A 115,343-nucleotide genomic window follows, 5' to 3' on the forward strand; every position below is an offset into this window, starting at 1 on the left:
ACCGGCCCTTCGGAGAATAAATCATTACCGGATCTTATCCCCTGGCTGCAAATCATTCAAGCGAAAGTGCTTTCATCTCATGAGGTTGGGCTCATGATTTCTACTAAAAATCCACCAGTCTCTACCTTACAACTTCATTTTAAGCTGGATGAACAGCTGGTAGCCAAGGATACTGTATCAGCGGTTAATGCCATTGTGTTGGCTCATAAAATGTTCGTTTAACTGCAATGACTTCGACCTCAATCTGGATTGGCAGCTTCGTTGCGCTAACGGGCAGTTTAGAGTATCATTCGGACTTACTTTAACTTTCGGCGAAGGTAAATACTGTAAGTGTGGCGAATTAAGTCTAAGAAATTTCTTAGATTGGAAGGAGTACGAGGGATGCTTGACACCAGCTTTGCCTTTATTACAATAGTCGTGATAGGAGTACCAATTCTCATCATCTTTAACCTGCTCTTCAAAAAACGATTTATCTTCCATGTTGTCAGTATATTGGCTTTGATTTACGGGGGCGCGGTTATTTCAGTGACGTTCTTTCCCATGCCTATTGACCAGCAGCTAATTGCGGATATGAAAACAAACGGTGTTGTCCTTTCTTATAACCTCATTCCGTTTAAGAGTATTTCCGGCTCGCTCAATCATTTTTATTATATGGTCGGTATTCGAAATGTCTTGGGAAATCTTCTTTTGCTGCTTCCTTTTGGTATACTCTTGGGGGATTATGAAGGTCAAAACGGTGGGGAGAGCATTCCTATACGGACTATCGGTGTCTCTCGCAATTGAAATGATCCAGTTGACCATATCACTTCTTTCGCTCGGTACAAGGTCAGTCGATGTAGATGATTTGATTTTAAACAGCGCGGGGACACTAATCGGATTCTTATTATACCGAGTAGTTTATCAGATCCTAAGGAACATAAAGCGCACGACCGTTAAGGATAAATCATTAAGTAATAACTGGAGTGAGCTTTAGAGGATCAGGTCGTTAAGCTAACGGAGAACGTTAGTTAAACAAAAGTGAAGCAGTCCATAACTTTGAGCTCAGAGGCTGGTTAGCAACCGGCGGTGATTATGTGATAGTCGAGATTGATGGTTATTTCGAGCATTCATTTCTTATCGTCAAGACATGTTCAATAAAGGAATTAAGTGATATGTACAGATTAGCCAAAAACCTATGCACGAGCATGAGTGAGTTTACAGATGTTTTTTGCAGGCTTTTTCAATTTGAGCGGGTGCCTTCATTATATCTGGAGAGCGTCAGATATGAAATCGTAATTGATACCGATACTGATCACATTTATGCGCCAAGATATTAAGCTTACTGGGAACTAAAGCTTCATAATCACCAGGATGAGGCTGCCGGCATTAATCGGCATCCTCGTTGAGCTAACGTGCAGGATAGTTCAATGAAATCAGGATAAAATGGAAAACATGCATGATATAATGTTGTAGGAAGTGAAATATAGTATGAACAAAAAATCATTACTTGAATGGGAAACTAGCCATAATGCAATAAATAGGACTGTCGAAGGCTTTTGGAGTTATTTTAGAAAATGGCGTCAAGAAGAGAAAGACGATTACCACGACACATTTCATGGAAAGTTGTATGAGGATTTTATTAGTGTACATGAACGGTCAATGTACCTTAAATATACTTTTAACCTTGAAGAAGCAGTAATATTTTGTTCAGTAAATATTTTTTATTTAGAAGAACACATCGGTACTTATGATATTGAATTTAATTTAGACGGAGAAATTGCTGATGAATATTTAGATTTTGACGATATTTTATTCAAAGATAGGGTGTTGAAAATGAAACATAACTTGAGAATTGCCCGAAATGCCTTAAAACAAGGAATTGAAATTGGAACAGTATCCAATATTACTGGAATTGATTCAAATTATATTGAGATTTTGAAGGTGAAATATTGTTAAGCTAAGCGATCATTTGTTATACCCCAATGTTCATTTGACATCGTATACATCCTAGAAACAAGATGGATTTAAAATACTTACATTCAAGCTGAGCGATTTCAGGAATTCCTCCTGAGATTCGCTCTTTTTTTTCGCATTTTAAGTCCTAATAATTTAATAAACCTCTCGTCATAGACGAGAGGTTTTAATGATAATTACTATTTATTCGCTATTAACTCGCAAAACCTGCCATAACATGCCAGCTCCCTGGAGCTGATAACGTATAACGGTATTCGCCAGCTGGTTGTCCAGTTGCTATTGTTAATAATGGTGTGGTTGTAGAACCCGGATAAGTCCATTCTTGAGGGTTCAACGTGATTTGTTTGGAAGCAACAAATGTGTTCCCGCGATAAACATTAATCGTCAAAGTATCACGGTATTTACCCGTGTTAACAATAACGCCATGTCCAAATTTAATGGTTCCGCTTGAGATTGTGACGTTCGGGCTAGTGTAACTAAACGCAGCGAATGCTGTTGCTGCAAAACTCAAAAGCATGACTAAAACAAGTGAGAGGGAAAATATACCTTTCTTCATCCTTACATCTCCTTTAATTAGAAATATTAGTGAATTATGTAAGAGGGCCTCTGCACCAAGAGTATAGACAAAGCTATAGAATAAGTAAAGGTGAAAATCATACTATATGTTCAGTTTGCAGATGATAGAATATTATCCCCGATCCGCGCCGTGCTGATATATTCCGGAAGCAGTTTGACTATCTGTTTCCAAAATAAGTAGGGAAATTGTCAGGTTATATTCAATTCTAGAGGAGCTTAGTGTTGATTTCCCTATATCTGATGGAACAAAAATGAATAGGATGATTGTAATATTCTTTGAGGAAGTCAGTAGCTCACAGATAGACACTTGAGTGGACGGGAAGCCACTGTTAACGGACAACTGCGCGCAGCCAACTCGATGCGACCTCAAGAGGTGCTGGCGTAGTGTGCGTCCTATGAATATCATTATATTTAATAGCAATCAAATTTGCCGATACTAATGATACCGGCTGCCTTCTATTGGATAAAGGGGGAGTGTGAGAGCGCTTCCTCGATTTAGGGTGTGTGGACAAAATAACAATGCTAAGAATACAAGATAGATTGTGACACAAGCCATGTAATGTCCAATGACACAAAAGCACCCATATGACTTATCGGACGCATTAGATTCCATGGAATGATTGAGGGGATAATTGTGTCAATTGTTTCTGACAGAAAGCTACCCCAACATTCGGAGGTTGACACAAAAGCGCCCTCAGATTCGAAGTTATTTTCTCGCCAATCTCGGTTTGTTATACGGTCACCTGCGCCCATGATAGAGAATGAGGGATTATTGTGTCGTTATTGAGGGGATTAAGCGTACTTCGACGGAGCCATCTTGCGGCTACAGTGCGTACTCCCGGTTCATTACGGTGCGACCGACGCTTTGTAAATTGCTGTAATGAGGAAACACATTCATCAGATAAGGGAGATTACTTCAAAGACTATTTCTATCCTAATCAATAAAAGAATAAAAACTGTTTAAATGAAAAACAGCGAATTCCAGCGATAAAATGAGATCCTTCCAATCGTCATATAGGAACGGCATAGGAAAAATGCTCCATTTTCGTCTTTGAGAAATTCATGATTAAGCCTCACAATGGATATAAGAGAGGGGCGATATTTTTATGGATGACCGCGAAGCTATGTTAAAACGAAGTATAAAAAGAGAGGGTTATTCATGTAGCGGAGATGCTAGGCTTCATCCAGAGGTGGATGAAGAGACTATATTTGATCGGAAAGTACGACAAATTGTCGAACTGATCGTGGCCAAGAGGGATTTCCCAAATGTCAGTAATTTTTATGCAGAGTCTAGCATGAAACAACGGAACCTAACTCACTATTTCAATATACTTTTCTGGAATAATCCAGAGCATTTGTTTATCGGCGAGGCGCCTGGTAGGGACGGTTGCGTACTTACTGGTGTCCCGTTTTCGTCGGAACGGTTGATTCGCCTCGGACAGTATAAGAAGCATCTGCCTGGTGTGCAGTTCGTCGTAGAGGGTAACCAGTCCGAGCGGTCTTCCACCGTCATTTGGGGTTCCGTCGAGACTTTGAAGCGCCCGTCGGTGATGTGGAACGTGTTCCCGCTACACCCCTCTGATGAGCTAGGTAAGAATCGAACTCCTGAGAAAGAGGAACTGGAGTGGGGTATAACTATTCTGCAGTTCGTCGTCGATCTTTTTCCCGGTATAAAACTGGTGTCCGTAGGGAAGAAGGCTAAATCCGCTTGCCGGAAACTTCAGATCAAAACGATCGGGCATCTCAACCATCCGCGCCGTGCTGATATATTCCGGAAGCAGTTTGACTATCTGTTCCAAAAAAAGTAGGGAAATCGTCAGGTTATATTCAATTCTAGAGGAGCTTAGTGTTGATTGCCCTATATCTGATGGAACAAAAATGAATAGGATGATTGTAATATTCTTTGAGGAAGTCAGTAGCTCACAGATAGACAATTGAGCGGATGGAAAGCCACTGTTAACGGACAACTGCGCGCAGCCAACTCGATGCGACCTCAAGAGGTGCTGGCGTAGTGTGCGTCCTAATTGATTAATAGCAATCAAATTTGCCGATACTAATGATACCGGCTACCTTCTATTGGATCAAGGGGGAGTGTGAGAGCGCTTCCTCGATCTAAGGTGTGTGGACAAAATAACAATGCTAAGAATACAAGATAGATTGTGACACAAGCCATGTAATGTCGGATGACAAGAATATGAGCCGATTAACTACCGCGTAAATCGCGGTTTTTTTGTTTTATCGGTACATATTCTTGGCAGTGTGCAATGTCAAGAATATGTACCGAATGCCGAAAAAGGCCAAGAATGTATACCGATTGCCGATGAACTATTTTATCAAGTGTTCTGCATATTTCACAATCAAACCAAAATCGACTACAAAGAGAAAATGGTAAAAAGGGACTTTTCATTTATTTAGTGCTTTTTGGAATTCGTTTATAATATCTTCAATTAGCATTAATTGAATTTTGTAACTATGTTCTGCAGGCCATTGAGCTTACGGGCAAGATAGTTTAAGATCAAACGCGGTGAACCGTACCACAAATAAGGGCAAGTTTTTTTTGGTGAATTCCTTGCGGCGTATGGGTTTGAATATATGTGCGTAGGTCACATACGAAGAAACGAGAGAAAGGTGCATCGGTTCATTTTTTTGATTTGTAAAAAGGTGTATATGAAAGTAAACAAAAATCTATTTCCAAGCATAAAATTGCCTCATAGAATTAGTCGTAAAGAGGCCGTTTGGAGCTTGGATAAAATGGACACTCGGATCAAGACAATGTACCAGACTTGTTAAAATCATTTAAACCTAAGAAATGGGGATGAAAGATGAAGCGAAGTCAGAGGTATCCAAGACGAAGTTCCTTGTTGTTATCATTTGTGTTAATCTTATCGATTGTTTTTTCTGTTCAACCATCAGTAGTGAAGGGAGAAGGGGATAGGTCGCCGAAGATTTCGCAGGGGCAGGAGGATCAACAGCCTTTACTTCAAGTTCCTAATCAGCAGGGACAACAAGAAAAGTCCGATCCTGATCTCGAGCAACAACCCCAGTCTAACTTAGAACAGCCGCTTGCAGCTGCTGCTACAGGATATTTCCCACCAAATACCGCGGCATCTGGAAATGTGAAGAACATGGCCTTGCTTTATACTGGATATTACGGTGGACGAACGACATATGAGGGAAGAGAAATCGGCACGTATGACAAGAATACGCTTTTGCCCTATGTTGCGCACTACAACAGTAATAATGTGATGGATGACACCTTTTTCGATTCATTTCTATTTCTAGGAATCAACACATCTGACTATAGAGATTTTGGTGATACAGCGGACCCTGCCAAGTGGACCTATAAGGCGGATTGGGAATGGTATATAAACCGCATTTTCACCGCTAATCAACAACTCGATGCCCTCAACCAAGCAACCCAGCAAGTTGCAACCACACTAAACCTAACAAATTACAAATCCAAAGTATATATTATGATGCCTTATCCTAATAGTGAAATCACCAATTTCGGAGATGTCGATAACGACGGAATCAGCGAAAATCTGAATTCGACGCCTAGCAATATGACGAAGGTAACCAAATGGTATATCGACACCGTATTAAGCAGATGGAATCAAGCCCAATACAGCAACCTTGAATTAAAAGGCTTCTACTGGTTCCATGAAGATATTGATCCCGGCAATCCGGGTGAAGTAAATGCAATTAATAACTCTGGTAACTATCTTCATACGCTTGGTCTGAAACTTGCCTGGATTCCATACTTTGGTGCCGGACAAAGCAATAACTGGAATAATTATGCAATCGATTTTAGCATCCAGCAGCCCAATCACTATTTCGTTCCGGAGACTGATTATTCGAGAATGACGAATGTATCGACCCAAGCTCAAACATATAATAAGGGCATCGAAATGGAGTTTGACGAAAGAGCGATGTTCGACCCCGATTTTAAAAACCGATTCGATAATTACTTAAAGGCCGGCGTAGAATACGGATACATGACGGGAGCGGTCAAGGGTTGGTATCAAGATATTTTTGGGATATATAACTTGTATAAAAACAAGAATAACAACGGTGTAAACGGAGTTTATGACGGGAGACAGATGTATGAAGATATCTACAAATTTGTTAAAGGAACGTATACCATTCCAGTTAATCTTGCAAGCGGTAAATCGGCAGTAGCCTCTTCCAACCAAAGTTCTTCTCTATCCGCTGCTAAAGCTGTTGACAATTTGCCGGGTACACGGTGGTCAAGCCAACAGTATTCAAGTACAGAGTGGATTTACGTCGATCTCGGGCAAGCCTACAACATCAAACGCGTCAAACTTAACTGGGAGTATGCTTACGGCAAGAGCTACAAAATTCAAGTATCGAATGATGCGGTCAATTGGACCGATGTGTACTCGACAACGACAGGCAACGGAGGTGTAGACGATATAGGCTTTGTGCCTACAACGGCAAGATATGTGAGAATGCACGCAACAGAGAGGGGCACGAGCTATGGTTACTCTATTTATGAGTTTCAAGTATATGGAGACAGCGTCGGATCCGCTACTACAACAAATTTGGCGTTAAATAATACAGCTACGTCATCTTCCAATCAAGAGGCAGCTCTTTCTCCGAATAATGCGGTTGACGGTAACGTGGCGACAAGATGGGCCAGTCAGTTTGCAGACCCGCAATGGATTACGATCGACCTTGGGCAGGCTTATAACATAAATCGAGTTATATTGAATTGGGAGCTTGCCTATGGCAAAGGCTACAAGATTCAAGTATCGAATGACGGTGTCAACTGGATGGATGTGTATACGACAACGAATGGAGACGGGGGGATTGACGATATATTCTTTACTGCCGTAAATGCAAGGTATGTAAGAATGTACGGAACCCAGAGAGCTTACTCCTTCTATGGCTATTCCTTATATGAATTCCAGGTTTATGGCAAACCGAATCTAGCGTTAAACAAATCGGCAACATCTTCTTCCAACGAGACATCCACATTAACGGCCGATAAAGCGGTGGATGGTAATGTAACGACAAGATGGGCCAGCCTGTTTTCAAATCCGCAATGGATCTATGTAGACCTCGGACAGGAAACCCGCGTCAACAATGTCAAACTCAACTGGGAGTATGCTTATGCTAAGGGCTATAAGATTCAGGTGTCGAACGATGCAACCAACTGGACGGATATATACATGACAACGAATGGAGACGGTGGTATAGACGATATCTACTTTGAACCGGTAAATGCAAGGTATATAAGGATGCATGCGACAGATCGAGGCACAGGCCACTGGTATTCTCTTTATGAGTTCGAAGTTTATGGCAGCTGAACCATTAGCATAACGCGTAAAGCCTAATATGGGGTTCTCATCCCAAATAACAAAACAAGCCCATGCACGAAACTGAAGTGCACCCCTTTTAGTAAACATTGGAAAAACCCATATGGGAAACCGATGATACTTTAGGGGTGTATTTTTATGAGGAAAAGAGAGCAACCGAATAAATTGTATTCATATGAAGTAAGGAAAGAAGCCGTACGTTTACACGAAGAGGATAGATGGACGTACAAGCAAATTACAGAGAAGTATGGAATACAAGATAAAGATAGAGTTCGTAAATAGGTGTATAAATTTAGGAAAAAAGGCAAGTACGGATTATTGAATAACAGAGGCCGCCGCGAAGAATATAAAGATAAGGATCGTTACAACCAACAACTTCAACGGGAGAATACGGTTTTAAAAAAGTGCTTAGAAATCTGGAAACGGGAGGTGTGAAAGGCAAGTATGCAATTATCGAGGAGTTATCTGATGTTTACCCAGTGACCCTGCTATGTGAATTGCTTGATGTATGGAGAAGCGCGTACTATCGATATCTTAAGCGTAAGCAAGCAGACCCACATTTATGGAATCAATTCTTGTGTCATCCGACACGGTTGTAAATGAAAATTCAGTAGTTACTAGGCTTTAAATCGATTTTAATACATATGTACAAAATACGAGTTTTGTGAAGAAGTAGTAATGAAATTAACAGTAATGACTGATCCGTCTTTAACTTGCTGTTACTTCACTTACTCTTGCCTTCATTTTATGTATTTCATTATAATGATAAATTCCATACAACTTCCGCTCCAAATTAAACGGTTTGCTCTTGTGAATTAATACTAATAAAATCTAGAGTTTAATTTCATTAGTAATGCTACAATTCAGCTGTCGTAATTATCCTTAGAGTTAATTTTAGAGTTAATCCTTAAAGTTTATTTTGCTCATCATGAATTGTAATTCTAAACTCATGTAAAGTTTCCATTGTAAAATCTAATTTTTTCCATTTATTTCAATGTTCAATTTTTCAGTCATACCACAATGTTTTTCTATAATACTGCAGCTGCAATTTTCTTAAACGGATTGATCAATGAACTTGCATTGGATCATAAAAAAATCACCAATATGACGCATGTATTGGTAAATAATTTCCTCCTAACAACGAATAATTTTAACTTAATCATCGTTAACCTGCCTGTTAGTGCAACGAGGCTGCCGATCCGTACCGGCAGCCTCGTTCTAGTTGCTTATTGAGCTATAGTGTCGCGTTAGTTCAGCAGATTTTTATTTTTCACTAGATTGTCTGTTTCGTGAATCAGATCATGTAACAGGCTTAGAGCTTTCTCCAAACCGGCCTGCTCTTCTGTCACTAAGGTGAATATCTTGTTTATTCTATGGGAGTAATTGCTTGGGACCATGCTAAAAGTATCGACGATAGCAGCAGCTCCTTTTTCGTTCATCCAGTATGTTTCATTAAGTGCAAACAAAACCTGATTTAAACAAGAGACTGATCTAAAACAACATCCAGCAAAGTAAGATAAATCATTTTTATAGATACCTTTTTTCCCATTCTCTAAGGAGAAATTCGCTTCCCATAAAAATTTTTGAATTACTGCTTTTTGCAAAACGTGCGAGTATGGACTTGTTCTAGACTTCATTTCTCCAATAAGACCTGTTGGATCCCATAAAATCCTACACAACGCGATTTCAGCTAAATATATAGAATTGATAAATCCATGAGGATGTCCCGGTTGATAGTCGATTGTAAGATCCCCTCTGAGACAGTTGTCAATTACTTTTGACACTATATTAAGATCACGGTATATAAAATCGACCGGTTGTTGATGCACTTTCAGCCAACCACCACCATTTATCCATGGCCCCCAGCCACCGATTTCTGTTATTAAATTGACTCTATTATCATCATCCAAGGTGGAAGCTATCCGATCAAGGTGGGAAATGTCTAACCCATTCTTTAGGTTATAATAAATTCCAATATCAATATCTGAGTTGTGGTTTTCAGTCCCCCTAGCTCTTGAACCACCAAGAACCAGAGCCTGCACACCATCGATTTGCTTAAGACAATCAATAATTTTGGAAATAATACTTTGTACATCCATACCTCTCACTCCGTTCGAATATGTCTAAAGCTGCCCGTTATCTTAACGCCTATCAGTACATCTATACAAAAACCTTTATTTTGTGAAGATATACAAGGAGTTGCCGAGATAGCTCCCACATCGTTCGTATAAAACACCAGGGATTTCGCTGCCCTTGCTTAGCCTGGCATATGCCATTTTGACTTCTGACTCATCGTGATAGTTCAAAACAAGACTGCTGCTGCGGTTATACGTAACCGGCTCGAATGAATCGGAAATCATTAACGGTTCTCTCTTGTTGAATCTATGCCTAAAGGGCTTCAACACGTAATCTCGCGGTAAGAACCGAAACCCAACCGAAGGCAACAATTCCAGCGCTCCCCATAATAACGCCGATCCAAGTGCCGATACTTGAGCCTAAAATAATGAGCACTGGCGCAAGGATACAAGATGCAATACAATAGATACTCCAACCACGCTCGCCTTGTGTAGCAAACCGACGTGCAAAAACAATGCTTGCCGCAATTAGACAAATAAAAGCCGTAAAGAAAGCAACGGAATGGAGTGTTGCATGAACGCTCATCGATGTTGGCATTCCGGCAGAGGCACCTGGGGGAAAGCTGAGGCCAGGATCTGGGCGAAACAGACCTGCCAGAATCATGCCAATCCCATAGATTCCAATGAGCAACGAACCCCACTTGCCTCCCATACGCCCTCGCAGCAAACGGCGCACTCCAATCGCTGCACAAACAGCAAGCAATCCTGTCATGAAGAAATTTGCGCTTTGAATCCATCCCAAATCCCCCAACGTAAGGGTACTGATGGCGTGGCGCCTGATATCGAATCCTGTACGTGTAAACGATTGAATAATGGCTGCTATGTAGAATAGCGGTGTGGAAACAACCCCACCCATTAGAAGAAGACGAATCGTCCTCGTATCCTGCTTATTTGTAAACATAATAATCGTATTCCCCTCTCATTGTCCATTTTATAATCTTTTATTCAGTCGTAATTGCAATTGTTGACCGTGAAATGCTCTGACAACAAATTAGCCAACAGCACCTTTCCGGGGGATCTGTGATAGCTGAACGCGCCCGATACTAGAATGTTTGACGGCCCCCGGCCAACTCTATAATAGGCAATCTTGTACAGTCCTTTGAAGTTATTGTGTGCATAGTACGTCTCATTTTCAGTTATTACTGCTTTTATTTTAATATTCATCACTCCCTTCGCGGACGGATATTTGAGCCTCTATTCAGACGACGAACAGATTTCGGCAAACTCGACATACTCGCAAATTTTTTTTATGGTATCGTAAGCACCCGTATGTCTTCTTAGCAATCATTGCGCATGATATTACTGAATCAACCAATGTTTCGATCGCTGATCAGCATCTGAATGGTAAAAAGACGTCCCATCTCCACTTGCACAACGATGATGGAGACGTCTCTGGTTGAATAAATTCAGATGGCTTTATTGTTAATTGCCTATCTCGGGCTGGTAGATGTGAATCGTGACACCTGTGCTTAGTATTTTGGCGTCCATGAGGCGCATAGCAGCCTTCTCGATCCCTTCTCTGAACAGCCGTTGTCCGCGACCTAAGATCACAGGATGGATCCAGAGCCGGTATTCGTCAATGAGATGATGCTTCATCAGCGTTTGTGCAAGATCGCCGCTGCCTACGACCAGCAAGTCTCCGCTTAACTCCTGCTTGAGTTTCGCTGCTTCTTCTGCCGCGTCGCCATGGATGATTGTGGCATTCCACTCCGCATGGCTTAGTGTTCTCGAAGCCACGAACTTCGACATGCCGTTCATCCGATCGGCCAGCCCCCGCATGCCGATCGCTGACGGCCATGTTGCCGCGAAGCTCTCGTAAGTTTTACGCCCCAGAAGAAGTGCTTCAACCGCGTGGGCCTGCTCGACAATGAGTGCCAGGTGCTCCTCGCCAACATAGGACCGTTGCCAGCCCCCATACTCGAATTCATAGAGTTCGCCAGGCGCCTGCATGACGCCATCCAACGTAATGAATTGCTGCATGATGATTTTCCCCATTTTTATCCCTGTCCTTTCGTGTCGTGTAGTCGATTCCGACCGTTGCGTATCTCCCGGTTGTCCTTCATCCAGGATCAGCTGAACTTCGCCGTTATAAAGACAACGAACGAGAGAATGGCAAATCGACATCCACGAGTTAGAAATAAATAGAACTTTGATACTCGTTTTGTTGAATGATCGTACCGTTTCAGGTTAAAGTAAGAAAAAACGCCAAGCCGGATTCAGGGCTTAGCGTATATTTTCGTTAATTACGCGGTAATTAATCGGCTCATATTCTTGTCATCTGAAAATATTAAAGTTCGTGATGTGTCACATTTCGTAAATCGTGATAATTACAAACAAAAGGAGCCTCAATGGCTCCTTTTGTTCTACGAACATTAAAAAATCCCCTTTTGGGGATTATCATAATCTTTTTCGGTCTTCAATACCTTGATATAAACGTTCAATACTGTAGCAAGATTAATTGTTGTGCTCTCGATCCTTTCAACTATTTATTCTTCTGCTTTGTAAATTGCTTACCGCCGATGATAAGCATGATAATACCAATTATTGCTAGAATACTCCGAACTAAGAATGGACGCAATGAAAACACAGTTTCACCTTGCCATTGCAATCCGAACAACGTTTCATTCAGCCCCACTATCGCCAATAATGGCTTAAAAAACAAACTCAGCGCTAATAATACTATCCCCCAAATCATTTTGCTATTCATTGATTCAAAACCTCTTTTTCAATTAAGATAATGGCACAATCACCAGTTGATAAGAGAATTGACTTAACATTTGGATGTTGTTCTATTTTAGCGACGATAGCTTCCCGCATAATGTTAACTTTGCACTCTTCCCAATCTTTACGGAGCGGTTTATTTTTATCTCGGCCTAATCGGGCGGCATCCATTGGCGTACTTGCAAAACGTAATTCATCTTCATGAACGGTACCTACAAACTTTTGAGCTTGAAAATAGTGTTCCGATGTTGGCCAGTCTTTGTTTTGTAACGTAATTGAATGTTTCGAAAAATTTGAGAAACAACCATATGGCTTATTTATTTCATAAAAATTGATTACCTTCTTATCAGCATTTCTGCTTAAAAGATTCCGTTTATTTTCTTCAATATTCTTTAATAATTCTTTTGCGATTTTTGCAATCTCATCCAAGAAACTTCCCCCACTCTTCATTCGACTTATAAACGCTGTTAGTATTTTTCTATATTTATTCTAGATATGATTAAGCTATCCTGCTCGTTGGCTTAATAAAGTAACGTCAGTCTATTACTTTATTTTATTCTGACAATGGCTGCATACAGTCGATCGTTTACCCCTGATTGCGGAGCGCGTATTTACTAAGTAAATCGTAGGATGCATGACAGGAATGTCATACTTTGCTGTTCTTTTATAAGATTCGCTTCTACAGCCAGAAGTAGAGTATAGTAGGAGAAGTTAAAAATTTATTCCAGGAGGCTACAGCCATGTCACAGGAGATTTGGATAAACCTACCGGTCAAAGATGTTGAGAAGTCAACTGCCTTTTTCAATGAGATTGGATTCCATGCGGTGAGCGTTGGTAACGAGAGAGCCAAGCTTGCCATAGGCCAAACAACGATTCTGCTGTTCCCGGATGCGGCGTTTGAGAAATTTACCGGTTCAAAAACCGCAGATACTTCCCGTTGTGCAGAAGTAATATTTTCCATTGGTGCTGGAAGCAGAGAAGAAGTAGATGCCTTTATTCAAAAAGTAGAGTTTGCCGGAGGAAGCATCTTTGGCAAGCCGAGTGAAAATGACGGCTGGATGTACGGCGCAGGATTTGCCGACTTGGACGGTCACCGTTGGAATTTGCTGTACATGGATGAGAGCAAAATGCCGAAACGCTAATATGGAAACGCCGGTCACCTGCTAAAGGTCACCGGCGTTTACTCTTATTTCGGAAAGATTTTTCGATTTCCTCTAAAACTCTGGAGAAATTGCCCACCAATTTTCATCCAATAGAAACATTATTCCAAAATAATGACCGGCACCTTGCCCGAGAGTACCTTCAATTCATCAAGCAATTCTCCCAGTCGTTCAAAACCGTTCTACTCGTGCGCAATACTCTCAAATATCCCGTACGGTTCGTTCCTTCGTAGAAAAACCTGAACGACGCTGGCTCCTTTAGCCACATCTAATCCTACAACTGGCTCCATATAACACTCCCTAATTATAAAGTTGCCGTCACTCCCACGATTGTTCCAAACCCATAGCTTCGCTACTGATTTATTGAACTATTGTTTCCCATTAGATGTACAAACCAGGGTCCCTTTACGATTGGCTGTTAGAGTATAAAAGTTCATGAGCAACAATGTTGATAAGTTTACCAATCGGGTCGTGGACATACAATCTTCGAACACCCCAAAGCTCATCAACAGGTTTTATGTGAAATCCAGCTCTCTTCATGCCTTCTAATGCATGTTCGTGAGTTTATTTTCTATTGTAAAGTCTTCGGGAATGAGTCAATATAGTAGTCAATAAGTGGTAAAATATAGCTAAAAAATTATGGAGGTGAAGGATACCTATGAGGGATGCTGCAGAGGGACAACATGTGCACAGTGAGATGCTGCCGCTGTTTTCCACTACGGATAGAGGCGGACGAATGACTGCACTGCTGCCGGGACGTGGCGTCGGACGCGCGACTCCGTTGCTGCCGTGGCTGTTCGCAGCTGCTGCACTGTGGGCGCTGACAGGCTCCGTGCCGTTTGGTGCCCTACTCGGTCTTGCGCCAACACCGGCGATCAGCATGCTCCTCGGTCATCCGGTCACGGTGGGCGTCGCCGTGGTGTTGCTGTTCGTCGCAATCGGTGTGACTGGCGGTGTGTACTTGCGAGCGGTAGAACAGTTCGGACAGACCAGGGTCGCCGGCCTCTTCGTGTCGCTCGCGATTGCCGGAGGACTCGTCATAATCGCTGGAGTCTTCCTGATCTGGACGCTGATTAGCAATCCGTCGCGCCCCTTCAACCTCGAGGCCATCGGGATGTCGCCGACGATCCCGCCAGAGCTTGGCGCTGTCATCGGAGCCGTCTTCGCCCTCTGGGCCGCCATCACGCTCTTACGGTTGCCCGGCTCGATCGCACATGCTCGGCTACGTCAGAGTGACATTGAGCGCCTCCGAGTGGAGGGCTACTCGTTCTTCGGAACACTGACCACCGTGAGCTTCACGAACTGCTGGCTCTTCGATCTCCCGGTATTCAAGGTCGAGGTAGGTTACATCGTCGACGGTACACCTCGGGTCATCTCAGCGCACATGCGCACCAGTTCCGACCGTGTTCCCCTCGTAGGCTCGCGCATGCTCGTGCTGACCGACGATCGCGGAACTACCCACGTGGAGGTGGACCTGTCCAATGGAACGACATTTGAGCCGGACGTGAGGAAGTACGCCGCACCGACCGACTGAAGCTTCGGCCGGTGCACTCTCCACGAGCTTCACTTCCGCCTACTCCCGTGCTCATATCATGCAGTTTTCCTGCACAACACGAGTACACTTGCTCGTCTTCGCTTTTTTGAAGGTTCAATTTCATTTTCAGGAGTGATTAAGAATTACTTTGTTTGATGGGATCATGGTGATACCTCCACCCGTTTAATATTCTCAACCTTTTTTATAGGGCGGGAATGATGACAACAGTATGTCATATTATTCAGTACTTTTTTGAAAATGACTTCGTTTAATCTTTCGATGACGACTGTACTAGACCAAACATGAACTTGATCATTTAAATAAAAAAAGCCGCGATTTTTGCGGCCTTTAATGAAATAGTACTTATGTCATCTTACAAAGCTGCTCAACATCTGAATTAAGTAGTTTATTACTTTTGGTTTAGTGTTTCTACTTCTTCCGAAAAAGCATCTTTGTATTGCTGATACAATCCGGTATCAAACTCGTAGTCTGCGTCATTAGGCTTTGGAGGATTATCTTGAAGTTTTTTATACAAAGTATCAATCTCGCCTGAAACCTTCGTCCATAATTGTTTCACTTCATCATATTTTGAATCTATTCCTTGGATATACTTATCGTATTCTGTTTTCTTTTCCATCGCCTTGCCGAGTTGCTGGATCATGAATTCCATATCTATGGTTTCTCCTGTTGCAGAAGTACCACTGTGGGCAAAGTGACCGATATTTACAAGACCATCGTTCCAAATATCTCTAGTGACGAAGTTGTTGATCTCCGCTAATTCTGACTCTACAGTAGGTTTCTCATCTGACTGAGACGAATTATCTAGTTGTATCCCCGCATCTTTGAAAGCCTGCTGTACTTGTTCTTGCAATTTCTCTTCTTCGGTTTTCTCTTTTCCGCAACCTGCAAATACTGCCATCGTGACTAAGCACAGAATGATGTATATGCTCTTTTTACCCCATTTGGACATTTAAGCCTCTCCCTTGTTTGCAATAATTTCCTACCTTTACTATTATCGGTTTTGTAGACGGGTTATTTAATACACAGAATAAAGTCACCCATCTAAGCTAATAACTTGTCTTCAATCTAGTTTGTAGCCTAAAGACAATAGATAATAATCGCTTTGGATATAGGCGTTGATAAAAATAAAAACGAAAAGCACGCCAGAAATCAGGCATGCTTTTCGTTTTTTTCAATATGACTTTGAAGCGTAAGCCCTATATTACTTAGCAATCGTTATGTTACTCAACCTAGGCTTGGTCGCTCTTACTGTTTAGGTAATCTCCCTCCCCCTCTATTAATCATCCGTCAGGAATGGGACTATGTCCTTGTCACAAAACGGGATTGGGACGATGTTCTTGACACCAAGCAATGACAAGAACTTGCTCCCATAAATAGAAAAAGCCGCGATTTACGCGACTTAATCTTATCACTCACTTTCCCCCTAGCCCTTCTGCATGCGGAAAACATGGGCGATCGGAGCCTGCCCGTTCAATTCGCAATCCGGAAGCGTGATCGAGATACCTTCCGGCGTACGCTCAACCTGCAGCAAGGCGTCGCTTCCGACAAGCTCAATGCCGGAAACGGGCTCCTGATAAGGAATATGAACGACCTTGGAGACGGTTGCATCTGCGCTTTCATATAAGTAAGTACAATACACGGTATTTCCTTTCGTGGTGAATGCGCAGGCACCGGTATAATACGGCGCGCACACACGTGTACCGTATACCGCCTCGCCGTAAACCTCCATCCATGCGCCCAATTCCTTGATGCTTTTGACCGCCCCGGCCGGCAATCGTCCGTCGGGCTGAGGACCTACATTCAGCGCTAAATTGCCTCCTTTTGATACAATTTCCATCAGAATTCGAACGATCTCCCTCGCCGATTTATACTGATCATCGTATTTGAAGGCCCACTGTTTGCCGATCGTAATGCAGCTTTCCCACGGTACGTTCAGTGGTCGCTCCGGAATCGCTTGCTCCGGCGTCACATAATTCTCGTAAGGCCCTCCGACTGTACGGTCCGCGGACAGCAGCCAGGGCTGCGTTTGACGGGCTCGCTCGACGACCTCGCCCAAACGAATGTCCTGCTTAACCTCGTCACTCGCTTTGACCCAGCCCGCATCCAGCCACAATATATCGATCCGGCCATAACGGGTCATCAGCTCCATGATTTGCTCATGGGTAAAATCGACGAATTTCTCCCACAGCCACGGATATTCCTCGGGGGAGTAGGATGGCCCTCTCCACGTATCGCAGCCCCTCTCCATTCCTGGCGCCCAGTAATACGGCATATGCCAATCCGCCTTCGAGAAATAAGCGGCGATCGCAAGCCCCTTGCTGCGGAAAGCGTCAAACACATGCTTGCAAACGTCGGCATAGCGGTGTGCATGAAACGGTGTTTCGGTGCCGGTAATCCGGTAATTCGTCGTATGTGTGTCCCACATGCAAAATCCGTCGTGATGCTTGGTCGTAAAGATCAAATATTTGAACCCGCCTTCGGCGGCGATTTCCGCCCATACCTCCGGTTGGAGGCGGAACGGATTGAACGTGCGGTTCAGGCCGAAATATTCGCGCTTCAACTCTTCGTAATCGCTCGTCCAGTCGACATCTTTACGCGCCCATTCACCGTCTTCGTCGCTGAGAATCCAGGACTCGGCCTCGATCTGCGAATAAGGTCCCCAATGCATCATTAGGGCCAATTTCTGATCCTTAAACCATTCCAATCTTTCCAGAGTAATCGGATTTTCTGGTTTCATCCATTTCGTCTCGCTGCTGTATCCGTGGACGCCTTCATTCAATTCCGGAACTTCAGCTTGCTGAAGTTCTTTGATTTCCATATCGTTCACCTTGTTGCCTCCTTCTGTTCTCCGTGTCACTTCGAAGTGAAAATTTTACGTTTGTCTAAGACTTTCCTCAAATTCTTTTAACTCAATCACTCTATGTAGTTAAATTTGAAGAAACGCCCTAATCCATATGAAATACTTCCTCCATTGTCGTCCACCATTCTCCTTCCGAAGCGGAATCAACTGGTTCCTGACACGGATCTGTTAGTTTCCACCACGCTTGCGTGATCGGGTCAGCAGCCATATTAGCCATATCTTTCTCGAAGTCTTGTCCCGTGTATTCCAAGTAACTAAAGAGATTCCCATCTTGGTAGTATATAGAGTAATTTTGGACGTTACTTTCTTTTAACCGATTTAAGACTTCAGGCCATACTGCCGTGTGTAATGCTTTGTATTCGGCTAACCTATCCATTTTCACCTTAATGATCCATCCGTATCTTTTCATTGTCATCCCTCTTTGACTCAAATATAAAAGGTGGACAACGTATAGAGGTGGAATTGCTGCCAGTTGGTTTATCCATCTTCTTTTCTATACTAACAATTATCGGATACGATAATTATCAAAATACTGGAGAATGACCTCTGTTTAAGCACCCGGCATTTCTGGGAGGACATAAATCCATTTTTCACCACTGCGGGTTCAACGAATATATCACGAATTCAAGGAAAGTATTCTAGTATAATCGCATTATGCGTTGCACCCACAAGATGCTGGTGAATTTGCCCCATTTCTCCGACATGCGGAACAACTGGCAAATCATAGGCTGCCGCAAGAGCTGTTCCTCTACTAAGGATGTGCCCAAGCAAGTCCTATATTGGATTGTTCTATCGTCTCAACGAAGACTCCCAATATAGGACTTGAGGGTTAACATGTTTACTGTAAAACTCTATTGAGCAAAGCTGCTGCTTCGGCACGTGAAGAAATACCGCTCGGAACGAATTTGTATGCATCGCGTCCATTAATAAAATGAAGTGCCGCCGCCGCTCTTACTGAATCAAGCGCCCAGGCAGCCACAGCGGATTCGTCTGTGAAGAAAGAAGCCGTATTTCCGTTCAACTTGACGTCTTTCAAGATCACATACGCCCGCATCATCATGGTGACCATTTCTTCACGTTTGATTCTCGCATCGGGATCGAAAGTCGTTGTGCTTGTTCCTTTACTAATGCCTGCTTTGACAGCTATGGAAACAGCATCTTCGTACCAGGCGCCCTTCGCCACATCCGTAAATTTCGATTCGCCTACTGATGTCAGATGCAATGCTTTGACAAGCATAGCTGTAAATTCGGCCCGTGTGATGGAACGCTCTGGCTCGAACATTGCCGCACTAGTTCCGTCAATAATTTGCTTCGCCGCTAACTGTTCGATCGCATCGGCCGCCCAATGAGTGGACTTAGCATCGGTAAATGATTTCTTGAATTCGAGCATCGCATATTTGCTAAAATGGTAAATATTAGCGACCCATTCTCCGTTAATAAATGTGCCTCGCACATATTCCAGCATACCATTGTCTGCCAAGTAGTAAATGCCAGTCAGTTTTGGATTTAAGGAAGGATCCACTTTGAATCGAATCGTCATCGGCTTATCGAAGCTGCTCAAGCTTGTCACTTTACCATCTTTCCCGACAATCGATAAGTTAAAATTGATCACTTTGCCGGAAAGTTTAATTTGTGCAAGTGTGGAAGATTGCCTTATCGCTAGAAGTTTGTTAGCATCGGATTCGGATAAGGGAGTCATGATCAACTCTATCTTACTGTTTTGTTTATCTTCTGCGGACAATTTATCTACCAACTGTTTAAGCAATTCAGCAGGTACTTCCAACGTGAATGGACCCATTTGAATGACTAATTGATTAGGTCCGAGCAGTTCGGCTGCATTAGCAGGAAGTACAATTTTCTCTTTATCTTTGGCTATGATTGTCACAACTCCGTTGGAAGCTGGAGAGGTAAGGTCTTCCGTTTTCACTATAAGTGTATGAGAATCGGTATTTCCATTGACTGTACCATTGCCACCACCAGTAGAAGGGTCTCCACCGCCAGTGTCCTTTGGCTTAAACGTAACATTGATCATATGGCCGGCAGTTACGTTGGTAAACGTATAGACGTTGTCGGTCACTGACACGGAGGTTCCGTTTACCCTCACCTTGTCGATTTCGTATCCATTGTTCGGATTGAATGTAAAGGTTTGATCAGCACCCTCATCGACTACAACAGCGCCGTTAGGACTAATCGTTCCGTTTTCCCCCGCACTCGCTGTGATCGTATGTGTCTGGTCACCGCCACCAGTATCCTTTGGCTTAAACGTAACATTGATCATATGGGCGGCAGTTACGTTGGTAACCGTATAGACGTTGGCGGTCACTGACACGTCGGTACCGTTTACCCAGACCTTGTCGATTTCGTATCCATTGTTCGGATTGAATGTAAAGCTTTGATCAGCACCCTCATCGACTACAACGGCGCCGCTCGGGCTGATCGTTCCGTTATCCCCTGCACTCGCTGTGATCGTATGTGTCTTAGCTCCAATCTCACCGTTTTCCCGAAGGTTATAGAGCTCAAGCTCATACAAAGCGTACATGCCCCACGTCGTATAGTTCGCATCATTGATTTGTATTCTCAGCTTCATTGCGTCCTTTATTGTAGGAATATTGGCAAAGGTGTACTCCATTACGTTGTCATCTACGCTGTTTTTCCATTGGATGGGTACGCCATTCGCTATGGTTTCAAAGTTTACTCCGTCTGTAGAAGCCTGAACATCAATATTGGAAATACCCTGGAGTAATCCAGAAGTTGTGGCCATGACGATGGTGTTAAAGGTTTGCGGCTGTTCCCAAGTAAGATTAATCTGATGCGGAAATTGATGATTGGCTCTTATACTCGCGAACATGGTTCCATAACTGCCGTCTACCATATTCGAAGCACCATAGCCGCTATTATCTTCCCTGGCAGCTGATGCTGTAATGTTAGAATAGCTTCTGGCAATATTGGTGCCGGGTTCATTCACATTGCCTTTCAAAATGTTCAACGTGTAGAGCATTGAAGTCGTCCCGTCGCTTGCGGTGGACTTGATATGAACCATGCTTTTACCGATTGGAATATCAATCGCCTGCGCCGTGTTATTGGCGACGGTCTTTCCGTTGATCTGCAGCGTACCCTCTTCATCCGAAAGCGTTGGCGTAATCGCGATGGTGTTTACATCAATAGGAATCATTACCGGGTAGGTCGTCGTGCTGTTGTCAAACGTAAAGGAAGGAACATTAGAGATTGTTAAATTTCTTAGCGTTCCATCTGCTATTGGACTAATCTCTCCGTTGTCTGGAAGGTTATAAAGCTCAAGCTCATATAAAGCGTATATGCCCCAATACGTATTGTTGGCGTCATTGACCCGTATTCTCAGCTTCAGCGCGTCATTAACCGTAGGGATATTGACATACGTGTATTCCATTTTGTTGTCGTCTGTGCTGCTATTCCATTGAATCGGTACCCTCTTCGCAATTGTTGTCCAATTCGTTCCATCCGAAGTAGCCTCAACGTCAATATCCGTTATACCCTGTAATAACCCTGATGGCGTGGCCATGACAATCGTATTAAAGGTCATCTGTTGATCCCAAGTAAGATTGATTTCATGTGGGAACGGATGGGTGTTAGTATACCCGCTAATACTAGCAAACATGGAACCGTAACTGCCGTCAACCATATTCGAAACGCCATATCCGCTGCTGTCTTCCCTGGCAGCTGTTGCTGTAATCGCTGAATAACTTCTCGCAATATTGGTGGTCGTTTGATTCACATTGCCTTTGAGAAAGTTCAAAGTATATAGTCTCGTGGTTTCCCCATCACTTGCGGTAGACCGAATATGGATCTTACTTTTACCTGTAGGAATGTTGAATGTAAGCCTCTTTCCGCTGCCAATACGTTGTCCGTTGACCTCCAGAGTTCCATTTGCATCCGAAAGCGTTGGCGTAATGGAGAATACGTTAACATCACTGGGAACGATAACTTGGTAATTAATATTGTCCTTATTAAAATGAAACGAAGGTGAGCTAGTCAGGTCCAAACTTTGTAGTGTTCCGTCATAGATCTGCTGTCCTTCATACATGCTCACTCGATAACCGTCAACGAATAGGCTTTTGTTCTCTAGGTTCACTACCTTGATCGTGTGCTTGCCTGCTGATAGATTATGATTGCTGTATACCGATATTGAATCGAGTTGAACCTTTTCATATAGATCAATAATGACCGGAGCGGAATCGTCGATGTATACGGCAATTTTACCGGAGTATTCATTTTTCTCTGCAATAAGATCGATTCCGGACCCTGTAAATGTATAGGTCAAATAATCTTCCGCTTTCAATGTGGCTTGCACACCGCCCATATAAGCGTATTTCCGGCTTTTTGCAAACCATTCACCGTTGAAGGTGATTTCGCCGGTCGCGTTATCGGTCATGTATGTCATAGGTACATCTTGCCCATCGTAGGGACTCGTTGGCACGGGAATTGCACCCACAGGTTCACTGGCAGCAGCTTTAACCAGATAATTATGAAGCATTCTGATATATTCAGGGTCAATGGTATATTTTCTCGGATCTGAAGGGCTAACAGCGCTGTCAGCTATACGCTCGGCAAGATCAGGATTGGTTTGTTTGAGTTTGTGCATCAGTTCGTAATCCTCTAGTCCGTCTCTTTGGGCTTCGTAGCGCAGCGAGCTCTTAACCGTCATATTATCCTTATCCGGATATACGATCGTGGAATCGCCATAATGTGGGACATACCATACGTTCCATCCCCAATGCAAGTGCCCTTTAACATCGTCTTGACTAAGATTCCAGAATAACAGCCTGCCAGTCATAGTGGGCTGTGTCCAGAATCTGTTCAACCACGGAGCCGGATTGGCATCGCAAGTATACACCCACAAGTCTTTGCCGGCCGCTTGCTCCTTTTTATAAAAATCCTTATTGTATTGAAAAACCGGCGTTAACGGAACCCAAACATCCACATAGGGTTTAATGGCTTCGTTCATTAAAGTACCGCCCGCATCAGCGTCCAATGTTTTGAAATCTGGAACGATCTCTTTTACTTTTCTAGCTATATACGTCATATAGTTTGTAATGCTAGAACCGTTGGGTTCGTCCTTAGTATGTTGATACCAAGTGAAGCCATTATCGTTAAGCCAACCTTTTTCCTCTAAATGATCGTGCAATGCCGTCAAGTAGTTAGTAAGATAAGCGTCTGTTGCAGGTAGTGAATTGTTCTTAGGTATTGACGTTAACCACGGATCTTGGGGATTTTCTTTGTTTGGCCTTTCGCTTTGCGGCATTTGTTCTAATGCATGGATCAAGTGAATGTTCGCAAAATGAGTAATCCCTCTATCCATAAAGGTTTGAACATATCGATCAAACAAGGACCAGTCGATATCTTTAGGTATCCCGTCTTTAAAAGACGCCATTTTGGTACCATTTGCGTTTAATAACAAGTCTGTCCGAACCCAAATCATGTTCTGTCGATAGTCGCTCATGATTTTGGCGAAATTATCCATAAGCTCAAACCATTCATCGCTATATGTTTCCACTCCGTAATAGTACTGACCAACGTCATAACTATTCTGAGTTAAAGGATCATCAACATTCTCAGGCGGATTACCTCCAATCATAAAACCATTCGTCATCGACCACTGATAATTAACGAAATTAGCTTCAGAGGTTTGAGGGATTTCAACGTTAGCTACCTCAACGTCAATAGGTACTTGATAATCGCCCAAAGTCGTTTTCACTGTAACCATACCTTGATAAAAGCCAGGAGCAGCACCGGCTGGAACAAAATTCGTTATTAAAATGGGTTGAGTTGAATTTGCCGCCACATGTATAGATGGCTCGTTGGACAGCGGGTCGGGGATTGCTGATAAGGGATAGATTTGCTCGCCTACCAAATCCGGCCAATACTGATTGGGTTGCACGGTATCTTCAAGTTCGTATTCCGCAAAATGATAGCTTAAGTTGCTGTTTGAGATCGTATTGCCAGAAGATACAAGATTGGAAAATTCAACTCCAGTAATCTCAAAATCAGTAGTGCTTCTTACAGCAATTTGCTCATTTTCGTATTCGTTTCTGGCTGAAACAAGATCAATGCTGTTCCCAGGACTTGCGGGGATCGTGCTGGTCCTATATACGGCTTTCAATGCATTAACCACCCATACATCCAGCTGGCCGCTATCAGCATAGACATGAGCAGTATTGTTCTGATAAAAGAAGCTTGCTAGAATCATAAAACAAAGCATTTTATACGTTGTTCGCTTGAACATGGATCAACAATCCTCTCATTCTTTTTTTTAATTCAGAAACCATTTGTTGAAGCGCTTACAAAGGCGGTTGACAACGCCGTCTGTTCACAATTACATTGTATTATCATTTGAAACCCTGTAAAATAACAGTATTTTTTGAAATCTAACAGATTTCGATTAGAAACAAAAAAAGGGCCGTGCTCTTATGAGCATTGACCCTTTTTTGATCATGGCTATTGATCACTTATATGACGATACTGCGGTATGCGTACGATAACTGAAGTGCCAATCCCGGATTGACTATGAATTAATATCCCGTATTCGGATCCAAATAAGAGCTGTAATCTTTCTTGCACATTTTTAATGCCATAACCCGCACTTTCATGTTCAAGAATACGCTTAATCTTATAAGGTTCCATACCGACACCATTATCCTCCACAACAAATACAATATCTTCACCGTCGAGACTTGCCCGCAGGATGAGTTTACCTCGGCCCTCCCTCTTAAGATCGATGCCATGCATAATCGAGTTTTCAACAATCGGTTGCAAAATCAAATGGATCATTTCAAATTGAAACACCTTGTCGTCCACATCAAATTCTACGTCAAACCTTTTATTGTGCATTGCTAATTGAATATGTATGTACGCTTGGACGTTTGTCCATTCATCTTGAATCGAAATAATCTGCTTCCCTTTATTTAAAGTTGTTCTGTAATAACTAGATAGTTGATTTACCAAGTCACTAATTTCTTGGGCATCGATACGCAGCGCTTTTGAATTAATTAAAGATAAAGAATTGTATAGAAAATGGGGATTAATTTGAGCTTGTAGCGCTTTCAGTTCGGCAGACTTTTGCGTAATTTTTGTTTGATATACCTCTGAAATGAGCTGATTAATTTGTTTAAGCATAGAACCGAATCGATTGGTAAGCTGCCCGATTTCATCTTTGGAATTCGCTGATACAACAATAGTAAGATCACCGTCTTCCACCATCTTCATTTTGGTGTTTAATTTCTCGATTCCTTTTAACAGCGTTTCTGAGAACAAGAAGATAATAATACTTAGAAAAACCATGCAGATGAGTACAATGATGCCCGTTGCGCTTAAAATATTGCCAATGCCTGTTTTGTACTGATTGTCGGGAACCAAATAATGAAGTATCCAATCGGTTTGAGGAATATCTTTGTTTACAACTAAATAGGATTCGCCATCTAATTTTGCATTTGAAGTGCCTTTCCTTGAAAGTGATTGAAGTTGAACATCATCCATCTGCCCAGCATGCTCTGATAATACGGGCCGATTCTGTCTATCGGTAATGATGATGCCATTCCCTCCGTTCACTCTGCCAATGAAATCACCGAAGATTTTGTGGTAATCAAATCTAACATAAAGTACAGCGCTCACGGTCCTAAACTCGATATTGTAAATCACTCGTGTGGCAAACAATTCTCCATCTTCAAACCACCACTTGGTTGTATCACTGCCCTTTGTTTCTAGATACCAATCCTTCTCCTTAATTGCAGATGAAGGCGTCATGAAGTTTCCTATTTCAGATTGATGACTTTCGGAGTACAACATTATCTCATTCATATCCCTAACCATATACATCAAGTTAAAAAAAATAGGTTCAATTTTATCATTCAGCATCATTAATTGTGTGTACAAATCCAGATTCGGGTTACTCATCATCTCGATAACCGTAGGATGGAAAACAATCGATTTTATTGACACATCCTGCCTCTGAAGCCGGTAACTGATCTCTAAAGTGACTTTCTTCGCCTCGTTATCCGCACTTTGCAGAAACTGGCTCTCTAATGAAGATTTAGAGTTATGGTAGGCATATAAGCCCAGTACAATGGTTGGCAGGAAGATGACAATCACATAAGAAAGTAATAATTTCTGGCGCAGGCGGAGATTACGGATAAATTTGAGTAGAGTCACCTTCGCCCACCTACCTCACGATATTGAACTGGAGTCAAGCCATTATATTGCTTAAACATTAAATTAAAATAGGAAGTGTTCGTGAATCCAACTGTACTGGCAATATCAACAACTTTAATCGTTGTATCTCGCAGCAACTCCTTCGCTCGCTCCATACGAACGGCTGTAATATATTTGACTAGGTTTTGGCCTGTATTTTTTTTAAACAAAAAACTTAAATAACTTGGCGATAAAAAGACGCGATTGGCTAAATAGGCGACCCCAATATCACTTCCGTATTCCATCTGGATGAGAGTCTGTACATCTTCAATCACTTTGCGGCATTGATCATCTGTCGCCGTTTCGATTTGCAGCAAATGCTCCTGAAAAACGGATAAAATGACTTGCCTCAACTCAGCAATCGAATTGCATAGTGCGATTCGCTCAAAACCATTCTTTAATAAATTGCTGTTTCTTTTGCCTTGAGACTCTACTATTTTTTTTAATATGTCTGTAAATAATAGCTTGGCATACATAGAACTAAAGCGCTTACAACTTTGCATACTTGCAATGAGAAACTCTATTCGATGCTCAAGTGTATAATATTCCTTTTGTGCAATGGAAGTATAAATATCCTTCAGCATAAGCTCTAACGATTCGTCGTCTATATGGTCATGAAAGCTTTCATCTTCTTTGGAACAAACGACACTGCTTTCCATAAAAAAACGAAAATTCATTAACTCTTCCATTTGGGTAAACTCATCATGAAGTCCCTCTAGCTTCTCTACCGGACTACCAACAATAATAAAACTTCGCCGGTCGAAGCGAGTCTCCAGCCATTCTTTAATCCAATCCCCATAAGCCATAAGCTCTTGCAGGTTATCGCGGTTCTTTGAAGCTGGATCAATAGCGACTAGCATGATGCTTTGATACTCATTCAAATTTAAAAAAAGCATCTCATGTGTACAAATCGATTGTAGAAAATCGAACGCTTCTGTATGATGTTGATCAAAAAAACGATTTTGCAATCCAATCATAATCATATACATTCGCTTATTTACCAGATGATTTAGGCTTGCAAAAGCTGCCCGTTCCTCGTAATGAACGTCACTCTCACGACCCTGAAAGAGATCAAACAGGAGCTTCTCTTTCTCATACGCCACTCCTTTATGAAAGCCTTTAACGAGCAGATCCTCTTTCTCTCTCTGAAGCCGTTCGTCTTCAAGTATAGCGATGATGAAATGGAACACTTTTAGGAATTCCTTCACATCAATCGGCTTCAACATATAATGAACCGTTCCAAGCTGAATCGCTTTTTGTGCATATTCAAATTCCCCATATGCACTGTAAATAAGTACTTTAAGGTTCGGAACGACTGCTTTTGCCTGCTTAATTAACTCTAGACCGTCCATGAATGGCATGCGAATATCTGTGAATAACAGATCTACATGATGGCCCTTTATATATTCCAGTGCCACTTCCCCATCATTGGCCTGAGCAACAGAAAATGGTAGAGCATGCTTATGAATAAGCCATTCAATGGCTTCGATTTCAGCTTGTTGATCATCGACGACTAATATATGATACATATTTTCCTCCCTGTCTGTTCAAACGATCGCTATTCACTCACCACTTGAGGATACTCTCTACAATCCAAAGCATAGCACACAGGACATTCCCATTCATACCATTGTATTAAATCACATTCTTAAATTCTTACTTCCAAATGAATTCTGTTAGGTTTCGCAAAAATCTGTTATTTCGATGAAAATGACATTTATACTACAATGATAAAAGTATCGAGAAACAAACTATCTATTTGGGAGGTCTTTGTATGAAGAGAACATGGTTTGTCTCCGCTATCGCTATACTCGCCTTCACGATCCTATTTACAGGCTGCGGTAAGAACAGTACGGAGAATAGCAGCACAAAGGGAAATGCAACTGCGAAGAATACAACCGATACGAAAGAAACAAAGGATCCAGAACCGGTAAAGAAAGTGAAAGTCAGATTATCGTATTGGAACAAAGAAGACAGTGTAAAGACACTACTGCAATTATTCAAAGATAAACTTCCCGATGTAGATGTGGAGTATCAGTTCATCGATAACAAGACTTACGCAGATGTCATCAAAACACAACTTGCAGCAGGCGAAGGTCCTGACATTATCGGTGGAATAATTGATGCTAATACTGTCAAAACAGGTTACTTCGAAGATTTAACAGAACGCTACGCTAGCAAGTATTATGAAACCGGCACGTCCACTGTAACATTTGATAATAAACTGTATGGGTTGCCGCAAGCGAGTTGGTTCAACGGGGTTTTCTATAACGTTGAACTATTCACCAAATATAACTTGGAAGTACCAACAACGCTTGATGAGTACTTCCAAGTAGCGGATGTGCTGAAGAAGAATGGCATCAAACCCCAAGCGATCGGTCTAAAGAATCCTAACGTCGCAGGCCAGTCCTTCCTCGGTTTGGCATTAAATGATTTTATCGGCACAGAGGAAGGGAAAAAATGGAATAACGATTTTGGTAAAGGAACCGCGAAAATAGCCGATGCGCTGGAGCCTGCTTTGACAACATGGACTGAATACTTGAAACGCGGTATCTTCACCAAAGATATGCTTGGGCTTGAAGAAGAACAAGCCATAGACGAGTTTACAAGCGGCAAGGCAGCTATGTTCCAAGCAGGGCCTTGGTACATGGAAACCTTTAAGCAAAAAGCGCCAAACATGAAGATTGATATGTTCCCGAACCTGGGCACGAAAGGCGGCCCGGGTTGGATGGTAGGCGGTCCCGGAGTATCGTTTGGTTTGAATGCGAAGTCCGAAGTCAAAGATGCGGCGTACAAGGTGCTTGATCTGTTATCCACACCAGAAGGCCAGTATGCTTACTGGGCCGATAATAAAGGCGGTTCATCTTTCTTGAAAGGCGTTACTTTTGAAATGCCAGCTGAATATAACGGTGCTCAAGAAGCTTTCAAGGCGGGCAATGTTATGTTCCCTGTTAATAATTGGGGCGTTGCTTTTGCTGCTTTCACAGATCTGGGAAAAGGTATTCAAGAACTCATAGCTGGTATCAAAACGCCTCATCAAGTACTAGAAGCGGTAGATAAGAAAGCAACTGAACTGCTGGAGAAATCTAAGTAGGCCGAATATAAAATACAAGGGGCAAAGCGATTTGCCTCTTGTACATCCTAAATGCTAAAGGTTGTTGCACATGAACAAACCAAACATTTTCAAACGAGAGATCAATTATGTTCTGCTTTTGCTTCCCGCCTTACTTATTTATTGTACCTTTTTCATATTTCCGACGATAAAGACCGCTTTATACAGCTTTACAAACTGGTCGGATGTGCATCCGGTTGCTGTCAAATTTGTTGGTCTAGACAATTATATTGCTTTATTTAAAGATTCAATCTATTTGACAGGTATTAGAAACACTTTAATCTATGCGGTACTTGCGATGCTTGGACAGAATATACTAGCCATTCCATTAGCGGTGTTTCTTAATAAAAAATTAAAAACAAAAAATCTGCTGCGAGCTGCGTTCTTCCTTCCTGCGGTGTTCAGCGTATTGGTTATCGGTTTTCTCTGGAATTTTATGTACTCTCCCTCCGACTTTGGCTTGATTAATCAGCTTGTAGTCGCTCTTGGTTTTGAACGCATCAATTTTCTCGGAGATCCTCATCTTGCACTTTATTCGGTTATCCTTGTCTCCGTATGGCAGTGGGTTGGTTACACAATGGTTATTTATTTGGCCAACTTGCAGAGCATCTCAACAGATTATTACGAAGCGGCGAAGATTGACAGAGCGAGTGGGCTGCAAATGTTCCGCTATATCACACTTCCTCTACTGCTTCCGGCGATCACTTTCAACACGGTTATGGGGATGATAAACGGCATGAAGGTATTTGATATTGTTTATGCCTTGACTGGTGGTGGTCCGGGGTATTCTACGGAAACGATCGTATCACTCATGATCAAGAAAGGGCTCAGTGAAGGGTTCTATAGCTACGGAGCCGCATTCGGTATCGTCTTCGTTATCCTCGTAGGCATCATCACCTTTATTCACATTTCACTAATCAAGATGTGGGAGCGGCGGTAATCATGAATCGATATACTAAGGAAACTGCTGTCACGGAAATTCTTATGCTCGTCTTAGCGGTGATTTTTATGATCCCAGTTTACTACTTGATCATCACAACACTTAAGACGCCAGCTGATGCGGTCTCTCAACCGCTTGGCCTTCCAGTTAACATCACGTTCGACAATTACATTCGTGCCTTTAAGGCAATGAACTATTTTCATGTGTTAGGAAACAACCTTATCATTACGATTTCCTCTGTTGCGGGTATTGTAATCTTTTCTGCGATGGCTGCTTACAGCTTGATACGACGTACTAATCACTTCAATCGGATCGTGTTCCTTTTATTCATGGTTGGGATGATGGTACCATACCAAATGGGGATCTTAGCACTTTATAAACAGGTAGCCCAGCTTGGGCTTATGAATACCTTCACGGGGATTATTCTAATAGAAATTTGTTACAGCCTTCCGTTCTCTATCTTTTTAATTAAAAGCTTTATCAGTTCTACCGTTCCATTTGAACTGGAAGAAGCGGCAAGAGTAGACGGCTGTGGGGTTTGGAGAACATTCTGGCAGATTGTGTTCCCGTTGCTTACGCCGGTAATTGCCACTGTAGCTATTTTGAATACACTTGCTGTGTGGAATGATTTCATGACGCCATTGTTGTTCTTGCAATCCCGTTCAAAGGGTGTATTGCTCTTAGAAGTATTCCGCAACATTGGGCAATTCTCGACCGACTGGACGAATTTCTTCCCGATGATGCTCCTGGCGGTTGCACCACTCATTCTGTTCTACATTTTCATGCAAAAATATATCATTAACGGCATCACGTCCGGCTCGCTAAAGGGATAGGAGTATAAAGCTTTGCATGAGAAAGCTTTGAAGCTGAATACTTCTATTCCTAGATAGTGCGCTTGAGACGAACTAAATTTCAAGAAAAAAAAGCTGAGTGGATCGTTTTCATCCACTCAGCTCTTAGGGTTATTTTACAATAATTTGTATAACATCACTTACCGTTGTTCCGATTCCATTCATAAACTCACCGCGATATTGATAAATGCCAGGAGCTTTTCCCGAAATTTGTGTATTTGCCGATTGGGCATTTGGTGAGTGTGAAGATAAAGATTGCGTTTCAATAAGTTCGCCATTTTCATATAATCGATACTGTGCTGCGTTCGTGCCCCACCACATATTTGCAGTAATGGTATAGTTCCCATCTTGATCCCAGTTGTCACTGGATAACACAGGTTTGCCAGGATTCGCATCAATAACGGTGACGGTATGTGGTTCACATGAAGTCGTTCCATACAAATTCGATAACTCACATGTATACACATAGGTTCCATTTGGCTTGCCTTGAATTGGAATAATGGAAGTTTGGGCAGCTGGCGAATCAACGGGCAATGACTTCGTTTGGATCAATTGGCCATTCTCGTACAACTTATACAGTGAGCCATTGGTTCCCCACCACATATTCATCGCAACATCATAATTGCCATCATGTAAGCCTGTTGCAACACCGCTATTATTCGAAAGAGTCGGTTTACCTGGCGCCTCATTCACAATCAACTCCGGACTAACGGAATGCCGTTCGAATTTGACTGCATCAACCCTCGTATAGATCATATCGGCAGGAAGTGTTGGCGGGTCTACCGTTGTAGGAGTAACCCTGGTTAAACGAACATACTCGCTGCCGTCTCCTGTAAAGTCGAACGTTCCTAAATTAACCCAGCCCGATGAGCCAACTGTTGCATCGATATATGTGACCTCGGTACCTGACTGATGCTTCACTTCCACTTTGACATAATTATCGTTTGCCGTCGTATGGACGATCTTGTAGATGGAGACCGTATATTTCCCCTCTGGAAACTGGCCTTTCCACGTTGCTGATGATCCTTGTACTGTAGAGTAACGGGACTTAACCCCAATTTTGTATCCGGCTAAGTTGCTTTGGCTCCAAGACCCTTCTGTCGTGTATAACCCCGTTGTATTTGTACTGTCGACGATAACCGTTAGGTCCTTGATCGTGATGGTCAAAGGCGGTGTTGTTAAGGTCACTCCGTCAATCGTTACAGTGGCCCATACCTCAATGTGATCTGTGTCTCCATCGAGATTTAGAAGGGTCAATCTACCGCTGCTATCCACTTCAGCCAGATCCGTACGATCAACGAAATACTGCACATTGGCCTGTGTAAGATCACCGATCAAACCGTTATCCAAATAGCCGGTTACGCTCAGTTGTGCGGTTTGAGTCATTTGCAGCTCGTTCCGATCGGATAGGATCACCGCAGACTCCAATTGCGGCATCCTGTTCGGGTCTACCCACATTATTGCATCGGCAACTACACGAGACTTATTGGCCTTATTGGTTAGTTCCACGTACCCGCTATCGCCTGCTGCAAAAGGATAATCGCCTAAGTGCACCCAAGTTCCAGTTGCCGTTGTCTCATCAACAGCAACCGTCTCGGAACCCCCGCTATAATAAACGGTAAATGAGGCATTCGTTGCCCAGTTTTCACTCGCAGCCGTTATTTGCGGAAGCTTGTAATACACACTGTAAGTAACAGTATCCGGCAGCTCCGGCCGCCATATAATTTTGCTTGTCGCTGTGCCGGTCGTCGATTTGGCATACACATAGTTATCGTAGTAATAGTCGTTAGCCGTTGTATCCCTTATCCAGACCCCTTCTGTCTCCGCCTCGGTATTATCTACAATAATAGATGAACCCTCCTGCCAATCGGGTTGGACTGGAGTTTCGGATACCTTATCAGGCAGATAAAGTGTCCGTTTGCGGGTCTGTTTCCCGTCCGATTCCACGTAATAAGTGAAGGTTTGAGATAAGTCGTTCACCCGTATTGACCATTCCATCGGATAGATCGTATCTGGGATGGTTGTATACGTAGCCCCGCCATCCAAGGAATAATGGATTTTCGCTGGTTTCGTCGTTTTTGCCTGTACATAAGCATCATAAACCGTCTCGTCGGGCTTCACGATCAGCATCCCTTTAACCGCATCGATTGGACTGTGGGTATCGAAGAAGTAGCTTGCATCCGATGTATCAGCAGTTCTAACCTGATGCAGCGGCACATCAATCTGGAGTCCCTCTACAATGATAGCGGTTATCCCTTTGCTTGAAACCGTAGCTTGAATGATTCCGTTACTCATAACCGCTTGTTCTGGTGTACCATTATCGCGGATGATGGTTACGGTATAATCTTGTGACGGGTTGAACCCAATGATTTCCGCATTCAGTTCAATCGAAGTCTGAACTTCATCTGACGATGCGTTGCTTAGCCCGATATAGAATTTATCCCCGCTCTCTCCCGTTATCCAGTTCAATTGAGGATCGTTAGTCTGAATAATTCCCTTGGGCATCCAGAGCCAAACGTCGGAATTACCGTAGAAATGACCTGGCTTATTGCCATAAAGGTGATATTTGAACCATAAAAAATTCGTTTCGAATACGGAAGGAAATGTAATACTCCCGTTCGATTTTAATGATTGTTCGCTGATCAAATAATCCATCGTTTGCCCGAGCTGCCCCGGAATATGGTGATAATAGATGGATGTAGCCCCGCTTGGGCCTTCCAGAGGGAAATCCGGTTCAAGTTGGCTAACGGCAAAGCCCTTATAGTAATAACCTGGATAGCTGGAATATCGACCAATAACCGAATTATGAGCGATATCCTGCAGCAGTTTATCACCTGTATAGAGCGACAATCGCAGCATGAATGGAGCTTCCTGAGCATTCATCCGATAATAGCCGGTTGTGCTTCCTGCTTCAAACGTCAATCCGCTCGGTGAAACAAGCCAACTATCCGCTTGTACGCCTCCTGCTACATCTTCTGGGAGCTTGCTCCTAGGATATTGGTATTTACCGCTTTCCGGCCAATGGAACGACTCCGCGTAATTATACGTCTCGGGCTGCGGAATTGTAACGGTACCTTCAGGAACTGGTCGAGCAACGAACATGGTGGCATACCGTTTGGCTTCCTTATAAGCGGCATTCAAGTATTTGGGATCCAGAGTTTCCTCGTAAAGCTCCAAAATCTCCATCCACAGCTTGCTATAATAATAAATGAATTCATTTTTACTCACATTAACGGATTCAGGAGTATCGATATGCTGCAGGATATAGCTGTCGGCTGCATCCTTGGCAGCCTGTAAATACTGCATATCTCCCGTCATCCGATACATCATCAGGGGCTGAATGACAGGACCCCGGTCTTTTTGGTCAGGATCACGCACGAGGTATTCTTCCTTTGCCAGCGCCCCTATTCCTGCCGAAGTGCCCATCATCTGATTGACAGCGGCTACGCTTGAAACATCGAACGGCAGGGTGGCCATTTTCCATAACGAAGGCACGCCGTACACTTTCTTCTGCGTCGGCGACCAACCGATGCCATTTCGCGAAACGCCATACTGGACGGACGGCAATGCTCTCGTATCGTAAAGCTGGTCATCCCCAGTCAAATAATAAGCCCCCAAAAGAACGGCATTCGAGCTTGTTCGAACGCTATCCTCGTTTTCGATATCAATAAAGCCCTTGGCACGGCTCCACCACCCGCTGGGTGACGGGACAAACTGAACAGAGTCGTCCCCTTGCGGCTCTACCTTAAGCAGATCGATCATATTGAACATCGCGTCGGTAAGCGACAGGCCTGAGACATTTTCCCGATATGCCGAATAACCGTACTCATTGCGAAGAATATCCGCGTAGGACTCATAAAGGTTGCCGCGCTCCGCGATTAGCCCCATATGAAATTGATAGGTGTTTTCTGCGGTCATTTGCGAATAAGTCCCTAATTGAGGAGCATATAGGATTGGCTGCACGCTGCCTTCGTTGTTGACAAGGCTCATGCCAAGCCGTTGTTTCGTAACGCCTCCCGTCGGTTCAAATTCAACCGGAAGCTCTTCCGAAGGTACAAATACCCCATACGTCAAAGGATTCCCCGCGCCGTCATTCTTCTCCACCAGACTCATCGGAGCGCTCAGCTCCCTAAGGCTTGTGGATTCCACCGTACCAACCATTTTTGCATGCGACCTAAATCCATTTAATACTTCATTGATGCCAGTGATTTGCTCTGTTGTGAAGGACTGATATCCAATCACATAATTGCCATCGCGGCGAGGCGTGAAGGCGAAGGAAACATCTGGTTTATCTCCTGCCATGGACCAGTTCACTTCAAAATCGTAATCACTGCCATGCATAGAATCGGTTAAAACCGCCGTGTGGCTGTCTGGAAAATGGATTCCGTCGAATGTAATCCAGCGTTTGTTCATCGTATCGTAGTAATTGGTTCGGCTCCCCGCATTCCCATCCAATAAAACCCATTGCTCCTCAAGTCTTTCCGACACATTATTTATTGGCATCCAGTTCCCTGTGTCCGTGTTCTTGTAGAACATGTCACGAACGATGGATTTGCCTCCATCCCATGCTGCCTCATAGAAGGTCGCCTTATAATTTGCATTTTCGATGCTGCCTTTTTCTGTGTAACTGAGATTCGCTAATGTGCGACTCCGCAGCGCGGGCAACGGCGGAGCTTGCTGACGGATATTCCCTTCAAATTTGACTGCATCGGCTCGAGTAATAATCGTGCCCGTCGTAGGTTGCATTCGAGTCAGCCTGACAAATTCGGTATCATCACCACTAAAATAATACTCCCCCAAATCCACCCATCCGACCGATGGACCTGACGTAGGTCTAAGATCCATAAACAAAACATCCGTAATCCCGTTGTGAACAATCTCAATCTTTACATTACTATCTGCTTTATCCGCCCAGTCAAGCTTATAGAACGATATTCTCGCCGTCCCTGCCTCCAAGCGTGGATTCCAAGTAATGCTTCTACCTACCGCGTCCGTATATTTAGAACTGGAATTATTGTATCCCTTGACTCCCGCACTTGTGGTCCAATAAGGAGCGGAGAACCCGTTACTCGCGTTACCTGCATCTACGGTGACGATATTATCAATCGTGAGGCTTCCATCATCAATAATGATCGTCTTATGCGGCTCTTTCTGCTGAATATTCCCTTCGAACTTGACCGCATCTGCTCGCGTAAGTATCGTGCTCGTGGTGCTGGTAGACCGTGTCATTTTAACGAATTCTTCACCAACCCCAGAAAAATAGTATTCTCCCAAATCAACCCATCCCACAGGAGGGCCAGATGAGGGTCTCAGATCCAGAAAGAGTACATCCGTCGTTCCATTATGAACGATTTCGATTTTTACATTGCTATCAGCCTTATCCTCCCAGTTAAGCTTGTATAAAGATATTTTCGCCGTTCCTGCTTCCAAGCGCGGATTCCATGTTATCGATCCGCCTGCTGTACTCGTATATTTGGAGCTGGAATTATCATACCCCTTCACCCCTGTGCTAGTGGTCCAATTTGGAGCCGAATATCCATTGTTCTCGTTACCCGCATCAAGTGTCACAACATCATTAATTGTGATGCTTCCGTCATCGATGATAATCGTCTGATAGGGTAAGGTCTCCGCATAAGCGGTCGTTATTCCGACCAGGCTGAAAGGAACTACTATCGTCAACATGAAAACGATGAAGAAAAACAGCTTCCTTTTGACCAAACCACTCACAGCCTCTCCTTTAAATGATAACGCTTCCAAAATAATAATGCCCCCTTTGCTTGAATGATCGTAAAAAAGCAATTAGCCTTATCCATCAGCTAATCCAGCTCCTTCGTTTTTATCATAGCATGTCACATCACCATGAAATTTCTTTCATTTTAACAATTTCTTATAAGATTTTAAGCGATAAGAAACGGCTTCGCCGTCCTATGTAAGAGGAGGGTATCCGTTTCTCATAGAAATAGAAGAATACTTTATCGCGTGAAACATATAAAATATTTTATCAAAAATTCTTATATCTAAAAAAAAGAAACCTACATCCTAATTGACCGCTCAATTGCAGTCAGATAGGATGTAGGTTTTCCAAGTGGACAAATCTATTATAATGGCGGCTGCACCACTAGCAGCTTCCCAAGCTGAATGACCGTTTGATCATACCAAGCTGGATGCTGCCGAACATGTTCCATACTTTTTGCATTGCCGCTTGCCTCAAACACGGCCGCTTTGTCTGTCTTCTCGTGATCGACTTCGAAGCGAACCGTATGTTTCCCATTCGGTAGCTCCGGCAAGAAAACATATTGATTTCGATTATGATCGTTATAGGGTGTGAATCGATCGATAAGGAAGGGTTCACCTCCATCAACTGATACCTTCAATCGGCCAGAATCAGGCCCCCCGATATCGAATAACCCGATATGGGTCCCCTCGAATTGCACTGTGATAGCCTCTCCAGGATCGACAGCTCGCCATAGGCCAGGGAACAACCAATTGTACTCGCGCACTAACGCAAAATCATCGGGGGTCATGTAAGACCATCCTTCCGAAAAAAGAGTAAGATTATCCAGCGGCAGCATGGATGCATACTCCCATGGATTAGCTGGGACCAACGAATTCCGAGGCAAGTGATGTTCCAATCTTCCCTGATGATCGCGAAGCTCGCTTATTTTCTCAAATGACCGGGTAATCGTATCTGTATAAATCTGATGCCCTTCGGGAATTGTCGGATGGACCGAATCATGCGTAAAAATAACGGCTCCTGGATTGGACTGTTCTGCCCTTGAGGTGAAAATGAGCTTTCCATCGGAAACCAATTGACTGACCGCTACGCCCAGATGAATGGAAGGAATACCATAATAATCAGCCACTTCCTCCTGCATAATAGCCCCCTTCTGGTATTCGCCAGCTTGAAATAAGGGCAGATCTCGCTCCTTCAGCGTATAAACGAACAAAATGTCGGTAAATGGGCTTCGTTTTCGGATCTGTCGGACAATTCCTTCGATCCGCGCCTTGGATTCAGGGACTCCGCCATCGTTACCAACAAATTCGACAAACACGAGATCAGGCTGATGACGCAGTACATCCGTCTCCAAGCGGGCGCAGCCGAGGTCTGATCCTGTCCCATCAATGCCTGCGTTCACAGAGCGGATTTCCGAATTGGGATATTTACTTTGAAGCCAATCTCCCGTCATGACCCTATATCCTTGAGAACGCGTATTGCTGCCGCCAAAATAGACAATTGTCACAGTTTCCCCATGTTCCAACTTCGAAATGACATTAGGCAGCCCTCTTCGAGGGAATAGTTCCTTCATCCCGACTTCACCTGCCCTCACTTATTAATTTCGGAGCAAAGCATTTTACAGCAAACACTTCATAGTAAGGAGAACCGTAGGTTGCACAGAAATGAATCCGGATTCGGGTTACGCGTTTCGCATCCACCTTATGTTTATTCAGTGTCAGATAATTACCGCGGATAATGATTTTACTCTCGGTTCCGTCTTCTAAGGTCAAGGTCACATCATAATCTTGGATAAGGAGCTCGATCGGATCGTCGAAATGCTCCAAATCCAGCCGTGAATTGAACACCAAATGGATTTCCTCCACATTTTTGGGGCTTGCAAAGCAGAATTCCAACCATTCCTGTCCTTCCGTACGTTCAGATATCCAACCGTTCGGCAGACCATAAGGTCTGGAAAAGCCATTGACGACATTCTCTGGGCTATACATATTTTGGGATGGCACCAGGTCTTTGAAGCAAATGTTCTTATTAAGCTTCTTCAGCTTAGACGGAACGTCTGGCCTATAATGGAAGCTGACCGCTCCTGTCAACTTCTCTTCATTTCCATATACAGCAAGGCTCGCCGCACCTTCCAGTACGATGTAGATTTTGTCGTCAGCCGGCTTCTTGCAGCTGAGGTCCAGCGTAATCCAGTCATCGTGACCTGCTGCTATAACTAATCGGTAATCTTTCAGCTCGCTGGCAGGAATATAGTTTTCCTTCCGCTCCCCGCCAAACAGCTTCACTTGCAAAGTTTCTGAATGTTCAGATCTATTTTTAATTTTGATTCGTACGCTTTCAGCCGTGGATGTCTGAATCGGCAAGACCAAACATAACGCGTTCTCCAAGGAAATCTCTTCGGTTGAATGAAGATTATCATAGCTTCGCTGAGACGAGGCATGAATCGTTAATCCGTCAGCGAAATAAGGATCCAACTCCTCTTGAAGCCCTACAATCGTTTGCCCGTCTCGAAGCAGCTGCGCTTGAAGCTCACCCATATGGGCTGTGACTATTTCCGCGGGGTCTGCCTCGTATTTTAAGCATAATGCAGCAGCCGTTCCTACCGCCTGCCCCATACAACCGCAGGTTGCCATAACCCTTGTAGACCCGAAAGCGACATGGGTAGCGCTTATATTGCGGCCAGCGAACATGAGATTAGGAATATTGTGTGAAAATAAGCTGCGGAAAGGGATATTATACAATCCCGGCACGAAATTCCACGCTGTAGCCGGCCCCTCATCGTAGATGCCTTTATTCGCATGCAGATCCATATACCAGCCTCCGACAGATACTGCATCCTCGAAATGAGGCTTTGCTGTAAGATCGTTCTGAGACAGCATGTGCTCCCCTATGAACCGTCTCGACTCCCGCTTTCCCGGAATCGGGCATACATAATCCAGGATGAGATTGTCCACATCATCAAACTCGCCGCTATTTTTGATATAATCCCAAATCCCGTATACCAATTTACGCAGTTCCAATGCGATGTCTTCATTATTCTTAATAATATCCATGTGCCCGCCGTATTCGAGCCACCACAATCCGCCAAGACCGTTGATTTTCCTTGGAAAAGAGCGATGGTTTAAGCCTTTTCTAATACTATCAAAAAATGGCAACTTCGTAATATCATACGCAAAGCCAGGTCTTTTGTATGGAACGGAATAGTCTACGTTACGAGCTTGAAACAGAATCGTATCGCCCATGGTGTAATGATCCGCCACTTCAGGAGCCAAATCCTCCTTGTATTCATGCTTCGCCTCTCTTCCCCAACGGAAGTGAGCACCTGCTTGATAACCAACAATTCCATCGCCGGAGCAATCGATGTAGGTTCGGCTTTCAAAACGAAATTTTCTTTCAGAAGCGAGTTGAAGGCCTTCCACCCATTGAATTCTGCCGTTCTCCATCCCCGTTTCATGCACGCATGTATTCAGGAATAGAGAAATATTAGGCTCAGCATAAACCATGTCGAGCAAGACCGTATCCGAAAGCGAAAGCATAAGCTTCTTGTTGTATAACGGATTATAATGAAAGATCTTCAGCTTGAGTTCTTCTACCAACCCGCCCTCACGAGCATAATAGGATGGACTGTTTCCGAGATATGCCGACCCGTTGATATGAACCCTGACCTCGCTGCTCGCATTTCCTCCAAGAACCGGCCGATCATTAATTAGTGAAACCTGCAGCCCTTGGCGTGCGGCAGCAATAGCAGCACAAATTCCAGCAATACCTCCGCCTACGACGGTTACATCTGCTTTTATAAGCTCCATTTTGATAACCTCCATGATTAGATCCTTCTATCATGGTAATTGTTTTGGTCCCCTTTTTTTTACATGATTTCGCGAAAAAATCATACATTTTTTGCAACCTTATTTGGATTCGTACCGTGTCATTTTTATCCGGTATTGCTTAGGAGTCTCACCCGTATATTCTTTAAATAGTTTGCAAAAGTAACCTTCATTGACGATTCCTACTTCCTCGCACAATTCCAATAAAGAATAATCCTGAACATTTAACAGCTCGAGAGCTAATTGAATTTTTTTACGGTTGATGTAGCTAATCACGCCTTCGTTCATTGTTTTTTTGAATAAGCTGCTAAAATACGACGGAGCTAAATTCACATCCTCGGCAATAGCCTCCAGCGTTAATCGCTGTTTCAGATTTTTTTCTATAAACAACATAGCACTCATGATTTCTGCACGATGTAATAGCTGGCCAGCATGGACATATTCGAATGTGAAGTCGCCAATATAGGCAAGCTGCTCTTGAAATGCCATAAATTCCATGGGGAATTCTGCTACTTCTGTGGCCAGCTTGTTCCCTGATTTAAACTTTATAGTAATGTCTCTATACAAGTCTCGAAGCATGGGTGCCATGATAGACTTATGGATTTTATGGTCCGAAACAAATTGGTTCAAATCAGCAAGTTCTTTCTCCAGCTCTTCCTTGGAAATCTTCCTTTTCACCCACATAAGAAAATCAGCTAGTTTCTGCTGAAAGTCTGCTTTTTTGTCATTATGGTATTGGAACCGATGCATGGGTGTTTTTACTATTTTCTCTGTATGATAATAGAAATCCTCACTCACATTTTTAGCTTCCGTGTACGCTTGTTTGATCGATTCCCAGCCTCGATGCGGACCTCCAAAAGCGACGGATACCCTTTGATTCAAATATTGCTGCAAATGAGAGACGATCTGCCCTCCCAATGATTGGCAAGCATATTCCGTTTCCATATCACTGCGGTTATTTTCCCAAGAAAGAAAACCAATAAAACGATTATCGGACAGATCCGCAGCTACGCCGCTTCCACCATTCATCACCGTTTCCTCGATTACATTCGTCATCGCATATTTCAATATGTTTTGATCAGCGGCTGAGTATTCGTTCCGGAAACTTTCATACGTATTCATTTCAACAATGAAGCAGCAATAGTTGGCTTGAAAGAAATGGAACTGCATGCGATTGGCAAAATCCGATGCCCGATGGGAAGGAATTTCGCCTCGGATAAGCTCGTTAAAAAATTGCTTTCGGACTCTATATTTATTTTCAAGCACGGAAACGTTTAACGATTGAAATTCCGCTTCTTTTTTCTTCACCTCATTTAAAATCCCAGCCGCCTTAGATAAGGCCCGATCTAAATCCGCTTCCCTCAGCGGAACTTTAACAATATACTCCAATACATTGGCATGAATAGCTCGCTGGGCGTATTCAAAGGATGAATAGGCGGTCAAAAGGATGTATTGGGTATGGGGGAGCTCCGGCTTTAGCTGCTCAATCATGGAGATTCCATCCATTCTTGGCATAACGATATCGGATATTACGATATCCGGCTTAAGCTTTAAAATTTCCTCGATCCCATTCAACCCATTGTTCGCTTTTCCCACTAGAACAAATCGCTTATCCCTATGAGAGAGCTCGTTAAAAAACAATTCCAATCTTTGAATGATTAGGTCTTCATCGTCAACAATGAAGCAGGTATAGTTTCTCACCATTATGTTTCTCCTTTTAGCAAGTCTGCTGGGAATATGGCGCGTACACGGGTTATTTCCTTAGGTATGCTAACGATTTGGAGCCCGTATTGTTCTCCGTAGTGAAGTCTAATTCGGCCATGAATATTATTTAACCCGATTCTTTTCCTTTTTACTTCCACATCACTCGGTTCTGAAACTAAAATATGCTTTATTTTATCAGCTGGAATTCCCTCGCCTTGATCAACGACTTCTATGATGACGATGCTTCCCTCTCTGTACGCATGAATCGTTATCGGTCCTTCGATCCCTCCTCCGTTATAGCCATGGAAGATACTATTCTCCACAAGGGGCTGCAGCAGCATTCGAAAAACTGGGAAATCTATTAACCCTGCTTCGATATTTTCAATCAATTGGAAGTTTCTGTTATACCGGATGTTCTGGATCTCGATATAGTCCGCTACATTTCGTAATTCCTGATGTAGGGAAACCTTCTCTGAAGCGTCATCTATCCCATATTCCAATAATGAAATGAGCGATCCGATTACCACATCTACTTTCTCTATTTGTCCGAGACGAATAACATTGCTGATCGAACCAAGCGTGTTATACAGAAAATGAGGGTTGATTTGAGACTGCAGCACTTGAATCTCCAGCTTTCGCTCAAGCTCATTATGAAGCTCCGCTCGTCGTATCAATTCCACAATTTGCTGCAGCATACGGTCGAAGGCGCGGGAGAGATCTCCGAACTCATCGTTTCGTTTAATCGTTATTGTCGTTGTAAGGATGCCTTGTTCCACCCGTTTCATTTTTGATTTGAGCGCATAGAGCGGAGTCCTTATATACTTGGCAATAAAAAAAGAAACGAACAAACTTAAGAGAAGACCTGCGGCTAGAAGCTCGATATAATAGGTTTCCAATCTGGACAAAGCGGCTTTCAAGCGTGATTCATCATTGATCGAAATAATGGTCCAATTGAATTTCTCCGTCGGTTTTTTCAGTAGGGAGACCGGCATGCCGTCCTTGGTATGCAGTTGAAGGCTTGTTTCTGCCGTATCCAGAATTTGTTCTGCTGACGTTTCCCCGATTGAAAACGTATGATCTTGAACATTCAGCGGTCCTCTATTTTCCGAAAATCCGGCAATGATCTTACCCGATGCGGTGATCAGAGCCAAATTCATTTGTTCCTGCTTATTAATCTTGAACAAGGTTTCTTCAATAGCATTTAGATCCAAATCTACGGCAATGGCCATCGGAAACGGAGCGCCATTCAGATATCGAACCATCGTAACTGTCCAGCCGGAATACTTGGATTTGTAAGGATCACTGACGAAGGTCGTCCTTCTGTTCTTGTCGGCCGCATGAAATAAAGGCTCTCTTTCCGCTAACGGTTCATCGAAAATACGGGTAGGCGTGCTTCCGCCTACAATGGATAAATCGCTTTTGATCAAATAAATATTACTGACGTAATTGCTGTTGAGTTCATATAGCTCTCTTAATTGCTTTTTGATTACTTCCGTATTGTCTATGTTGGCTTTCACCGATGTTTCGACCGAGAACAGGATCGTCTGGAAGGAGGAAAAATTAACGGTGAAATACTGATCGACCTTGTCAAGTATTTGGTTGGTGTAGAAGATGTCATTGGTTCTTATTTCCTTTTGAACATAGCGATAGGACAATTGGCTTATCAAGATGATGCAGCCTAATACAAACGCAAACACGATAAAAAATAATTTTAAAGGCAAGCTGATTCTTCTTCGCATTGCGCATCTTCCTTTTTGAGTCTGTATTAAAATGACAATAAAGAGAGGGGCTACGAATAGCCACTCTCTTCGTTCATTTACTTGATTAAGCCTGCTTCTTTAAATTGCTTGATTGCTGTTTCCTTATATTTTTTCATGTCAAACTTGGTATCCAACGTTTGGAGGAAATTGTCCCAATTGGATAGAGGGTCTTTGCCCGTCATAAATTTGACTAAGCTTTCATTAATAAAACGCGAGCGGTCAGTTGCCAAGGTATCGCTAGGGTCTGCGGTCAATAAGTTTCCAGGCAACGTTGGCCCCACATATTGCTGGTTGTTCACGAAAGCTTCTGCCGTCTTAGGATTCTGGAAGCTGAAGTACTCGGCATCGTCACCACGGCGCGGCATTCTGTAATGATCGACCCATAGGTACTTTTCTTTCATTTCCTTCGATAATTCGGACGTTTTATTTTTGATCTTGCCGTCCACTACATCCCAATGAATTCCTTTGATTCCGTATGCAAAATTCGGATAGGCTTCTTCGTCCGTAAAGAGATAATTCAGCATGGACAAGATCCGAATGATTTTGTCCTTATCCGCTTTCTTGGAGATGGCCCATGAATTGCCTTGGAACGATTTTCTCTCTACGATTTGATCGCCGTAAGGACCTATCATTGGAGGAATAACGATCCATTCCGGCACCTCTCCGCTGATTTCTTTCATTTTCTGCTGATAATCCGGCTCCAGCCTGCGCGCATCCCTGATCATGAAGCCGACTTTCCCTTTAAATAGCTTTTGGTCCAACAAATCAGGCGAGGTCATCGTCACCCAATCGGGGTCTACCACATTGGCTGCCATCATTTTATTAATGTAAGCAAGCGCTTCTTTCATTTTGGGATCGATAAATAGAAATACCGGTTCATTATCTTTCACTTCAATAGCTGATGGAGGATTGACGCCAAACATCCACATCAAGCTATCGAAGCCGTAGGTTTGCAAACTGCCCTCTTTATTCATGCCGCCGATGAATCCGTACGTATCGTTTTTGCCGTTTCCGTCCGGGTCTTTCTCTGTAAAGGCTTTCATGACTTCAAACAGCTCGTCAGGTGTCGTTGGCACTTCCATATTCAGCTTTTTCAACCAATCGTTACGGATGAAGAAGCTTCGGCTGATACCGTTTACATTATCATAACCTGGAACTCCAATGGTTTTCCCTTGATAGGACATCGCCTCCCAGGAGTCGCTGCTAAAGCGTTTCTGAAGTTCAGGGAATTGATCCAGATACGGTGTCAAATCCGCAAGAACGCCTTGATCATAATATTGCGCGAGATCGGACCGACTCTTCAAGAAAAGCAAATCCGGGATATCCCCGCCTGCAATAAGCGTATTTAGTTTGGTTGTTGATTGCCCAGCTTGAGGAATCGTCATATCCAAGTCGATGTTCATTGCCTTCTCCAGCATTTGCCGTTGAATGTCTTCATCGCGTGGAGGAATCGGAGCGGCAGCATTGAACGTGCCTTGGTTAAACATCGTAATTTTCATTTTTTTCGCAAACGGGTTATCCGTGGATGGTGAACTGCTCGAAGCTGTAGGCTTAACCTCCTCTTCTTGATCCCCACATCCCGACAATAGCGTTCCGAGCCCTACAATAGCAGCCAGAATGGCAAATGATATCTTTGTTCTTTGCATATTGACCTCTCCTTTGCTTGTATATTATCACGGTTTCCCGTAACAACCTAGATAAGATTTGCTTTTTAACCTTTAATCGATCCCATGAGCATACCCTTGGTAAAATGCTTTTGCATAAATGGATACACGATCAAAATGGGGACCGTAGTCACGACAACAGCAGCCATTTGAACAGCGAACTGGCTAACCGTTCCGGTATTGGCCATCGACTCAGCACTTTGATTTGCAATGTTAAGCAGAATGTTGCGCAAGACAACTTGAAGTGGCATTAAATTCGCATCATTGATATACACAATCGCATCGAAATAACTGTTCCAATGCCCTACTGCGTAAAATAGGGAAATCGTGGCGAGGACAGGCATGGAAAGCGGTAAAATGATTTTCCATAGCGACTGAAGTTCACTTGCGCCGTCAACTCTCGCCGATTCCTCAATTTCAGCAGGCAATTGCTCGAAAAAGCCTTTAATGATCACCAGATTAAATGCACTAATGAGATGCGGAACAATTAAAACCCATGGACTATTTAACATCCCCAAAGAGCGGATTAACAAATAAGTCGGAATTAATCCCCCGCTAAACATCATGGTAAACACAATGAATAATAAAAACGGACTGCGTCCCGGCAAATATTTTTTGGATAACGGGTACGCCGCAATTACCGTAAAAAACACATTTAACGCCGTGCCTACAATTGTTCGGAACAGCGTAATTTTATACGCCTGCCCTATACCATTAGAAATGAATACTTCCTTATAGGCTGCAAAGGTAAAGGATTCTGGTATTATCACAATCCCTCTTCTTAAAACTTCCGATTCCGGTGTTACCGAAACAGCGACCACATATAAAAAGGGAAGCAAGCAAAGCAGCGATAACATAATAAGAATAAAATAAACGGCTGATTGCCATACCTTTTCCCCGATCGTCAGCTTAATCATATCTCATACCACCTCACCAAATTTGCCCATCGAATTTTTTGGCAAGCTTGTTTGCAGCCAATACTAAAATAAATCCGATGACAGCTTTAAACAATCCTACAGCAGTTGCGAGGCCAATCTTAAGACGCTCCAGCCCCTCGCGGTATACCCATGTGTCGATAATATCGATTTTCTCCTGGTTAAAAGTATTGGCAAACATGAAGATTTGGTCAAAACCAGCGTCCAGAATATGGCTCAATTTAAGAATGAGCATCAGAATAATGACTCCTCGAATGCCGGGCAAGGTTACATGCCAGAGCTGTCTTGATTTGGAAGCGCCATCCATTCGAGCTGCTTCATATAAGCTTGGGTCAATCCCTGATAATGCGGCAAGGTATAGTATCGCTCCCCAACCGATGTCCTTCCATATTTCAGACGAGATGACCAGCAGTCTTCCCCAAGCAGGCTCCGTTAGGAAGGAGATGGGATCAAAACCGTTTTCCTTCAAAATCATATTAAAGAGGCCATCACCCGGAGCCAATAATGCAACCATCAATCCATAAACAATGACCCAAGACAGAAAATGGGGTAAATAAGTAATGGTTTGTACGATTTTCTTAAACCATTGGGTATGAACTTCATTAAGAAGCAAGGCAAGTGCGATGGGAGCGGAGAAACCGAACAATAGCTTATACAGCGATATAATTATCGTGTTTCTCATGATGTCCCAGAAATAAACGCCGTTAATAAAATCTGTGAAATTTTTGAATCCGACCCACGGGCTATCCCATAACCCCAAAGCTAGATTGTAGTTTTTAAAAGCAATAATGATTCCGGCCAATGGGATATATTTGAATACGGCAAAATAAACCAATGCCGGAATTAATAGAAGGTACATCACTTTATACTTTTGTATGGTCCTTAACCACGAATTCCGCTTTTTGGAGAGGGGAATAGCTTCCGCTGCCAATTTCGATTGCATGTCATCACCTCGTCTTTATTTATATTTGTATAATAGCACCCCCCTCTCAGATAAATTTCTGTCATTTCAAGAATTTCTTATAAGATATTAAGTAAGTGAGCCTTCGCTAGTTCTAAGTAAAAGATTTCTTCTAAGATCTGCTCCATAAAGTAATTCTCTACTGTGCTTTACAACGAAGGTGAAGGCACCAATCGATTATTTATCCTTTAAAAATAAAAAAAAACCGCCTTATAGGCGGCAAAACTTCTATTTGCACTATTCATCTGTTCTTATCAGATCAGAGGTGTGCTTAAAGTGAGCTTTATTGGATTTCAGACTCGTCAGTAATTAGCTTAAATAATAGGTTAACATTCACTATGGCGACTTATAGCTTATCAAATTCCACATCGTATTTATTGAAGATGGCCTTATATTTATTTTCGAATATAGTCCATCGCTTTTCTGTTCCGTACTTTTCCTGCAATGCCTTCAAATAATGTTTAGCCGCTGCTATATCATTGGATTGTAACAGTAAATGAAAGCTCTCTTCACCCAGATGTAGAAATGGTCCTGAAGTGTAATATTCAACAAGGGATCTGGCACTGGTCATCGTATCATAGAAATGAATAACCTCTTCTACTCCACTTAACAGCGTTTTTCTTAAATCATCCATATTCGTATCAGGAGTGATTGAAAAACGATCTGGAACAGACTCAACAATTTCTCCAATTCTTGCTCTGAAGTGACACTCCGCTTCTTGGGGAGCAGTCAGAATTTCCCTCGATTGTATCAGTGCCAAATCCGGTGCATAAATACCGCAGTTCACATAAAACATTACATTGTCCGCTGAATTGCCAGAAGACTTTTGGAAATTGAACATGTAGATAAGGTTTTCTGTCGTCTTATTGAAATTCAAACTCTTCCTCATGAAGCCACGCTTGGAAAGGAACGGCTTAACGTCAAGCTTAATCATATCGTTAAAGAGCTGCTGCAACATGATCCCTCCTATAAGATTAATCGTTTCCATTACAATTTTGTTAAGAGTTTCAAAGATATTTTCTTCTATTACGACTACTAAATACTTGTACAAATAAAACGGAAGATAATTATTGAATATTACTTCATAATTTCCAGCTTGTCCAAACATAAAATTGATTTGCTAATGAATTTTCTCCACATAGTAAACAAATTATTTTACAAAGTATTTGTTGACACTGAAATAATTGTATAATACATTTGTTTGTATACTTTATATACATATATATTTACAAAGTGAGGAGTGAAAATGGATAGGTTTATGATGGGTGGTCTTTGCAATAGGTTAGGCTGGCATCTGAGAAAGAAATGTATTTGAAGTAAATACTCAGTAAGCGAGTTAGAGGAGAATTTAGATGGCTTTATTGCTCAAAAATCGGGGAGCCATGCTGCTTCTGATGTTTAATTTATTTTTGGTCTTTGCTGGTATCGGACTGGTCATTCCAGTTATACCCAAATACATCACAATGCTTGATATCAACGGCAGCACTGCCGGCTTGCTTACCGCCTCCTTCGCATTTACACAGCTGGTTTTCTCACCACTGGCGGGACGGTTATCCGATTCCTTCGGACGCAAGCGCATCATTGTTGCCGGAATGATGGTCTTCGCTTGCGCCGAAGTTATATTCGGTTTGGCTGATTCTGCTCTGCTGCTCTTTGTATCCCGGATGATGGGCGGCATTAGCGGAGCGTTCATCATGCCTGCAGTTATTGCCTACGCGGCAGATGTTACTACCGAGGAAGAACGTGCCAAAGGGATGGGTTTTATCAATGCTTCCTTTTTGACTGGCTACATTATTGGTCCTGGTATTGGAGGCTATCTTGCGGAGTTCGGCATTCGCGTACCGTTCTATGCTGCAGGGATTGCCGGCCTGGTCGCTGCAGTTCTTACACCAGTTGTTCTGCGGGAATCGATGCCATCTACTGTAAAAAAAGATGAGATTAGCGAAAAGGCAATGTCTAATCGGGAGCCCCAAAAGAGTCTGCTCCAACAGTTGCGTTTCGCTTACCGCGAACCCTATTTTATAAATTTACTCCTTGTTTTCGTCATGTCCTTTGGGCTTGCCAATTATGAAGCAGTATTCGGCCTCTTCGTCGACCATAAGCTCGGCTTCACACCGAAGGATATTGCTTTCATTTTCACCTTTGCGTCCATTGGAGGCGCAGTCATTCAGTTATCCATTTTCGGCTGGCTCATCAACCGTTTCGGCGAAAAGCGGGTCATTACACTTTGTCTGCTCGCTTCAGGGGTGTTCGTCCTGCTGACGTTGTACGTTCATCAATATTGGCTGATTTTTGCAGTTACTTTTGTTATATTTTTGTCCATTGATATTTTACGCCCCGCTATTAGCACGCAAATGTCCATGGTTGCGAATGAACAGCAGGGATATGTGGCAGGACTTAACTCTGCCTTTACCAGCCTGGGCAATATTATCGGACCGATAGTATTATATGTTACTGTGCTCTTTCACCGGACGAAATACATGAAAAAACAAAGACCTACCATCTCTGTCTCTTTTTATTTTTACAATAAAAATGGACATATCCGCTCTTCTAAAACGGATGTCCATAAATGGTATATAACACAATATGAAATTACAGTAGCTACATTGATTACTTACGTTACCTCCGACAGTCTCAATCCTGTCCCTAGAATCTAAGAAATAATAACCGTGTGGATTGAAAATTAAAACTTAGACTGTCGTTTTTTTTTAATCTGACTTCATCCGTTATCGTAACCAACGCAAAATAACGGACTCATACTAATGTTCTATGCTGCAGTCACGATTATTGGCTGATCCTTTGTTATGATTATGGTATGTTCATGTTGTGCTGCAAAGCTATTGTCGGGGGTACATAAAGTCCATCCATCCGGCTGCTCAACGACATACCCAGCACCTGTAGATAAAAAGGGCTCGATTGTAATTACCATGCCCTCTTTCAATACCCGTTTATCGTGCTTGTTATAAACGGGTAGAATCTCTACTGGGGCCTCGTGCAGAGATTTGCCAATACCATGGCTGCACAGATCCTTAATTATATTATAGCCGCCTTTTTTAGCCTCGATTTCAATAATCCTTCCGATTTCGTTCAATTTCACTCCATGCTTAAGTGAAGAGATTACTTTCATCATTGTATGGTGTGTGTATTGACACAGACGCATTAGTGATGGCTCATATGGAGCTATCGGAAAAGAATGTCCAGCATCCGCAAAATAGCCGCAAAGTTCTGCAGAAACATCGATGTTTATTAAATCGCCCGGTTGGATGATTCGATTTCCCGGTATTCCGTGTGCAACTTCGTGGTTAACACTAATACATGTGTTGCCAGGGAAATTGTAAGTTATCTGAGGCGCCGACACAGCCCCATGACTTTTCAAAATCCGCCCCCCAATATCATCCAGTTCCTTTGTCGTAATTCCAACTCGCGTGTGACGTTTCATTTCATTAATCGTCAAAGCAACGATTTTGCCAATTTCTTTCAGACCATCAATATCGTTTTGTGATTCTATTGTCATAAAAAGCTCCTCCATTTTCCATCTAAACTTTATTTAATTCAAATTTATTTTAACACACAATAGAATATTTAATTATTGTAGTAATTAGGTGAGCTTTTGATGCGATTACCAATCTTCCCATTCTTCATACGGAGTATTAAACATATAAGTAAATAAATATTGCTCAAAGAGGCTGCCGTTTAATATCGGCAGCCTCGTCTTGTTGATTCTTACGCTATAGTATTGTTCGATTGTAGAACCAATGATTACATAAGCTTTTACGACTTTTATTGGCGTTGAATATACAATAATGCACCTATTAAAGTAACGTTATTTCGTCAGAACCAGCGGCAAACGATTGACCCCGAACATCATCCAGCTGTCCAACCGCTCTAGCGTGTGCGAACGATCTCTTGCGTAGTCAGGAAACCTACTAAGAAGTGTTTGAATGGCGATCTTGCTCTCCAAGCGGGCAAGCTGAGAGCCCAAGCAGAAGTGAATGCCGTGTCCCAATGCCAGATGCGGATTCGGGTTGCGATGGATATCGAATTTTTCCGGAGTATCAAATTGCTCTCCGTCATGATTGGCCGACCCGATCCAGAGGTTGACCATTTGTCCGGGCGAAAGCGTTTGGCCGCGCAGAACAGTCGTCTTTTTAACGATTCGAATCATCGTTTGAACGGGAGAGCAATAGCGAAGCACCTCTTCGATGGCTTGCGGAATCATGGAAGGTTCCTCGATGAGACTTTTCCTAGCCTCTCTGTCACTATCTAGGCACAGTAAGGCTGACGTTATAAGATTGGTCGTGGTTTCATTCCCCGCCACCAGCAGCAGAATGCAGAATCCGATGATCTCCAAGTCACTTAATTGCTTGCCTTCGACCTTTTCATGAACGAGATTGCTGATGAGATCATCCAGCGGGTCAAGCCGTCTTCGATTCATGATGTCGGAGAAATAGTCGCTCATTTCCTTCTGGCATTGAAAATAACGTTCGCCGTCATTCCCAACTAGCGAATCCGACCATTCCTTGAACCGGTCGCGATCCACGGACGGAATGCCCAGCATTTCGACGATGACGATGATCGGCAGAGGGCTCGCATAATCGAGAAGGGCATCCATCTTCCCCGCCTCTTCTGCTTGATCGCACAATTGCTGCGCAATCGATTCAATTTTCGGTGCGAGCGCTTCGATAGCCCGAGGAGTGAAAGCTTGCGAAACGAGCATACGCAGCTGTCGGTGTTTAGGTGGATCTTGCCTAAGAATGCTTGAGTTGATCGGCTCCATGGCGCTTTCCGTCCCTTTTGATGAATAATGCTCATGATCGGCAAATATCTTCTTTACATCTTCGTACTTGTACACGTCCCAAGTATTTTTCTCCGAATTGAACACGACAGGGGAAGAGTTTCGCATTTCTTTAAACCAAGACAAAGGTATCAGTTCGCTGTCAGTTTTCCAATTCATACGTCGCATCGCCGCTTTCCGCTTAGAATGAAATCAGTTCAACATACCATCTGGCTTGCCGCCGGGGGTCAAAAACAACCCGGTCGTAATAATCTGATAAAGAAAATGTTCAAGATCGTCGCGGTTTATACTACTGCCATAGGTTAGAAAATAATCGCAGGAACTGTTGAGCAATCCGACAATTCCCGCAGCAGCCAAGCTGCAATTGACATTGATCATTACCCCCTCTTCCCGGCTTCCTTCCAGCACCTCTGCAATAAAACGAATATAGCCGAGCTTCAGTTCATTCAATTCCTCTAGTACTTCCTGATCAATTCCGTTCGATAATTCGTTGAACACGATATGTGCGAATCCGCTGGAATCCAGAAACAAGTCGAGATTGTGCCGGATGATTCGCCTGATTTGTTCTTCCAACGAAAGATCAGTTCGCAGCTCATTCCGTATTCGATCGGTAATGACCTGCAATCCATCCATTACGATCGTCTTAAACAGCTGTGCTTTTCCTGGAAAATGATAATACAACGTCCCTTTGGCAACCTTTGCTCTAAGTGCGATATCGTCCATACTAGCTCGGTGGTATCCATTCTCCGAGAAAACGTCTATCGCTGCTGACATGATTTTCGTTTTGTTCAATGCAAAATGTCTCTCCTTTTCGCGTCATACTGACTAGTCGGTACAATTAATATGCTTATGGTAACACTCGGTAAAATGATTGTCAATCATGATTGCCTTTTTCGTTATTCGGTACAAATTCTTGACATAGCACATTGCTAAGTATATGTACCGAAAAAACAAAAAAACCACGATATACGTGGTTTTTAATAGCTTGTCTCCTATTTATGCATGCTCAAGAGCTTCGTTCAGATTTCTATTTTTTCAAGCTTTTCAAATACACCATCAACCCATTCTTGGTCAGCCCATAGTTTTGAATCATGAAGTTTTCTAACAGCGGGATGTCCAGTTACAATCGTATCTACACCATCTTTGTTTCCAAAGTACAAATCAACGATTTTTAATATTTTATTTTCTGTTTGAACTAACATCTTAAAGCTCATACCAGATCCTTGGTTCGAAAAAGGTAAATTTACGTAGTAGAGATTTTCATCAAGTTGCTTGAATTCTGCTTCCGCAAATTTATTTTCCAGACCGAAAATAACACTAAACTCTCCCTTTAATTCTTTTCTTTGTTCTAGCTCTAGCATTTTATTTGTGTATTTTAGAAGATTATCGTTAGATATGTAATTTTTAAATGTGACTGCTTTTTGTTCTGCAATAGCACCGGTATACAAATTCACAAAAGCTTTTCCAAATGTGACAACGGTTTCTTGATCGTCATCACTAATTTGATCCCTTTTAATTGAAAATTGCAGATTGGCTAGGTCACTTAATATTTCCGCTGCTGATTTCTCTGGTAGTTCCAAAGAAGCTTCTTCACTTGATGGTATATTATTTGAGTCAGTAATTTGACCTAATGAATCTTTCCCCTTTATTACAGGATTTGCTAGCAATCCAATTCCAACTGCTATCATAAGGACAATTGAGAAAAAAAGTAACCAAAACCTCGGTTTTCTGTAATTCAACACGTTTTTAATCCTCCCTTTTACATTCCCCTCACCAAAAGCAAGCGGACTCCCATTCAAAATATGTCTTTCGGTAGCTAGCGATAATAATGATTAACATACAGATGAACCAAAGATATGATCCAATCTATATGTAAATCTGCAATGGATTCACACTTTCCCTATTCAGAGCAGTCAGTGCTGGAAATGTCCCGCCTACAAATAAATCGACCATTTCTTTCCCACTATTAATCTGCGGACTTTGCTGAAGCATGCTCTCTTGAGGAATTGGATTCCTATCCCCATTCCTTGGCAGCAGACTAAATACACTTTCAAATATTTGATTCTAAGTGGAGGACTCTCCGTTTGTCAAGGCGGGCCGTAATTCAAACTAGGAATAGCTTCTTCTATTATTTCTTGTGCTTCAGCTTTCTTTTAATGTGAACACCGATCAAACCGATAATTATAAAGCATCCTCCCGTTACTATCATGCCGAGAAAATTAGTCAAAATTAAATCAGGATCGGGACCATTTCCTACTGGACCAATTTTAGGTTTATAAGCATCAAAATAATAAAAAACAGCCATTAAAGTCATTAGGGTACCTACTGATATATTAAATACTGATATCCATAGTTTATATTTATCTGGTTGTGTTATGAGAAAATAAATATTTTGGATGATTACGAAAGCCAAGAATATCCCTTTGTAGATCACCTTTATATCACCTATCCTCAAAATGTAATCGTACCTAATAAAACCTTTTATCAGTCACTATTGTTCGACTGTCCTGCCTGTTAGCTTAACGGGCTACCGTAAAGTTGTATATAAACCTCAATGAATCCGCCCATCCGATATCCAGATGAGGGTGTTTTACATACTGTACTACCTATCCTGATCCTTTATCACCTGCTCAATCCCCTTCAGAATCAGCTGCATGCCGAATTCAAACGCTCCGTCGGTCCCTATCAGATTGAATAGCCCATTTTTGTACATCCCTCGAAACACTCCCGCATCTGTCTCGCTCATGGCGTCCAGAAGACTTGTTATCTCTCCATCACGAAGCTCTCCCTGCTCCTCAAGCATAGTGGATAATATGCGCTGATGCTGATAATTGTCCAGAACGAAGTAGAAGACATAGTTCACCAGCGTAAGAACGGCTTGTAATTTTTGCTCTTGCTCAAGTGGCGTCGATTCCATGCAGAGCAGCATTCGGTTAGTGAACCGGATCATGTCTGGTTCGTGGGGCAGCGTCAACATCATGAGCTGCGTGGAGCAGGGATATCGACTGAGCACACTCCGTACGGTTACCGCAAATTCCGCAAGCTGCTCCCTCCAATCCCCCTCAGAGTGAAACTCCTCCAAAATGATCTTCGATACATGGTTGGCCAGGCGCTGGTAGAGATTCTGCTTGCTCTTGAAATACCAGTACAGAGAGGGAGCCTGTATGCCCATACGATCGGCCAAGCGTCTCATGCTGAATTTCTCAATGCCTTCCTCTCCAAGAAGCTCCCACGAGGTTTCCAAAATTTTATCCTCCGAAATCTGAGGCTGCTTTTTTTTCATCGGTATCCATCCTTTTATCTAACAGTGTAAGTTTATACTTTACAGGTTCATAGGTTCATGATATCATCTAACACTGTAAGATACAAACTAACACTGTTAGATTGATGGTCAAAATAAATAAAGAAAGTAGTGATTCACATGGATACAGAAAACCTCCATTATTTTGAAAAAGCACCCGTCTCAAAAGCTGTAGCTCACTTCGCTGTACCGATGATGTTAGGCATGTCAATGAGTGTTATATACTCCATCTTGAATGCCTATTTCCTTGGTACACTCCACAATACTGCAATGTTGACTGCACTCGCACTCACCTTGCCTTTATTCGCAGCGATTATGGCACTAGGCAACTTGATTGGCATCGGTAGCGGAGCCTTCATCTCTCGGTTGCTGGGTGAGAAAAAATATGATGATGTTAAGCATGTATCTTCATTTGCCTTTTACAGTAGTTTAGTTCTCGGTCTTATCGTGATGGCCGTTAGTCTCCCGTTGATTGATCCAATCGTTCATGGCCTGGGGGCAACGCCTGACTCCTTCGGATTTACAAAGGACTATGTCACGATAATGCTTATTGGCTCACCAATCGTCGTATTGTTCTTCACGCTGGAGAATATTGTGCGCTCGGAGGGGTCAGCTACCACGTCGATGATCGGTATGATTATCAGTGTTGTCGTAAATATTATTCTAGATGCGCTAGTCATCTTCGTTTTCCATTGGGATGTAATCGGCGTTGCGTCTGCTACAGTCATTTCTAATTTGGTTGCGAGTATATACTACGCCTTTCATATAAGATATAAAAGCCAATTTTTGACCATTTCTATAAAATGGTTTAAGGCTACCAAGGACATTCTAAGCAATGTATTCAAAATCGGAGTTCCCGTTTTTGTTATGAGTATCTTCATGGGAGCAATGTCACTCATCTTTAACCATTTTCTTGTTGAATATGGGGAGCAAGCTATAGCGGGGTTCGGAATTTCATCGCGATTGCTGCAATTTCCAGAGTTTATTCTGATGGGATTATGTGAGGGAGTTGTGCCGATGATTGCTTTCTCTTTTACAGCGAATAAATTACGCATGAAGCATACCATTACATTCACAATTAAAGTGGTTGTTGCGTTAGCAGTCGTGTTCGGAGTTATCGTCTATCTGATTTCCGACCATTTAATTGGTTTATTTACGAATGACCCGCAATTAATTGAAATGGGCAGCTACATTCTGCATGTGACGTTCTTATCCTTGTTTATTACAGGAATGACCTCGTTGTTTACGGGAATCTTCCAAGCAACAGCGCAAGGAACCGCCGCGTTTATTATGTCAATAATTCAAGGAATTACTCTGATTCCTGTGTTATTTATAGCTAATCGCTTGAATGGCTTTCATGGGGTGGTCTGGTCGCTTGTCATAGCGGATGCCGTCGCGTTCCTTGTTGGAGCCATCATGCTGTATGTCCTACGGAACAAATTGCAGCCGGATTTGGAAAGTTTAGTGCACTAGTAACGAATAAGACGTATGAGGCAGGATAAGGGCACTCCCTGATCTTGCCTTTCTTCGGGTCAAACCGTTTTCCACCGCGAACTAGATTAGCTCCTTGTTCTTATGCTCGAATTGCTTTACTAGTTCATCTGTTGAGAATAACTGATCCAAAGACGGATAAAACTTTTTTCGGTCCAGCATAATGATAAAAGAACATCTTCATAAAAAAGAATAAACCCAGTACCGATACAGTACTGGGTCGCATTTCTTCATTTAAAACCGCTTTTTATAAACCCTCATCGCAAAGAAGTAGGCTACAAACAAGATCCCTACGCACCACGCAAGCGCAATCCATAATTCATTGCCCACCGGTTGGTTTGAAAGCAACGCGCGAATGGCTTCAACGATTGAGGTTACCGGCTGATTTTCAGCAAAGGCACGAACGACCGAAGGCATCGATTCAGTCGGCACAAATGCCGAGCTAATAAACGGAAGGAAGATGATCGGGTAGGAAAAAGCGCTTGCCCCATCCACCGATTTTGCCAATAATCCTGCAATGGCAGCGACCCAGGTTAATGCCAGCGTAAACAGCATGAGTATGCCAGCTACTGCTAGCCAGTCTAGTATCCCGGCCGAAGAACGAAAACCCATAATCAACGCTACGAGAATGATAACGACAACCGAGATAGCATTGGATACTAGTGAGGTCAACACATGCCCCCATAGTAAGGTGGAACGCGAAATTGGCATGGAATGAAACCGCTCGAAAATACCTCGCTGCACATCGGTAAACAGACGAAATGCCGTGTAGGATATCCCGCTAGCAATCGCAATGAGCAGTATTCCGGGCAATAGATAATTAACGTAGTTATCCGTACCGGTTTGAATTGCACCGCCAAACACATAGACAAACAGCAGCATCATCGCAATCGGAGTGATACAGACCGTGACGATGGTGTCCATACTACGGGAAATATGGCGCATGGAACGTCCGAGCATAACACCCAAATCGTTAAAAAAATGTTTTTTTACCGTCTCCATTTATGCTCCCTCCTTCTTGCCAATAATGGAGAGGAATATCTCTTCCAATGTCGGCTGCTTCTCAATATATTCCACTTTCGTTGATGGAAACATCTTTTTTAGCTCCAAAAGCGTGCCGCTGGCGATGATTTTACACTTGTGCAGAATCGCAATTCGGTCAGCGAGCTGTTCCGCCTCTTCCAAATACTGCGTAGTTAGGAATACCGTAGTGCCGCTGTCTGCAAGCTCCTTCACGATCTTCCAAACCTCGATGCGTGCCTCGGGATCAAGGCCAGTGGTCGGTTCGTCGAGGAAAATAACCTGCGGTTTCCCTACAAAGCTCAATGCGATGTCGAGCCTGCGGCGCATCCCACCCGAATAAGTAGATACCCTGCGGTTGGCGGCGTCTGTCAGGCCAAAGCGTTTAAGCAAGTCATCCGCAACTTGCCGCGGATTACTCAGGTATCGCAGTTTGGCAATCATGATTAGATTTTCCCGTCCGGTCATTAGTTCGTCTACAGCGGCAAATTGTCCGGTTAAACTAATCGCCTGCCTCACATGATCAGGTTTGGACGCTACATCAAATCCCTCAACGACGGCGGTTCCACTGTCTTGTTTGAGCAGCGTAGTCAGGATTTTGACAACCGTCGTTTTACCTGCCCCGTTTGAACCGAGCAGTGCAAAAATACTGCCCTTTTCCACCTCGAAATCTACTCCCTTAAGGACGGCAAGCTCTTTGTAAGACTTTTGCAGACCTATAACTTGAATTGACTTATTATTCATACTGTTTCCCCTCCTTATCGAACTGTAACTTTAGACAATTCGGCTCCCATACCTTTAAGCGCAGCATAGGTCAGCTTATCCATGACTGCTTCGTCAAAGCAGATGGTTTTGATGGAGCGGTAATACTTATTAGTCAAGGAAAAAAATGCTTGAAAAGAAACATTCTTGAGTGTAGCACCCTTAAACGAAACTTCATTTATAGCAGACTTGTCAAACTTAACGCCGATAAAGGTTTGCCCGTCAAGACACAGCCCACTCAGGTCACAATATTTGAAGTCCACGCCGTCAAAGATACAACCTTCAAAAATTGTTTTTTTAAGGTCGATCTTGTTTAGCGTGACGTCGGTCAGTTTTACGCCTGTGAATTTTGCTCCTTCCATCCCCGAAATGCTGAAGTTGGTGCGTACAAGGATCGATTTATTGAAGCTCGCATTGGAAAGATCATTGACAGATAGGGTACAGTCGGTCAGATTTGCGCCGTTAAAATTGGCTTCACGGATGTCGCTGCTCTTAAAGGTGCTTCCGGTCAAGTCTGCACCTGCAAAGTCAGAGCCGTGTAATGCACTCGATGTGAAATTTCCTTTATGCGCAATAACACCTGCAAAGTCACTCTTTGGCAAATTGCTCGCGCTAAAGTTTGTCAGTACTTGCCTCTCCAGCGAGCGGGAGAGATTGGCGACTTCCAGTATCGTTTCCTCGATGTCGCCAATGCTCTCAATGGTCTTATTAAACGCTGTTTCATCGTCTTTGCCCTCGGCTTTAAGTTCACGGTACCTCTCCTGTAAATCGGAGAGCAGGTCGGCTTTTAATTCGGTGACGCTTTTCACCCCATCGTATGGCGTAAAAACGTCGTTCAAATAATTCGTCAATTTCTGATTCATCACATCAAACCTCCTATAGTAAGTTTTCAAGCACGCGTTTTGCATACTCCCAGTTGCTATTGTTGCGGGCATATGTTTCCTTGCCCTTCTCGGTAATTCTAAAATATTTGCGCCGTCCGCCCTGTGATTCATCGCCCCAATACCACTCGATATCACCGTCTGTCTCAAGACGTCTGACACTGGAATACATGGTCGCTTCTTTTAGTTCATACTCACCGCCCGAGCGCTCCGCGATCAATTTGACAATTTCGTATCCATAGCGATCATCTTCGGATAATAGTCGCAATATCATCGTATCGGTATGTCCGCGCAGCAGGTCGGATGTAATTTTGTTCTCACTCATTTAATCACCCCGCTACTGTATAATACGACATACTACTATGACTGTCAAGGTACTATTTTAATCAAATTACTTTCTCTGTGGTTACGGAAGCCTAGCCCTATCGATTTTAGTTGTAAAATGAAAAATGAACCCAAGGTTCCCCTTGGGTTCACGCGATTAGTTACCATGGCATGTGACATGATATCCCCCACAACTTAACTGTGAGAAAGTACCTTATTTCAATTCATTCTCATTCAAGCCGGTGGAATACTTTGAGGATTGTTGAACACATTATTTGGATCATACTTAGCTTTTACTCTACGCAGCCTAGGAAAGTTTTTACCATAATAAACAGGACCAGAACATTTGATACCTTGGTCTGGTACATTGATATAGGAACCTACGATATATGGCTGCAGCTTATGCCTTGTGTTCCGTGCTAAGGCAATATTTTTAGCGGCATGAGATGGCTTAACCCATGAGCTGTTCCATTCGACATAAAATTTGGCTTTACGCCAGTAGAATGCTGTGGCTTTAGGTGCGATACGGCTTATGGCACCACCCCAGTTAAGGAAGAAGAAGCCGGCCGGAGTCCCTCCCTCAGCGTTTTCTAGAAACTCGCGCATAACTTTATAGGCTTTATCTGGAAAAGGACGTCTGCCGAAGCCGCTGGAAAACTGGTTGCTGAACTTTTGTGTCAGCACTGGATCAGGAGCTAACAAAAACTTTGTAGCTTCAAGATATGGTAACAATCGGATGGTTTTTTTTGTAGGCGTCCCCACGCTTAAAATAGGCTCTAATTGACGCAGGGCTTCCGTTTTAGATCCAAGAAACAGACCGATCATGCTAACATTTCCACCCTTTTTGGGTCCAACATTTAATTCGCTGCCCAATCTGGTGCTGGCATTAGGAGCCCAGACTTGCCATTTCTTTACGACTTTTTCGAACTGCTCCCATGGCCACGTTACGCTGAAGACGGTAGCTTTGGCTGGAGCACGCAGTACTTTGAATTTGTATTTTGTGTATACGCCAAAGTTACCGCCTCCTCCACCGCGGGAAGCCCATAGGAGATCGGAATTGCGTTTTTTATTTGCCCGGATTACTCTTCCCTTAGCGTCAACCATTTCTAGTCCGATGAGATTGTCGCTAATGAGGCCAGTCGTTCTTTGGAGCGGACCAATCCCTCCGCCAAGTGTAATTCCACCGATTCCAACCGAAGGACTATCACCAAACGGTGCGATAAAACCTTGTCTTGCCAATTTGTCTACGACTCTTCCTACCCGATTGCCTGACTCAACCACAACAGTTCTGCACTTTTTATTCAACTTGATTTTCTTCATCTCGCTAACATCGATGACAATGCCTCCGTTAACTTGAGAAAGGTTGGTCTCCAAGGCGTGCCGTCCACTTCTCGGGCGAATAGGAACATTATTTTTGCGAGCCCATCTTATAGCGTTTGCAACATCCAGTGTTCTTTGGGCAAAAACAAAAACTTTTGGAAATCTGTCGGTATGAGGATCCCAATTCTTACGAGCCGCTTCATAACCAGGGTTTCCCTTGAAAATCACTCGCCCCGTAAGTTTTGTTATTGATTTCATGTATCCAACTCCTTTATCCATTTCTCCCGCAATTTAGACAGTTGCCATGTATCGTATGAAGGGTTTAACCAGTTGGTATGGACTACTGCTGATAAAGTATATATAAAGAAGATCTCGAATGATCATGGTTTTCATTATTTGTCTTTACAAGTGCATGAATGTTGAACTGATATTTGTATTCCAAACTAAAAAAAGTGACAGTCATGGACCATTAAATAATGTCCTAGACTGTCACTTTTTGATTGAACTAATGACTACTTTTTCGTAATCAGAGGAGTGTTTTTTTCTTTAAGCTATGTTTTAGATCGTGTTGAAAAATATATGATTATGTTTACGATGTTTTCTTGCACTTTATAATTAAAAAATGGATTGGAAGTGCATTTTTCGTGTTCTTATTTGGCTCGTCAATTTCTGAAATCTCTACTAGTCCATATTTTTCAAAATCTTGTTTTATGGAATCATCATCATAAAAATACATTTTTACACCTTCCATAATCTCGAAATAGTCTTTATCCAATTGTTTGCCCTTTCCAAACATTGGGGCTTTTTGTGAAACCGTTGTAAAAACCAAATATCCATTTGGCTTTAACTGATCATAACAATCTTGAATAAACTTTTCTCTCTCGCTATTATCCAATAAGTGAATAAGCGCATGACTGAATATACCATCATAGAGCTTGTTATCAAAGGGCATATCCGTTACTGAACCATGTAAAATACTAATATCAAGCCCGTTTTCCTTCGCCAAATCAATCGCTGTTTTTGAAATTTCTATACCTGTTACATTTATTCCATTGTCAATAAAAACCTTTGCATTTCTGCCATAACCAATACCTGGAATCAGTATGTCCTTAACATTCTTTTCAAGGAAAAAGTCCTTTGTTGCGATTGCGGAGTCTGTAGGTTCAAATCCCCACATCGTTTGTTTTTCTATAAAACTTGATTCCCAAAATTCCGTCATATCTCTATCTCCTTTATGTCTTAAATTAAATGTTATCTTGCTAGCCATTACAATATTTCGATATACCCTTCAGTACCATGCACTCTTATTCGTTGTCCATCTTTTATCAATGTGGTAGCATTCTCCACCCCAACTACTGCTGGTAAGCCATACTCACGCGCGATAACTGCCCCATGAGTCATCAGCCCACCAACTTCGGTAACTAGACCTTTAATAGATACAAACAATGGTGTCCAGCCAGGGTCAGTAAAGGAAGTGACTAAAATATCTCCATCTTCTAAGTCGGCATCCTCCATACTTAAGATAACACGTGCTCGTCCCTCGATTACTCCAGAAGAAACAGGCAAACCTGCAATAGCATCGGCTGGGAGATTTTCTCGTTCATATTTCCCCGCAATGATTTCACCATCAGATGTAATAACACGTGGGGGAGTCAGCTTTTCATATCGTTTGTATTCGTCTTTTCTATTGTAGATGATCTGGTAATCCAGTATATTTGTGGCTACGATATCGCGAAGTTCTTCAAAAGTAAGATAGTATACATCATCTTTTTCATGAATAATGCCCGCTTGTACAAGCTGTTCGGCTTCTTTCAATAAAGCTTGCTTATATACGAAGTAGCGATTAATCATGCCGTACTTTGGATATTCACGATACCCGCTGAAATTTTGGATTAAGCTGATCATTTGTTTGGTCTCTACGGCTTTTTGATTACCATCCGGCAATTGTTTTAACCGGTCTAATAACTCTTGTTCTTTTTCCAAAGCTTCCTGTCGCCCTTGCTCGAATTTTCGCTTGCCAGCATTAGGCTCAAAGTTTTTGATGTTACCTAGAATCATCGGGACAAGTGTAATTGGTTTTTCACTCCAACGAGTTTTTGTCATATCGATTTCACCGGCACATCGCATCCCATATTTGTCGAGATAAACATAGATAGCGTCTTGGGTTTCTTTCCCACCATTAAGCTTAACTAGATCATCCAAAAAGTTATCTTCTTTTACATGTTGTAAATAATCAATTACTTCTGGATAAGGACGAATCACATCAGCGACATCCAATAGTGCCAGACCCATTGTCGAAGTAATATTGTTTGGTACAGATTGCGAAAGCGTATCTGCTGCGTTTTTTTCACATAACCACTTGTTCATTTTTTCATTAATCCATGATGAAGCATCCATGGCAGTCATAATTACAGCCGAACTTTGTGGGTTAAATAGAGTTTTCTTTAATTGCTGGATATCTTCTAAAATATAATCAAATAAATCTGATCCTGATTTCGTTTGGATGTTTTGTTTTAACTCTTCTATCGATGTTTGACTACTCTTAATTAAATCAGAAACGATTGTTGGGTTATTTTCGATTTGTGCTTGAATATCAGAAAACGTCTTACCTTTACTGCTCTTAATGGGACTAGGTAATTGTTTAACATCAGGTGTTGATTTTATAAAATCTTCTCGCTCTACGATAGTCATAAGCGCGTCTTTTATGAGGGGATCGGATTTTCCCAAGGCATCTATTACTATACTGCTACTGACAGGGGAAGCCAGGCTATGTGTGATATCAACAAACAACCTTCCACCAGCTGTTCGCATGGTTGCTGGGGTCGTTAACAGGTAGAAAGACAGTCCCAATGGTTTTATGGGGTCGGTCATCATTTGTTGATGACCAACAGAAACATAGACGTGATTTTCTTTATCATTCGCTTTAGGGATCGGGTATAAGGTTGTAATTGGACGACTCTGTACAATATAAAATGCATCATCAACCAAACACCATTCGATATCTTGTGGACAACCAAAATAAGCTTCGATCTGTCTTCCGATGAGTGCCAATCGTAAAATTTGTTGTTCAGTAAGTGTTTGTGTCTTCTGTAGTTCAGGATCGATTTGCTTTGTCTCTGTTCCTCCTTCTTTTAATCCATAGATAGCCACTTTTTTGGTTGCTATCCTTTTGTTGACGATTTCCCCTCCCTGTACGATATAACAATCGGCAGAAACTAGGCCAGAAACCAACGCTTCTCCAAGTCCAAAGCTGGCATCGATGGAGAGCAGCTTTCGGTTAGAGCTGATCGGATCGGCGGTAAATAAAATGCCCGAAGCCTGTGGGAAAACCATCCTTTGAACGATAACGGATAAATAAACTTGACTGTGGTCAAATCCATTTTGCATACGGTAGATTACCGCGCGATCCGTAAATAGAGATGCCCAACATTTACTGATATGCTGAATGAATGCTTCTTTGCCGATGATATTTAAATAGGTGTCATGTTGACCAGCAAAAGAAGCATGTGGTAAATCTTCAGCAGTCGCACTAGAACGTACGGCATAAGCATGTTCATCACCAAATTGTGAGAGATAGTGTGTAATTGCTTTCACAACTTCAGAAGGAATTTCTACCTCCATAATGATTTGTCGAATCTTTCTGCTGGTTTCACCAATCTGGTCTCGATCTACTGCTTTTAACGTTGTCAGTTGATTCAATAATGCATAGTACGTTTCGTTATGTTCGAAGGCTCTTTGATAAACCTCAGTTGTAACGCAAAATCCTTCTGGTACTTGAATTTCTTCGATTTTTGATAATTCCCCTAAATTCAACCCTTTTCCTCCAACGAGTGAAAATTGCGTTTTTTCCATTTCCTGAAAACCGAGAACTAAAGAACGCATTCAATATCTCCCCTATCCAATAAACTGAGAAAAAGATTTGACAAGAGCTTACCAGCATGATAAAATAAAATTGTAAGATGTAACATTTATGTTCAAATCTCTTTTCGAAGACGTGCAATGATTATATCATCGTGTTTGTTTATATGCAAATGTTTAGAACCTGATTAAATTATCCAGGTTCTTTTTTGATTTCCCTCTAACATTATCGCATTAAAAAGCAGAGCTCGTGCCGGGCTCCGTTACTTCATATCACCTTCGGGTCCTATTAGGATATGAATTGTTCTCTTCCACTCTATCGCCCCAATAATAAAATAGTTACTGTAAAATTACCGATGATAGCCCTCTTAAAGTTAAACTCCGTTAACAGGCAGTCTACAAACAACCAAATGTATTTGCTTCCTACGATGGGATCACAATCGTTCTATGTTATGGAAAAAGCCTACCATCTCAGAAAAGGCCTTTTGTGCGGATAGTTCATTGTATTTGTGAGAATACGGGTCACTGAAGCCGTGTTGTCCGCTAAATTTATGGATTTCATTCGCATCGTTTTTGCTTAAAATCGAAATTAAATCATCTACATGAAACGACAATTCTTCTTGTGGGAAAAATAATATCGTTGGACATTTAGGTAATAATTCCGTGTAGTTTCTAATGCGTGAACCATAGTATGCTGCTATCCCATCAACCTCTGCTTCCTCTGAACATAACCATGCAGTTGTTGCTCCTACGCTAAATCCGGCAAGAAAAACTTTTTTATAATTAGCCCTCTTGTCGGATACGAGATGCTTAATTTGGTTCGAAGCCTTAATAAAGCCTACATTTTCTACGAAATGACGATATGCAGTTTCCTCTTTTGCATAGTCAAAAGGTACTTCTTGTTCCAAAAGATTTGGACAAATAACATCAAAATTGTGATCCGCTAGTGATTGACAAATATGTTGCATATGACGGTTAATGCCATAGATTTCATGAATGACTATGATTAAAGTTTCAGAACCGTTAATTATGCTCATCATTATTTCAGCCGCCTTTGTTAAGTGTTTTTGTTTGGAGTGTCAACATGTTGTTGAAGCTTCGAATAGTCATAAATATCAACGATAGCACCATGTTCAAAATGCTCTATAAACAAAAACGCTATTATTTGTTGTGCGGTTTCTTCTGGTGTCGTCAGCATGCCGGCATCTTTGGCCTTTCCGAATAGCTGAGCAGATGGGAAAGCTGCTTGGTCTTGAGTTCTTGCTTCCTTTTGCAAATTCGTATCAATCATTCCTGGCCATATAGAAATAATACCGACAGGTGTTTGGGTGTGGCTTTGTTCAAGACCGACACATTGAGTGAATACGTCCAAGCCTGCTTTGGAAGCGGAATAAAGACTCATGCCAGGATGGTGATGTTTGGCTGAGGAGGATGATATATTTAAAATGCGCTTATTGCCTAAAAAGGTTTTCGTATGCTTCATAAATGTAGAAGTCAGTAAAATAGGTGCGAGCAGATTAACATGAATATTTCCTGTGATTTCGTTAACAGCAGCCGAATCAATGAATGCAACAGGAGCGATCATAGAAGCATTATTTATGAGATAAACCCTGTTGGCTCTAGACAGATCAATTTCTGAAAAAATTCGGTTCATTAACGCCTCGATTTGATTAATGTCGTGTAAATCAAATTCCAAATAGGTTATGTTCTTGCTTTTGTTTGTTAACGAATGATTTCTTTCGCGTGAAATACAAAATAAATAGTGCTCTGATGAGATAAGTTGCTCTGCAATAGCTTGTCCAATTCCTCTTGATGTGCCGGTTATTATAAAATAGTCCATAAATATGCGCCTCCAATTTTAAAGTTTTGAATTAGGAATTCAAAGATACTTTTTAATCAACTTCATCTAAATTAATATTTAATTCTATGGTCTTCCTTTCACCATTAATCGAAAATATGGTTTGAGTGTAAAGAATTCGATCTTCAGGTGTAATATTAATCATTTTGTCCTTATCGAAACTGTATACTTCATTCTTAGCTAATGATTTTGAGATACCAACAAAACTATAAATAATATCTGGGCGATTAGATCGCTCTCCGACGACTGCTCCAGTCAAAGGGTCACCATGAATGATCCCAATGGAATTATCGCCTGTATTCACCAATTCGGTGTGAATTTTAATTTTCGATGCTTCTTCTCTTTCCACTTTGACTCGAACTGTAAGGAAATCGGACGAAACCTCCTTAATTATTGACTTGTCCTCTTTGCTTTGACATCCCATTACGAACAGAAGCAATATGTACAAAATGATAATAGGCTTCAAGTAGTTCAATCCTTTCTGCTAAAGCAAGAAATGATTCTCTAATTCCAACGCTCCATTACTGGGAACAGAAAGCCGCTTAGGATTCCGAGTACGCAGTAGAAGTAATTCCATTCTAATTTGCCGACACAGAGGGAATAAATCATTGTGGAAATCATCAACCCGGTAAATGCGTGAGCAAGCATGGACGAAAATAATCTCCTTTTTTTAATTCTGAGTAACAGATCAATTAAATAAAAAGCAGGGCATAAGCACAAAAGAGTGAATATCCACAGAAATAATATCAAAAATGGCAGCAGATACATAAAGAACATCATATGGACCTCAATTAAGAAGCTCAGCGGATAAAAAAACATAAGAATCAACGAAACGACCACTGCAACCCAGAAACTATTTAATGCAGTATCATGAACTCTCTCCAATGGTGCTACACCCCCTTCATTCAAATTGAAATTTTCAAAATGAAAAATTTACTTTGTGTTATTAGTTAGCATCATGAATAAATTATTCTAATCCTCAAGGATATGAAGCGAAAATGGCTAAAAAAGTGTTATTGTATCCTGAATTATATCCCCATTCCCATCGTAATGAATAGTTCTATCATTAATAGTACCCCGTCAGTTTTCTCGCTCTACTTCTTTTCAGATAAAAAAAAGCAGACCGCCGAAGCGCCTGCTCATCCACAATTATCATTGTTCTTAGCTTTCCGTTAGTTCAATAAAAATCTATTTAGAATCTCTGTCTTCATCTATGGTGTAACATAGAAAAAGCCAGGATAATCTCCTGACTTTATCATGGTCAATGTAAGTTCTGATCAAGTATCTATTCTTCCTCTTGATCAAGGAAGGACTGGAGATCGTCAAGCTTGCTGGACCAGAAATGACGATATGACTCCAGCCACTTATCGACTTCTTGAAGCGGCTCTGGGCGTAAGGAATAGATGTTTTTTTGGGATACAGATCGTACCTCAACCAATCCAGCTTCTCTCAATACTCTTAGATGCTTAGAAACGCCCGGTTGACTCAATTGACACTTATCTACAAGTTCCCCAACTGATCGCTCGCGAATGCGCAATAGATCCAGCATAGACCGTCTGTGCGGTTCCGACAAAACTTCAAATATATTATTACTCATCACTTGGTCCTCTCCACTCGAATGCGCAACCGACAATGGATTTTAATTTGATGTGCTAATCGCTCCAAGAGCATCAGCATTGTCTTCCTTTACAACTCAATTCAATATCGAATCATATTTCTTGCGCAACTCTTTAAAAAGATCCGAAGGGAAGTCGACATGCTTTTCATGAAGAATCATATCAATCATGTCTAGATGCACATGCCAGCCTGCCAGAAAATCAGCAACTTCAGCGGGTTCGTAAAACGTATGAGTCAGGTGAAGATGGCATCCTTTATCATCGTCATGCAGTTCCCATCGAACCACTGATTCTCCTGAAGACTTCTCTATCCAAGTGTACTCGAGCTCATTTGGGGGATTGACCATAGTGAACTTTCCATGTACCAGATCCCCATTCTCCCAACGAAATGTAATCTTTCCGTTAACGATCAAATCAAATTCAGCATGCGCAGTTAACCAATTGACAATCTGATTGGGACTAGTTATCGCCCTCCATACTTTTTCTATCGGATGATTCAGGTAACGCTCGAACCGAACCACACTTCTTCCTTCATATTGCAGAAGTTTACCGTCCATTCAATCCCCTCCAAAGTTATAATTTCCATATTATATTATATACATTACCATATGGTTATATAACTGTAAAGGAATTAATGTTTCTCTATAATGTAGTTTTTCAAGAAGTCGTTGCAAAACTTTCTTTGAGGGTCGTTTTGAAGTAGTAATTGCCGAAAGTCAGGTAACTTCTCATATAATGATTGAAGATGGGCAGGCGGCGTGGCAAACAGCTTTGCCCAATGTGGGCGAGCATGGAAAGGCGCAATTTGTTCCTCGATCATCGGAAGGATTTGTCGGACCGCCTCCCAATCCGCCTTCCATGTAAAGTGAAAAGCAACGGATTCCTGCTTATAACAAGGACTCATCCACAAATTGTCTTCTGCAATCGTACGAACTTCTGACACATAAAGATGTGGCGATATGAAATCACGTATCCGGTCAATCGCACATAGTGCTTGATAGGCATCTTTGCGCGGCACAAAATATTCACTCTGTAGTTCCTCTCCGGCACTTGGCGTGAAATCCATGCGGAAGTGCGGTAGCCTTTCATGCCATGGCCCCGGAATACCAAGCTGCTCACTGCAATTCTCTGCAGAATAACCTGGCACTGGATGTCGTGGTACACTTGCGAGCTTGGCGCCAAAAAATTCAGATTCCACTTCAGCGTGTTCAAGATCTGGTAACTTACGCTTTTGCCAGACTTGATTGAATGTAGACGTTTTCCAATCCGTAAAAAGACTAACACTATAAGCGCTAGAGAATATTTCGTCAAAATGGTCTTTAAGTTGAACTAAAGGCAAATGATCAAATACATATTGACTCATCTGGAATGTGGGGATTATATCTAGAGTGATTTTCGTAATAACCCCGAGCCCTCCAAGCCCCACTACCGCCCCAGCAAAAAGCCCATCTTGTTGATCACGGGAGAATACGACCTTATTCCCATCCGCTTTGACAACTTCCATGGAATGAATCGCCGAAGCAAGATTAGCATTCTGGTCACCGGAACCATGTGTGGCCGTTTGGCATGCGCCTGCTATTGTAATATGGGGCAACGACGCCAAGTTGTGCAAAGCATAACCGAATTCATACAGATATTGACACAGATCTCCGTATCTAATACCTCCCTCGACTGTAACCTTATTGTGTCTAGTGTCTAATGCAATGATTCGGTTAAACTTTTGAAGAGAGATGAGGTTTTCGTTACAATCAGCGATTCCATTGAACGAATGACGAGTGCCAAGTGTCTTAATTCGATTGCTACGTGCTACTATTTCTTGTATTTGCTCCAATGTTTCCGGAACATGGAGTTCCGATGCGCTATACCTATAGTTACCTGCCCAATTTCGATTATTTTCCATAAACATATACCCCCACTACATCTGATGAAAGATTTTTCAAAAATATCGATATGTTATAAAAACATTCTATATATTTTGGAAGTATCCTGCACGGAGAGTAGTTCTGGTGAACATTACATCAATTTTACCTGTAATGCCCCTAGGTCTCTCATGCTTATCTATGTTCCTAAAATATCTATTTTCATTAAAGGATTAATGAAATAGCAAACGATTTGTAAAAAATGCTTTACCAATTAAAAAGCAGCTATAGAAAAAACTAAAGGTACAACTCCTCATATTTTTAGAGGGGCTGTACCTTTTCTCATAATAATTTGAGCCTTAAGCATTGGTGTACCGTTTGCAACATGAAGTATGCTAAATACTAAAACCATAATTAATCAAGCCAATGTATCTTAACAATCGTAATTTCAAATTGTGGAGTTCCGTGTCTCTTTTCAGAAACCAATCATTTTAAGAATAAATGGCACCTGAATGTCATCGGCCTTATAACAATTTTCAAACTTTCCTTTTAACAATAGACTTCGACATGCTGCTCCAGATTCTTCATAAATATCGGACTTCACATTTAACTCTATATTCCTATGGTCATTATATTCTGGACTTTCATTTTTAATTTTAAGAACTTCTGCGGATTTCCAATTCATAGAAAAAATGTCTTTATGATTGCTTGAATAAATCGTTTTTTTCTTGCCCGTTTGGGTTTCTTCAACCTCGACAATATACAAAACGACACCTGCTGCGCCACCATAAGGGATATAATATGCACTTGCATTATATTCGCCATTCGGAGATTTGGTCGGACCACTAAATATGACAGCATTATTATTAAGAGCTTGAAAACTATAAAAATATCTATTATATCCTATTAATAATAAAATACTGATTGCTATAAATAGCATGAAAGCATATCTTTTTTTCATAAAGCCTCCCATCCATTTCGATTCCCGTGTGTGTTGAAGCCTTTAAAGGTTGGCAGTGACATGATTTTTCACACTCGTACTTTGATACTTTGCAATCGCCCAGTCGATAAAAAAACCTGCGCTCATAAAGAAAAGAAACACATTTGGGTAACCATACCTATTGAATGCGACAAAGGGAATATAGATCACAGTAAAGTAAGCCAATGAAAGCAATAAAAACAAATAAGCAATCTCCTTTTGCCGGAAGGCTCGCTTAAGCGTAATCAGTAAACCTGCTGCTCCCAATAGCATAAATACGACATGATAGATGCCCGCGATCCAAATATTTACACCAAATACCGTTTTCCAATAATAAGGAGCCGCATATAATCCAAATACTTTATCAATCGTATACCATTTCAAGTATTTTAATGGTTGATTTTTAAAGCCGAAGCTTACAATTTTTTGTGCCGTTTCGGCTTGAGCAGAGTCTGAGCCTGCAAATAGATTTTCACTGATGCCCTCGTATTCTAGATGGGTGTCGAAGAAGGCCTTTGAAGGTACGTCGTTGTTAATAAGAGCGCCTAATAACATCGGATTGCCTGCTGACTGTGTGAATGGAATCAATTTATCAAATGTGACGTAATTCCGTATCCACCATGGAGATAGCAAAAGGATCATCGTTAACGAAATAACTGCAGTATACTTCACTATAATTTTCCAAGATATCTTTTGCACAAGCCATAAAATGAACCAGACAACGGGAAAAAGCACCGCATGCGGTTTGAAATAACATGCTAGCCCAACAATAGCTGCCGAAATAATATAATACCTCGTTTCCTGTCTCCTTAAAGCAAGAAGGCTAAAGCAAATAAGCAATATGAACAGCGTGCGGAACATTGTCTCCGACAAAATGGCGCCTGAAGAAAAATAATCGGGCAAATAAAGTGCAGTTGCGATGCTGGCTATTATAGCAGCTCTACTATTAAACAGCTGATTAGCCGCAATAAAAATCAAATAAATCGAGAACGCCTGCAGGGCTGCCATTAGGACTCTGAATGCCACAACCCCACCATCTCCTTGTCCGAAGATGAGCATGAGACCAGCCAGTACAACTGGCATTCCTGGCATGATGAAAGCAGACGGCTCATCGCCGCTGTTATAAGCAATCGTGTGCTTATTCAATAAAATTTTAGCGCTATTTATATATTTGACGTCGTCATTATTTTGTTTATTATATGACCCAATGAGAAAGTGATCGCCATACAACAGAACAGATGCGGTGCTAATCGAAAAAACGAGAATGATAATAATGAATAAAGTAGTGCGCATAGGACGAGTGACATGATTAAGTTTAAACAGGATTTACACACCTTTCTCTTACAAAAACGAGGGGTACAGACCTTCTTCATCATATATCACTATGACCAAGTATTGGAGCCATACGAACCTTTGTATTAATAAATAATAAAGAGCAGCTGCCATGGCAAACTGCTCCAGAACTAAAGTATAACTATCGTTTACCTGTAATTCAAATCGTAACTATTGATATTTCTATCTCACAAAAGAAATATAATCAATGTTGACGGGTTCAAAAGCATTTGCTCGAATTTGTAAATTAATTTGTCCTCGATGATACTGACCATGTAGTGCTACATGAGTTAAAATATCTCGTGTGGAAGTTATAAACTCTTTACCTTTACTGTTTGAATATGAAACTAAGTTATCTAAGTCAGCATTTGTGATTTTAGTGAGAATATTTTTGAAGCTTTCTTCATTTTGTTTAATAAGTGTTGCACAGGATTCTAGATCACCATCTGACCAGATAGGCATTTGTGAACTGTCCATTCCTTGTATTCTAGCAATCCAAACTTGTTCGGCATATAGAATATGAGAAAATAACCGCACCAGTTGATCCTCGACTTCTACATTTTGCAAAGTTTCTAGAATACGTTGATTTGCCCAGTTTAGATGTTCATACATCTTTTGAATTGTTTTCATTGATTCCATCCTTTCATTAACTTCACTTTATCAAAGAGTAAATGTTTGTATCATAGGCAACACCATTTTGATACATATAGTTTTTCAAAATCCCTTCTTTTTCAAAACCTAGTTTTGTTAATATTTGATTGGATTTTTTATTTTCAATAAAAACAATCGCGCCAATTCGTGTTAACCCAAGTTTGCTAAAACCATATGCTATAACTTTTGAAATGGCTTCTGTTGCATATCCATTTCCCCAATAATCAGGATGAAGCTCATAGCCTATCTCAGCTCTCTTATGTTTTAAAGACAAAACATTAAAACCGATGGTCCCGATCATTTCTTTTTTACCTTTTATTTCAATTCCCCATCGAATGCCTCGATTTTCTTGGTAGCTTTTCGCGAAAAACGCAATGAACGGTTCTGCTTGTTCGATATTTGTTAACGTATCTTGTCCATAATATCGTGTCACATCATGATTGGAAAAGCAATGAAAGATGCTATGAGCATCTTCTTTAACGATTTCTCTCAATTGCAATCTTTCTGTCTCTAGAATCGGAAACACTTAATCACTCCATTTTTAAATTTTAATATGTATTCCTATTAAATGGTTAACGCAGCAGTGATTGCTCATGCTTCGGATAATATTCAAAAACAAATATTTCCAATCCCTCATGAAGTCACTTTGATAAATTCTATTGTAAAAGCAAATCTGTTCATTCCAGAAATCTACAGCGTTGCATTTGTATTTACCTAAAATGAATGATGGATAATTATGGACTGAACTAGCCATAATGCTTATTTTATTTGTATCTTGTTGGTCAATCACATGTATTAAATTTTCTATTATGTATTTAATTGAACCTATGCTCTGATATACCCTTTCTATGTTATGAAGCCTATTGTACAACCTTATTCTTTTGAGTTTTGAGATAATAGTTGCTTTGTATCGAGGATCTTCAATTAAATTCAATTCATTTAGTAACCTCTTTATTGAGCGAAAATTAAATTTGGTTTCTTTATGTAACCAGCATCGATATTTGAGTAAAAGTTGAAAAAGTAAAGGGTTCGTTGGATCAGTCCTAATAAAGATGAAAAGATAAGTCAATGAATCCATTACTTTTGCAGCATACATCTTCTCAAAAATGATAATCACCTGCTTAGTAGGAATTCGATAATCTCGAGTCCTTTGAGAAAGACCGGAACTTCACAAAATGAGCCTGTCCAGACCAATTGCACTAATCAAAAGCCGCTCTTTCCTGCTGCCTAACATATTTTGTGTCCAATCTACAAAACCGCCATCGCCAATAAAATACTCCGTTTCGCCTATTACTGTTTTTAATGTGAATTGTAATCCTTTGTAATACTGGTTTTCCATATTCGGCTCACCTGTACTTACCGACACATTCAATGACAATTCATTTCCATGTTTTATAATCCTTGAGACTAAGCCAGCCGAATCTTTGTAACCACTGCGTTCACTTAAAATGATCTCGATGTCAGACCCAAACAGCGTTTTAAATATAATTTGGTATACTTTTATATGCTCCCATAATGATTGTTTTTCGAAGCTATAGGAACCTTCATCTAATCCAGACGTCACCATACAAAATAAATGGAAATGAGGCAGCATCCCTGGATCATCTCCAAAGAATTGCGCTCGGACATGCCTATGGGTGGTACAGAAGCGAATAAAATTATCTCTCTTATCATTTGAATCAATGGTTTTAAGTAAATTACTGATATGCAGGGCTAAGAGGTTGGTTGCATCTGATACAACCTCCGTTCCTCTTAACGCGGAAATTGCTTTGTTTTGATCAACTGTTCCTAGCACAGAAGCACAGCCCAATGGTGCTACGGGAGATAGTTGAATTGGCGAAAAAGAATGTTTTGAAGCAATATCTAAAACATCCAACTCCATCCTCTTAAGCAATAGCACATCGACGTCAGCTGGGTGTACAAAACGGTTATTCTTGTATCTTTTAAGTAGATCATTTGGAGAAGATGTCTTTGTTTTCTCGCTGAATACTTTTAAGAGAAGTGAATTCAAGTCACTGGAGGATATCCGATCAACTAAAAGATTAATTAAATCAGCTTGATCAAGTTTTCGCAGTATTCTTTCAAGATCGGCTGTAAGGGTAGTTTCCATTAACTTCACTCTCCTTGACCTCATTCTATTGGTTATTAATGGATAATTATATGGGGTGACATTACTTTAGGTCAAGAACTAAACCAATATTATAAATAATCAATCTTTTAGCTTGAAAAATGACGTAAAGTTTTCTTCTGTATTTCAACAGGGCTACTCACAAAAATCCCGACGGAGAAGATCCCGCCGGGATTAAGTGGCACATACGATTTGAATTTAAATCAATAACTAAATCGTATCCTTTACTGGTTCGAGTTATTTACTGAATTTCCAAATAATCAATGTAAACATCCCATGTCCCGTTATCGGAGGTGCAAACGAGCTCAATTTCTTGATTACCGGTTCCATGGCTGACATTGCTTATGGTATAGACTGCGGGACTACTGCCTCCGAAGTAGAAGGTCCCCTTCGTCACCCCGCCTATTTTCAAGTCAACTCTGGCCATATTGGAGTTATTTGAAGCACCACGGAGTGAGAAACTATGAGTTCCGCTCGTGAAATTCTGTGTGTATTTGACCAAATCATTGTTGGCGTATAAAGCAACACCAGAGAATGGCGAGCTGATATTTCCGGTGTACTGACCAACTTTGGTCATGCTTTCGGCTTCCTTTTTTGTACTTGTGCTTGGAGGAGTAGTTGTACCGCCACCGTCAGGCGCAACCGCCCGGCCGGTGCTTGTTGAAATCATACCAGGGCAAAGTCCCCGGCTCTTAAGGTTCTGAGCAATCTGGGGAATCGCTTGGAGCGTAGTCTGGTATTGATCATGCATCAGGATGACATCGCCGTTCTGCAGTCTGCCCGCAGCGGCTACGATCTGTGCAGTGGTAGCGCCATTCCAGTCCTGTGAGTCAACGTTCTAAAGCACCTCGGTTAGACCATTTTGACTCTCGATTGACTTCAAAGTTGCGTTAGTTTCGCCGTACGGCGGGCGGAACAATTTTGGTGCAGCTCCGGTAGCTGACTGGATCGCTTGTTGTGTCCGCGTAATCTCAGATGACATCTGCGAGCTGCTCAATGTGGTCATGTGAGGATGTGTATAAGAGTGGTTTCCAACCCACATGCCCGCATACACTTGGTCCCGCACGAGTGACGGGTTATTTTGTGCGTTTTGCCCAAGGTTGAACATCGTTGCACGCAAACCGGCCTGCTTCAGAGCATTGAGCAGTGATGTAGTGTTACTGGCATTTGGGCCATCGTCGTATGTCAGACCTACATATCCATTCGGGCAGTTGGCATCGGCTGCACTGGCAATAGGCATTATCGGGGTGGAAAACAACGAACTGAAGAGTGCTAGGGCCGCTGCCCCTTTTATTAGTTTTGCTTTGAACATGGTAGTACCTCCTCGTATTAAAATACGAGTATGGTTGTTCGCGCCACTCCGTACAGCTTAACTCTCTCTACTAGATTCGGGGTTTGACAGAATATCTAAATAGTATAGCTAAGCGTCCTATGTCCCGTCATCTGAGGTTACAATTATTTCATCTGTATTCCTCCTCTTTTTTAATTACATTTAGTCTCACATGATGCAGTACAGCCTGAAATAGGCTGCTCGAGCCTCACTTCCTTCCATATATTAACTTGAAAGCGATTACAATAATTATCTTAACAAAACGTTTCTTAATCGTTTACCTGTAAGAATTTAGTTCTTACTGTAAAAAACTTAGTTTTTTTGATCGGTCTTTTTTTGATTTATGATCGTCTATTTTATATAATGCTAGCAAAAAACCGCATCCATAGGAGGATGCGGCGGTTAGTATGCTAACAACAGCTAAATCAAAAATTATTGAAAATGACGTCGGCTGTTACCTTTCCGCTCGTGACGTCTTCCGAGGTGAAGCCAGATACCGTGTTGCCCACTTTAAATTCCTTGCTTACCAGCTGCTCTGAAATATCAGGAGCTGTTGGGCCTGTTATGCCGTAAGTCGTTTTTTCCGTAACTGTCACCCACAATTCGCCAATTCGAAAGCTTTGGCCGTCGGTACTTACCTCATCAATCACACCATCAATGTTTACCCTGTGTTTTGCTGAGGTCGCCGGTCCAGGGCCATTATTCTCAATGGTGCCGCTTGGATTTTTCGTGACCGCACCAGGAGAAGTACTGCCTGCGTCTTGGTTTACTGCATAAATGCTCAGAGTCAATACCGCACAAGCCGCAATGCTGGTTGCCCAGATCATCACTTTGTTTTTCTTTACTTTAGAATGAACTGTTTTCATAGGAACCTCTCCATTTCGTATGTTGTTATTATTGTTGTCGATTTGTTTGTGCTTCTCCAGGCTTAATCGTTCAAGTGTACGTTCTTGAAAGTCTTCACTTATTTTCACTTTGGACATGGCCGATTTATAACTTGATTTTTTCATTCTCACAAATCACCGCCTATAACTTCTTTAAGCTGTTTACGCCCTCGAGCGAGCCAAGTACCTACCGTCGCAGGTTTGGCATGAAGTATATCCGCTATTTCTTCCAAGGAATAACCTTCGTAATAATGCAAATGGATCGGGACCCGATATTTTTTATCCAATGATAATACAGCCTGCATGACCATGTATTCATCCTTCGGCAGGTTAGACAGGTTGTCCGGTATGGGGTTTCGACTCTTAAACCACCCCGTCTTGAGCAAGTTTTTACATTTATTGATCGTTGTACGGATTAACCAGGCTTTCTCATGTTCATCACTATCAAAGACGGGGGATTTTTGGAGATAGGCTAGAAATACTTCTTGCGCTACTTCCTCCGCGTCAGCAATATTTTTGAGATAAGCGAAAGCTATCTTGACCAGGCTGTCGGAATAGTTGACCACGGCTTTGCGGACGGATTCATTGAGCTCATATGAATCGTTCACTTGATGTCCCCCTTTCACTAGTAATACAATCGAGCAGCCCGTTATTTTTCACGCTGTAAAAAAAATTTGGGACAATTGCTTTAAAAGGGAGCAAAAAGGTTTTTATTAGTATGTCCTCTCACCAAAAACGGTAACATGCAAGCAATATTAACTGCAGCACCTGTAAATTCAATAAAAAAAGAACCTTCAATCTATAATTAGATCAAAGGTTCAATATTTATTTTAATGAAATTAAATAATTCACGCCATGCTTTAAATTACGTAATATTTCACTACATTCATTTGTTTTTACATCAGAAAAACTAACTAAAAGCCAGCTCTTTTTCACTCAGGCCTAATGAGTCAGCTGTAGAAGTATGAATTTCGTGCAGAAGCTCTGGATTTTCCATTAATGAAACGCCATAAGAAGGAATCATTTCTTTAATTTTTGGTTCCCACTCTTTGATGTGTTGAGGGAAACATTTTTTAAATACTTCAAGCATAACGTGAACAGCAGTAGAAGCACCTGGCGAAGCGCCTAGCAATGCTGCAATCGAACCATCAGCAGCCGTTATAACTTCCGTACCAAATTGAAGTGTTCCTCTGCCGCCAGCTTCAGTATCTTTGATAACTTGCACACGCTGACCAGCTGCTACTAAATCCCAGTCTTCCGTTTTGGCGTTAGGGATAAACTCGCGCAACTCATCCATGCGCTTTTCTTTGGATAACATAACTTGCTCAATCAGGTATTTTGTCAATGACATATTTTTTGCACCTGCGGATAACATTGTGATGAGATTATCCGGTTTTACGGAAGTGACCAAATCAAACATTGAACCGGTTTTCAAAAACTTAGGTGAGAATCCGGCAAAAGGACCAAACAGCAAAGATTTTTTATTGTCGATAAATCTTGTATCCAAGTGTGGAACCGACATTGGAGGAGCTCCAACTTTGGCTTTGCCGTAAACTTTTGCATGATGTTGTGCCACAACATTCGGATTATTACAAACCATAAATATTCCGCTTACTGGGAATCCGCCAATATGTTTACCTTCAGGAATACCGGATTTTTGCAATAAATGCAAGCTTCCGCCTCCGCCTCCGATAAAGACAAATTTTGCAGTATGCCGTTCGACGTTGCCGCTGCCATTACGTACTTTCAATTCCCACGAGCCGTCGCTTGCACGTTTAATATTATCAACGCTATGTTTGTATTTGAGATCAACGTTTTTACTTTTTAAGTGGTCAAACAGAATGCGCGTTAAAGCACCAAAGTTGACATCCGTACCAGAGTCAATTTTGGTTGCTGCTATAGCTTCATTTGATTTACGATCTTTTATAATAAGTGGGATCCATTCCATCAATTTTGCAGGGTTATCGGAAAATTCCATCCCTTTAAACAATGGATTAGTAGACATAGCTTCAAAACGTTTCTTTAGAAACGTTACATTTTGTTCTCCTTGGACCATACTCATATGAGGTAATGGCATAATAAAGTCTTGCGGATTACGGATTAGCTTACTATTTACAAGGTAAGACCAAAACTGCATGGAAAGCTGGAACTGTTCATTAATTTGAATCGCTTTGCTAATATCTACAGATCCGTCTGGCTTATTTACAGTGTAGTTAAGCTCGCACAGTGCTGCATGCCCTGTTCCTGCATTATTCCACTCGTTAGAGCTTTCTTCTCCAGCACTCTCGAGCTTCTCAAACACGGTAATTTTCCATTCCGGTACCAATTCTTTCAGAAGTGTCCCTAAAGTCGCACTCATGATTCCGGCACCAATCAAGATGACGTCTGTTTTATTTTCTCCGTTGCTCATTTTTACCATCCTTATATCCTAAAATTTGCATAAAGCATGTAGGCGCTTCTGTATAGGCGTTACACTAAGCCAATGCTCGACCCAGTCACACACCTTTTCTGTTTCAATTAAAACCATATCATATTGTTTTGTAATTGATTATAGATTAAATGATCTGCGATTATCAGATAATTATAAGCTATTTGAAAGCTGGTGAAAAGTGAAAAGTCCGTTTACAAGGCTCTAGGAACACACAAAGCAAAGGCAATAACAAAGCTTAATGCATCGATTGAAGCTTTTGTTTGCCGCCATGTGTTACTAGCATCATTACATTTTTTCCGATACTTGCGGTATGGTTCACTGTATTTGATGTTAAACTAAACTTCTATTAGTTTCAATCTAAACGTTGCTACTTCTCTGCTTCTGAGATTTTCAAGTATACAAATTGTGAATAATCTGCAACGTTTATATGAAGGAGTAGATATATTTCACAAAGTTGTTCAGCTTCCCCATTAAATTCCTTTAGAAATTTAACAATATATATTCATATCTTATTGAGGCTGGAGCCTTTTTGACAACAGTTAAGGTAATTTTCTGTTTGTTTTGCCTGTCTGCTGTATTCTGTATGTATTGTATATGTATTTAAGAAGGAATCATCTCTTGTATCAGTTAAAGTAATCTTGAAAACAAGCGAAAGACCCGTAAGGCGGCCGCTTCATTTGCGAAGCGTTGGCTCTTACGGGTCTTTTTTTATATTTAAGGACTATTTTTTGGAACGTTTTTTGGAAGATATTTTAGCACGTTTTCTGCGTTTTAAGCCTGAAACCATGACATTTTTCTCAGATTGCGTGTAATAATGCTGATAGACAGGACAACAATGATGCTTCTTCACCGTTTCAATATTTTGAATAACATTTACAAGCTGCGGATGGTAGATGTCCTCATATTGCGTAATTGGAGGATCATAAATCGTTTGCGTTGGACAATCCGGACAAAAGTTAGCCGAATTCGCACCTTCTACCATACCCATGTTACTACCCATATTACTACCCATGTTCATGTTATTACTCATGTTATTATAATCGTTACGGTTCACAGAATTATCTCCTTCCTGTTTTGGAATACACCATATTGTATTCTCAAGAAGACAAAACGACCTGTACGATTGACATGGAAGACGATGGCCTATGCTGTTCCTGCAGGATGTAGAGCATGATATTTACCTTGTACTGATAATGTTTGAAAAAAGTGTTTCATTATGAATGAGAAGTTAATGGAAACAAAATATGTTCTGCTCTATCTTCAAATGAAGGACGAACAAACAATGTGTCCTCACTCTCTGCTAATAACTCGACATGAATGTTTTCATTATCGTAATCGGGTGTAAAGTAAAAATGAATAATCTCCGTATCGGCAGTAACAAGGCTGTTCAAAATAACATCATAATCAACTTTTTGAACGCTGATGATATCATAAAGATGAAGTTGTTTATCCTCGTGCTTAAAAATAACAATGGCATCAACTTCCTCGACATAATAAATCGCATCATTGAATGCTAAGATAAAATAAAACAGCAATAGATGTTCATTGTTTTTCACACCCATTATAGGGGATACAGATATTCTTTCCTTAGCAAACTGCTCCATCAACCGATAATCATTGGCGTTATTCGTATGTAGCTTGCGGTAGGAACGGATTGCTTCTGGTTTTAATTCTAAACCTGAAATGTTTAGCGTAAAACTACTTTCTTGCGTTTTTCTAAACCCAAATCTAGGATAATAGTCTAGAACCGAATCATTAGCGAACAAGTAGATAAAGTCATATTCTTGTTCATATTTCTCGATAATATGGTTCATCAGTTTGCCTGATAATCCTTGATTTCGATAGTCGGGATGCGTCATAACGGTACCGATTTGAATGGCTTTGTACTCTTCACTGTTACATATAACCGTCATTTTGCTTGCTGAGGCATTGGCAATTACTTTACCTTTATCGAGAAAGGAATAACATATATAATTTTCGTTCCAGCCCCCTTTTTCATACCATTTTTCGAAATCAAGTCCAAATACCATTTTAGCCAATTCATTAAAGCTTTCTTTGTAGGTTGAAATGTCTTTATAGTCACTTATGAATTGGTAATTAGTCATATTAACCTCGCTCACTTTACTTCTCCCCTTCATTCTCATCAACTTTTGCTGACTGCTTCAAACACCATTAAAAAGTAAAAGCAGTCCAACAGTGACCATATGTCACCGATGGACTGCTGTTTGCTTATTCAAATTATTGCAATATCTAACATGATCTCACGAATCTTCCTCAAGACGTACGAATGTAATTTAATAATCCCTGCTTATAATATAATTCAGCAGTTGCTTCAGAAAAGCTGGATTACGTGGCATCTCTTTCAATGCTTCCATTGCAAGGCAGAAGTGTTCCCACATCTCTTTTCTAGCTCCATCTAGACCAAGGATGGTTACAAAAGTCGAGTTGTTGTTCTCCACATCCTGGCCAATAGGTTTACCGAGTAAATGTAAATCTCCTTCCGAATCAAGCAAATCATCTTTAATTTGAAAGGCTATGCCCGCATGATAGGCGTATTTTTTCAAAACCGCAATTTCTGACGACTTTACCTGAGCGAGAATAGCAGGCATTACAAGTGAAGCTTCAAATGCAATTCCGGTTTTGTAAAAGCACATCATATTTAGCTGCTCCAATGTTAATGCTTTTCCTTTGGAATGCAAATCCATCGCCTGCCCCATGCACATATCTCCAGCTCTTTGGGACGAATATTGCATTAAAGCAAGCACGGTTTTAGGGTCAAACTGTTCAAGGGATGATTGCTCTTCAATCGCCTTTTGGGTAAGAAATAGGCCGGTTAATTCCGCGGTGGCACTATTATGCACCTGGTGCAGCGTAGGTCGCCCTCTGCGAGTAGAGGCATTATCCTGCGTTGGGAGATCATCGAAGATTAAAGACGCGGTATGCATATACTCTAATGATTTTAGAAGCGGCACGATCGCCGAAGCATGCAGTCCATACTCATTTATACCCATGACCCAAGCCAATATTGGCCGTAATCGTTTGCCATCTCCCTCAAGACTATAGTTTGCAGCATCAATAAGCAGCTCTCTCATTGGAGGTATTTCATTACTTTTGTGAATCGGCAATAGATTGTTGATTTGCTCGCGAGCAGTTTTGACAGTTGAAAGGAATTGCTCCTTTTCACTGCGATTGCTTTTTAAAACCGTTACCATCTGATCCCGGAGCAGTTTATCGAAGAAATCCACATCATCCGCTTTTTGAACCACATGTTGGATAAGGCGATTGAAATCTGGATCTCCTGAAGCAAACACCGCCATAATTTCGTTATATTTCTCAGTACCTATACGTTCTTTCAACCTTTTTAGACCATTGAAGGCACGATCAAGAATCACTTCTCTGGTTTTGGCATCGGAGTAGTATATGTTGTGAATTAAATAAGAGATGACGGACCAGTATAACTCAAAGGGATTGATTAGATCTGAGCGCTGCTCATGGTATTTCAAATAATAGGTATAGGGTGTTACCGCCCCGTCTTTCATATCATCAAACATATCTGCTAAATCATCTGCCAGCTGGTTATAAATGCCATAATAAAATGTTCGATTATCAAAGCCTTCATCCAAAGGAGCACTAATGACGGAACGAACGATGAGCCTTGAAGATGAGGATTTTAAAATGATAGGCAGGTAAAGCTCTTTGTTAGTGTAATTTACATTCGATAGGTCCTTGACACGGTCCAAATCCTGAGAATGAAAAAACACGTAGGATTGCTCGGAAAAGGTTTGTTGTGTCTCAGGTCGCTGATATTTTTTAATATACTCAAAAGCGTCACTAAGCTCCGCGTGTACGTATTGGACAAATTCAAAGTTATTGCCGGACCATTCACCTAATTGTGGAACAGATCCGCTTAGAAGCGAAGTACGGATCATATTGGAATATTGTTCTTTCTCCTCTGCCTTTAGGACACCCGAATCAAGCAGATCGTCAATAAAAGGATAGGTTAGCCCATAGGAGTAACCAAGTCTGATGGCTTCGTCTAGTCTCCTGGCACGTTCAGCAGGCAATACTTGGTCATCCATTTCTTCAATTACATGCAACATTACGCCAATTATGATTTTGATCAGCTTGCGCACCGCGTGCTCGGAACTCATTTCCTTTGGGATATTAGAGGATACGGATTTTAGTTTATTTATTACCCAAATTATGCCGTTTTCTATGCCTTCCTTCTGAGCCCACCGATACAGCCCCGCCAAGGTCATAAAATCAGGCTGCTCTCCCCCGTTTGTTGTTGAGGGTTGAATAAAGTGGCTTTTGACGTCAGCAATCACCCGTTGAATTCTCATTTGTGTCTCTGGAGCATCCAAAGCTTTTCCTAAATCCCTCATATAAATATAGGAAACGCTTCGATCCAAATAATCATCCAGTTTTCCTGAATAATTCAGCCACCATATATATCTATGATAATCCCGAGAATCCGGTTTTTTCTTTCCTTTCGAAAAAAAGGATAACAATGAATAATGTTGGATATGGTTCTTTTTCCACAATTGAATATCTTCGGTTAGTGTGGTTACATAAGTTTTATTCTTCACTTGTTCGTTCAATGTTTCAAAATATTGGGCTGCCTTTTGCTCTGCAAGCTGGTACCAAGTATCTGCTTGAGCTGTATACTTATCATTCATACGACGCATAACCTCGACTTATAGTTAAAATAAAATGACTGGGAAATGTAACAAAATAACTGATTTGAAGCCTTAGTATAGTTTCCTGAAGTAAATAAGACTAAAATATTATGTTTACTCACTTCCTCCGAGGAATTTGGAACGATATGCGTCGAGCAAATAAGTTATATTTTACACGATTGTTGGTGGTTCAACAATTTTTTGGTAAAAATATGTAGCGAGAATATCAAGTTGGACATGAAGTGCAAAGTACTGAGATACATTACGCAAAAAGGCTCGCCCCCGTTCCATTTGAGCCCTTCTAACAAAAAAACAACAAAGGTTAGGTTGATCATCAACAATGTGAGATCAAACTAACCTTTGTCGTTAAGAGTTTTTTTGTATCACTTTAACTAGTTGGTTTATACCATTAATAAGTAATCTGCCAGTTGATTAAACGTCACTTCATATCCTTCGCGAACCATATCTTGTGATGCTTCTAGCGTTTTGGCTTCCTCTTCAGTTGGAGATACTGCTTCCCCTTCCATAGTAAGAATGGTTTTGTCTCCATCTTCACTGAAAATAAAAGTGACTGAAAATTCAAGAGGCCAATTAGCGTCAAAGGGTGCACGCACGGTGTTACCTTCCTCATCAGAAAAGGAATTGGTATATACAATTTTCTCAGGTGAATTAACTTCATGATAGATAAACTTGACCCACATCTCGGTTCCGTCTGGTGCGGTCTGTTTGTAATGAAATAAACCACCTGGGCGGAGATCGAATTTTTTAATATCAAAAGCCCATCCTTTTGGTCCCCACCAATTCAGTAAATGTTCTGATTCTGAAAAAGCCTTAAACACAAGGTCACGAGGAGCATTAAACGTATGAGTCATTTTAATTTTTGTAGTCATCTGAATCCTCCATTGCGATGATATTAACCTTTTGATACGTGTGTACTACACATCTTTTTCCCCTATCATGAACGATCAAGCTTGTCTATATCCTTCATAAGTCACTATAAAAATTCCGATACGATTGTTTTTCTTATATTTGTTCACCTTACCTCTATTTATTATTTACTGTGAATCGCTTCTTAAACCAAATATACCACATAGGGAATATTCCTGTAAAGGAATATATAAGGCAGGCTATTATTTATTATGACCAGAAATAAATTGTTCCAAGCCTTCTACTGATAAGACTCCGCTCCTATTGTCAACAGGTATTCCATCTTTAAAGAGGATGGTAGTAGGTATACTCATAATTCCAAATAGTGAAGCCATCGCTTCACTAACATCCACATTTACTTTCACAATTTTTACATTATGGCTTCCTGCCGAACGAAATGTTTCAAGAATGGGTGCAAACATAAGACATGGCCCACACCAAGGTGCCCAGAAATTAACTATGGTTAGCCCCTCCTTTTGAATTTCATTTTTTAGTGTTGTATCCGTTGCATGTATAATTGTCATGGTTATGTCTTCCTCTCCAGTTGGATGTTAGATTTTTCTAATTTGAATTGCTTAAGCTGCTTATCATGTCAGTTGCTTTAATTTCCTTTAAGTATGAAATGGTACATTCATCAACTTCTAGCATCAATTTCGCTAAGTTTTCATTTATAGATGTTGTCCAATGACAGAATGTAACGGTTTGGCTTTTCTTTACCTCTCTTACTGCATCGTAAACATCAGCCAGTGTTATATCTGATTCAGGATGTTTTAGTTTATATCCACCGTCTTGTCCTTCCTTAGCTTCAACCATCCCAGCTTTCAGCAATGTGGACATGATTTTTCGTAAATAAGCCGCATGGACATTCAGCTGTTGCGCCATTTCTGAGCTAGTCAACGTTCCGCCTTGCTCTGTAAGAAGCAAGATGACACATAAAGCTGCCCGAAATTTTGAAGACCCAATCAAATGATTTTTTATTTGCAAATAGCGCTCCCTCTTTCCGTATTGTGACTTCATTTAAGTTTCGTTAAATGAAGTCTTCCTCTGCCAACTCCAAATTTACGCTCATCGCTATTCGACTGCCGTCTGCCGCAGCAAAAACCAATTGGGAGGGCATAAAATAGGAAGCATCACCAGCGATATAAAGACCGGGTATTGAGGTTTTCCCCTTTCCATCCGTTTGAATTCCTCCCAACTCCGTTTTATCACAGCCCAATTGTTCTCCGAACCGCGTGCTTGAAATAAACTTAGGAGTAACGAAACCACCAGCTCTTTCGATGGTAGTTCCATCTGAGAAACGAATATGCTCAAGCTTCCCATTTTGTCCGACGAATGCTGCAATGGGCTGCTCCATGATTACGATCCCCTTTCGTTGGAGCTGTTTTTTTTGTTCGTTCGACAGGTTTTCATTCCCGTTTGTACAGACAACTAAATCCTTGCTCCAATTGAGAAGCAGCTTCACTGTATGAAAAACAGTCGGATATTCCGAAACAACGACAAGCGGCTGATCGCGTAGCTCCCAGCCGTCGCAATATGGGCAATTAAACAAGCTTTTTCCATAAAGCGGGTAAAAGCCTTCGATCTCGGGAAATATTTCTTTTACTCCTGTTGCCAAGATCAATTTACGTGTATGAATGCGAAATCCAGATGAATCAATAAGCTCAAATCCGGCTTCAATTTTACTGACAGAAATCACCTCAGCTTGCCTATGATCGACTGTTGGATAACTCAGCACCTCTTCATAAGCAATGCGGCGAAACTCAGCTGGTGTAACGCGATCCCTTGTTATAAAGCCATGCGATGTATGAGTAACAGCATTTCTTGGACGATTGTTGTCGATCAAAGCAACGCTTCTCCTTGCCCTGCCAAGCATAAGTGCGGCATTTAACCCTGCTGGTCCTCCGCCAATAATGGCACAATCATAATTCATGTAGCTCATCTCCTACTAATGGGATATTAAAGACTCATTATATCTATAATAAAGCGAAAAAAACGCTTATTATCAAGTTCAAGTCCGACATTGAAGACTCGTTATATCTATAATTATTTCAAAAAAGGATTTTATACGATGTTAATTGTACTTCTCCTTTTTCAGAAAAAATGTTCTTAACTTTCAATTTTGGTTTGTTTTTTTGCAATGTCAGCTAATTTCGTTTGTTTCAGATGTTGTTCCATCTTCTCTTCCGCTTCTTTCATTGCAGCTTGAATCAAGCATTCTTCACCATGAACAAAATCACATTCAAATAATGATGTTGTACCCTCAATAGCGTGGATAATATCCAAAAACGTAATGTCGTCCTTTTTGCGTGATAGCCGGTAACCTCCGTTTGCCCCAGAAACGGATTCAATCATCCCTGCTTTGACGAGTCTCGTTAAAATTTTGGAAAGATAAGTAGGTGAAACGTTTTGGGATTCCGCCAGCTGCTTGACGCCTATGGGCTTCAAATTAGAAGCTTCTACAAGCATGAGCATGGTGTGAAGTGCATAATTGGTTGCTTTGGAAAATTTCATGTTCTCACCTCAATTACAGACTTATTGTGTCTATAATACCTATGAAGTCGCTAATATGTCAAGTTGTGAAATATTATTATGTACTTCAGTAGATCATTGGTCATGTTATACTTGTTATGGATAAAAATTGTAAATCGACATTTTTCCTAGAGATTTAAATATAAAGGAGACAAATATGATAAAACGTAATATGATTGTTCCCGCATTATTTTTGATTGTAATCGCTGGTATTGTAGTATTTACGACTTTTTCAAAACAAACGACGTTTAAAAAGGCCATATCGGATCAATTGAACGTAACTCAAATAAGCTCAATTGAGATTTTGAAATCAACAGATGATCCATTAGAGGAAAAAATAATCGTTACAGATTCCGCTCTAATTGAACGCATCATGAATGTATTTTCTAACACAAAGCTTATAAAAGAGCATTTTTCAACGAACAATTATAAAGAATCGTATTGGATAACGATAAAAACGAATGAGAATAGACAATTCGGCTTTACACTTTACGATCATCATTTTCTAAATGTATTTGATTATAATGCTTCAAAAAATGCTGCTAATTCTTATAAAATAACGAATGAGCTTGACGCAAGCGTCATTAGAGATTTATTTGCAAAAGTTTAATGTACATAAGAAAAACCTCGCTACGAATAGCGAGGTTTATTTTTTAATGAGATGCTGAATATTCTTCTAGCTCGGAAGCTGGATCAAACTTCTCCTTGCTCATAGCAAAGGCAGCTAAAAGAGCAATGACGGAAGGAATGATGGCCCAAGCAAAGGTATGAACGAGTGACGAGGACAGTGTTTCAGTTATTTTATCAAGAATCTGAGAAGGAATGCTCTCCCTTGTCTCAGGTGTCAAAATTTTACTTGGATCACTTAGATCAATGAACTCCGACGTTTGACCGCCGCTGCCGAACGATGAAGAAAGCTTATTTGCAAATAAGTGACTTTGAATAATACCAAATACCGTAATTCCAAGCGTCATTCCCAGTTCCCGAGTGAAGCTAAGTGTAGAGCTTGCAGAGCCTCGCTGCCTAGCGGTAAATCCATGTATGGCGGAATTGCTTAGAACAGAAAACGATGAGCCGATGCCAAGACCGACTAAAACCATAAAGATTGTAACCGTAAATCGGGATGAATCGGGTGTTAAAGTAGTCAGTAGAGCCATACCGCCCACTAGCAGAAACAACGTCGAAATCATGATGGAGCGATAACTAAATTTGGAGAGCAGGATACCGCCGCCAGCAGCGGTGACAACAGATCCGACCATCATTGGAAGCAACACGAGCCCCGAGTTTGTCGCCGAGCCTCCAAGTACCCCTTGAACATAGATTGGGATATAGACGGAAGCTGTTATAAACGCTGCGCCGCTAAAAATAGCCATTAAATTACTTGTGGAATAAAGCCGATTTTTGAACATGCTGAAGGTGATGATCGGTTCTTCTGCGCGGCGTTCAATAAATATAAAAGTGACCAATAATACGACAAAAGCTAAAAACAAACCTATGATCGTGAAGGAGTCCCAATCGTATTTTTTTCCTCCTAGCTCCAGCGCGAACATGAGACAAAGAATTGAGGTTACGAGCGTTAATGCGCCCATGTAGTCGATTTTTTGTTTAGAATGCTCAACAGACTCTTTGTAAAAATAAGCAATCATTACAAATGCAATGATTCCTATTGGTAAATTGATGTAGAAAATCCAGGACCAATGAACATAATCTGCAATATAAGCGCCAATTAGAGGTCCGAATATGCTGGAAATACCATACGCAGCACCAAACAATCCGCCTATCTTCCCACGTTTTTCAGGTGCGACCACATCAAACATAATTGTGAATGCAATGGGTACAAGTGCTCCGCCGCCAATACCCTGTATCGCGCGATAAATACTTAGCTGTACAATAGATTCCGCTGTACCGCATAAAGCTGAGCCGATCATGAATACGATAATTCCGAAAACAAAGAAACGCTTGCGACCATACATATCAGATAACTTACCAAATATCGGCATACCAGCCATCTCTGCGATCATATAAGCAGAAGTCACCCACATTAATTTGTCAAACCCGCCAAGATCCCCTACGATTGTCCCCATCGCAGTTGCTAATATGGTGTTATCCATCGATGCCATCAGTGTAGCCAGCAGAAGTGCTGCAATGATTACACCTACTTTATTTCCTTTTGCCATTTCCATTGTTTCTCGTTCCCTCCACTTTGTTCAATTGACAATGTAATTGCCACTCCCTTTTTTATCTCGACGACTGATTGTCTTGAATAAATATAATTATAGTTATAAGTATCTTGATAATCGAGATAATATTATAGTAAGAGGAGCTTCATTTTTTGTCAAGCTATCAATAACTACCGTCAGTTGAATTTTATTGGATGGGAGATATCAGATTGGATTGGAGGGTCACAAGGTTTGAGGGTCACTGTACGATTGATGTAATCACGATTAGAAAGGATGACAACATATGATTTCCTTCTTAACTTTATGTGCGTGCTTCGTTGGCGGCATTATTTATATTTTATACGCAGGAGTAGGTATCATTAGAGATGACGAAATTCAGCAAGACCAAATAATTAGCAATTTTAAATGATAAAGAAGCAAGCCCTGAGGGCTTGCTTCTTTTGTAATATAGTTATAAATGGTACAAAAACAGTTCCTAAATCCTCGAATATATTCGAAAGAACATAATTATTACTGTTTGTTACATCCCTTCCTTCACAAACAACTCAATACGATTTTTTATCGAATCTCGGATCTCTGCGAATGTAGTATTGATTTCTTCTTCTGTACCTGTCGCTTTTGCGGGGTCGTCGAAGCCCCAATGCCATCTTTGCGCTTTGTCGTTACTTACAACCGGACAGTTATCGTTAGCATGACCGCAAAGCGTGATGATGTAATCTGCTTGTTTTAAAATTTCAGGATCTATGACATCCGAAGTATGATTGGAGATATCGATGCCTGCTTCTTTCATGGTTTGAACCGCACGGGGATTTAAGCCATGAGCTTCTAGACCAGCACTCTTCACTTCATATTTGCCGCTGCCCATTGCCTTCAAAAATCCGTCGGCGATTTGGCTTCTGCAAGAGTTCCCAGTACACAAAAAATAAACGAGTGGTTTGTTGTTCATTATTATCGGCCTCCTATATTCTCGAGTTAACTTTTACGATCTCTTCTTGAAATCTCGTTTTGCCCATTTTCGAGCTTATCCTAGCATTTATCCATATGGCGATTAGAACCAAAATGGCGGTAATTACGGCAATCAACACCCATACATTAATGCTTGTTGAATGGATGAAATGCAGCCACATATACAACCCTGTTAATGTGATAAAGAGCGTTGGGATCGTGAGAATGATACCCGTTTTAAAATAATTTCCCCATGTGATTTTTACACCCTTACGTGATAATACGTGCAGCCACAATAGTGTCGCGAGCGATCCGATGGGTGTCATTTTAGGTCCCAAATTACTGCCGATAACGTTGGCATACACCAAAGATTCACGAATGACGCCTTGCGTTGCTGTTCCTTTTATGGCTAATGCATCGATCATCACGGTTGGCATATTGTTCATGACCGAAGACAATATCGCAGCAAGGAATCCCATACCGATAGTGGAGATGAATAGTCCCTTGTCGGCGATGGCTTGAATGACTTTTCCTAGTTCATCTGTAAGTCCCACATTACGAAGTCCATAAACAACCACGTACATGCCAATGGAGAAGATGACAACTGCCCAAGGAGCGCCCTTGACCAGCTTCCAAGTTTGAATAGCCGGGCTGCGTCGAGCAGCTAAAATAAACAAGATTGCAGCGACGCCTGCTATGACGGAAATTGGAACATGAATGTATTGAATTAAAAGGTATGCGAGAAGTAACATGGCTAAGATTACCCACGAAATTCGGAACATCTTCTTATCTTTTATAGCTTCAGACGGCTTCTTGAGCTGTTTTAAATCGTAGTGACCTGGGATGCTTTTACGGAAGAACAAAAACAAGACCAGAAGGCTCGCCAACAGCGAAAAAAAGTTCGGAATAATCATCCGGCTAGCATACTCGATAAAGCCGATTCCAAAAAAATCAACGGAAACGATATTAACGAGGTTACTGATTACAAAAGGGAGCGAAGTTGTGTCTGCGATAAAACCGCTGGCCATAATGAATGGCAAAATCATTTTCTGATCAAATTTGAGTGCACGCACCATCGCAAGCACAATAGGTGTTAAAATAAGCGCGGCGCCGTCATTGGCAAAGAAAGCCGATACTGCTGCACCAAGAAGAACAACATAAACAAACATAAGCTTTCCATTGCCTTGTGCGAGCCGCGCCATGTGAAGCGCCGCCCATTCGAAAAAGCCGATTTCATCTAAAAGAAGCGATATTACGATAATGGCTACAAAGGCAAGCGTAGCATTCCAAACAATACCCGTAACCGTACTAACATCAGCAAAGCTTACGACGCCAAACAGAAGAGCCAGAATAGCTCCGGCAGCTGCCGACCAACCAATACTTAGTCCTTTTGGTTGCCAGATTACAAACGTGAGCGTAAGCAAAAAGATTAAAATGGCAATGAGTGTCATACTTCCCCCTGTGTATCACAGCTGTAATTTTTTAAGCCTGCTATTTTTTCTTTCATGGAAGGCAGGTACGGATACACGCACTGTACATAGGCTTCCGCATCCGGATTAAGGGAGTAATATACCCACTGCCCTTTTTTCTTTTCATTTAGAAGTCCGGCTGATTTTAGTTTTCGTAGATGCTGGCTGGCATTTGGCTGAGACATCCCGATAATGTCAGTGATATCACATACACATAGTTCCTTTTCTTTGAGCAGTGCTACGATGGTTAACCGCGTTTTATCGGCTAATAATTTATAAGCCTCGGCCATTTCCTGTATCGTTTGCTCCATATGTAGTACCTCCCTCTGTTTTCTCCCGTTGGCTTCTTTTCATTTCATAATTATATAACTAACTACTTATATAATCAATGGCGAATATGATGAGATGTGAAAATTTCGAGTGTTTATAACCATTCAAAGTCGCCCCTTCTTCCTAAATAAACAAAACAAAGGGCATTAGATTGAATAAATGCCCTTTGTTTTAGGTTGTTTGAAGTAGAACGTTGCTCATACTGGCTACGAAAGTAGACGGAACATTTCGGTATTCCTAGAATACTAGGCAAATTACTTGCTGGAACATCGTATATTATTTCTACTTTTGATCTGGCCCACAGCAACTGTCTCCGCCGCCGACACCAATGCTACAAACACCTGTCTCCGGCAATTCCAGCTCTACTTTACGAGCAGACTCCATATCCCCCACTAAAGCGGCTACAATCGATCTAACTTGCTCATAGCCGGTTGTCATTAAGAAGGTCGGTGCTCTTCCATAGCTTTTGGCACCCACAATGTAAAAATCTTTCTCAGGTTGACGTAATTCGAGTTCACCATGAGGTCTAACTGTACCGCAGCTATGAACGTTTGGATCGATTAGTGGCGCTAACTCATATGCACTTTCAAGACTCGGGTCCGTCATCACTCTTACCTCACGGACAAATGATAAATCAGGACGTGAGCCTGTGTTGCATACGATCTCGTCGACACCGTCAATAAAAGCTTTCTCTGATCCAACCGTACCGATAACATGAATTTTCCCGTTACTCTCCTTTAATTCTTCAATATAAAACGAGGTCATCACTTTCAAAATTCCCGATTCTACTAATTTTTGAATTCGATTTCCGAGTTCACCCCTAGCCGGTAATCCATCTAACTCACGTCCGCCATAAACATTCTCAAGATTATGTTTTCGTATTGCCCATACAATTTCAGTCTCGTTTGTTTGCTTTTGAAGTTTGCCAAGTTCCAAAAGTGTATTAATAGCGGAATGACCGCTTCCAACGACAAGGACTTTTTTTCCGCGGTAACGTTCTTCATCCTTTCCGAGCAAATCTGGGATGCCATAATATATTTGATTGCTAAGCGCTTTTTCTTCTAATAAGAACACACCATCCGAACGAAGCGGGTTTGGATTTGACCATGTTCCCGTGGCATCAATAACCGCTCTTGCTTCAAAAAGATGTTGGCTGCCATTTTGGGTGGCGTGAATGGCAAAAGGCAAATCATCACGACCGTTCGTTTTAACTTTACTTAAACCCTTACGGCTAATGGCAGTCACCTTCGTATTCAAATGAATAGACGGACTTATTTCAGAGAGCTCTGATAGAGGCTTTAAATATTGTTCTACAAGTTCTTTCCCTGTTGGAATATCCGTATTTTGTGGTGTGATCCAGTTGGTTAAAAGCAACAATTGTTTAGCTGCTTTATCGATGTTATATTCCCATGGGGAAAAGAGTCTTACATGCTCCCATTTTTTAATATTTGCTCCGATATCGCAACCAGCTTCTAAAAGTAAAAATGACTCTCCTTTTAAACGTAAATGTGCAGCAGCCGCAAGACCTACCGGTCCAGCTCCTATAATTGCAATTGGCAAATTGCTTTTTTCGTTGTCATGTACCTCACAGCAGCTAATTTGGTTAACAGGAATACTTTTCATCATTTTATTTCCTCCTCGATATTATTTGCAAATTGCAAGTATTAGTGATTTTTTAAGGGATAAATAATTATCCCAGTGTTGTACAACATACTTTCGATTTTGCCATGCTGTCGTTAAGCAATTTTATCGAGTTTATGACCATGTCTTGTTCAAATTCAGACATATGCGAAAAGACCTCTTTTAAATAGTCATTCATTTGGCCATCAATGACTGTTGAAATGTACTTGCCTTCAGTCGTTAACGTTAAAATATTGATTCTCCGGTCTTCAGGAAGTTGTGTTTTCTTCACCAATCCTAACTTCACAAGGCTTTGAACTTGGCGGCTAAACGTCGTGATGTCTATGGATAGTGAATCCGCCACCTGCTGAATCGATGGATTATGTTTTCGATCGATCTCATAAATAATATGGCTTTGAATTAATGAGATATCCACTCCGCCCGCTGTGCAACAATTTTTATCCAGAAGCCCAAACCGGCGAGTCATTATTTGAAACATCTCTCTAGTGTTCTCCACTTGTTTCACCTCTTGATCTATTTATAACGCAATTATTTGCAAAATGCAAGTAATGATTGAATGTTGACCTTTTATTTTTTATCGTAAGAAATTACGCAGAACTATTAAGAAGAACACAAAAAAACCAGTAACAACAAAGCTTTTGTCGTTACTGATTTCCACTTCCTGTGCAATTTGTTGTTGTAGCTCACAATCTTTTTTTTTTAATTATTTAGGTTGCTGTCATCATGATCTTCCCAACGTCTTGAATACGCTTTGTTCGTGATCCAAAATGTAATCCATGAAAGAATGGCTACGATTATAAAAGATACAATCCATACGCCGATAGGTACTTGCATATGATTTCCCCCTATATGTTAGCAGTATATTTTTGATCCCTAATACGTGCAGTTCATTGAAATGTGAATTAACGTTTATCATAAAATAAAAAGCGAAAAAACGAACCATCCAAATCGGATGAATTACTACCATCCAATTCGATTGGTTTTCATTTAACTGTCATAGTTAGGTTGAAAACAGCCTCTTTCAGTTTGAAAATCAGTGGTATGATAATCATGACTATAATGTTTTATTTACAAGCAAGGGATGTGAACCTGATGTGGGAACTTGAGAGGAAAAGTAAAATTCCTATATATAAACAAATTACCGATCATCTAGAAAGACGGATTTCCTACGGTGAATTCCCTCCTGGCAGCTTGCTTCCATCTGAGAGAAAATTGGCTGTACAACTAGGCGTAAACCGCAGTACAGTCATTTTGGCATTTGCCGAGCTTCGATCGATGGGGATTATTGAAAGTCAGACAGGCAGTGGAACGCGTGTATCCAAAACAAAATGGGGAGCCACTCCCAAGCACACGCCTAATTGGAGTCGGTACGCTGAGGGCGGCAGCTTTCTACCTAACTTGCCCTTTATGCGAAGAATTCGTGAAGCGCTCAATCAAAACCCCTCTCTCATCGATTTTGCTAGCGGTGAGCTGTCGGCAGATTTGGCTCCAAATGATGAAATTACAACGTTGATGAGCGAGAATAAATATACTTCATATTTGGGTTATGATAATCCTCAAGGGTATATTCCGCTTAGACAAGCATTGGTATCCTATCTAGATCAACATCGGGGTATTAAGACAACGGAATCATCGATTTTGATCACATCGGGATCTCAGCAATCGTTATATTTAATAACCCAGTGTTTGTTGTCGCCTGGCGACGCGGTTGCGATTGAAGATCCTTCCTACTGCTATTCTCTGCCTATGTTTCAATCAGCTGGGCTTAGGTTGTTCCGACTTCCTGTTGACAGTCAAGGGGTATGTCCTGAGGACATTCGTGCTTTATACAAAAAACATCGGATCAAAATGGTGTTCATGAACCCCAACTATCAGAACCCAACAGGTACAGTGTTCGGTGCTGAACGCCGCAAACAGCTGCTTGACGTCGCAAGCGAGTTGGCGCTACCTATTGTCGAGGATGACCCATTTAGCTTAACGGACTATGAAGGTTTACCGCCTTCACCGCTGAAATCAATGGATTCAATTGGGTCTGTCCTCTATATCGGTTCTTTTTCCAAAATAGCTGCATCTGGCATGCGAATAGGTTGGATGGTTGCCCCTAACTCCATTGTGGAGAGACTTGCTGACGCAAGGCAGCAAATGGATTTTGGACTTAGCGTTATACCGCAGCAGGTAGCGGCACAATTTTTGAAGTCCAATTACTTTGAACCTCATCTTGACCGCTTGCGAATGCAGCTCCAATATAAACGAGATTTACTTATTGAAGCATTGCAGAAGGAACTTCCAGGATTGGTTACGTTTACTGCCCCACAAGGTGGTCTTCATCTATGGTGTAAGCTAGTTCCGGATGTTCACGATGGAAAGCTGCTGGAGGAGTCCATTAAAAGAGGGATTGTTTTTGTTCCTGGTAGTGTGTACGGATCGGATTCTGGTTTCGTAAGATTTACTTTTGCTCGAGCAAAAGAAGCTGAAATTGGTTTAGGAATCTCCAAATTTGCTGATGCGCTGCGTGAGCTTATGAATAGCAAATAGCTTAATAGGAATTAGAAATAACCGCCGAGGTCTATACCTCCGCGGTTATTATCAATCGTTAACATGATTTGGCAAGGCGAAACCCAAGGTCGTCAATACAAAATGACGGATGACTGCGACGACGACAAGTAGCTCCGCAGCCTCTCGCTTCTTCAGCCCAGCTGCCGCCCCGAAAAATGCGATATGAGCCATATACCTGCTCATCATATAAATCCCAGCACCATTCCCAGACATTTCCTAACATATCATATAAACCCCATGCGTTGGGTTCTTTTTTACCTACTTCATGAATGCTGTCTCCCGAATTTCCATTGTACCAAGCGATTTTATCAATCTCTCCGTATTGATAGCCAGCTGTTCCTGCTTTACACGCATATTGCCACTCTGCCTCTGTCGGGAGGCGATAGCCATCAGATTCCCAATCACATTCAATATGATCTCCATCCTGACTGAATGAGTAACACTCTGTTAATCCTGCATTCAGGGACAGTAAATTACAAAAATAAATGGCTTCATTCCAAGAGATATTGACCACTGGTCTTTGATCACTACTCAAAGAAAGAGGAGATTTTTTGGTTACAGCTAAATACAATTCCATCGTTACGGGATAAGGTGAAAGATAAAAGGGTTTAATATCAGACTTCCATTTTCGCTTCGTCCGGTCATCTCTTAATTCAATTACTCCAGCTGGAATGCTTACCATTGGGTATTCATTATGTTTATTTAGAGCATTAGAAACGGTGATCTCCTCCTTTGATTTAAATGTTGCACTACTGTAATTTACCATAAATTAGTGATTCGTTATAATAGTAATTGAATTTTACTCTCCATTTGGAATAGTTAACAAAAAAAGGTACTGTTAGCATGACAGTACCTTCACTACGTATTGATTTAGCAATAGATTGGCAAGCTATAATTACTGCCTTTTAGCCAACATTTCCTTTAAGAACATACCCGTATACGACTCTGCCACTTCCGCTACACGCTCAGGCGTGCCTTCTGCTACTAATTTTCCGCCGGCTGCGCCCCCTTCTGGGCCGATATCGATAACCCAATCGGATTCTCGTATCAGTTCCAGACTATGCTCAACAACGATTACCGTATTGCCTGTATCAACCAGCTTGCTGAGTAAAGTATGGAGCTGCTTAATGTCAGATGGATGGAGGCCTGTAGTCGGTTCATCCAGCAGGTAGAGCGTATGGTTTTTGGAAGGCTTGCTCAGCTCTTTCGCCAGTCTGATCCGCTGTCCTTCGCCGCCAGATAACGTTTTGACCGATTGCCCCCATTTCAAGTAGCCTAGTCCGACTTCACAAAGCATCTCGATAATACCTGTTATCTTTGTTTCATTTTTGAGAATAGCTAAGCTTTCCTGCACAGACATATTCAGCAAATCCGATATAGAGTATCCTTCATACTGAACCTGCAAAACCTCATCCGTAAATCGTTTTCCTTTGCAGTCAAGACACTTTACCTCCAGATCAGGCAAGAAGTTCATATCAACGGAAAGCACACCTAGACCCTGACAGGTCTCACAACGACCACCAGAGGTGTTAAATGAGAAATGTTTGGTTGTCAGTTTTCTTTTTTTAGCTTCAGGCAGGCCGGCAAACAACTGGCGCAGCTGCGTAAACACATCCGTATACGTTGCTACGTTGGAGCGCTGCACTCGTCCCATGGGTGTCTGGTCAAATATAACGACATTTCCGACATGCTCCAAGCCCGTTATTTCCTTGCACCCTATTCGGTCCAATTCTTTCTGACTTCCTTCTGCAAGGATATCAAAAACAAGCGTGGATTTGCCGGAGCCAGATACTCCTGTAACTGAAACGAGACAGCCAAGCGGGAATGACACAGTTGGAATGTCAACATTACGGAGTTTAGCTTGCTCGATTGTAATAAACTGACCATTGCCTGTTCTGCGGACGCGTACAGGAGTTGAGCCATTCTCTTCTCTCAAATAAGCGCCTGTAACCGAAAGCTTACTGGACATTAAATCCTCCAGACTTCCTTCGCCTACGACGGTTCCAACCCAGCGCCAGGACCTATATCGATGATATGGTCTGCAGCACGCATCATCTTAACATCGTGTTCGATTACGAGTACTGTATTGCCTAAATCACGAAGCTGCTGAAGTACTCGTATGAGACCGGATGTATCACAGGGATGAAGACCCGTGGTCGGTTCATCCAAAATATAAAGTACTCCGGTGAGGCCAGAACCGAGCAGCGATGCGAGCCGCAGCCGCTGTGCTTCGCCGCCGGATAACGAAACGGTTTGCCGATTCAGGGAAAGATAGCCTAGGCCAACATCAATGATTCGTTTTAGCCTAGTAGGCATATCATGCAGAATGGGTTCGAGTAGATAATGACCTTCAGGCGGGAGCGTCTCTTGTAATTCCTCGGTCCACTTAAATACATCACTGAGTGACCATTCCGATACATCGGAGATGGTTGAGCCGGCTACTTGAACAAGACGAACTTCTTTCTTAAGGCGTGCACCTAGGCATTCCGGGCAAAGCTGTTCATGAAAAAAACTTCCCTCTTTTTCCGCAGTGCCTGTTTCCCCTTCTTTTTCTTTATAACGCCGCCATAAACCAGGGATGACCCCTTCGAATTTTGTACCTTGGACAGGCTTCACATTTGGATAATGCCCCTTAAAGGCTTCACTCTCGACACCATAATATAACAAATCGCGCTGTACCTCTCCGAAATCCTTTAAAGGCTGATCCGGATCAAATGCAAAGCCGTAATGCTTTCCTGCCGCCATCAAAATACGAATTTGAATATCGCGATGAACCCCGTTCAGAGAAGCCACTCCTCCATCGCGCAAACTGAGCTCCGAATTGAAAACGGCTGCTTCATTAATGCTTGCCACATGTCCAAGCCCACTGCAAGCTCCGCAAGCTCCTTCTGGCTTGTTGAAGGAAAAGTGCGACATTCCTAGCTGCTCAAGCGCTGCTCCGCAGTGAGGACAGCCTATCATTTGATGATCCATTTCCTCATCTTCATCGGCCATTGCACCTATGAGCTCAAATGAAGGAGCTATGTGACCGCTGCAAGAAGGGCAAATCCGCTCCCCTAGTCGCGAGAAGATAAACCTTACAAACGTATAGATATCGGTTACTGTTCCGACTGTTGAGCGCGGATTTCGATTGGTAACATGCTGTCCAACGCTGATGGAAGGTGACAATCCTTCGATAGACTCAACCTTCGGCTTCCCTATTGAATCCGAAGTCATGCCCATGGAGTCCAAATACTGCCTTTGGCATTCTCTTTGAAGTGTATCCATTGTCAAAGTTGATTTGCCAGATCCTGATGGACCTGTAAGAACGACCAGCTTGTACTTTGGAATTGAAAGGGAAACATTTTTCAGGTTGTTTTCACGTGCACCTTTAATAAAAATGGTATCTTTCATAAAAATCCTCCTCATAATAAATAATTATTCTATGTCTTATAGCATTCCGATCTCAAATATGGATTAAAGTGTTTAGCCATCATGACTAAAGTTTTTGCAAATTATGAATGATTTCGATAGAATGAACTTGATTAAATTCATTTCATCTAATATCTTTATAACAAAGTATCTCGAAATCCGAGATACCCATATCTTAAAAGGAGGTTTGTCCTTTGTCAAGCGAGCAACAAGTGCAAGCGACCGATCAGCAGGAACAATTCGTCGCACGTATGCGCGGACTAGGAAGCCGAACAGTTTTGTACCAACAAAATGTAGCTGCTGCTCTCGGCTTATATAATAATGATTTTTTATCTGTGGATATTTTACGTGAAAAAGGACCAATCACAGCCGGTGAGTTGTCCAAACTAACTGGGCTTGCTACTGGAAGTGTGACAGCATTAATTGACCGCCTTGAAAAATTCGGTTACGTACGCAGGCAAAACGATCCCAATGACCGTCGCAAAGTGATTATTGTTCCGCTCTATGAACAGAAAGAAGATGTCAGCAATACGTATATTCCACTTCACAACGAGATGGTGAAGCTGGCTTCCTCCTATACAGATGCAGAGCTGGAACTGATTACACTGTTTCTAGAGAGAGCCGGCAAAGTACTAGATGATCAAATTGATCACCTCAGCTCTGCAAAAAGCACTAAATCTTCATCTTAAATATAGGGCACACCAATTGAAAAGGACGATATCCAGAAGTCTAATGACCTCAGGATACCGTCCTTTAAAGCAATTCATATTATTATCGTCCTTCTTACTTTTTACTTTTGTCCTTGAGCTGCCTATCAATCGAAGTAGATCGTTTTTCCGGTTTCGGCTGATAAGTAAACCGCTTCCAGAATAGCCGATACCACCATCGCCTCTTCAGGCTTAACGAGCGGATCGGTGTCGTTCACAATACTGCTGATCCACTGCTTGGCTTCATACTCGAAATCAGTCAGGTTTTCTCCACGGAATTGCTCTCTCTCGGTTGCTTTCACGTCGATGACGTTGAGAAATAAGCTGCCGTCCCTCTCACCGTTAATGCGCAGACCATCATGAAAATCAGCACCGCCCTTCGTACCGCACAAATATGATCCTTCAGATTTGGCGATATTAAGTGCCCAGCTGGTTTCAATTGAAACGACAGCACCGTTTTTGAATTTCACATAACCAAAAGCGGAATCTTCTACTTCAAACTGCTCTGGGTCCCATGATCCCCATTCATTAGCTGCATTTTCTGTATCCTTCAGCTTCTGAAACACACTGCCTACAACACTGTGAGGTTCATAATTGTTCATCAGCCATAGGATGAGATCCAGTGAATGGGTGCCAATATCGATCAAAGGTCCGCCGCCTTGTTTCTCTTTATCCAGAAATACTCCCCATGTAGGAACCCCTCTACGCCTTGTTGCAACCGCTTTGGCATAATAGATCTCGCCAAGCTCATCATTCTCGATCATTTTTTTTAACAGCAACGACTGAGCTTTGCTGCGGTTCTGGTAGCCGACTGTCAGCTTCTTGCCGGTTCTAACATGAGCTTCGTACATCGCTTTCGCTTCGGCACTGGTCTTGGCCATCGGCTTCTCACACATAACGTGTTTGCCTGCTTCCATGGCATCGATTGAAATGACGGCATGTGAAATATTTGGCGTCAATACATGAATGACTTCAATATCCTCCATGGCTAATAGCTGCTTATAATCGGTAAAAACCTTCGCGCCGGGAACTCCATACTTCTCAGCAGCTTCGCGCGCTCTTTCTTCGATTAGATCGCAGAATGCGACCATCTTTACATTACCCACCTTGGCTAAGCTTGGCATATGTTTGCCGCCAGCAATCATGCCGCATCCGATAATACCTACCTTTACTGTTCGCATCTAATTAATTTCCTCCTTGCCGTTTAAAATCTACCGTTCTTCTCTCGTGATGTGCGATATATGCCGTTTCAAGAAGCTCCGTCAGCTTTGTTCCGTCCTCGAGTCCAAATGGCATCGGCTTGTCGTTCAGAATGCCATCCACCCATTGTGTTAGTGGAAGCGGCTGCTCCTTTGGAAGCTGTCGAGGTGAAATCCAGCCTTGGAGCGGTGAATCGGTATGTTTGGAAGCAAATTTAACATCTTCTCCGGATATGATCAGTGTCCCTTCCGTACCGTATAGTTCAAACGCAGATGGCGTCGAGTAAGTAACAAGGCTCGTTTCCAGCAGCGCAACCGCGTTGTTAGCAAACTCAATCGAGCATTGTGCATTATCTTCAACAGCCCGGCCCGTAAAATAATTAAACATGGATGTAATTCGTCTCGGCTCACCAAGCAGCCAGCTTGCCAAATACATCGGATGGCAACCAAGATCCATCATAGCTCCGCCGCCTGCCTGTTTCTCATCGTACCAGTATTCAGGCAGCCAATTGTTTAATGCTCCGTCGTGACCATTTCGGATACGCAGCAGCGTAACGGCGCCAAGCAGCCCATCATCCAGAAGCTGTTTTGCGAATAAATGGTGAGGCCTTGTTCGAGCGGGAAAAGATATACAAAACTTCACGCCGGATTTTTGTACAGCAGCCGTAATTTTGTCGCATTCGGCTACCGTAAGCGCCATCGATTTCTCTGTGAAAATATGTTTTCCAGCTTGCGCAGCAGCAACCATGACTCCCGCGTGCATGCTGGTAGGGGCATCAATGACAACAGCATCTACGTCTTCCCTTTGAAGCAGCGTATCCAGATCAGATTCAAAAGCAGCTCCGAGCTCTGCTGCCCACGTTCGCCCTCTCTCCGTTATTTCATCCCAAACTGCTGTTATGTTTACGTTCCCAAGTGATTGCAGGTGTTTGGCATATCCATCAGCATGAACATGCCATTTGCTAATCATCGCGACATTTAACATTCGAAAATCCCTCCATTATTCAAATATTTGCTTAAGCGGCGAATAACTAATCTTTAAAAGCCGTTGCGGGGTACCCGGCGCCAAATGGCGCGTCTGGCCGCTCATATTCTCCTGCTAAGTAACGGCGCATAGGCGTTGTACGCTCCAAATAGTCCGTGTTGTTTGTAAAGCGATCGGAGAATCGAACCCAAGGCGGACTATAAATATAATGTGCGGTATAACGGTCGTAATCTCCGTCATGATAATATGTACGATGCCAAACCGCGTTATGGAAGAGCAATACAGATCCGGCAGGCGCACAAATGACATGTCCTACAGGCAAATCACCTTTGTCGCGGCGGATGTCTGCCGGGAGTGGAACTTGGGCTCTATGGCTGCCTGGAATCATCTCCATGTTGCCCATCCTAGGCAGCGATTGGTCAGTGAGTAAATAGGAAGCACGAAGCTGCAGCAGAGGAATCGGATAAGCTAGTTGATTAAAATCGTAGGCTCCTGAGCCATCCTGATGCCAGCCGCCTGCTCCTCCAAATGCAGGCTGCTTCGTGCACCAAGCGGATTGAAGAATGAAACGATCGCCATATAATGCTCTCACTTTTGGGAGCACCGCAGGGTGATCAATCAACTGGTCCAGCGTGGGTTCACTTTCAAATCCTCGGCCAACCTGAGCCCATCCGGTTGTACCTTCTCTCTCATGCAGGCGAATAGATGCCTCCAAACATTGCTGTGCTTGGTCAGCGGTTAATACATTAGGAATGATCAAATAACCCCACGACTCGAACATGAAACGGTCAAGCTCTGTGAATTCACCGGGTTGCGAAATGGCATTAAGTCCTTGACTGTGCTCGGCATTCATGCGATAACCTCCTGCTTTCTGGAGTGAACTGCTTCTTTTATATATAAAATATGAACGGTAATTCATTTAATGCATAGAATGCTTGGATTATTCCGATTATTTTTATTTAAATCATCAACATTTTGGTTAACTAATCGCTTTGTGTTATCTAATAAACGACGTTATCAACTAATTGCTCTTACAATTGTTTGTTTTTCAGATTCATTTTCTAAAATCGTATATATTTAATATGTATTTTGAGATTTTCCATTTTCGTTGAATAGCTTTGATAAACATAAAAAAAATGGAGGAGTTCCGAAGAACTCCCCTACACAGGCATTTCTTATTGTTACTGAATGATCAATCTGTTACTGAATGATCAAACCAAATCCATTCTGAATGTAATTCGTGTTGGGATGAGCGATATTGCTAGTCGTCAGGTTGTTGAACGTTGCTGATCCATTCCCCGTATAGGTGTAAATTGCCGCACCTGGATGCGGTGATGTGAACCGCGATGTAAGGATTCCATCACGTCCCGTACCATTAATATTGATATTGTTGAACACGATATTTTCAAATCCGCCGCCATATCCAAACTGGATTGCACTGCGCTGCGTATTGATAATATCAATGTTGGTAAACGTCACGTTTTTGATGGAATCGTTAGATGCCTCCAAATCGATAGCTCCGCGTTCACCATTGTAGAGGTCTTTACTGGTTCCGCTGTTTATAATCGTTGTATCCGAGAACAAAATGCCGGTATTGTTCTGGAAATGGTAGCCTGGGAATACAGTGTTCATTCGAATGCCAGATCCGCCGACAGTGTCGATGATCAAGTTGTTAGTAGCCTTATGTCCTCCCCCGCCGAAAAATGCAATAGCAGCCGCACGCCAGTTATTCTCAATCGTATTAAACGAGAAAGTATTGTTGACACCCGCGCGGGCACCATTTACATTACTCGTCCATACGGCAAGACCATCATCACCGTTATTTCGGACGCTGCTGTTGCGAACAGTCGAATTACTTGTGCCTTGAGCGAAGTTGACACCATCAGCAAGATTATTTCGGATACGGCTATTTTCGATCACTAGCCCATCCGCATAAATTGCTGGTGTATGTGCATAATCCCCTACCCAAAAACCGCATTCAAAGTGCTCAACCCATACATTGTGTACCTTTGAATTTTTTCCGAAATTGTCCATAAAGCCCTTGTAAATAGCACCCTCGTGATAGCGTGAACGCAGTTTGGAATTCATATAAATATTGCTAAAATCAAGCTTGCCTTCGACACGGAATGAAATGCCGCCCGATGCTACATTAGGGTTGGTAAACTGGATGTTTGTATGCCAGATGCCTGCACCCATGATCGTAATATCATTAATCATGCTACTGACAGAACCGACCTTCCACATGTTTCCGAGATGGAATGTTCCTTCCGGTATATACATGATTTTCCCAGTAGAAACCGCTGATGTTACAGCAGCTTCGAAAGCTGCAAGATCATCGAGGCCATCGTTTGCAACAGCGCCAAAATCCGTTACAGAAACCGAGTTGGCTGGGCGGGGAATCGCAGCAGGAACCTGCTCGATTTCAAGGAAGTCTACACCATATTCGAGATTGTCTGCATTGCTTTTTTGGATTCGTATGGTATCGCCAGGTTGAAGGGCTGTGTCTAGTTTCCAATGCACCTCATCAAATCGGAAGAGCGGACGTCCTCCGGATGGAGTGTCAGCTGGTTGATCACTCGCGAAATACTGCCAGTTGTAGTAGGATGTGAGCGGGATGGTCTTGGCTTTGACACCATTGACGTAAACATCAAGTGATCCGCTGAGCCCCATGCCATCTGACGAGTCAGGCATCGTAAATCTCATCGTAACGCCTACTCCGCCCTCCCCTTGCCTTACGTTCCACTGAAGATATGAGCCATTCGATGGAAGTGACACGTAGCTCTGACCAGATGCCTCGGATGCAATCAGCGCCTGATCGAATGTCGGTGCAGATTGTAAAGTTGCCCCTCCACCACGAGTCGCATCCTGCGTATCGTACCTGTTGTAAGGCATGCTAGCACCTCGAGCAGAATAAACGACTAGACTTGTTGAATTCGTGTTATTTGCTTGCTTAATTGCTAATTCATTGGCATCAACAGCAACGATTGTTGATACGGTGTAGTTGCCAGTTACTGCTGTCCATGTTCCAGGAATACTGACATTTGCAGATGCGCCAGCTGCTAAAGTACCGCTAAATGACCCGTTGTAGGTCTGAATGGTAGAGCCGGCTGAATTTTTAAGAATAACGGTTACGCCATGGGTGCCGATTGCTGAAGAAATGTTTCCTTGATTTTTAAGGATAACGTTGAAAGCGACTGTGTTGCTGGCAACTGGATTACTAGGTGTCCAGGATACAGCTCCAATTAAATCGGAACTGGCTACAGGAGCGACAATGAGTGAAGATGGATTCGTGTAGCTGTTGTTGGCATCATTTTGCTCAATAATTGCATTGTTCTCATCTACCTTCGAGCTTACTGAGTACGTAGCTGCTGTTTTGGCACCAACATTAAGTGACACTGTTGCTGAAGCACCGGCTGCTAGTGCGGCTGCTGGAGCAGATCCGGCAAGCGTGTTATTAAGGTAGAAGTTGACTTTAGTCGCCGGGGCACTGGCGTTGCCGATATTCTTAACTGTTGCGTTCAGTGTAATTTCATTTGTCTCTATTGGTGAGACCGGTGCCCATGACATGCCTGTAATCGTCAAATCAGGGTTTTGAGCAGGCGTTCCGTATACTTGAAACTCAGCGATTTGACCGCCAGGTGCGCCGGAGTTCGTCGTAATATTCAACTGCAGACGTTTAACCGTCGAGGTAATCGGAATCGCTACCGTATTGCCCGAAGCTGGATTAAACGTATAAGCTTGCGCCGACACTAAGCTGCTGAAGGTTGTTGAGTTTTGGTTATGGCCTAGTACTTGAATCGTTTGTGTGCGAGTGCCCCATTCTGTTGAAGGATTCAGCTTCAGCACGATGGAAGTAATGTCATGATTCGCCCCAAGATCAAGAGTTAAGGTGCTTGAAGCGCTGTCGCCTTCCCAATAAGTGGCGGTGTTATTGTCGTTTGCATTCGCTGCAATAAACGTTTGTGTGCTGGATGATGCGCTAATAGCTTTGCCAATAGCGATGTTTCCACCTGGAGGAGTCGTAGGCGTTGCTGTTGGAGTTGGTGTCACTGTTGGCGTAGGAGTTGGCGTTGGCGTTGCTGTTGGAGTAGGAGTTGCCGTTGCTGTAGGAGAAGGTGTAGGTGTAATGATCGTTGAATCAACCGTGATTTGGTCAAGATTGACATTGCCGGAATCGCCTGCATCGTATTTATAAGCAATCGTATTGAAGCCTGCATTTAAAGTGAGAGCCTCTGCTTTCGTTCCCCACGTATCCCAGTTCGCAAGGTTTGGAAGTGAGGTTTGGCGGATTTTTGTTCCGTTAACGTAGATGCTTATTGTTTTTGTGCTTCCGCTAGCATTGGCGTACTTGAGTGTCACGTTGCGGCTGCCTGCCGCGGCTGCACTGACCGTAAACGTTGTTGTCGCACCTTGTGCTAAGTAGCCGTCAACAAATCCAGTGCCGGCATAGCCGGTATGATCCGTATTTACGCTCGCTCCGCCGGACAATGCAGCAGACTCAGCCTGATAGGTGCCCGTAGGCGTTGACGTAGGAGTTGGTGACGGTGTCAGCGCAGTGCCATAAATTTCGAATTCGGATAACTGTGCCGCTGGCCAGCCCGTATTGCCTGTAAAATTCAAGCGAACATAACGTGTGTTCGTTGAAGCGAAGTTAATTGTGACCGAATTGCTTGCAACCGCCGGATTAAATACATAACCGGTAGAAGCTGCAATATTCGTAAACGTTGTTCCATTAACACTGCCTTGAACCGCAAGTGTTTGCGTCCGGGTTTCCCAGCCTGCAGGCAGCTTCAATACGATCTGGTCGATGTTAGTATTGGAGCCGAGATCGACTTGAATCCATTGTGGAAATGCGTTATTTGCACTTTCCCAATACGTTCCTTGGTTGCTGTCTTTCACATTGCTTGGATTGTAGGTTTGAGATTGGCCACTTGCTGTAATGTCTTTGCCGATCGACAGATTTGATCCACCTGCAGCAGAAACGGGAGTAAACGGTCCAGTAGATAGGAGCAAGGTCGAGAATAGCATGGTGACGATGAGCGACCATGCAACATACTTATTGCGCATTATATTCCTCCTCAATAATGTGGGGGTGCGAGAAAATGTGCGATCTACCGAAAAACATACGAATGGGAGCGTTTACAAAAAAGATTGTTTCACTTTTATGCGATTTCCGTATAGCCTTCCGTTCACTTTCCTAGTTCATTATAGAATGATAGACATCCCTCCTCTCGTTGTCACACCCTTACATTATAAAGACATAATTGACCGAGCTATAAGATGTAATATTACGGAAATCGTATGCGATTCAATGATAATAAGACAAATCTAAGCTTCTTTCCTATAAAACAAAAAACCAGTTCAACACATGGGATGTGTTTGAACTGGTTTTGTTCATTTTCTTATTTTGAAGCTTATTTGCGGTTCACTTTATAGTCAAATGTACTTCCTGATTTTTTCCATCCCATACGACATTTGCACCAAGTGCTTGTGCAACGAATCGCAGCGGAATCATCGTACTGCCTTTGACGATTTGAACAGGGGCAGTCAACTTTACAACATTGCCATCAACCGTTGCCTGATTCTTCCACACTTCCATTATGATTGAATGGGAACCGTATTTTACCGTTACGATGTCATTTGAGTAGCTGACCGTACCCCCGAGAGATTCAATAAGTCCCCTGACGGGCACGAATACGGATCCATTTATAAAAGCTGCTTGCGCGTCCATTAGGTGGTATTTATTATTTAAGCGAATGCCGATGCCTTTAACCACTTTTTTAGGTATGATCTTATAGTTGTATTTGTATTTATCGTCACCGTAATACTGACTCAACTTCCCCCAAGATGAAACCGTTCCATCCTTATGCAAAGCTGTACCTGCTCCTTCGCCAATCGCGCTGACCATCTTGACTTGATCTAGTCCTTTCACAGGGTAAAGCTTCTTATCTTGTATAGGCCAAATCCAATAAGATACTTTGCCATCTTTCGTAAGTACAAATGAAAAGGCATGAAAATCTCCCATCCCATCAACAAAGCCCGATACAGCCGAAACGTTTGGAGCGAGCTTGGCCAGATTGAAGCTAGGCTCGGTCAGCCCATAAAGAGAATATCGATTCATAATATACACATTCCAAGAAGAAGTTACGAGTGTTCCATTAGAAATAGAACTGATACCTTTTAAATGGTCTGTTTTCATGCTGCTTTTATCAAGCACTGTGATCGGCAGAAAGGAATCGCCATATTTATCGTACCCCCAAATCCACACTGTCCCATCTTTTGCAAGTGCAATCGGAAAATAACCGTTTCCTTCAATCGCAGCAATATTTTCTAGCTCGCCAATACGGCCGGGTCGAAGCTGCTCTTCCTTACTACTGCCTTCTCTGCAGGCATCATTTTGAATCTGAAATTCACATAATCCACCGATTGACCATACGGTCCCATCTGCTTTTAATGCATAATTACCTGAAATATCAATGACTTTGTCCAAACCTTCCACCTGTGAGGGTTGAACATTAGACAGGCTTGACGTCGTTCCAGGTTTTCTTCCCCAGGTCCACACACTGCCGTCCGTTCTTATGGCGGCATTGCTTTCCGAGATTTTCTTTACTTGATCTAAGATGGGAACGGCTTCAAATGTTTTTTCATTCCATGACCAGAGCACACCTTTTTTATCCAATGCATGATTTCCATCAATGCTGATAATGCCATCTAGAACAGGTAACTGCGCCGCATTTACGGATGCTGGTGTCATAGATAATGAAACAGCACCTACAATGAATAAAATAAGCAAACGGGTTTTTAATCCTCGCAAATCATCACCTCATTGTTTTATTTACAAGGATTAGACGCCATTATTTGTAAAAATGTTCCGTTTTCCTGTATAAAAAAAGACGATTCTCTCTACTATTGAGAAAGAATCGTCGTTTGTTCAGAAACGGTTGATCACTTCGGTGAAAGCTCGCTTTCCGTTACCCATTTATGGTTTTTCATTTTTTCTCCCCCAGTGGTTGGAACGTAATCAAACATATAAACCGTGGTTTGCTCTGCGGAATCAATTGTTGCGGTTGCGCCGTTCATACCCGCCATATGGTCTGCTTGAAGGATAACTTCTGTACCTGGCTCATAGGGTTTGTCGCCTGCATCTTTAATTTCTTCTTGAATAACCCACTTATGACTGGTCACTTTTTCGCCGCCCGTTGTTGGGGTATAAGATACAGCGTAGGCAGTAGTCGTATAGGCGCCCACAATTGTTGCTGTAGCTCCATTCATTCCTGCCATATGGTCTGCTTTTATAATCGCTTCACTCCCCACCTTGTAGGTTGGATTCGTTGCTTCTTTTAACCCTTTAGGAAGCTGACTGCTATTGGAGTGATTCATTTGTGAGTGGTCTTCACCTTGATTGCTGGTCATAGCGTTCTCAGCACTTTCGTTTTTACCGCATCCACTTAAAGCGATTACCGCAGCAACACTAAGTAAAACCAATTGTTTTTTCATTTTATATAACACTCCTCTGTTTATTCGTTCAGTATGTTATTCGCATTATACCCCCAATGGGTATTTCGGAAACGTAATTTCATTTCTTTTCTTAAAAATTTGTTCTTTTGTCCTCCTATCCACTATTCCTTATCCTCATTGTAACTTACACTTTTGAAGAACTTGTGTAGACTGCAATCAGCGATACTGGAAGAAGCAACTCACAATAAAAAAAGAAGCATCAGAATCTCTGATGCTTCTTTTCATTTTATGATTCATGTTTTCCGATGAAGTTGCTGAAGAATTTCTCTAAAACGGTGACATCCGTTATATTTGCGTTGCAGGCTTCGCTGTTTACGCACATATAATTTCCAATGGCCTTGTAGTAATCAGGTGAAGCATTAGCAGGCCTTGATTTCGTAATCGCCGTGAATAACGCAACTTCTTCATGTCTATTGCACAAAAAACAGGTGCTTTTCTTATTTGTTGGCGTAAACTTTCCTTCAATGCCGATAAGCTGTCCGTCTTGACGGTAAATAAGAAACAGCCTATTAGATGCGATATCGGTCCAACCCAAATACGTGACATAACGGTAGTCAATATCAGCTAAATCGGGTACCTTTAGCTTTTTGACTTTTGGAAACAGCTTTTTTATTTGAGCTGCCGTTACTTGAGTGAATTCCGACATCAAAGGCTGCAGCGATTGCAAATAGAATTGAATTTCTTCCGTCCTATTTAACGTTGCAAGCTTCTCTAACTCATGCTTTTGAAGATCAGTTGCGCCCGGGAATGCTTCGGAAATCTTTGTTTGCGTACTATACCTAACCGCTTCAACTACTTTCGGATCGGATACCGTGTTACACGCAGTTTGAAGCAGATGTGCTTGTTTCTTAATTAAATTATATTGATGGTTTCTAATAAATGGTTTATTCATAGCTGTTCAGCCCCTTATTTTTAATGAAAAAAAATATAAGGTGCAAAGCTTTTATTAGAAACGATATGAGCTCCATTGGGCGAAAATATTTCAGTCCGGCCCCACGCAAAGTATCGCCCTAATATTAGGCTTTGCATGAGCAGTTACTTTTCCCGGCAATTTGATTTGCCATTCCTATCACCTCCCTGCCTCTTTACATTATAAAATGAATTCAGATGTTGTTACAACGTGTGAATTCCTCTAAATTTACATTTTGATTAAGTATGCCATTTTTTCCGGATTTCCTCCACAGTGGCCAAAGCAATGGTATCTTGCAAAATATCGCCTGGTTTGTTGCCTCTCCCAAGGATGTAACCTGCAAAATTTGTGCCCGTATAGTCGAAAATATATTGAAATTGCTGAACAAGCGGAATTCCTTTCAGATGGGGCTCGTCATCGCCTATACCGATGATCCAAGCTGTTTTTGACGCAAAACTAGATAGAAACTCGGTCTTATTCTCTCTTAATGATTGGGACCATCTATCAATGAACGTCTTCGTAAGTCCTGATGCGCCATACCAGTAGATTGGCGTCGCAAACACCAATACATCTTGTGCCTTTACGCGTTCGATCAGATGATGGTAATCATCATTTGGGTAAGGCTCTTTCTCAGAATGCCGGTAATCGACAATAGGCTCGATGTTGTAGTCAGATAAGTGAATTTTATCTGCTTCAAATCCTTCAACTAATAAATTTGCTAGTTGATCCGAGTTTCCATTTTTGCGGGAGCTTCCATAAATCACTGCAATTCCCATTGTGAATAATCACCTCCACATTTAAAGTGTTAAGCTTTTATTTTGAAAAGTCCTGACCAAGCCAATCCGTACTAAGCTTTGCGAGGGTTCCATCCGCTTTCATTTCTTTTATCGTTTGATCCACAGCGTCGGCAAGTTTCTTTGACTCGGGGTCGTCTTTACGGAGTACATACTGGATATGCCCCTCATTAAGCGCATCTCCTACTGCTTTGAGCTTGCCTTGCGGATCTTTGATCGGAAGAAGGAAGTCTGCGCTTATTGTTGCGTCAACCCGTCCATTAGTGATTTGAAGAACTTCATCGTTAGCATCGTTTTGCTGGTACACGATTTTTATTGCGCCATCATGCTCCTTATTGTAATTTTCAAGGATTTGAGCTTGAGCGCTGGTCGGGCCAATCAGCACTTTTTTTCCTTTCAAATCATCTAAGGACTTGATCGATTCATTGTTTGCTGCTGCAATAATAATTTTGTTCCGCCAATAAGCGTAAGGTTCTTCGTTAAAATAAAACTTTTGTTCACGCTCAGGATTTTTCTCAAATAGATGAGCGGCTATATCGATCTTTTTCGTTTCTAGACTTAATAGAATGTTGGAAAATTCCATCGTTTGAAACTCAAATTCATACTCTTTCAGACGTTTGTCTATCTCTCTGATAACTTCAACGTCGTAGCCTGTTAACTTTCCGTTATCATCGAGAAAAGCGACTTGCTCGAAATCATTACCAGTGCCGACAATAACTTTTTTAACCCCCGCGGCTGATTCTCCTTTATTGCTGCTGCCATTATTGGCGCATGCTGTAATAACAAATAAGAAAACAAGGGCAAACGTAAATGCATTAAACTTTTTCAAAATCGTTTCCTCCAATTTGGTTGTGTATTAAACTCATAATCCCTACGGGTTAAGTGAGGATTAAAGGCTGAGATAACTGTAGCATTCACACCCACTTGAGGTCAATTGATTACATAATAGATATATTTTATATAAGAAACCAAAAATGCTATATAAATATAAATATTGTAAAAAATCAAAGACCCTCGCCAATTGAATGGGAAGGGTCTTTGAACTTTAATCGTTTGTTTTAGTTTTGATTGTCTTCCCCAATGACAATGACTTCCGTTTCTAAATCTATGCCAAAGTTTTGTTTTACCGTCGTCTTAATAACTTCGATTAAATCAATGTAATCCTGAGATGTAGCATGATCCACATTTACAATGAAACCTGCATGTTTTGTGGATACCTCTGCTCCTCCGATTCGTTTCCCTTGCAAACCGCTGTCTTGTATCAGTTTTCCAGCAAAATATCCAGGCGGGCGTTTGAATACACTGCCGCATGAAGGATATTCCAATGGCTGTTTACTTTCTCGCGCAAAAGTGAACTCATCCATTTTTTCTTTAATATCGGCATATTCAGCTTGTTTAAGATTAAATACAGCTTCGAGCACGACATATTTATTTGCAGAAATATTACTTTTCCGATAACTTAATGACAGATCCTCACTTGATAATGTGAGAAGCTCGCCTGCTTCGTTCATTACTAAAGCTTTGACTAATACATCCGAAATTTGTCCGCCATAGGCTCCTGCATTCATATACAAAGCACCACCGACCGTACCTGGGATGCCGCATGCAAACTCAAGTCCAGACAGATGCTGTTCTAATGCTTGCCTAGATACATCTATAATCGAAGCTCCAGCCTGCGCAATAATTGTACTATTTTCGGTTCGAACTTCATTCAAGTTTTTTAAATGCATCGTAATCCC

The 115,343-nt window shown here is 41.9% G+C and carries 91 protein-coding genes and 4 pseudogenes (1 of these 95 running past the window's edge); 16 read left to right on the forward strand and 79 right to left on the reverse strand.

Translation table 11 applies throughout. From position 1 onward, the window contains the following. The 3 genes and pseudogenes from AB4Z50_RS24580 to AB4Z50_RS24590 all read left to right on the forward strand — a co-directional run. Positions 1–222, forward strand: a pseudogene (locus tag AB4Z50_RS24580) (hypothetical protein); the annotation flags it as partial. A gap of 318 nt (positions 223–540) precedes the next feature. Next, a pseudogene (locus tag AB4Z50_RS24585) lies at positions 541–973 on the forward strand (VanZ family protein). A 494-nt stretch (positions 974–1,467) separates the two neighbouring features. Next, complete coding sequence (locus AB4Z50_RS24590; RefSeq protein ID WP_441883085.1) at positions 1,468–1,935, forward strand: hypothetical protein; 468 nt, start codon at positions 1,468–1,470, stop codon at positions 1,933–1,935. A gap of 211 nt (positions 1,936–2,146) precedes the next feature. Here AB4Z50_RS24590 and AB4Z50_RS24595 read toward each other — a convergent pair whose 3' ends face one another. Beyond that, a complete protein-coding gene (locus tag AB4Z50_RS24595; protein WP_339209213.1) occupies positions 2,147–2,509 on the reverse strand; it encodes a hypothetical protein in 363 nt (120 codons plus the stop codon). A gap of 1,126 nt (positions 2,510–3,635) precedes the next feature. On the opposite strand from AB4Z50_RS24595, the gene AB4Z50_RS24600 reads away from it, so the two are divergent. From AB4Z50_RS24600 to AB4Z50_RS24610, 3 genes are all read left to right on the forward strand, one after another. Next, positions 3,636–4,337 (forward strand): uracil-DNA glycosylase, encoded by a 702-nt coding sequence (locus AB4Z50_RS24600; RefSeq protein ID WP_441883087.1) that lies wholly within the window; start codon positions 3,636–3,638, stop codon positions 4,335–4,337. A 1,050-nt stretch (positions 4,338–5,387) separates the two neighbouring features. Then, a complete protein-coding gene (locus AB4Z50_RS24605) occupies positions 5,388–7,859 on the forward strand; it encodes a DUF4855 domain-containing protein (protein WP_441883088.1) in 2,472 nt (823 codons plus the stop codon). Between the two features lie 1,089 nt (positions 7,860–8,948). Continuing rightward, on the forward strand, positions 8,949–9,101 hold the full coding sequence (locus AB4Z50_RS24610) for a hypothetical protein (protein WP_441883090.1): 153 nt from the start codon (positions 8,949–8,951) through the stop codon (positions 9,099–9,101). A 14-nt stretch (positions 9,102–9,115) separates the two neighbouring features. Here AB4Z50_RS24610 and AB4Z50_RS24615 read toward each other — a convergent pair whose 3' ends face one another. The 6 genes from AB4Z50_RS24615 to AB4Z50_RS24640 all read right to left on the reverse strand — a co-directional run bounded on the left by AB4Z50_RS24615 (position 9,116) and on the right by AB4Z50_RS24640 (position 13,153). Further along, complete coding sequence (locus AB4Z50_RS24615; protein ID WP_441883092.1) at positions 9,116–9,967, reverse strand: nucleotidyltransferase domain-containing protein; 852 nt, start codon at positions 9,965–9,967, stop codon at positions 9,116–9,118. A 75-nt stretch (positions 9,968–10,042) separates the two neighbouring features. After that, the gene (locus AB4Z50_RS24620) at positions 10,043–10,228 is read right to left on the reverse strand and encodes a hypothetical protein (RefSeq protein ID WP_441883094.1); all 186 of its coding nucleotides are present in this window, start codon (positions 10,226–10,228) and stop codon (positions 10,043–10,045) included. Positions 10,229–10,256: 28 nt separating this feature from the next. After that, positions 10,257–10,904, reverse strand: coding sequence for a DUF998 domain-containing protein (locus AB4Z50_RS24625; protein WP_441883096.1), 648 nt, complete (start codon positions 10,902–10,904; stop codon positions 10,257–10,259). Positions 10,905–11,425: 521 nt separating this feature from the next. After that, complete coding sequence (locus AB4Z50_RS24630; protein WP_441883098.1) at positions 11,426–11,998, reverse strand: dihydrofolate reductase family protein; 573 nt, start codon at positions 11,996–11,998, stop codon at positions 11,426–11,428. Between the two features lie 487 nt (positions 11,999–12,485). Further along, positions 12,486–12,710: a hypothetical protein gene (locus AB4Z50_RS24635; RefSeq protein ID WP_441883100.1), complete on the reverse strand. Its 225-nt coding sequence runs from the start codon at positions 12,708–12,710 to the stop codon at positions 12,486–12,488. After that, positions 12,707–13,153 carry an NADAR family protein gene (locus AB4Z50_RS24640; RefSeq protein WP_441883102.1) on the reverse strand — a complete coding sequence of 149 codons (447 nt, stop codon included), beginning with the start codon at positions 13,151–13,153 and terminating at the stop codon, positions 12,707–12,709. The genes AB4Z50_RS24635 and AB4Z50_RS24640 overlap by 4 nt, the downstream gene beginning before the upstream one ends. Positions 13,154–13,464: 311 nt before the next feature. Here AB4Z50_RS24640 and AB4Z50_RS24645 point away from each other — a divergent pair, with 311 nt between their 5' ends. Both AB4Z50_RS24645 and AB4Z50_RS24650 read left to right on the forward strand, forming a co-directional pair. Further along, complete coding sequence (locus tag AB4Z50_RS24645) at positions 13,465–13,866, forward strand: VOC family protein (protein ID WP_441883104.1); 402 nt, start codon at positions 13,465–13,467, stop codon at positions 13,864–13,866. Between the two features lie 754 nt (positions 13,867–14,620). Then, the gene (locus AB4Z50_RS24650; protein WP_441883106.1) at positions 14,621–15,418 is read left to right on the forward strand and encodes a hypothetical protein; all 798 of its coding nucleotides are present in this window, start codon (positions 14,621–14,623) and stop codon (positions 15,416–15,418) included. Positions 15,419–15,827: 409 nt separating this feature from the next. On the opposite strand, the gene AB4Z50_RS24655 is transcribed toward AB4Z50_RS24650, so the two are convergent. The 7 genes from AB4Z50_RS24655 to AB4Z50_RS24685 all read right to left on the reverse strand — a co-directional run bounded on the left by AB4Z50_RS24655 (position 15,828) and on the right by AB4Z50_RS24685 (position 28,048). After that, on the reverse strand, positions 15,828–16,388 hold the full coding sequence (locus AB4Z50_RS24655; RefSeq protein ID WP_441883108.1) for a hypothetical protein: 561 nt from the start codon (positions 16,386–16,388) through the stop codon (positions 15,828–15,830). 474 nt (positions 16,389–16,862) lie between these two features. Beyond that, positions 16,863–18,257 (reverse strand): alpha-L-fucosidase, encoded by a 1,395-nt coding sequence (locus AB4Z50_RS24660; protein WP_441883303.1) that lies wholly within the window; start codon positions 18,255–18,257, stop codon positions 16,863–16,865. A 127-nt stretch (positions 18,258–18,384) separates the two neighbouring features. Beyond that, on the reverse strand, positions 18,385–18,708 hold the full coding sequence (locus AB4Z50_RS24665) for an L-rhamnose mutarotase (protein WP_441883110.1): 324 nt from the start codon (positions 18,706–18,708) through the stop codon (positions 18,385–18,387). A 215-nt stretch (positions 18,709–18,923) separates the two neighbouring features. Continuing rightward, on the reverse strand, positions 18,924–19,070 hold the full coding sequence (locus AB4Z50_RS24670; RefSeq protein ID WP_441883112.1) for a hypothetical protein: 147 nt from the start codon (positions 19,068–19,070) through the stop codon (positions 18,924–18,926). Positions 19,071–19,137: 67 nt separating this feature from the next. After that, a complete protein-coding gene (locus tag AB4Z50_RS24675; protein ID WP_441883114.1) occupies positions 19,138–24,558 on the reverse strand; it encodes a glycoside hydrolase domain-containing protein in 5,421 nt (1,806 codons plus the stop codon). Positions 24,559–24,770: 212 nt separating this feature from the next. Continuing rightward, on the reverse strand, positions 24,771–26,480 hold the full coding sequence (locus AB4Z50_RS24680) for a cache domain-containing sensor histidine kinase (RefSeq protein WP_441883116.1): 1,710 nt from the start codon (positions 26,478–26,480) through the stop codon (positions 24,771–24,773). After that, positions 26,477–28,048 carry a response regulator transcription factor gene (locus tag AB4Z50_RS24685; protein ID WP_441883118.1) on the reverse strand — a complete coding sequence of 524 codons (1,572 nt, stop codon included), beginning with the start codon at positions 28,046–28,048 and terminating at the stop codon, positions 26,477–26,479. The genes AB4Z50_RS24680 and AB4Z50_RS24685 overlap by 4 nt, the downstream gene beginning before the upstream one ends. Positions 28,049–28,293: 245 nt before the next feature. Here AB4Z50_RS24685 and AB4Z50_RS24690 point away from each other — a divergent pair, with 245 nt between their 5' ends. The 3 genes from AB4Z50_RS24690 (at position 28,294) to AB4Z50_RS24700 (ending at position 31,404) form a co-directional block, all read left to right on the forward strand. Beyond that, entirely contained in the window at positions 28,294–29,613 is a 1,320-nt protein-coding gene (locus AB4Z50_RS24690) for an ABC transporter substrate-binding protein (protein WP_441883120.1), read from the forward strand. A gap of 70 nt (positions 29,614–29,683) precedes the next feature. Further along, positions 29,684–30,571 carry a carbohydrate ABC transporter permease gene (locus AB4Z50_RS24695; RefSeq protein WP_441883122.1) on the forward strand — a complete coding sequence of 296 codons (888 nt, stop codon included), beginning with the start codon at positions 29,684–29,686 and terminating at the stop codon, positions 30,569–30,571. 2 nt (positions 30,572–30,573) lie between these two features. After that, positions 30,574–31,404: a carbohydrate ABC transporter permease gene (locus AB4Z50_RS24700; protein WP_441883124.1), complete on the forward strand. Its 831-nt coding sequence runs from the start codon at positions 30,574–30,576 to the stop codon at positions 31,402–31,404. Positions 31,405–31,533: 129 nt separating this feature from the next. On the opposite strand, the gene AB4Z50_RS24705 is transcribed toward AB4Z50_RS24700, so the two are convergent. The 9 genes from AB4Z50_RS24705 to AB4Z50_RS24745 form a co-directional block, all read right to left on the reverse strand. After that, on the reverse strand, positions 31,534–37,179 hold the full coding sequence (locus tag AB4Z50_RS24705) for a golvesin C-terminal-like domain-containing protein (RefSeq protein WP_441883126.1): 5,646 nt from the start codon (positions 37,177–37,179) through the stop codon (positions 31,534–31,536). A 341-nt stretch (positions 37,180–37,520) separates the two neighbouring features. Beyond that, a complete protein-coding gene (locus AB4Z50_RS24710) occupies positions 37,521–38,750 on the reverse strand; it encodes a GDSL-type esterase/lipase family protein (protein WP_441883128.1) in 1,230 nt (409 codons plus the stop codon). Beyond that, positions 38,737–40,962: an FAD-dependent oxidoreductase gene (locus AB4Z50_RS24715; protein WP_441883130.1), complete on the reverse strand. Its 2,226-nt coding sequence runs from the start codon at positions 40,960–40,962 to the stop codon at positions 38,737–38,739. Before AB4Z50_RS24715 ends, AB4Z50_RS24710 begins: the two co-directional genes overlap by 14 nt. Positions 40,963–41,061: 99 nt before the next feature. Continuing rightward, positions 41,062–42,684 (reverse strand): AraC family transcriptional regulator, encoded by a 1,623-nt coding sequence (locus AB4Z50_RS24720; RefSeq protein WP_441883132.1) that lies wholly within the window; start codon positions 42,682–42,684, stop codon positions 41,062–41,064. Further along, on the reverse strand, positions 42,684–44,423 hold the full coding sequence (locus AB4Z50_RS24725) for a sensor histidine kinase (protein WP_441883134.1): 1,740 nt from the start codon (positions 44,421–44,423) through the stop codon (positions 42,684–42,686). The genes AB4Z50_RS24720 and AB4Z50_RS24725 overlap by 1 nt, the downstream gene beginning before the upstream one ends. A gap of 77 nt (positions 44,424–44,500) precedes the next feature. Beyond that, on the reverse strand, positions 44,501–46,090 hold the full coding sequence (locus AB4Z50_RS24730; RefSeq protein WP_441883136.1) for an extracellular solute-binding protein: 1,590 nt from the start codon (positions 46,088–46,090) through the stop codon (positions 44,501–44,503). Positions 46,091–46,155: 65 nt separating this feature from the next. Continuing rightward, on the reverse strand, positions 46,156–47,025 hold the full coding sequence (locus AB4Z50_RS24735; RefSeq protein ID WP_339209231.1) for a carbohydrate ABC transporter permease: 870 nt from the start codon (positions 47,023–47,025) through the stop codon (positions 46,156–46,158). 13 nt (positions 47,026–47,038) lie between these two features. Beyond that, positions 47,039–47,986 carry an ABC transporter permease gene (locus tag AB4Z50_RS24740; RefSeq protein WP_339209232.1) on the reverse strand — a complete coding sequence of 316 codons (948 nt, stop codon included), beginning with the start codon at positions 47,984–47,986 and terminating at the stop codon, positions 47,039–47,041. Between the two features lie 364 nt (positions 47,987–48,350). Next, on the reverse strand, positions 48,351–49,112 hold the full coding sequence (locus tag AB4Z50_RS24745) for a DUF4304 domain-containing protein (protein WP_441883138.1): 762 nt from the start codon (positions 49,110–49,112) through the stop codon (positions 48,351–48,353). A gap of 244 nt (positions 49,113–49,356) precedes the next feature. Between AB4Z50_RS24745 and AB4Z50_RS24750 the strand changes: the two genes are divergently transcribed. Next, on the forward strand, positions 49,357–50,661 hold the full coding sequence (locus AB4Z50_RS24750; RefSeq protein WP_441883140.1) for an MFS transporter: 1,305 nt from the start codon (positions 49,357–49,359) through the stop codon (positions 50,659–50,661). Between the two features lie 110 nt (positions 50,662–50,771). Here the strand turns inward: AB4Z50_RS24750 and map are convergent, their stop codons facing one another. The 7 genes from map to AB4Z50_RS24785 form a co-directional block, all read right to left on the reverse strand. Continuing rightward, complete coding sequence (map, locus tag AB4Z50_RS24755; protein WP_441883142.1) at positions 50,772–51,518, reverse strand: type I methionyl aminopeptidase; 747 nt, start codon at positions 51,516–51,518, stop codon at positions 50,772–50,774. A 309-nt stretch (positions 51,519–51,827) separates the two neighbouring features. After that, positions 51,828–52,958, reverse strand: a complete 1,131-nt coding sequence (locus tag AB4Z50_RS24760) for a cytochrome P450 (protein WP_441883144.1) — start codon at positions 52,956–52,958, stop codon at positions 51,828–51,830. A 33-nt stretch (positions 52,959–52,991) separates the two neighbouring features. Further along, complete coding sequence (locus tag AB4Z50_RS24765; RefSeq protein ID WP_441883146.1) at positions 52,992–53,591, reverse strand: TetR/AcrR family transcriptional regulator; 600 nt, start codon at positions 53,589–53,591, stop codon at positions 52,992–52,994. Between the two features lie 227 nt (positions 53,592–53,818). Beyond that, the gene (locus AB4Z50_RS24770; RefSeq protein ID WP_441883148.1) at positions 53,819–54,541 is read right to left on the reverse strand and encodes a hypothetical protein; all 723 of its coding nucleotides are present in this window, start codon (positions 54,539–54,541) and stop codon (positions 53,819–53,821) included. Positions 54,542–54,665: 124 nt separating this feature from the next. Continuing rightward, a complete protein-coding gene (locus tag AB4Z50_RS24775; protein ID WP_441883150.1) occupies positions 54,666–54,791 on the reverse strand; it encodes a hypothetical protein in 126 nt (41 codons plus the stop codon). Between the two features lie 136 nt (positions 54,792–54,927). Beyond that, positions 54,928–55,113 (reverse strand): hypothetical protein, encoded by a 186-nt coding sequence (locus tag AB4Z50_RS24780; protein ID WP_441883152.1) that lies wholly within the window; start codon positions 55,111–55,113, stop codon positions 54,928–54,930. Positions 55,114–55,401: 288 nt separating this feature from the next. After that, a complete protein-coding gene (locus AB4Z50_RS24785) occupies positions 55,402–56,082 on the reverse strand; it encodes a TetR/AcrR family transcriptional regulator (RefSeq protein WP_441883154.1) in 681 nt (226 codons plus the stop codon). 138 nt (positions 56,083–56,220) lie between these two features. Between AB4Z50_RS24785 and AB4Z50_RS24790 the strand changes: the two genes are divergently transcribed. Further along, positions 56,221–57,573 carry an MATE family efflux transporter gene (locus AB4Z50_RS24790; RefSeq protein WP_441883156.1) on the forward strand — a complete coding sequence of 451 codons (1,353 nt, stop codon included), beginning with the start codon at positions 56,221–56,223 and terminating at the stop codon, positions 57,571–57,573. A 252-nt stretch (positions 57,574–57,825) separates the two neighbouring features. Here the strand turns inward: AB4Z50_RS24790 and AB4Z50_RS24795 are convergent, their stop codons facing one another. From AB4Z50_RS24795 to AB4Z50_RS24940, 30 genes and pseudogenes are all read right to left on the reverse strand, one after another. Next, on the reverse strand, positions 57,826–58,593 hold the full coding sequence (locus tag AB4Z50_RS24795; protein WP_441883158.1) for an ABC transporter permease: 768 nt from the start codon (positions 58,591–58,593) through the stop codon (positions 57,826–57,828). After that, complete coding sequence (locus tag AB4Z50_RS24800) at positions 58,594–59,355, reverse strand: ABC transporter ATP-binding protein (protein ID WP_441883160.1); 762 nt, start codon at positions 59,353–59,355, stop codon at positions 58,594–58,596. Positions 59,356–59,369: 14 nt separating this feature from the next. Next, on the reverse strand, positions 59,370–60,236 hold the full coding sequence (locus tag AB4Z50_RS24805) for a pentapeptide repeat-containing protein (RefSeq protein ID WP_441883162.1): 867 nt from the start codon (positions 60,234–60,236) through the stop codon (positions 59,370–59,372). 13 nt (positions 60,237–60,249) lie between these two features. Beyond that, positions 60,250–60,579 carry a PadR family transcriptional regulator gene (locus tag AB4Z50_RS24810; RefSeq protein WP_339209247.1) on the reverse strand — a complete coding sequence of 110 codons (330 nt, stop codon included), beginning with the start codon at positions 60,577–60,579 and terminating at the stop codon, positions 60,250–60,252. 233 nt (positions 60,580–60,812) lie between these two features. After that, positions 60,813–62,156, reverse strand: a complete 1,344-nt coding sequence (locus AB4Z50_RS24815; protein WP_441883164.1) for an FAD-binding oxidoreductase — start codon at positions 62,154–62,156, stop codon at positions 60,813–60,815. Between the two features lie 331 nt (positions 62,157–62,487). Continuing rightward, a complete protein-coding gene (locus AB4Z50_RS24820; protein WP_441883166.1) occupies positions 62,488–63,117 on the reverse strand; it encodes a class I SAM-dependent methyltransferase in 630 nt (209 codons plus the stop codon). A gap of 47 nt (positions 63,118–63,164) precedes the next feature. Beyond that, entirely contained in the window at positions 63,165–65,780 is a 2,616-nt protein-coding gene (gene ppsA / locus AB4Z50_RS24825; RefSeq protein WP_441883168.1) for a phosphoenolpyruvate synthase, read from the reverse strand. A gap of 410 nt (positions 65,781–66,190) precedes the next feature. Beyond that, entirely contained in the window at positions 66,191–66,796 is a 606-nt protein-coding gene (locus AB4Z50_RS24830) for a dienelactone hydrolase family protein (protein WP_441883170.1), read from the reverse strand. A 17-nt stretch (positions 66,797–66,813) separates the two neighbouring features. Beyond that, positions 66,814–67,596, reverse strand: coding sequence for a (S)-benzoin forming benzil reductase (locus tag AB4Z50_RS24835; RefSeq protein ID WP_441883172.1), 783 nt, complete (start codon positions 67,594–67,596; stop codon positions 66,814–66,816). A gap of 52 nt (positions 67,597–67,648) precedes the next feature. Further along, positions 67,649–67,963 (reverse strand): hypothetical protein, encoded by a 315-nt coding sequence (locus tag AB4Z50_RS24840; protein ID WP_441883174.1) that lies wholly within the window; start codon positions 67,961–67,963, stop codon positions 67,649–67,651. Between the two features lie 936 nt (positions 67,964–68,899). Beyond that, a complete protein-coding gene (locus tag AB4Z50_RS24845) occupies positions 68,900–69,211 on the reverse strand; it encodes an ArsR/SmtB family transcription factor (RefSeq protein ID WP_339209257.1) in 312 nt (103 codons plus the stop codon). A 96-nt stretch (positions 69,212–69,307) separates the two neighbouring features. Beyond that, complete coding sequence (locus tag AB4Z50_RS24850; RefSeq protein WP_441883176.1) at positions 69,308–69,787, reverse strand: SRPBCC family protein; 480 nt, start codon at positions 69,785–69,787, stop codon at positions 69,308–69,310. A 74-nt stretch (positions 69,788–69,861) separates the two neighbouring features. Further along, positions 69,862–71,130 carry an FAD-binding protein gene (locus tag AB4Z50_RS24855; RefSeq protein ID WP_441883178.1) on the reverse strand — a complete coding sequence of 423 codons (1,269 nt, stop codon included), beginning with the start codon at positions 71,128–71,130 and terminating at the stop codon, positions 69,862–69,864. Between the two features lie 434 nt (positions 71,131–71,564). Further along, a complete protein-coding gene (locus tag AB4Z50_RS24860) occupies positions 71,565–72,050 on the reverse strand; it encodes a DUF5412 family protein (protein ID WP_441883180.1) in 486 nt (161 codons plus the stop codon). Between the two features lie 42 nt (positions 72,051–72,092). Then, positions 72,093–73,361 carry a glycosyltransferase family 39 protein gene (locus tag AB4Z50_RS24865; protein WP_441883182.1) on the reverse strand — a complete coding sequence of 423 codons (1,269 nt, stop codon included), beginning with the start codon at positions 73,359–73,361 and terminating at the stop codon, positions 72,093–72,095. Positions 73,362–73,583: 222 nt separating this feature from the next. After that, positions 73,584–74,030 (reverse strand): DinB family protein, encoded by a 447-nt coding sequence (locus tag AB4Z50_RS24870; protein ID WP_441883184.1) that lies wholly within the window; start codon positions 74,028–74,030, stop codon positions 73,584–73,586. A gap of 22 nt (positions 74,031–74,052) precedes the next feature. Further along, the gene (locus tag AB4Z50_RS24875; protein WP_441883186.1) at positions 74,053–74,577 is read right to left on the reverse strand and encodes a GNAT family N-acetyltransferase; all 525 of its coding nucleotides are present in this window, start codon (positions 74,575–74,577) and stop codon (positions 74,053–74,055) included. Positions 74,578–75,219: 642 nt separating this feature from the next. Next, positions 75,220–76,161, reverse strand: coding sequence for a hypothetical protein (locus AB4Z50_RS24880; RefSeq protein ID WP_441883188.1), 942 nt, complete (start codon positions 76,159–76,161; stop codon positions 75,220–75,222). 259 nt (positions 76,162–76,420) lie between these two features. Next, positions 76,421–77,491: pseudogene (locus AB4Z50_RS24885) on the reverse strand (polysaccharide deacetylase family protein). A gap of 443 nt (positions 77,492–77,934) precedes the next feature. Continuing rightward, entirely contained in the window at positions 77,935–78,519 is a 585-nt protein-coding gene (locus AB4Z50_RS24890) for a hypothetical protein (RefSeq protein ID WP_441883190.1), read from the reverse strand. 2 nt (positions 78,520–78,521) lie between these two features. Beyond that, the gene (locus AB4Z50_RS24895) at positions 78,522–79,001 is read right to left on the reverse strand and encodes an RNA polymerase sigma factor (protein ID WP_076266020.1); all 480 of its coding nucleotides are present in this window, start codon (positions 78,999–79,001) and stop codon (positions 78,522–78,524) included. Between the two features lie 302 nt (positions 79,002–79,303). Next, positions 79,304–80,803, reverse strand: coding sequence for a malate:quinone oxidoreductase (locus tag AB4Z50_RS24900; protein ID WP_441883192.1), 1,500 nt, complete (start codon positions 80,801–80,803; stop codon positions 79,304–79,306). A 742-nt stretch (positions 80,804–81,545) separates the two neighbouring features. Beyond that, positions 81,546–81,854, reverse strand: a complete 309-nt coding sequence (locus AB4Z50_RS24905; protein ID WP_339209275.1) for a hypothetical protein — start codon at positions 81,852–81,854, stop codon at positions 81,546–81,548. A gap of 184 nt (positions 81,855–82,038) precedes the next feature. Further along, entirely contained in the window at positions 82,039–82,944 is a 906-nt protein-coding gene (locus tag AB4Z50_RS24910) for a GNAT family N-acetyltransferase (RefSeq protein WP_441883195.1), read from the reverse strand. A gap of 174 nt (positions 82,945–83,118) precedes the next feature. Then, entirely contained in the window at positions 83,119–85,512 is a 2,394-nt protein-coding gene (locus AB4Z50_RS24915; RefSeq protein ID WP_441883197.1) for a polyprenyl synthetase family protein, read from the reverse strand. A 392-nt stretch (positions 85,513–85,904) separates the two neighbouring features. Further along, complete coding sequence (locus tag AB4Z50_RS24920; RefSeq protein ID WP_441883199.1) at positions 85,905–86,393, reverse strand: SRPBCC family protein; 489 nt, start codon at positions 86,391–86,393, stop codon at positions 85,905–85,907. A 240-nt stretch (positions 86,394–86,633) separates the two neighbouring features. Continuing rightward, positions 86,634–86,954, reverse strand: coding sequence for a thioredoxin (gene trxA / locus AB4Z50_RS24925; protein ID WP_441883201.1), 321 nt, complete (start codon positions 86,952–86,954; stop codon positions 86,634–86,636). A gap of 37 nt (positions 86,955–86,991) precedes the next feature. Then, positions 86,992–87,414 (reverse strand): RrF2 family transcriptional regulator, encoded by a 423-nt coding sequence (locus tag AB4Z50_RS24930; RefSeq protein WP_441883203.1) that lies wholly within the window; start codon positions 87,412–87,414, stop codon positions 86,992–86,994. Positions 87,415–87,457: 43 nt separating this feature from the next. Further along, positions 87,458–88,360, reverse strand: coding sequence for an NAD(P)/FAD-dependent oxidoreductase (locus AB4Z50_RS24935; protein WP_441883205.1), 903 nt, complete (start codon positions 88,358–88,360; stop codon positions 87,458–87,460). Between the two features lie 176 nt (positions 88,361–88,536). Beyond that, positions 88,537–88,941, reverse strand: coding sequence for an Rrf2 family transcriptional regulator (locus AB4Z50_RS24940; RefSeq protein ID WP_441883207.1), 405 nt, complete (start codon positions 88,939–88,941; stop codon positions 88,537–88,539). A 175-nt stretch (positions 88,942–89,116) separates the two neighbouring features. Between AB4Z50_RS24940 and AB4Z50_RS24945 the strand changes: the two genes are divergently transcribed. Next, positions 89,117–89,569 (forward strand): hypothetical protein, encoded by a 453-nt coding sequence (locus tag AB4Z50_RS24945; protein WP_441883209.1) that lies wholly within the window; start codon positions 89,117–89,119, stop codon positions 89,567–89,569. A gap of 43 nt (positions 89,570–89,612) precedes the next feature. On the opposite strand, the gene AB4Z50_RS24950 is transcribed toward AB4Z50_RS24945, so the two are convergent. The 7 genes from AB4Z50_RS24950 to AB4Z50_RS24980 form a co-directional block, all read right to left on the reverse strand. Next, positions 89,613–91,142, reverse strand: coding sequence for an MDR family MFS transporter (locus AB4Z50_RS24950; RefSeq protein WP_441883211.1), 1,530 nt, complete (start codon positions 91,140–91,142; stop codon positions 89,613–89,615). Between the two features lie 517 nt (positions 91,143–91,659). Then, on the reverse strand, positions 91,660–92,085 hold the full coding sequence (arsC, locus tag AB4Z50_RS24955) for an arsenate reductase (thioredoxin) (RefSeq protein WP_441883213.1): 426 nt from the start codon (positions 92,083–92,085) through the stop codon (positions 91,660–91,662). 13 nt (positions 92,086–92,098) lie between these two features. Next, positions 92,099–93,535 carry an arsenic transporter gene (locus tag AB4Z50_RS24960; protein WP_441883215.1) on the reverse strand — a complete coding sequence of 479 codons (1,437 nt, stop codon included), beginning with the start codon at positions 93,533–93,535 and terminating at the stop codon, positions 92,099–92,101. Beyond that, positions 93,532–93,864, reverse strand: a complete 333-nt coding sequence (locus AB4Z50_RS24965; protein WP_441883217.1) for an ArsR/SmtB family transcription factor — start codon at positions 93,862–93,864, stop codon at positions 93,532–93,534. Before AB4Z50_RS24965 ends, AB4Z50_RS24960 begins: the two co-directional genes overlap by 4 nt. 301 nt (positions 93,865–94,165) lie before the next feature. Next, positions 94,166–95,506: an NAD(P)-binding domain-containing protein gene (locus AB4Z50_RS24970; RefSeq protein ID WP_441883305.1), complete on the reverse strand. Its 1,341-nt coding sequence runs from the start codon at positions 95,504–95,506 to the stop codon at positions 94,166–94,168. Positions 95,507–95,573: 67 nt separating this feature from the next. Then, positions 95,574–96,020: a MarR family winged helix-turn-helix transcriptional regulator gene (locus AB4Z50_RS24975; protein WP_441883219.1), complete on the reverse strand. Its 447-nt coding sequence runs from the start codon at positions 96,018–96,020 to the stop codon at positions 95,574–95,576. Between the two features lie 203 nt (positions 96,021–96,223). Continuing rightward, positions 96,224–96,358: a hypothetical protein gene (locus AB4Z50_RS24980; protein WP_256710766.1), complete on the reverse strand. Its 135-nt coding sequence runs from the start codon at positions 96,356–96,358 to the stop codon at positions 96,224–96,226. A 258-nt stretch (positions 96,359–96,616) separates the two neighbouring features. Between AB4Z50_RS24980 and pdxR the strand changes: the two genes are divergently transcribed. Next, positions 96,617–98,059, forward strand: coding sequence for a MocR-like pyridoxine biosynthesis transcription factor PdxR (pdxR, locus tag AB4Z50_RS24985; protein ID WP_441883221.1), 1,443 nt, complete (start codon positions 96,617–96,619; stop codon positions 98,057–98,059). Between the two features lie 58 nt (positions 98,060–98,117). Here the strand turns inward: pdxR and AB4Z50_RS24990 are convergent, their stop codons facing one another. Further along, a complete protein-coding gene (locus tag AB4Z50_RS24990; protein ID WP_441883307.1) occupies positions 98,118–98,762 on the reverse strand; it encodes a formylglycine-generating enzyme family protein in 645 nt (214 codons plus the stop codon). 213 nt (positions 98,763–98,975) lie between these two features. Next, a pseudogene (uvrA, locus tag AB4Z50_RS24995) lies at positions 98,976–101,473 on the reverse strand (excinuclease ABC subunit UvrA). Positions 101,474–101,685: 212 nt separating this feature from the next. On the opposite strand from uvrA, the gene AB4Z50_RS25000 reads away from it, so the two are divergent. Further along, positions 101,686–102,180 carry a MarR family winged helix-turn-helix transcriptional regulator gene (locus AB4Z50_RS25000; RefSeq protein ID WP_441883223.1) on the forward strand — a complete coding sequence of 165 codons (495 nt, stop codon included), beginning with the start codon at positions 101,686–101,688 and terminating at the stop codon, positions 102,178–102,180. A 125-nt stretch (positions 102,181–102,305) separates the two neighbouring features. Here the strand turns inward: AB4Z50_RS25000 and AB4Z50_RS25005 are convergent, their stop codons facing one another. The 10 genes from AB4Z50_RS25005 to murB form a co-directional block, all read right to left on the reverse strand. After that, positions 102,306–103,379: a Gfo/Idh/MocA family protein gene (locus AB4Z50_RS25005; RefSeq protein WP_441883225.1), complete on the reverse strand. Its 1,074-nt coding sequence runs from the start codon at positions 103,377–103,379 to the stop codon at positions 102,306–102,308. A gap of 4 nt (positions 103,380–103,383) precedes the next feature. Beyond that, entirely contained in the window at positions 103,384–104,382 is a 999-nt protein-coding gene (locus tag AB4Z50_RS25010) for a Gfo/Idh/MocA family protein (RefSeq protein WP_441883227.1), read from the reverse strand. 46 nt (positions 104,383–104,428) lie between these two features. Further along, a complete protein-coding gene (locus AB4Z50_RS25015) occupies positions 104,429–105,235 on the reverse strand; it encodes a phytanoyl-CoA dioxygenase family protein (protein WP_441883229.1) in 807 nt (268 codons plus the stop codon). Positions 105,236–105,582: 347 nt separating this feature from the next. After that, positions 105,583–109,449, reverse strand: coding sequence for a discoidin domain-containing protein (locus AB4Z50_RS25020; RefSeq protein WP_441883231.1), 3,867 nt, complete (start codon positions 109,447–109,449; stop codon positions 105,583–105,585). A gap of 358 nt (positions 109,450–109,807) precedes the next feature. Then, positions 109,808–111,196: a stalk domain-containing protein gene (locus AB4Z50_RS25025; RefSeq protein ID WP_441883233.1), complete on the reverse strand. Its 1,389-nt coding sequence runs from the start codon at positions 111,194–111,196 to the stop codon at positions 109,808–109,810. Between the two features lie 131 nt (positions 111,197–111,327). Then, positions 111,328–111,879: a YdhK family protein gene (locus tag AB4Z50_RS25030; RefSeq protein ID WP_441883235.1), complete on the reverse strand. Its 552-nt coding sequence runs from the start codon at positions 111,877–111,879 to the stop codon at positions 111,328–111,330. 247 nt (positions 111,880–112,126) lie between these two features. Then, the gene (locus tag AB4Z50_RS25035; protein ID WP_441883237.1) at positions 112,127–112,792 is read right to left on the reverse strand and encodes a FusB/FusC family EF-G-binding protein; all 666 of its coding nucleotides are present in this window, start codon (positions 112,790–112,792) and stop codon (positions 112,127–112,129) included. 257 nt (positions 112,793–113,049) lie between these two features. Beyond that, entirely contained in the window at positions 113,050–113,586 is a 537-nt protein-coding gene (locus AB4Z50_RS25040; RefSeq protein ID WP_441883239.1) for a flavodoxin family protein, read from the reverse strand. Between the two features lie 37 nt (positions 113,587–113,623). Further along, complete coding sequence (locus AB4Z50_RS25045; RefSeq protein WP_441883241.1) at positions 113,624–114,433, reverse strand: transporter substrate-binding domain-containing protein; 810 nt, start codon at positions 114,431–114,433, stop codon at positions 113,624–113,626. Between the two features lie 229 nt (positions 114,434–114,662). After that, positions 114,663–115,343 carry the 3' portion of a UDP-N-acetylmuramate dehydrogenase gene (gene murB / locus AB4Z50_RS25050; RefSeq protein ID WP_441883243.1) on the reverse strand. The gene runs 258 nt beyond the window's last position, so only the last 681 of its 939 coding nucleotides appear in the window; the start codon falls outside the window, past its right edge; the stop codon is at positions 114,663–114,665.

The sequence above is a fragment of the Paenibacillus sp. 2TAB26 genome, assembly GCF_052115145.1.
In the GTDB taxonomy this organism is placed as follows: Bacteria; Bacillota; Bacilli; order Paenibacillales; family Paenibacillaceae; genus Pristimantibacillus.

What these genes read in the sequence shown, in the direction of transcription:
- AB4Z50_RS24590 (WP_441883085.1), top strand. Translation starts at nt 1,468, where the DNA reads ATGAACAAAAAATCATTACTTGAATGGGAAACTAGCCATAATGCAATA.
- AB4Z50_RS24595 (WP_339209213.1), bottom strand. Translation starts at nt 2,509, where the DNA reads ATGAAGAAAGGTATATTTTCCCTCTCACTTGTTTTAGTCATGCTTTTG.
- AB4Z50_RS24600 (WP_441883087.1), top strand. Translation starts at nt 3,636, where the DNA reads ATGGATGACCGCGAAGCTATGTTAAAACGAAGTATAAAAAGAGAGGGT.
- AB4Z50_RS24615 (WP_441883092.1), bottom strand. Translation starts at nt 9,967, where the DNA reads ATGGATGTACAAAGTATTATTTCCAAAATTATTGATTGTCTTAAGCAA.
- AB4Z50_RS24620 (WP_441883094.1), bottom strand. Translation starts at nt 10,228, where the DNA reads ATGATTTCCGATTCATTCGAGCCGGTTACGTATAACCGCAGCAGCAGT.
- AB4Z50_RS24625 (WP_441883096.1), bottom strand. Translation starts at nt 10,904, where the DNA reads ATGTTTACAAATAAGCAGGATACGAGGACGATTCGTCTTCTTCTAATG.
- AB4Z50_RS24630 (WP_441883098.1), bottom strand. Translation starts at nt 11,998, where the DNA reads ATGGGGAAAATCATCATGCAGCAATTCATTACGTTGGATGGCGTCATG.
- AB4Z50_RS24635 (WP_441883100.1), bottom strand. Translation starts at nt 12,710, where the DNA reads ATGAATAGCAAAATGATTTGGGGGATAGTATTATTAGCGCTGAGTTTG.
- AB4Z50_RS24645 (WP_441883104.1), top strand. Translation starts at nt 13,465, where the DNA reads ATGTCACAGGAGATTTGGATAAACCTACCGGTCAAAGATGTTGAGAAG.
- AB4Z50_RS24650 (WP_441883106.1), top strand. Translation starts at nt 14,621, where the DNA reads ATGACTGCACTGCTGCCGGGACGTGGCGTCGGACGCGCGACTCCGTTG.
- AB4Z50_RS24655 (WP_441883108.1), bottom strand. Translation starts at nt 16,388, where the DNA reads ATGTCCAAATGGGGTAAAAAGAGCATATACATCATTCTGTGCTTAGTC.
- AB4Z50_RS24660 (WP_441883303.1), bottom strand. Translation starts at nt 18,257, where the DNA reads ATGGAAATCAAAGAACTTCAGCAAGCTGAAGTTCCGGAATTGAATGAA.
- AB4Z50_RS24665 (WP_441883110.1), bottom strand. Translation starts at nt 18,708, where the DNA reads ATGAAAAGATACGGATGGATCATTAAGGTGAAAATGGATAGGTTAGCC.
- AB4Z50_RS24675 (WP_441883114.1), bottom strand. Translation starts at nt 24,558, where the DNA reads ATGTTCAAGCGAACAACGTATAAAATGCTTTGTTTTATGATTCTAGCA.
- AB4Z50_RS24685 (WP_441883118.1), bottom strand. Translation starts at nt 28,048, where the DNA reads ATGTATCATATATTAGTCGTCGATGATCAACAAGCTGAAATCGAAGCC.
- AB4Z50_RS24690 (WP_441883120.1), top strand. Translation starts at nt 28,294, where the DNA reads ATGAAGAGAACATGGTTTGTCTCCGCTATCGCTATACTCGCCTTCACG.
- AB4Z50_RS24695 (WP_441883122.1), top strand. Translation starts at nt 29,684, where the DNA reads ATGAACAAACCAAACATTTTCAAACGAGAGATCAATTATGTTCTGCTT.
- AB4Z50_RS24700 (WP_441883124.1), top strand. Translation starts at nt 30,574, where the DNA reads ATGAATCGATATACTAAGGAAACTGCTGTCACGGAAATTCTTATGCTC.
- AB4Z50_RS24715 (WP_441883130.1), bottom strand. Translation starts at nt 40,962, where the DNA reads ATGGAGCTTATAAAAGCAGATGTAACCGTCGTAGGCGGAGGTATTGCT.
- AB4Z50_RS24720 (WP_441883132.1), bottom strand. Translation starts at nt 42,684, where the DNA reads ATGGTGAGAAACTATACCTGCTTCATTGTTGACGATGAAGACCTAATC.
- AB4Z50_RS24725 (WP_441883134.1), bottom strand. Translation starts at nt 44,423, where the DNA reads ATGCGAAGAAGAATCAGCTTGCCTTTAAAATTATTTTTTATCGTGTTT.
- AB4Z50_RS24730 (WP_441883136.1), bottom strand. Translation starts at nt 46,090, where the DNA reads ATGCAAAGAACAAAGATATCATTTGCCATTCTGGCTGCTATTGTAGGG.
- AB4Z50_RS24735 (WP_339209231.1), bottom strand. Translation starts at nt 47,025, where the DNA reads ATGATTAAGCTGACGATCGGGGAAAAGGTATGGCAATCAGCCGTTTAT.
- AB4Z50_RS24740 (WP_339209232.1), bottom strand. Translation starts at nt 47,986, where the DNA reads ATGCAATCGAAATTGGCAGCGGAAGCTATTCCCCTCTCCAAAAAGCGG.
- AB4Z50_RS24745 (WP_441883138.1), bottom strand. Translation starts at nt 49,112, where the DNA reads ATGTTTGGACAAGCTGGAAATTATGAAGTAATATTCAATAATTATCTT.
- AB4Z50_RS24750 (WP_441883140.1), top strand. Translation starts at nt 49,357, where the DNA reads ATGGCTTTATTGCTCAAAAATCGGGGAGCCATGCTGCTTCTGATGTTT.
- map (WP_441883142.1), bottom strand. Translation starts at nt 51,518, where the DNA reads ATGACAATAGAATCACAAAACGATATTGATGGTCTGAAAGAAATTGGC.
- AB4Z50_RS24760 (WP_441883144.1), bottom strand. Translation starts at nt 52,958, where the DNA reads ATGAATTGGAAAACTGACAGCGAACTGATACCTTTGTCTTGGTTTAAA.
- AB4Z50_RS24775 (WP_441883150.1), bottom strand. Translation starts at nt 54,791, where the DNA reads ATGCTTCAGCAAAGTCCGCAGATTAATAGTGGGAAAGAAATGGTCGAT.
- AB4Z50_RS24780 (WP_441883152.1), bottom strand. Translation starts at nt 55,113, where the DNA reads ATGACTTTAATGGCTGTTTTTTATTATTTTGATGCTTATAAACCTAAA.
- AB4Z50_RS24785 (WP_441883154.1), bottom strand. Translation starts at nt 56,082, where the DNA reads ATGAAAAAAAAGCAGCCTCAGATTTCGGAGGATAAAATTTTGGAAACC.
- AB4Z50_RS24790 (WP_441883156.1), top strand. Translation starts at nt 56,221, where the DNA reads ATGGATACAGAAAACCTCCATTATTTTGAAAAAGCACCCGTCTCAAAA.
- AB4Z50_RS24795 (WP_441883158.1), bottom strand. Translation starts at nt 58,593, where the DNA reads ATGGAGACGGTAAAAAAACATTTTTTTAACGATTTGGGTGTTATGCTC.
- AB4Z50_RS24800 (WP_441883160.1), bottom strand. Translation starts at nt 59,355, where the DNA reads ATGAATAATAAGTCAATTCAAGTTATAGGTCTGCAAAAGTCTTACAAA.
- AB4Z50_RS24805 (WP_441883162.1), bottom strand. Translation starts at nt 60,236, where the DNA reads ATGAATCAGAAATTGACGAATTATTTGAACGACGTTTTTACGCCATAC.
- AB4Z50_RS24810 (WP_339209247.1), bottom strand. Translation starts at nt 60,579, where the DNA reads ATGAGTGAGAACAAAATTACATCCGACCTGCTGCGCGGACATACCGAT.
- AB4Z50_RS24815 (WP_441883164.1), bottom strand. Translation starts at nt 62,156, where the DNA reads ATGAAATCAATAACAAAACTTACGGGGCGAGTGATTTTCAAGGGAAAC.
- AB4Z50_RS24820 (WP_441883166.1), bottom strand. Translation starts at nt 63,117, where the DNA reads ATGACGGAATTTTGGGAATCAAGTTTTATAGAAAAACAAACGATGTGG.
- ppsA (WP_441883168.1), bottom strand. Translation starts at nt 65,780, where the DNA reads ATGCGTTCTTTAGTTCTCGGTTTTCAGGAAATGGAAAAAACGCAATTT.
- AB4Z50_RS24830 (WP_441883170.1), bottom strand. Translation starts at nt 66,796, where the DNA reads ATGATGAGCATAATTAACGGTTCTGAAACTTTAATCATAGTCATTCAT.
- AB4Z50_RS24835 (WP_441883172.1), bottom strand. Translation starts at nt 67,596, where the DNA reads ATGGACTATTTTATAATAACCGGCACATCAAGAGGAATTGGACAAGCT.
- AB4Z50_RS24845 (WP_339209257.1), bottom strand. Translation starts at nt 69,211, where the DNA reads ATGAGTAATAATATATTTGAAGTTTTGTCGGAACCGCACAGACGGTCT.
- AB4Z50_RS24850 (WP_441883176.1), bottom strand. Translation starts at nt 69,787, where the DNA reads ATGGACGGTAAACTTCTGCAATATGAAGGAAGAAGTGTGGTTCGGTTC.
- AB4Z50_RS24855 (WP_441883178.1), bottom strand. Translation starts at nt 71,130, where the DNA reads ATGGAAAATAATCGAAATTGGGCAGGTAACTATAGGTATAGCGCATCG.
- AB4Z50_RS24860 (WP_441883180.1), bottom strand. Translation starts at nt 72,050, where the DNA reads ATGAAAAAAAGATATGCTTTCATGCTATTTATAGCAATCAGTATTTTA.
- AB4Z50_RS24865 (WP_441883182.1), bottom strand. Translation starts at nt 73,361, where the DNA reads ATGCGCACTACTTTATTCATTATTATCATTCTCGTTTTTTCGATTAGC.
- AB4Z50_RS24870 (WP_441883184.1), bottom strand. Translation starts at nt 74,030, where the DNA reads ATGAAAACAATTCAAAAGATGTATGAACATCTAAACTGGGCAAATCAA.
- AB4Z50_RS24880 (WP_441883188.1), bottom strand. Translation starts at nt 76,161, where the DNA reads ATGGAAACTACCCTTACAGCCGATCTTGAAAGAATACTGCGAAAACTT.
- AB4Z50_RS24890 (WP_441883190.1), bottom strand. Translation starts at nt 78,519, where the DNA reads ATGAAAAAATCAAGTTATAAATCGGCCATGTCCAAAGTGAAAATAAGT.
- AB4Z50_RS24900 (WP_441883192.1), bottom strand. Translation starts at nt 80,803, where the DNA reads ATGAGCAACGGAGAAAATAAAACAGACGTCATCTTGATTGGTGCCGGA.
- AB4Z50_RS24905 (WP_339209275.1), bottom strand. Translation starts at nt 81,854, where the DNA reads ATGAGTAATAACATGAACATGGGTAGTAATATGGGTAGTAACATGGGT.
- AB4Z50_RS24915 (WP_441883197.1), bottom strand. Translation starts at nt 85,512, where the DNA reads ATGCGTCGTATGAATGATAAGTATACAGCTCAAGCAGATACTTGGTAC.
- AB4Z50_RS24920 (WP_441883199.1), bottom strand. Translation starts at nt 86,393, where the DNA reads ATGACTACAAAAATTAAAATGACTCATACGTTTAATGCTCCTCGTGAC.
- trxA (WP_441883201.1), bottom strand. Translation starts at nt 86,954, where the DNA reads ATGACAATTATACATGCAACGGATACAACACTAAAAAATGAAATTCAA.
- AB4Z50_RS24935 (WP_441883205.1), bottom strand. Translation starts at nt 88,360, where the DNA reads ATGAATTATGATTGTGCCATTATTGGCGGAGGACCAGCAGGGTTAAAT.
- AB4Z50_RS24940 (WP_441883207.1), bottom strand. Translation starts at nt 88,941, where the DNA reads ATGAAATTTTCCAAAGCAACCAATTATGCACTTCACACCATGCTCATG.
- AB4Z50_RS24945 (WP_441883209.1), top strand. Translation starts at nt 89,117, where the DNA reads ATGATAAAACGTAATATGATTGTTCCCGCATTATTTTTGATTGTAATC.
- AB4Z50_RS24950 (WP_441883211.1), bottom strand. Translation starts at nt 91,142, where the DNA reads ATGGAAATGGCAAAAGGAAATAAAGTAGGTGTAATCATTGCAGCACTT.
- arsC (WP_441883213.1), bottom strand. Translation starts at nt 92,085, where the DNA reads ATGAACAACAAACCACTCGTTTATTTTTTGTGTACTGGGAACTCTTGC.
- AB4Z50_RS24960 (WP_441883215.1), bottom strand. Translation starts at nt 93,535, where the DNA reads ATGACACTCATTGCCATTTTAATCTTTTTGCTTACGCTCACGTTTGTA.
- AB4Z50_RS24965 (WP_441883217.1), bottom strand. Translation starts at nt 93,864, where the DNA reads ATGGAGCAAACGATACAGGAAATGGCCGAGGCTTATAAATTATTAGCC.
- AB4Z50_RS24970 (WP_441883305.1), bottom strand. Translation starts at nt 95,506, where the DNA reads ATGAAAAGTATTCCTGTTAACCAAATTAGCTGCTGTGAGGTACATGAC.
- AB4Z50_RS24980 (WP_256710766.1), bottom strand. Translation starts at nt 96,358, where the DNA reads ATGCAAGTACCTATCGGCGTATGGATTGTATCTTTTATAATCGTAGCC.
- pdxR (WP_441883221.1), top strand. Translation starts at nt 96,617, where the DNA reads ATGTGGGAACTTGAGAGGAAAAGTAAAATTCCTATATATAAACAAATT.
- AB4Z50_RS24990 (WP_441883307.1), bottom strand. Translation starts at nt 98,762, where the DNA reads ATGGTAAGCATTCCAGCTGGAGTAATTGAATTAAGAGATGACCGGACG.
- AB4Z50_RS25005 (WP_441883225.1), bottom strand. Translation starts at nt 103,379, where the DNA reads ATGCGAACAGTAAAGGTAGGTATTATCGGATGCGGCATGATTGCTGGC.
- AB4Z50_RS25010 (WP_441883227.1), bottom strand. Translation starts at nt 104,382, where the DNA reads ATGTTAAATGTCGCGATGATTAGCAAATGGCATGTTCATGCTGATGGA.
- AB4Z50_RS25015 (WP_441883229.1), bottom strand. Translation starts at nt 105,235, where the DNA reads ATGAATGCCGAGCACAGTCAAGGACTTAATGCCATTTCGCAACCCGGT.
- AB4Z50_RS25020 (WP_441883231.1), bottom strand. Translation starts at nt 109,449, where the DNA reads ATGCGCAATAAGTATGTTGCATGGTCGCTCATCGTCACCATGCTATTC.
- AB4Z50_RS25030 (WP_441883235.1), bottom strand. Translation starts at nt 111,879, where the DNA reads ATGAAAAAACAATTGGTTTTACTTAGTGTTGCTGCGGTAATCGCTTTA.
- AB4Z50_RS25035 (WP_441883237.1), bottom strand. Translation starts at nt 112,792, where the DNA reads ATGAATAAACCATTTATTAGAAACCATCAATATAATTTAATTAAGAAA.
- AB4Z50_RS25040 (WP_441883239.1), bottom strand. Translation starts at nt 113,586, where the DNA reads ATGGGAATTGCAGTGATTTATGGAAGCTCCCGCAAAAATGGAAACTCG.